Origin of the sequence: Pseudomonas capsici (assembly GCF_017165765.1) — a bacterium.
GTDB classification, from domain to species: Bacteria; Pseudomonadota; Gammaproteobacteria; order Pseudomonadales; family Pseudomonadaceae; genus Aquipseudomonas; species Aquipseudomonas capsici.
The window spans coordinates 1-114,285 of record NZ_JAFGZD010000016.1 but is presented as its reverse complement, the minus strand read 5'-3'; the positions used below and the strand labels follow the sequence as shown (position 1 = coordinate 114,285).

Here is a 114,285-nt window from a genome sequence, read left to right as displayed (position 1 = left end):
TGGAAGAAGCCGACGTTGCGCTGGATTTCCTTCCAGGAACACAGTACGGACAACACGCCGAGCAGACCGGTCAGCAGGATCATCAGCAACGACAGGCCGTCCAGCGCCAGGTGCAGACTGATGCCGAAGCGCGAAATCCACTGTTGGTGGAATTCCAGGGTCCAGGTCGGGTCAGCGCCAGGGGCCGGAGACAGGGTGTAGTCACCGACGCCCCACAGCCACAGGCCGATACCGAGCAACAGAGACATGGTCAGCAGCGCGATCCAGCGTGGCAGTGTGGCGCTGACGCGCTCACACAACCAGCACAGCAGGCCGCCGATAAAGGGGATCAGGATTAGCCAAGGCAGAATCATGACGGGCTCAATTCCTTTCGCAAATTCGCAAGGTTCATGTCAGACCGCAACCAGAACGACGGCACCAAGTACCAGAACGGCACCCACGGCTATCGAGGCAGCATACCAACGCAACTGGCCGGTCTCGGTACGGCTCATGGTCACATGGCCTCCCTTGACCAGACGCGGGATCAAACCGATGGTGCGGTCGAACGGATCGCTACGCAGCACATGGCTGATCGCCATATAAGGTTTGACGAACAGCTTGTCGTAGATCCAGTCGAAGCCCCATGCAGCGAACCACCAGGCTGACAGGAGACGGCCCGGGCCGCTGTTGGCGATAGCGGTTACCAGACGACGCTTGCCCAGGAACAGCAAGGCCGCCAGCAGGATACCGGCCAGGGCGATGGCGCCCGAGGCGATTTCCAGACTGTGCTTGGCTTCGCCGCCTGCATGACCGACGCTTTGTGGCAGGACACCGGCCAGTGGCGGGGTGATCATGGCGCCGATGAAGGTCGACAGCACGATCAGCACCGACAGTGGCAGCCAGTGAGCAATGCCATGACCGGCATGGGCTTCGGTCTTGGCTTCACCATGGAACGCGATGAAGATCAGGCGGAAGGTGTAGATCGAGGTCATGAATGCGCCGGCCAGACCTGCATACAGCAAACCGTTGTTACCGCTGGCGAAAGCTTCCCAGAGAATTTCGTCCTTGGAGTAGAAACCGGCTGTCAGCAGCGGCAGGGCAGCCAGGGCGGCACCACCGACGATGAAGCTGGCATAGGCCAGAGGCAGTTTCTTCCACAGGCCACCCATCTTGAAGATGTTCTGCTCGTGGTGGCAGGCAACGATCACCGCACCGGAAGCAAGGAACAGCAGCGCCTTGAAGAAGGCGTGGGTCATCAGGTGGAAGATCGCGCCTTCCCAGGCACCCACGCCCAGGGCCAGGAACATGTAGCCGATCTGGCTCATGGTCGAGTAGGCGAGGATACGTTTGATGTCGGTCTGTACCAGTGCTGCGAAACCTGCCAGAACCAGCGTCACGCCACCGACCACACCGACCAGATGCAGAATGTCCGGGGCCAGGGCGAACAGGCCGTGGGTACGGGCGATCAGATAAACGCCCGCGGTTACCATGGTTGCTGCGTGGATCAGTGCCGAAACCGGAGTAGGACCGGCCATCGCATCTGCCAGCCAGGTCTGCAGTGGCAGTTGTGCGGATTTACCGACAGCGCCGCCCAGCAGCATCAGGGTTGCCAGCACGATCCAGAAGTCACCGACCTTGAAGTGCTCGGGAGCACGAACCAGCAGTTCCTGGATGTTCAGCGTGCCCAGTTGCTGGAACAGAATGAACAGGCCGATGGCCATGAACACGTCGCCGATGCGGGTCACGATGAAGGCTTTCAGTGCAGCGTTACCGTTGTTGCGGTTGCTGTAGTAGAAACCGATCAACAGATAGCTGCACAGGCCCACGCCTTCCCAACCGAAGTAGATGAACAGCAGGTTGTCGCCCAGGATCAGGAACAGCATGCTGGCAATGAACAGGTTGGTGTAGGAGAAGAAGCGCGAGTAACCGGCTTCACCGCGCATGTACCAGGACGCGAACAGGTGGATCAGGAAGCCCACGCCAACCACCACGCCCAGCATGGTGACCGACAGGCCGTCCAGATACAGGGCGAAGTTAGGGCTGAAGCCATCCACGTTCATCCATTGCCACAGCACCTGGGTGTAATGACCACCCTCCGGCGGTGCAACGTTGAATTGCCAGATGACCCAGGCCGTGACCAGCGCTGAAAGGCCGATGGAGCCGACACCGATCAGGGCCGCAAGGTTTTCCGAGATGCGTCCACGGGAGAACGACAGCAGCAGGAAACCGATCAGGGGAAATACGAAAGTGAGAAAGAGTAGGTTCATCCGCGCATCTCGCTGGCAGCATCGATATCGAGAGTGTGGAAGCGGCGATACAGCTGCATCAGGATCGCCAGGCCAATACTGGCCTCGGCAGCGGCGAGGGTGATCACCAGGATGAACATGACCTGTCCATCCGGTTGTGCCCAGCGGCTACCGGCAACGACGAACGCCAGAGCAGATGCGTTCATCATGATTTCCAGGCTCATCAACACAAAAAGAATGTTGCGGCGCACTATCAGGCCGACCAGGCCAAGACAGAACAGGACCCCGGCGACAGCCAGGCCATGTTCCAGAGGGATAGCATTCATTGGCTTGGCTCCTTGGTGTCGGTGCGGCCCAGATGGAAGGCCGTCACGGCTGCGGCAAGCAGCAGCATCGAGGCCAGTTCCACCACCAGCAGATAAGGCCCGAACAGGCTGATACCGACTGCCTTGGCGTCGACTGTGGTGTGACCGACGCCAGCGCCGGTCGGGTTGGCGAACAATACGTACAGCAGTTCAGCCAGCAGCAGAGTGCCGAGAATCACCGGCCCCACCCAGATACCGGGCTTGAGCCACGCACGTTCCTGCTGAACCGAGGCCGGGCCCAGGTTCAGCATCATCACCACAAACACGAACAGGACCATGATTGCGCCCGCATAGGCGATGACTTCCAGAACGCCGGCGAACGGTGCGCCGAGACTGAAAAAGGTCATTGCCACCGCGATCAGCGAAATGATCAGGTAGAGCAGGGCGTGCACCGGGTTCGTGTTCGTGATCACCCGCAGGGTGGACACGACGGCGATGCCGGATGCGAAATAGAAAGCGAATTCCATCTTTACTTCCTTAAGGCAGCAAGCTCTTGACGTTGATCGGCTCGGCTTCGTTCTGTGCAGAGCCCTTGGGCTTGCCAGCGATGGCCATACCGGCGACGCGATAGAAGTTATAGTCGGGGTTCTTGCCGGGGCCGGAGATCAGCAGATCTTCTTTCTCGTAAACCAGATCCTGACGTTTGAACTCGGCCATCTCGAAATCCGGAGTCAGCTGGATTGCGGTGGTCGGGCAGGCTTCTTCGCACAGGCCGCAGAAAATGCAACGCGAGAAGTTGATGCGGAAAAAGTCCGGGTACCAGCGGCCGTCTTCGGTTTCGGCCTTCTGCAATGAAATGCAACCGACCGGGCAAGCCACGGCGCACAGGTTGCAGGCCACGCAGCGCTCTTCGCCGTCGGGGTCGCGGGTCAGAACGATACGGCCACGATAACGGGGTGGCAGATAAACCGGCTCTTCCGGATATTGCAGGGTGTCGCGTTTGCGGAAGCCATGACCGAAAACCATTATCAGGCTGCGCAACTGGGTACCGGTACCCTTAACGATGTCGCCAATATATTTGAACATGGGTCAAATCCTCACTGAACCGAGCCTGCCGGCGTGTTCAACAACACGATCGCGGCAGTCACCAGCAAATTGATCAGGGTCAGCGGCAGACAGAATTTCCAGCTGAAGTCCATTACCTGGTCATAGCGCGGACGCGGGATGGAAGCGCGCAGCAGGATGAACAGCATGATGAAGAACGCGGTCTTCAGAGCGAACCAGACGAAGGACAGTTGCGGCAGGATGCCGAAAGGACCGTGCCAGCCACCGAAGAACAGAGTCACCAGCAGCGCCGAGATCAGGATGATCCCGATGTACTCGCCCACGAAGAACATGCCCCACTTCATGCCGGCATATTCAATGTGGTAACCGTCGGCCAGTTCCTGTTCCGCTTCCGGCTGGTCGAAGGGATGACGGTGAGTCACGGCAACGCCTGCGATGAAGAACGTACAGAAGCCGAAGAACTGCGGAATGATGAACCACAGGTTCTGTGCCTGATATTCAACGATGTCGCGCATGTTGAACGAGCCGACCTGAACCACGATGCCCATCAGCGCCAGACCCATGAACACTTCATAGGATACGGTTTGCGCCGAAGCACGCAGGCTGCCGAGCAGGGCGTACTTGTTGTTACTCGACCAGCCGGCGAACAGCACGGCGTAGACCGAAAGACCGGCCATGGCAAAGAAGAACAGCAGGCCGATGTTCAGATCCGCCACGCCCCAGGTCGGGGTGATCGGGATGATTGCGAAGGCAATCAGCAAGGCGCTCATGGCCACGATCGGTGCCAGGGTGAAAATCACCTTGTCGGCAAACGGCGGTGTCCAGTCTTCCTTGAAGAACATTTTCAGCATGTCGGCAGCGATCTGGAACATGCCGAACGGGCCAACGCGGTTCGGACCGTAACGGTCCTGCCACCAGCCCAGCAGGCGACGCTCGACGAAGCTCAGCAGCGCGCCGCAGACCACGACCGCCAGCAGCACGACAATGGCTTTGAGGACCGCGAAGATGGTGTCGATCACATCGGGAGTGAACCAGCTCATTGTGCTGCCTCCTGAAGACCGTCAACCGTCTTGCCGAAGACCGCCGCAGGAATACCTGCCAGACCTACCGGCAATGCCACCAGACCTGCACCCAGCTCTTCATTGATGCGCAGCGGCAGACGCAGGGTCTTGCCGGCAACGTTCAAGGAGAGCAGGGCACCTTCGTTGACGCCTAGGCGGTCGGCTTCGGACTTGGCCAGTGCAACATAGGCGGCCGGGATGCGTTCCTGGACCGGAGCGGCTTTCGAAGAGTTCTCTTCGCTGCCGAACAGGTGATAGAACGGCACCACCTGCCATGTGCCCTGGGCAGGCGAGAAGGCGCGCGGAACGCTGGAGAACCAGTTCAGGTTGTCGCCCTGGCTTTCGATCAGACGAACACCCGGATCACCTGCGCGCAAGTGACCACCGACTTCGTCCTGGAACTTGTTCCAGGCCTGAGGCGAGTTCCAGCCCGGAGACCAGGCGAAAGGCACTTGCTGACGAGGTTCGGCGGAACCCGAGTACCCTTCCATGGAGAAGGCGAACGCGGTGTCCTGGTCTTGCGGAGTACGAGGCTCATGCACGCTGATATTGGCGCGCATGGCGGTACGGCCGCTGTAACGCAGCGGTTCGCGAGCCAGTTTCATGCCTTTGATACGGAACGCAGCAGAAGGCGCGGCATTGATGATGCCCGCCAGTTGCGTGCTGCTTTGTGCGCAGGCAGCGGTGACGTGGTCCAGCTGGGTCCAGTCCACCGGCTTGTTCAGCAGGGTAGCGCGCAGGGCATGCAGCCAGCGCCAGCCTTCGTGGACCAGAATGCTGGCGTCCAGATAAGTCGGGTCGAACACCTGGAAGAAGCGCTGGGCGCGGCCTTCCAGACTTACCAGAGTACCGTCGCCTTCGGCGAAGCTGGCTGCTGGCAGCACCAGATGTGCACGGTCGCCCGTTGCAGTCTTCTGATGGTCGGCCACGATCACCACTTTGGCGGCGCTCAGGGCAGCATCGACCTTGGCGGCATCGGTACGGGTGTACAGATCGTTTTCCAGCACGACGATGGCGTCAGCCTTGCCGTCGATCACGGCCTGCAGGGCGGCATCCACCGACTCGCCACCCAGCAGGGCCAGGCCCAGGCTGTTGGCTTCCGGCACGATCAGGCTGATGGAGCCTTCTTTCTCGCGCAGTTTCAGGGCCTTGGCGATGTTCGCTGCGGCTTCGATCAGGGCCTTGGAGCCCAGGGAAGTACCGGCAATGATCAGCGGGCGTTTGGCCGCCAGCAGAGAGTCGGCAATGCGCTTGGCCAGCTCCAGAGCTTCGGCTTCCAGGCCTTCGACGGCAGGTGCGCTGGCGTCCAGGGCGTGAGCCACGGCAAAACCGATGCGAGCCAGGTCGTCTGGAGCGGCGTGTACACACTCTTCGGCGACATCGTCGAGTTTTGTTTCAGCCAGGCTGGCGATAAACAGCGGGTTCAGCGCGTGCTGGCCGATGTTTTTCACAGCAGCATTGAGCCATGGCTGAACGCGCATGGCGTCGGCCATCTCTTCAGCCTTGCCCTTGACCGACTGACGCAGGGCCAGGGCCACACGTGCGGCGGTCTGGGTCAGGTCTTCACCGAGGACGAAAATTGCATCGTGGTCTTCGATGTCGCGCAGGGTAGGGATCGGCAGCGGGCTGTCTTTGAGCACCTGAGCCACCAGACGGATACGCTCCAGCTCGCTGGCTTCGATACCCGAGTAGAAGTGCTCGGCACCTACCAGTTCGCGCAGTGCGTAGTTGCTTTCCAGGCTGGCGCGTGGCGAGCCGATACCGACGATGTTACGGCCGCGCAGCAGGTCGGCTGCCGTATCCAGCGCTGCGTCCAGGCTCAGTTTGCTGCCATCTGCCAGCAGAGGCTGACGCGGACGGTCTTCGCGGTTGACGTAGCCATAGCCGAAGCGACCACGGTCACACAGGAAATACTGGTTCACCGAGCCGTTGAAACGGTTTTCGATACGACGCAGTTCGCCGTAACGCTCACCCGGGCTGATGTTGCAACCGCTGGAGCAGCCATGGCAGATGCTCGGCGAGAACTGCATGTCCCATTTACGGTTGTAGCGCTCGGAGTGAGTCTTGTCGGTGAACACACCGGTCGGGCAGACCTCGGTCAGGTTGCCGGAGAACTCGCTTTCCAGCACGCCATCTTCGACACGGCCGAAGTACACGTTGTCGTGAGCGCCGAAAACGCCCAGATCGGTGCCGCCGGCGTAGTCCTTGTAGAAACGCACGCAACGGTAGCAGGCGATGCAGCGGTTCATCTCGTGAGCGATGAACGGGCCGAGTTCCTGGTTCTGGTGGGTACGCTTGGTGAAGCGATAACGACGCTCGTTGTGACCGGTCATCACGGTCATGTCCTGCAGGTGGCAGTGACCGCCTTCCTCGCAGACCGGGCAGTCGTGCGGGTGGTTGGTCATCAGCCACTCGACGACGCTGGCCCGGAAGGCCTTGGATTCTTCATCGTCGATGGAGATCCAGGTGTTGTCGGTGGCCGGGGTCATGCAGGACATGACGATGCGACCACGGGTGTCGTTCTCGTCGTTGTACTGCTTGACCGCGCACTGGCGACAGGCGCCAACGCTGCCAAGGGCGGGATGCCAGCAGAAATAAGGAATGTCGAGGCCCAGCGACAGACATGCCTGTAACAGGTTGTCTGCCCCGTCGACTTCGAGCGCTTTGCCGTCTACGTGGATAGTGGCCATGGTTCAAAGTTCTTCGTTGGCCCGGTGTCAGCGGGCGTGGCTAATGGAATCTTGTTATTCGTGCGACTCGAAACAGCCTTTGGGGGCGCTGTCGCACGATGGATGAAGGGCAGGGCCCTTCACCTTGAAAGGGTCATGCGCCGACGATGATCGGTCGTGCCTGGGGCGGAACGGCGGCGCTGGTGGGCGCGATGCCGGCCTCGAACTCCGGGCGGAAATACTTGATTGCGCTGCCCAATGGCTCCACGGCTCCCGGTGCGTGAGCACAGAAGGTCTTGCCTGGGCCGAGGAAACCGACCAGACCGAGCAGCGTTTCGATATCGCCGGCTTGTCCCTGGCCTTTTTCCAGCGCACGCAGAAGCTTGACGCTCCATGGCAGGCCGTCGCGGCAAGGGGTGCAGAAACCACAGGATTCGCGGGCGAAGAACTCTTCCATGTTGCGCAGCAGGGACACCATGTTGATGCTGTCGTCTACCGCCATGGCCAGACCGGTGCCCATACGGGTTCCGACCTTGGCGATGCCGCCAGCGTACATTTGCGCATCCAGGTGTTCCGGCAACAGGAAACCGGTACCGGCACCGCCTGGCTGCCAGCACTTGAGCTTGTAGCCGTCGCGCATGCCACCGGCATAGTCCTCGAAGAGTTCGCGAGCGGTGACGCCGAACGGCAGTTCCCACAGGCCCGGGTTCTTCACTTTGCCGGAGAAGCCCATCAGCTTGGTGCCGTGGTCTTCACTGCCTTCGCGAGCGAGGGATTTGTACCAGTCGACGCCATTACCGATGATGGCCGGTACGTTGCACAGGGTTTCGACGTTGTTCACGCAGGTCGGCTTGCCCCATACGCCGACAGCGGCGGGGAAGGGCGGCTTGGAGCGCGGGTTGGCGCGACGGCCTTCCAGGGAGTTGATCAGTGCGGTTTCTTCACCACAGATGTAACGCCCGGCGCCGGTGTGGACGAACAGCTCGAAATCGAAGCCGCTGCCCAGAATGTTCTTGCCCAGCAGGCCCGCTGCCTTGGCTTCTTCCACGGCACGGTTCAGGTGTCTGGCGGCGGTGGTGTACTCGCCGCGCAGGAAGATGTAGCCACGGTAGGTTTTCAGTGCGCGGGCACTGATCAGCATGCCTTCGATCAGCAGATGGGGCAGTTGCTCCATCAGCATGCGGTCTTTCCAGGTGTTGGGCTCCATTTCATCCGCGTTGCACAGCAGGTAGCGGATGTTCATGGATTCGTCTTTGGGCATCAGGCCCCATTTCACACCCGTAGGGAAGCCGGCACCGCCGCGTCCCTTGAGGCCTGCATCCTTGACGGTCTGGACGATGTCGTCCTGAGACAGGTCGGCGAATGCCTTGCGGGCTGCCGCGTAACCGTTCTTGGCCTGGTACTCGTCGAGCCAGACCGGCTCGGCGTCGTCACGCAGACGCCAGGTCAGCGGATGGGTTTCTGCACTGCGCGCGATGCGGTTGGCAGGGCCGAAGGAAGTCAGGGTCATACGTAGCCCTCCAGCAGTTTGGCAACGCCAGCAGGCTGTACGTCACCGAAAGTGTCGTCGTCGATCATCAGTGCCGGAGCCTTGTCGCAGTTGCCCAGGCAGCAGACCGGCAGCAGCGTGAAACGGCCGTCTGGAGTGGTCTGGCCCAGGCCGATGCCCAGCTTGCTCTGGATTTCGCCAACGACCGACTCATGGCCGCCGATGTAGCAGACCATGCTGTCGCAGACGCGAATGATGTGACGGCCGACCGGCTGGCGGAAGATCTGGCTGTAGAACGTTGCCACACCTTCGACGTCGCTGGCTGGAATGCCGAGGATCTCGCCGATCGCGTAGATGGCGCCATCCGGCACCCAGCCACGTTCCTTCTGGACGATCTTGAGGGCTTCGATGGACGCCGCGCGCGGGTCTTCGTAGTGATGCAGCTCGTGCTCGATGGCCGAGCGCTCTGTTTCGCTCAGGGCGAAACGGTCTGTCTGGATAAGCGTGCTGTTCATGCTTAGCGGTCCACGTCGGCCATAACGAAATCGATGCTACCCAGGTACGCGATCAAGTCCGCGACCATGCTGCCTTTGATCACCGAAGGGATCTGTTGCAGGTGCGGGTAACTTGGAGTGCGGATCCGGGTACGGTAGCTCATGGTGCCGCCGTCGCTCGTCAGGTAATAACTGTTGATGCCCTTGGTCGCTTCGATCATCTGGAAGGATTCGTTGGCCGGCATGACCGGGCCCCACGAAACCTGCAGGAAGTGCGTGATCAGGGTTTCGATGTGCTGCAGGGTGCGTTCCTTGGGCGGCGGCGTGGTCAGCGGGTGATCCGCCTTGTACGGGCCTTCCGGCATGTTGCGCATGCACTGGTCGATGATCCTGATGCTCTGGCGCATCTCTTCGACGCGGACCATGCAGCGGTCATAGGCATCGCCATTGGACGCAAGCGGGACTTCGAATTCGAAGTTTTCGTAGCCGGAGTAAGGGCGCGCCTTGCGCAGGTCAAAATCACAGCCGGTGGAACGCAGGCCTGCACCGGTGACGCCCCATTCCAGGGCCTCTTTGGTGTTATAGGCAGCAACGCCGATGGTACGACCTTTGAGAATGCTGTTGTGCAGGGCTGCCTTGGTGTATTCGTCCAGGCGTTTTGGCAGCCAGTCGACGAATTCCTTGACCAGTTTTTCCCAGCCGCGTGGCAGGTCGTGTGCTACACCGCCGATGCGATACCAGGCCGGGTGCAGACGGAAGCCGGTGATGGCCTCGATGACCTTGTAGGCTCTCTGACGGTCGGTAAAGGTGAAGAATACCGGGGTCATAGCACCGACGTCCTGGATGTAGGTACCCAGGAACAGCAGGTGGCTGGTGATCCGGAAGAACTCGGCCATCATGATGCGGATGGTGTCGACCTTCTCGGGTACCTTGATGCCTGCCAGCTTCTCGACCGAAAGCACGTAGGGCAGGTTGTTCATCACCCCGCCCAGGTAGTCGATACGGTCGGTGTACGGAATGAAGCTGTGCCAGGACTGACGCTCGGCCATCTTCTCGGCACCACGGTGGTGGTAACCGATATCCGGAACGCAGTCGACGATCTCTTCGCCGTCCAGTTGCAGGATGATACGGAACGCACCGTGGGCCGAAGGGTGGTTCGGACCCAGGTTGAGGAACATGTAGTCCTCGTTCTCGCCGGAGCGCTTCATGCCCCAGTCTTCCGGACGGAAGCGTGCGGCTTCCTCTTCCAGTTGCTGTTTGGCCAGGCTCAGGCTGTACGGATCGAACTCTGTGGCGCGAGCCGGGAAGTCCTTGCGCAGCGGGTGACCTTCCCAGGTCGGAGGCATCATGATGCGGCTCAGGTGCGGGTGGCCCGGGAAATCGATCCCGAACATGTCCCACACTTCACGCTCGTACCAGTTGGCGTTGGGCCAGATGCCGGTGACGCTTGGCAGGCTCAGGTCGCTTTCGGACAGGGCCACCTTGATCATCACGTCACTGTTACGCTCTACCGAAAGCAGGTGGTAGAACACCGTGAAATCGGCATCGGGCAGGCCGCGACGATGGGTGCGCAGGCGCTCATCGACACCGTGCAGGTCGTAGAGCATGGAGTAGGGCTTGCTCACCTGGCGCAGGAACTTCAGCACCTCGACCAGATGGGCGCGTGCGACCCACAGCACCGGCATGCCGGTACGGGTCGGCTGTGCCGTGAAGGCTTCGGCGCCAAAGCGGTTGTTCAATTCTACGACGACGTCTTGGTCGTCAGCCTTGTAAGGCGGGATGTACAGAGCGGTGTCTGCAGTCATAGGTCTCAATCACTTCGGTCAACGTACAGAATCAACCCGTTCTTGTCTTTTTTATAAGAAGAACGGGCTGGATCAGACTTCGTCGGGGCTGCGCAGGTTGGTGACCTGGATGCGCTGTTCGCGGCGCTGTTCCTTTTGCGACGGCATTTCGGCGCGATACACGCCTTGATCGCCGACGACCCAGGAAAGAGGGCGACGCTCCTGGCCAATGGATTCCTGCAGCAGCATCAAGCCTTGCAGAAATGCCTCTGGGCGGGGCGGGCAGCCGGGCACGTACACATCGACAGGAAGGAACTTGTCCACGCCCTGCACCACAGAGTAGATGTCGTACATGCCACCGGAGTTGGCGCACGAACCCATGGAGATGACCCACTTGGGCTCAAGCATTTGCTCGTAGAGACGCTGGATGATCGGTGCCATCTTGATGAAGCAGGTCCCGGCAACAACCATGAAATCCGCCTGACGCGGCGATGCCCGGATGACTTCGGCGCCGAAGCGGGCGATGTCGTGGGGCGCCGTGAAGGCGGTAGTCATTTCCACATAGCAACACGACAGGCCGAAGTTGTACGGCCACAGGGAGTTTTTACGCCCCCAGTTGACCGCGCCGTTCAGCACGTCTTCAAGTTTGCCCATGTAGATGTTTTTGTGGACCTGATCTTCTAACGGATCGGAAACGGTCTCCCGTTTGCCGATTGGATACTGCTCATTAGGAGCATCCGGGTCGATCCTGGTGAGATTGTATTGCATCGCCAAAGCCTCATTGTTTTAGCTTCGCTTGCCGTTTACGGCGACCTTCAGGAGCCCAATCCAGCGCTCCAACCCGCCATAGGTAGACAAGACCTGCCAACAGAATTGCTATGAAAACGAGTGCTTCGACGAATCCGGTCCAGCCGCTTTCGCGGACGGACACAGACCAGGCAAAGAGAAAAAGGGCTTCAATGTCAAAGATCACGAAGAGCATCGCGACCAGATAGAATTTTGCGGAGAGTCGCAGGCGCGCACTGCCGGTAGGCAGCATGCCGGATTCGAAAGGTTCGTTCTTGCTGCGGCCCCAGGCCTTGCTTCCCAGCAGGCTTGAGAGACCGAGCATGAAGGCACAAAGACCGACAACACCGAGAAGGAAAATGGCGAAGCCCCAGTTGTGGGCAATCAAACCTGTCGTTTCGGTCATGCTGGCAGTCCTTGGAATAGAGAGCAAAGGTCTCTGTGCTTGATAAAGAGTGAGTCCGTGACGATATGTCGCAGAGGGAGCATCGGATTGATTTTATGTGCAAATACTTGGCAAGTAAATTTTCTACATCAAAATTATTTAATGAATTAATCGGAATCCGGGGGCGTGAATGGCTGCAGGGCTTGCAGGCTGGGCATTGCCAAGGTTTTAACCATTTATTTTTCTTAATAGGGAAAAGCAATAAAAGGAAATTTGAATGATAATTGATATCATTTGAATGAGCCTTTTTAGTTTGCCGGGGTGTTTGCTGCTCCTGTTCTGTTTTAGTTGGGGCATTACAGTTGTATCACCACCCACCGCATCAAAGCTTGTCCCGGATCAATGCAGGGTGCCCGGATAGAAAAACAGGCCGCCCCGAAGGGGCGACCTGTTGGTCTTTTCAGCAGCTTCGCAAATCAGTGGAACTGCTCTTCCTCGGTGGAGCCTTTCAATGCGGTAACCGATGAAGTGCCGCCCTGAATCACGGTGGTCATGTCGTCAAAATAGCCGGTGCCCACTTCCTGCTGGTGAGCCACGAAGGTGTAGCCCTTGGCGGCGTCGGCGAACTCCTGTTCCTGCAGCTTCACATAGGCGGTCATGTCGTTGCGGGCATAGTCGTGCGCCAGGTTGAACATGCTGTGCCACATGTTGTGAATGCCGGCCAGGGTGATGAACTGGTGCTTGTAGCCCATGGCCGAGAGCTCACGCTGGAATTTGGCGATGGTGGCATCGTCCAGATTCTTCTTCCAGTTGAAGGAAGGCGAGCAGTTGTAGGAGAGCAACTGATCCGGGTATTCCTTCTTGATGGCTTCGGCGAAGCGGCGTGCTTCGTCCAGATCCGGCTTGGCCGTTTCGCACCAGATCAGGTCCGCATAGGGCGCGTAAGCCAGGCCGCGGGAGATGGCCTGATCCAGTCCGGCGCGCACCTTGTAGAAGCCTTCCTGAGTGCGGGTGCCGGTGACGAAAGGTTTGTCGTAAGGATCGCAGTCGGAGGTCAGCAGGTCGGCGGCGTTGGCGTCGGTCCGGGCCAGAATGATGGTCGGTACGCCGGCGACGTCGGCGGCCAGGCGAGCGGCCACCAGTTTCTGCACGGCTTCCTGGGTGGGGACCAGCACTTTGCCGCCCATGTGGCCGCATTTCTTGACCGATGCCAGCTGGTCTTCGAAGTGCACGCCCGCTGCGCCGGCTTCGATCATGCTTTTCATCAGCTCATAAGCATTCAGCACGCCGCCAAAACCTGCCTCGGCATCGGCCACGATCGGAGCGAAATAGTCGATATAGCCTTCATCGCCCGGGTTCTTGCCGGCTTTCCACTGGATCTGGTCTGCGCGGCGGAACGAGTTGTTGATGCGCTTGACCACGGTCGGGACCGAGTCCACCGGGTACAGCGACTGGTCGGGGTACATGGATTCGGCAGAGTTGTTATCGGCGGCCACCTGCCAGCCCGAGAGGTAGATCGCCTGTATGCCTGCCTTGACCTGCTGTACCGCCTGGCCGCCGGTCAGGGCGCCCATGCAGTTGACGAAGTCCTTGTCCGGACGGAAAGACGGCCTGGCACCTTGCGTGACCAGATTCCAGAGCTTGTCTGCGCCCATTTTTGCGAAGGTGTGTTCAGGTTGAACCGAGCCACGCAGGCGGACGACATCAGCAGCAGAATAGGTACGGGTCACGTTTTTCCAGCGCGGATTTTCAGCCCAGTCTTTCTCGAGAGCCGCTATTTGTTGTTCGCGTGTCAGTGCCATGGAGATAAACCTCATTGTCAGGTTTTGGTTGGAAGATCCTGCTCCGCCAAAACGCCTCGTTTATCGAGGGCACGGTAGATGGCTGCTCGCTGCCCGGAGGTCTGCAATGGGCGCGGTGACGACGGGTGAGCGAAGGGTTCAAGAGGGGAGGGAGAAGGTCCGGATGGCCTGAGTGAGCACTCGGGCTCGTGGATGCCTTTGTGCTTCGCTCGCAAGAGCTGTCCGATCAACCGTCAACGTTTCCGTCCCTTGGGACAACTTCGTTCCAGTCGTAACCTTGTCAAACTGCCTTGTGGGCGGTATCGACAGGAATCGGCTCAGGCTTAGAGCGTCGATCCTGAGGCTTTTTGAAGGCCTCCGATTAGCGGGAGCGAGGCAATCATGCCTCGCTCTTTTTTACCCGTCAAACGTTTTGTAGTGCTTTTTTAGATTCACTACATTTCTCTCTGGATACGACCGTATGGTCACGAAAAGCCCCGCCGGTGCTGGGCTGCGTGCCATTGCCGGTTATTCGAGGCTTTCTACCTTGACCCGCAGAGTCATGTCGTCGCGACCTTGGGTGGAGTAGCGCTGGGCAATGCCGCGCTGATCGGCCACGGATTGATCGCTCGAGGCTGCAAGAGTGATCCATTCGCCGAGGCGACCGCTGACCTGACTGTCGGTGCTCTGGACCTTGATGGCGTCCGGGCGCTCCTGACTCAGGCGGTCACGATTGGTGCTGATGTTCAGATGGACGATGTCGCCGGTGACGCTGGCCGTGACATAGAAACCCTGGGTGACATTGCGATATTCGGTATTGCTCTGCGGATAGCCGTAACCGTCCGTACGGGTGGTGGTCAACGGGACGCTCTGGCCGGTCTGGATCAGGGCTGGCGTGCCTTCGGTGGCCTGTACCTGCTGGACACCGCCGTCGCGGCTGGAGGTGCCGTAGCTGATGATTCGTGAAGGATTGGCGCCGTTACTGGTGCGGGCCGCACTGTCGCTGGTGTCGACGCTGATGAGCAGGCGCTTGGGTGCAGTATCCAGTTGCGAGATCAGGGCGCGAAGTTCTTCGATCTTGCGCGATTCTGCATTGACGATCAGTTGATTGCCGTAGGCGCTGACCGAGCCGTCCGCTCCCAGGAAGGACTTGGCGACCGGCAGCAGATCTGCGCTGGTGCGGTAGTTGAGCGGGACGATTTCGGTGGCTGCCAGCGTGCAGGTACTGAATGCGACAAGCAATGAGGTGAGCAGGGTGCGTAACAACATGTCCAATCTCCGCGATGGGCGCGTAAAAACCGAGTGTGCCACTTTGTCGGCCAGGGGTGGGTACAAGTTGAACTGGCAGATGGCAAAACGCCCCGGCATTTCCTGTTTCAGCATAGTCATGCCGCAGGAAAATGACGGGGCGCAACCTCATGTAGTGCCTTGAAAAGCGCCTACAAAATGCTCTGGATCAGGCCTGACGCACCATGTCGACGTGAGGCAGGCCGGCTTCGAGAAACTCGTCGCTGACCACGGTGAAACCAAAGCGCTGGTAGAACGCAACGGCCTGGACCTGCGCACTGAGCTTCTGTTGCTTCAGGCCGCGTGTCTGTGCCTCCTCGAGGATGGCTGTCAGCAGCATTTCTCCGGCTTTCAGGCCGCGCCAGTCCTTGAGGACCGACAGACGACCGATCTCGCCGTCTGGCAGCAGGCGTGCCGTACCGACGGCATAATCGCCTTCGCGGGCCAGAAAATGTATGGCGTCGCTATCCTCCGAGTCCCATTCCAGTTCCGGTGGTACCGATTGCTCGGAAATGAACACGGCTTCACGAATACGCCGGATATCGGCGTTATTCTTCTGCCAGTCCGCGACGGATACAGTGATTTTATTCATCGGCAAATCCCAGGCTTCCTTGTTTTACGAGTTCGCAAATCAGATTGCGTCCCTCTTCATCGGCCAACCATTGGCCGAGGTTTTCGCTGTGCAGCGAATCGGCCGCACAAATCAGTTTAAGCAATTCGCGCAGGTTGCCTGGCAGAAGACGACTCTGGCCACTGGCGAACAGTAGCAGATCGTCATCAACTTCAGACCAGGCCAGACGTGCGCTCGGGTTACGAATGAGAACTGCGCCCTGTTCCAGGCTGTCGAGCAGGTCTTCTTCTTCCAGTTCGGGGCCAGTGACCAGTTCCGGGTAGCGAGGCTCGGTCATGAACTGGCCGAACCAGGTCAGCAGCAGGCGTTCGTCGCTCATGTGCTCGGCCAGCAGCGCCTTGAGGCGATCGAGGGCGTCGTGCTGGATCTGGTGCGGATCGCTGACAGGCTGTGCGTCGGCGTCGGTGTAGCGCTCTTCATCCGGGATGAACTGGCTGAGGAAGTCGGTGAAGTGGGTCAGGACTTCGGCGGCACTCGGGGCGCGGAAACCCACCGAGTAGGTCAGGCAGTCATCCACGGCAACGCCGCAGTGGGCGAGGCGCGGTGGCAGATAGAGCATGTCGCCGGGCTCCAGGGTCCACTCGTCGGTGGTCTGGAAGTCTGCGAGGATGCGCAGGTCGGCGTGCTGCAGCAGCGGGCTCTCGGCGTCGCACATCTGGCCGATCTGCCAGTGGCGCTTGCCATGGCCTTGCAGCAGGAAGACGTCGTAGTTGTCGAAGTGCGGACCGACGCTGCCGCCCGGCGCGGCGTAGCTGATCATGACATCGTCGATGCGCCAGCTTGGCAGGAAGCGGAAGTTTTCCAGCAATTCGCTGACTTCAGGTACGAATTGATCCACGGCCTGGACCAGAAGGGTCCATTCGCGTTCCGGCATCTTGCTGAAGTCGTCTTCGGAAAACGGACCGCGGCGCAGTTCCCATGGACGCTCGCCGTTTTCGATGATCAGTCGGGATTCGACTTCTTCTTCCAGGGCAAGGCCGGCCAGTTCGTCGGGATCGATCGGGCTTTGGAAATCCGGCATCGCCTGACGGATCAGGAGGGGCTTTTTCTGCCAGTAGTCACGCAGGAAAACACGCGCGCTCATGCCACCCAGAAGTTGAAGAGGAATATCAGGATTCATTTGTAAGCCCTTGAAATAAAAACGCCCGGCACAGCCGGGCGTGTGCAAAAGTTGCTGCAGGTCAGATGCGCTTGGCTTGTGCCACGGCATTGCCGATGTAATTGGCCGGGGTCAGCTTCTTCAGCTCGGCCTTGGCCTCGGCTGGCATGTCCAGGCCGTCGATGAAAGTTTGCAGTGCTTCAGGGCTGATGCCCTTGCCACGTGTCAGCTCTTTCAGTTTTTCGTACGGGTTTTCGATGTTGTAGCGGCGCATGACGGTCTGGATCGGCTCTGCCAGAACTTCCCAGCATGCGTCCAGATCGGCCGCGATACGCTGTTCGTTCAGTTCCAGCTTGCCGATGCCCTTGAGGCTGGCTTCGTAGGCAATGACGCTATGGGCAAAGCCCACGCCCAGGTTGCGCAGCACAGTGGAGTCGGTCAGGTCGCGCTGCCAGCGGGAGATCGGCAGTTTGCTCGCCAGATGCTGGAACAGTGCGTTGGCGATGCCCAGGTTGCCTTCGGAGTTTTCGAAGTCGATCGGGTTGACCTTGTGCGGCATGGTCGACGAGCCGATTTCACCGGCAATGGTGCGCTGCTTGAAGTAGCCCAGGGAAATGTAACCCCAGATATCGCGATCGAAGTCGATCAGGATGGTGTTGAAGCGTGCAATGGCGTCGAACAGCTCGGCGATGTAGTCGTGCGGTTCGATCTGGGTGGTATAGGGGTTGAAGCCCAGGCCCAGCTCGTCTTCGATGAAGGCGCGTGCGTTGGCTTCCCAGTCGATGTCTGCATAGGCCGACAGGTGCGCGTTGTAGTTGCCGACCGCACCGTTGATCTTGCCGAGCAGGGGGACTGCGGCGATCTGGGCGATCTGGCGCTCCAGGCGATAGACGACGTTGGCCAGTTCCTTGCCCAGGGTGGTCGGGGAAGCTGGCTGGCCGTGGGTGCGCGACAGCATCGGCACGTCGGCGAAGCGCTGGGCCAGTTCACGGATGGCATCGGCGATCTGGCGCATCAGCGGCAGCATCACGTTGTCGCGACCTTCGCGCAGCATCAGGGCGTGGGACAGGTTGTTGATGTCTTCGCTGGTGCAGGCGAAGTGGATGAACTCGCTGACCTTGTCCAGCTCGGGCAGCTTGGCAGCCTGTTCCTTGAGCAGGTATTCCACGGCCTTGACGTCGTGGTTGGTGGTGCGTTCGATTTCTTTCACGCGCTCGGCGTGTTCCACGGAGAAGTCTTCGGCCAGTGCATTGAGAATGGCGTTGGCTTCTGCGGAAAACGGCGGTACTTCGCTGATTTGCGGGTGAGCTGCCAGGCGCTGGAGCCAGCGAACTTCAACCATCACGCGAAAGCGGATCAGGCCGTATTCGCTGAAAATACGGCGCAGGGCCTGGGTTTTGCCGGCGTAGCGGCCATCAACAGGGGAAACCGCAGTGAGCGAAGAAAGCTGCATGGGGTGGTCTCGAACAGTCGGGCAACGAAAAGGGGCGCATATCATACATGAAATTTCAGTCCGACTGGGTCGGACTGACCAGCGTAGATAGCGTCGTGCAGGGTGGGTAAAGGTCGCTGGTGCGTGGCGGGTCAGCCGTGCATCAGCGGATAGAGTTCTTTCAACAACTTGCGTCGGCTGAAGACCAGTTGCCAGCGATGACCGCCAACTTGTCGCCACAGACGTGCCGAGCGAATCCCGGCCAGTAACAGGGCGCGGATCTTCGAGGCGTTGCTGGGTTGCTGCAGGTTGCGCATGTCGCCATGAACCTGGATGCGCTGGCGCAGGGTGCTCAGGGTGTCCTGATACAGCGCACCGGTGGCGGCGATCACGTTTTCATGGGCGATGCCGAAATGCTCGGCCTGGGACTGGATCTGCGGAAGACGCTTGCCGATCACTTCCAGCATGTCGTCGCGCTTGGCCAGTTGTCGTTCAAGACCCAGCATCGACAGTGCATAGCGCAGAGGTTCGCGCTGCAGGGTCGCGGGGTCGCGTTCCAGGGCGCTGACCATGGCGCGATAGCCTTCGCGCAGATTCAGGTCGTCGCCGCCATACACCTCCAGCGTGTCCTTGGGGTCCAGCACCAGCAGGCTGCCGATCATGCAGCTCAGTCCGGCCTCGCTGACCTGTCCGGTCTTGGCGATCCGGTCGACCAGTATGGCGGACTGGAATACGCCGCCCAGAGCGATCAGTTGCTCCTGAATAGGGGTCATCAACGCTTGTCCTTGCTCTTCCAGGGTTCGGCTATTTCGATCACGCCGCCCCCCAGGCAGATTTCACCGTCATAGAACACCACGGACTGACCGGGTGTCACGGCGCGCTGCGGTTCATCGAAAAGGGCGCGGTAGCCATCGGCGGTCTGTTCCAGCGTGCAATGCTGGTCGCCCTGACGATAGCGTACCTTGGCGGTCAGTTTCTTCGGGCTGCTCAGGTCGATGGGGTTGACCCAGTAGATCTGCGAGGTGACCAGCGCCTGGGAAAACAGCCAGGGATGATCGTTGCCCTGACCGACGATCAGCTCGTTGTGTTCCAGATCCTTGACCAGTACATACCAGGGATCGTCGCTCGCATCCTTCAGCCCGCCGATCCCCAGGCCCTGACGTTGGCCGATAGTGTGATACATCAGGCCATTGTGGCGGCCGATGACTTCGCCTTCGGTGGTCTTGATCTCGCCGGGTTGGGCGGGGAGGTACTGGCGCAGGAAGTCCGTGAAGCGGCGCTCGCCGATAAAGCAGATGCCGGTGGAGTCCTTCTTCTTGGCCGTCGCCAGACCGTGTTTCTCGGCAATGGCGCGTACTTCCGGCTTTTCCAGTTCGCCGACCGGGAACAGGGTGCGGGCGATCTGTTCGCCGCCGACGGCATGCAGGAAATAGCTCTGGTCCTTGTTCGGGTCCAGGCCCTTGAGCAGTTCGGTGCGACCGTCGATATCGCGGCGGCGTACGTAATGGCCGGTGGCAATCAGGTCGGCACCCAGCATCAGGGCGTAGTCGAGGAAGGCCTTGAACTTGATTTCCCGGTTGCACAGGATGTCCGGGTTGGGGGTGCGACCGGCCTTGTATTCTTCCAGGAAGTGCTCGAACACGTTGTCCCAGTACTCGGCGGCGAAATTGGCGGTGTGCAGCTTGATACCAATCTTGTCACACACGGCCTGGGCGTCTGCCAGGTCTTCGCGGGCAGTGCAGTATTCCGTTCCGTCGTCTTCTTCCCAGTTCTTCATGAACAAGCCTTCCACCTGATAACCCTGCTCCATGAGCAGGACAGCGGAAACGGATGAGTCCACGCCGCCGGACATGCCGACTATGACGCGCTTGTTTTCTGGGTTGCAGTGGGCTGGATCACGCATGGGAATTCAATGGGTGGCCTTGAAAAGGACGCGATTCTATCAGGCTGAGGGCGTCGAGTCTCACGCCTTGTCGCGTAGCAGGGCAAGACCGAAGTGTTCGGCATTCAGATAATCGTCGACACAACGCATCACCAGCTCGCTGCGCCAGCGGTGCTGCTGGGTCAGGAGTTCATCGCGGGTCAACCAGACCGGGCCGACGATGCCCTCGTCCAGAGTGTATTCGGGGTGATGGCGCAAGGGCTTGGCTGCAAAGCAGATACGCTGGTAGGTCACGCCGTTGCTGGGGGCCGTGTACAGATAAATGCCGATGACGCTGGTCAGTTCGACATCCCAGCCGGTTTCTTCCAGGGTTTCGCGCACGGCAGCGTGTTGCAGGCTTTCGTTCGGGTCCAGATGTCCGGCGGGCTGGTTGAGTACCTTTTGTCCGCCCTTGATTTCTTCGACGAACAGGAACCGGCCCTGATCTTCGACGATCGTGGCGACGGTAACGTGGGCTTGCCATTGCATAATATTGCTACTCGTATGTAGGGGGAGGAGGTCAGGAGCAGGTGGGATTCATCCGCGAGACTTCATTGATGGCGATACATCGTCGTTCCTGCGAAAACTCATGATTCCCGGCCCTGAAATGCAAAAGCCCCGGTGCGTGGCCGGGGCTTTTGCAGGTCATGCATCTGACCGCTTTGCCACTTACAACGCGGCGATGGCTGCGTTCAAGGTTGCGCTAGGGCGCATGGCTTTGCTGGTCAGTTCAGGGTTGGTGAAGTAGTAACCACCGATTTCCACTGGTTTGCCCTGGACAGCGTTGAGCTCGGCAACGATTTTCTCTTCGTTGTCGGTCAGGGTCTTGGCCAGCGGGCTGAACTGCGCCTTGAGGGCCGCGTCGTCGTTTTGAGCGGCCAGAGCCTGTGCCCAGAACAGGGTCAGGTAGAAGTGGCTGCCGCGGTTGTCGATGCTGCCGACCTTGCGCGAAGGCGACTTGTTGCGATCCAGGAACTCACCGGTAGCCTGATCCAGGGTCTTGGACAGAACCAGGGCCTTGGAGTTGCTGTAGGCATTGCCCAGGTGCTCGAGGGACGCGGCCAGAGCCAGGAACTCGCCCAGGGAGTCCCAGCGCAGGAAGTTCTCTTCGACGAACTGCTGAACGTGCTTCGGAGCCGAACCGCCGGCGCCGGTTTCGAACAGGCCACCGCCATTCATCAGCGGCACGATCGACAGCATCTTGGCGCTTGTGCCCAGTTCCATGATCGGGAACAGGTCGGTCAGGTAGTCGCGCAGTACGTTACCGGTCACCGAAATGGTGTCCTTGCCGGCACGGGTGCGCTCCAGAGTCAGCTTCATGGCTTCTACCGGCGACAGGATCTGGATGTCCAGGCCCGAAGTGTCGTGGTCGCCCAGGTACTTGCGGACTTTCTCGATCATCACGCTGTCATGGGCGCGAGCCGGGTCGAGCCAGAAAATGGCCGGAGTGTTGCTGGCACGGGAACGGTTGACGGCCAGTTTGACCCAGTCCTGGATCGGCGCGTCCTTGGCCTGGCACATGCGCCAGATATCGCCGGTTTCGACGTTCTGTTCCATCAGCAGGTTGCCCTGGCTGTCGGTCACGCGGACCACGCCATCGGTCTTGATGTGGAAAGTCTTGTCGTGAGAACCGTATTCTTCGGCTTTCTGCGCCATCAGGCCGACGTTCGGCACGCTGCCCATGGTGGTTGGGTCGAAAGCGCCGTTCTTCTTGCAGTCTTCGATGACCGCCTGATAGATGGTCGCGTAGCAGCGATCCGGGATGACCGCCTTGGCATCGTGCAGTTGGCCGTCGGCGCCCCACATCTTGCCGGAGTCGCGGATCATGGCAGGCATCGAGGCGTCGACGATGACATCGCTCGGAACGTGCAGGTTGGTGATGCCTTTGTCGGAGTTGACCATCGCCAGTTGTGGGCGAGTGGCGTAGACCGCCTGGATGTCAGCCTTGATTTCGGCCTGTTTGTCAGCAGGCAGGCTGCCGATGCGATCGTACAGGTCGCCGATACCGTTGTTCAGGCTGAAGCCGATTTCCTTCAGGATGTCTGCGTGCTTGGTCAGCGCATCCTTGTAGTACTCGTCGACGATCTGACCGAACATGATCGGGTCGGAGATTTTCATCATGGTGGCTTTCAAGTGCACCGAGAACAGCACGCCTTGCTTCTTGGCGTCTTCGATTTCGGCTGCAATGAAGCTGCGCAGGGCTTTCTTGCTCATGACCGAGCAATCGATCACTTCGCCAGCCTTGACGCTGGTTTTCTCTTTCAGAACGGTGGTTGTACCGTCCTTGGCGACCAGTTCGATCTTGACGCTGTTGTCGGCTTCGACCAGAGCGGCCTTTTCGCTGCCGTAGAAGTCGCCGCTGCTCATGTGCGCAACGTGAGCCTTGGAGTCGGTAGCCCATGCGCCCATCTTGTGCGGGTGCTTGCGAGCGTAGTTCTTGACCGAGAGCGGAGCGCGGCGGTCGGAGTTGCCTTCACGCAGAACCGGGTTCACGGCGCTGCCCTTGACCTTGTCGTAGCGGGCGCGGGTTTCTTTTTCCGCGTCGGTGGACGGCGCTTCCGGGTAGTCCGGGATCTTGAAGCCTTTTTCCTGCAGCTCTTTGATGGTTGCCTTCAATTGAGGAACCGAGGCGCTGATGTTGGGCAGCTTGATGATGTTGGCTTCTGGTGTGGTGGCCAGTTTGCCCAACTCGGCGAGATGATCCGGCACCTGCTGATCGGCGCCAAGCGATTCGGGGAAGCTGGAAAGAACACGGCCCGCCAGAGAGATATCACGTGTTTCGACGTCGATATCGGAAGAGGCTGTAAATGCTTCGATGATTGGCAGAAGCGAGTAGGTGGCGAGGGCCGGAGCTTCGTCAGTGAAGGTGTAGATGATCTTCGAGCGGTTGGACATTGGTATTAACTCTCTGTTTTGCTGAGCATGCACAAAATCTCGATATGCGCAGGGTATGCACTCTTGCCCAAAGTTCGGTCATGGGCCCAAGTCGAGGTTTATTCGCGGTGATGTTGGGTGCATCAGTCGAGCGTCAAGCTGCCGGGCATGGCAATGGTCACTGCCCGACGCATATATAAGGCTGAAAGTCCGGTTTCAGACACTTCGGCCTTTATGACTCTGCGGTCACGTCGCGAGTATATCAAACCCTTGGCGCCAAGCATTAATGCTATGCGTGCTATCGAATGGCGACTATTCGCCGTTGGTCGAACGAAGGCGCTCAAGATCAAGGCTTTCGGGCGTTTTCGAGGGTTGCCGGACTGGCGGGCTTTGCCTGTGTATCGGGGGCTGGACTAGGCTCAATGGCTGTCAGGATGTCCACTCAGCCCACACCGGAGTCCAGCATGACATATCAAAAAACAAGAATTCCCGTCGTCGGTGAGAAGATCACTGTCAACGCAGACCACTCCCTCAACGTTCCCGATAACCCCGTCATTCCCTTTATAGAAGGGGATGGCATTGGTATCGATATCACGCCGGTCATGATCAAGGTGGTCGATGCGGCAGTCAGCAAGGCTTATGGCGAGAAACGCAGGATTTCCTGGATGGAGGTCTATGCCGGAGAGAAGGCAACCCGGGTTTACGACCCCGACACCTGGCTGCCTCAGGAGACGCTGGATGCGGTGAGAGAGTACGTGGTTTCCATCAAGGGGCCTCTGACCACGCCGGTCGGAGGCGGGATTCGCTCGCTGAACGTCGCCTTGCGCCAGCAACTGGATCTGTATGTCTGCCTGAGGCCGGTTCGCTGGTTCGAGGGGGTGCCCAGCCCGGTCAGGAAGCCCGGCGATGTGAATATGACGATCTTTCGCGAAAACTCCGAAGACATTTATGCCGGGATCGAGTGGAAGGCCGGATCTCCCGAAGCGACTAAGGTCATCCGTTTTCTCAAGGAAGAGATGGGGGTCACAAAGATCCGCTTTGACGAGGACTGCGGTATCGGGGTCAAGCCGGTTTCCAGGGAGGGAACAAGGCGTCTGGCGCGCAAGGCATTGCAGTATGTCGTCGACAATGACCGTGACTCGCTGACCATCGTGCACAAAGGCAACATCATGAAATTCACCGAAGGGGCCTTCAAGGAATGGGCCTATGAAGTGGCTGCCGAGGAGTTTGGCGCGACTCTGCTCGACGGCGGGCCATGGATGCAGTTCACCAACCCTCGGACCGGCAAGGAGGTGATCGTCAAGGACGCCATTGCCGATGCAATGCTTCAGCAGATCCTGCTACGTCCCGCCGAATATGATGTCATCGCAACATTGAATCTCAATGGCGATTATCTTTCCGACGCGCTGGCGGCGGAGGTGGGGGGGATCGGTATTGCGCCCGGTGCCAATCTTTCGGATACCGTGGCGATGTTCGAGGCGACACACGGGACAGCACCCAAATATGCAGGCAAGGATCAGGTCAATCCGGGGTCTCTGATTCTGTCGGCGGAAATGATGTTGCGGCATATGGGATGGGTTGAAGCGGCCGACCTGATCATCAAGGGCACCAATGGAGCCATTGCAGCGAAAACTGTTACTTATGATTTCGAGCGGCTGATGGAGGGGGCGAAGCTGTTGTCATCGTCCGAGTTCGGCGATGCCCTGATTGCGCACATGTAACTCATCGGGCTTTACCAGCAGCCAGTTCAGTCGTCCTGAACTGGCTGCTTGTTACTCATGGCTGGCGTTTGTGGTGGTCTGTATCAGGCCGACACATTAGCTGGCTTTTGTGCTGTGCTTGAAGCATCTGCGGCCGTTGTAACAGTAGCTGTGGACGCAGGTGAGATATTCACGGCATGCAATCCCTTGGGCCCTTGAATAATCTCGAACTGGACCGGTTGGCCTGCCTTGAGCGTTTTGTAGCCATCCATTTGTATGGCCGAATAATGAGCAAACAGATCTTCATCTCTGCCATCGGCAAGAATAAATCCATAGCCTTTTGCATTATTGAACCACTTGACTTTACCGCTGAGCATAGCCATATCCCTCTGCAAAGGACTCCGTCTGGAGTATCATCCACCTCAATCCGCCTGGCCTAAAAAAATTTTGGTTGACTGCGCGGACCCTTTTTACCCAATGTGGGCTCTATTGTTTGTAACACCGATTAGCTGATAGTCAAGGTCATGCGGCGGTCTATGTGAAAACCGGTCAGGCTGCGACTAAATTTATTCAATCCGCTCTTTACACGAACCTTTCTTTACCATGCATGCAATCAGCAAGATTCGACTAACATTCAATCAGGACGGTCCGCAGTCACACGAGGACGACTCAGCTGGCATTGCGTTGCAGGACGCCAAGCCCACCCTGCAGGCGCCACCGATGTACAAGGTGGTTTTGTTTAACGATGATTACACCCCTATGGATTTCGTCGTCGAGGTTCTTGAGGTGTTTTTCAACCTGAATCGTGAGCTGGCTACCAAGGTCATGCTGGCCGTCCATACAGAGGGGCGGGCAGTATGCGGATTGTTTACCCGCGACATAGCCGAAACCAAGGCAATGCAGGTCAATCAATACGCCCGGGAAAGTCAGCATCCACTACTCTGTGAGATCGAGAAGGACGGTTAAACGCCGGCCACTTGGGTATGAGGTGAAGCTATGTTAAACCGTGAGCTCGAAGTCACCCTCAATCTTGCCTTCAAGGAAGCTCGTTCAAAACGTCATGAGTTCATGACGGTCGAGCATCTCCTGCTGGCTCTATTGGATAATGAGGCTGCAGCCACTGTCTTGCGTGCCTGCGGCGCAAACCTCGATAAGCTCAAGCATGATCTGCAGGAGTTCATCGACTCCACAACCCCACTGATCCCTGTCCATGACGAGGATCGTGAAACCCAGCCGACGCTCGGGTTCCAGCGCGTGTTGCAACGTGCAGTCTTCCATGTGCAGAGTTCCGGCAAACGTGAAGTGACCGGCGCCAACGTACTGGTAGCAATTTTCAGTGAGCAGGAAAGTCAGGCCGTCTTCCTGCTCAAGCAGCAGAGCGTGGCCCGGATTGATGTCGTCAATTACATCGCCCATGGCATCTCCAAGGTTCCAGGGCATGGCGAACACTCTTCTGAAGGTGAGCAGGATATGCAGGACGACGAGGGTGGTGAGGCTTCTTCCTCAGGCAATCCTCTGGATGCCTATGCAAGCAATCTGAACGAACTGGCGCGCCAGGGGCGCATCGATCCATTGGTCGGTCGCGAGAACGAAGTCGAGCGCGTTGCTCAGATTCTCGCCCGTCGTCGCAAGAACAACCCTCTGCTGGTCGGTGAAGCGGGTGTCGGCAAGACTGCCATCGCCGAAGGCCTGGCCAAGCGTATTGTCGACAACCAGGTGCCGGATCTGCTGGCCAGCAGCGTTGTCTACTCCCTTGACCTTGGCGCCTTGCTGGCCGGCACCAAGTATCGCGGCGACTTCGAGAAGCGCTTCAAGGCGCTGCTCAATGAACTTCGCAAACGGCCGCATGCGATCCTGTTCATCGATGAAATTCATACCATCATCGGTGCGGGTGCCGCTTCCGGCGGGGTGATGGATGCTTCCAACCTGCTCAAGCCGCTGCTGTCTTCCGGTGATATCCGTTGCATCGGTTCCACGACCTTTCAGGAATTTCGCGGGATCTTCGAGAAGGATCGTGCCTTGGCGCGTCGCTTCCAGAAGGTTGATGTCTCCGAGCCATCGGTCGAGGACACCATCGGTATTCTCAAGGGGCTCAAAGGCCGCTTCGAGCAGCACCACAGCATCGAGTACAGCGATGAAGCGTTGCGTGCGGCTGCAGAGCTTGCGTCGCGCTACATCAATGACCGGCATATGCCTGACAAGGCGATTGACGTCATCGACGAAGCCGGTGCCTTCCAGCGTCTGCAGCCGGCCGAGCGTCGGGTCAAGTGCATCGATGTGCCACAGGTCGAAGATATCGTCGCGAAAATCGCGCGTATTCCTCCAAAGCACGTCAACAGTTCCGACAAGGAGCTGCTGCGTAACCTGGAGCGCGATCTCAAGCTCACGGTCTTCGGTCAGGATGCAGCCATCGACTCGTTGTCCACGGCCATCAAGCTGTCCCGTGCCGGTCTGAAGTCGCCTGACAAGCCTGTAGGTTCCTTCCTGTTCGCAGGGCCTACCGGTGTCGGCAAGACGGAAGCGGCTCGTCAGCTGGCCAAGGCGCTTGGTGTCGAGCTGATTCGCTTCGACATGTCCGAGTACATGGAGCGTCATACCGTATCGCGTCTGATCGGTGCGCCTCCGGGCTATGTCGGTTTCGATCAGGGCGGTCTGCTGACTGAAGCCATTACCCGTCAGCCGCATTGTGTCTTGCTGCTCGATGAAATCGAGAAGGCGCATCCGGAAGTCTTCAACCTGCTTCTGCAGGTCATGGACCACGGTACGCTGACTGACAACAACGGTCGCAAGGCGGACTTCCGCAATGTGATCGTCATCATGACCACCAACGCCGGTGCCGAGTCGGCAGCGCGGGCTTCGATCGGTTTCACTCATCAGGATCACTCGTCCGATGCAATGGAAGTGATCAAGAAGAGCTTTACGCCGGAGTTCCGCAACCGTCTGGACACCATCATCCAGTTTGGCCGCCTCAGCCACGAAGTCATCAAGAGCGTGGTCGACAAGTTCCTTACCGAACTTCAGGCACAGCTGGAAGACAAGCGTGTACTGCTCGAAGTATCTGACGCGGCCAGAAGCTGGCTGGCGCAGGGTGGCTATGATGCGGCAATGGGTGCTCGCCCGATGGCTCGCCTTATCCAGGACAAGATCAAGCGTCCCCTTGCTGAGGAGATCCTGTTCGGTGAGTTGTCCGAGCATGGTGGCGTTGTGCATATCGATATCAAGGATGGCGAGATCACCTTTGATTTCGAGACAACGGCAGAAATGGCTTGATGGCAGCCCTGCCTGGCACTCGGTAATGAGTGCCAGGCAAGCGAGCAAACAAAAACGCCCGGCATGTGCCGGGCGTTTTCGTCAGTACTAGCTTAACGGGCGCGGTAGGTGATACGCCCTTTGCTCAGGTCATAAGGCGTCAGTTCGACGCGGACCTTGTCACCGGTAAGAATACGGATGTAGTTCTTGCGCATCTTGCCGGAGATATGCGCGGTTACGACGTGCCCGTTTTCCAACTCCACACGAAACATGGTGTTGGGCAGGGTGTCGACGACAGTGCCTTCCATTTCGAAGCTGTCTTCTTTCGACATGCAGTAAAGCCCTCGGTATACAAATGAGTGGCCCGGTGCAAGTGGCGCCAGGCAAAAGCGGCGTGCATTGTGCCCGAAAAAACCTCTTTAAGCCAAGGGCTTCAATACAGAGTGACCCATCTTTGATTGGTCAACAGCTCGATGGGGCGATATTGGGTCTTGTAATTCATCTTTTTACAGTTCTTGATCCAGTATCCCAGGTACACGGCATGCAACTGAAGCCGGGCTGCTTCGGCGATCTGCCACAAGATGGCATAACGCCCAAGGCTGCGCCGTTCTTCATCGGGTTCATAAAAGGTATAGACCGCAGAAAGGCCGTTGGGCAACAGATCGGTCACCGCGACTGCCAGCAGGCGCTGGTCCAGCCGGAACTCGTAAAAGCGCGAGAAGGGCAGGTCACGCACCAGAAAAGTGGAGAACTGGTCGCGACTGGGTGGAAACATGTCGCCATCGGCGTGTCGTTGCTCGATATAGCGCTGATAGAGATCGAAGTGCTCTTCGGTGAAGACTGGCTTGGTGCTGCGTACCTGAAGATCGGTGTTGCGCTTGAGGATGCGTTTTTGCTGCCGGTCGGGTACGAACAGGTTTACCGGGATGCGGGCCGGTACGCAGGCACTGCAATTCTGGCAGTGGGGGCGATAAAGATGGTCGCCACTGCGGCGAAAGCCCATGTCCGACAGGTCGGCATAGACTTGCACGTCCATTGGCTGACTGGGGTCCAGAAACAGCGTGGTCGCCTGCTCTTCGGGCAGGTAACTGCAGGTGTGGGGTTGAGTGGCATAAAACTTAAGCCGCGCCAGCTCTGTCATGATCGCCCCCGTTATCAGAATCCATGGGTAAGAGTGTATGCCAGCCTTTCAAACTCGCCTAGGCAACCAGTCGGCGTTATTCGGCTGATCCAGATGCCGGTGCAGGTAGTCGGCGAATGTCTGGCGCGGGATCGAGCGGGCACCGAAGCTGTGCAGGTGCTGGGTGGGCATCTGGCAATCGATCAATACGAAGCCCCAGGCATCCAGGCGTTCCACCAGTGTGGCGAAGCCGACTTTCGAAGCGTTGTCGGCGCGGCTGAACATGGATTCACCGAAAAACAGCTGCCCCATGGCCAATCCGTACAGGCCGCCCACCAGTCTGTCCTGCTCCCAGACCTCGACGCTGTGTGCATGTCCGCGCCGATGCAGTTCCATATAGGCCTCCTGCATCGAGCGGGTGATCCAGGTTTCGTTGGCGTAGCTGCGAGGTTCGGCGCAGGCCTGTATGACCGCGGCGAAATCCTGATCGAAGGTTACCCGATAACGCTCCTGGCGCATGAGCTTGCCCAGGCTGCGTGACACATGTATCTCGGCGGGCGGCAGAACGGTGCGTGGGTCGGGTGACCACCAGAGAATGGGCTGCCCGTCCTGAAACCATGGAAAGCAGCCATGCCGGTAAGCCTGTACGAGCCGATCGGCGGAGAGGTCGCCGCCCGCGGCCAGCAGGCCGTTGGGTTCGCGCAGGGCTTTTTCCAGTGGAGGGAAAACAAGGCTGTTGCGTTGCAACCAGGTCAGCATGGCATCGGAACTTCGCGGTAGGGGAGGGCGCACCAGTGGTGATTTGCAACTCTGTACGATAAACGCGGTCACAACCGGTCGCCATTATGGTGTGTGTCGCAAGGTTTCGGTAGTACAGGCAAGGATGATAGCCCGATAGTCTGCGTTCTTGTGTCTCGCTGATAGAATCATGTCATAAGCCTTTGTCACAAAAGAGAATGCATGCTCAAATTGAATGTCATGAGAAAGGCTATGGCACGTTGCGGTCAGTCTCTGTATGAAAACGGTGAACATTGGGCGTTAAAAGCCGTTGTGAAGAGCTTTCCTACAGACCTTGGGCCCTACAAAGCCGTACAATGCCGACTTTGCGCGTTATCATTCAGGTCATCTGTTCTGCGGGTGTTTCAGAGGTTCGCGATCCCGTTTTCGGCTGGAAGCGGTCGATACCGTTCAGCAGCCGTTCATAGTCAATCAACGAGATGTTCGCGCTTGAGCGCAGGAAATAAAGCGTTTTGAAAAAATCCACCACAGCACCCAGCTCTGTTCCGCTCTGGCGGCAGCAACTGCATTATCGGCTCAAGGAAGGTGCACTGATTGCCTTCGGTGCCTTGTGCCTGTACCTGATGATGGCCCTGTTGACCTACGATCAGAGCGATCCGGGCTGGAGCCATACCAGCAGCTCCGCGCAAGTCCAGAACGCCGCGGGCCGTGCGGGTGCCTTCTGTGCCGACATCCTGTTCATGGTCGTGGGCTATTTCGCCTACATTTTCCCGTTATTGCTGGCCATCAAGGCCTGGCAGGTCTTCAGTCAGCGTCACGAGCCGTGGCAGTGGAGCGGCTGGCTGTTCTCCTGGCGCCTGATCGGCCTGGTATTCCTGATTCTGGCGGGTGCCGCGCTGGCGCACATCCACTTCCATTTCGCGGCGGGCTTTCCGGGCTCGGCGGGCGGTGTGCTGGGTGAAGTGCTTGGCGATCTGGCCAAGAAAGCCCTCAACATCCAGGGCAGCACATTGCTGTTCATTGCCTTGTTCCTGTTCGGCCTGACGGTATTCACCGATCTGTCCTGGTTCAAGGTCATGGATGTGACCGGCAAGATCACCCTCGACCTGTTCGAGCTCATCCAGGGTGCCGCCAACCGCTGGTGGGTCGCTCGTACCGAGCGTAAGCAGATGGTCGCGCAGTTGCGCGAGGTCGACATGCGTGTCGACGAAGTGGTGGCCCCGGTCGTTCCCGATCGCCGTGAGCAGGTCAAGGCCCGTGAGCGTCTGATCGAGCGCGAGGAGTCCCTGAGCAAGCACATGACCGAGCGCGAGAAACACGTGCCGGCGGTCATCGCTCCGGCACCTGCCAAGGCGCCCGAGCCGAGCAAGCGTGTCCAGAAAGAGAAGCAGGTGCCGTTGTTCGTCGACAGCGCCATCGAAGGCACCTTGCCGCCTATCTCGATTCTCGACCCTGCCGAAAAGAAAAAGCTCAACTATTCGCCCGAGTCACTGGCGGCCGTGGGGCATCTGCTGGAAATCAAGCTCAAGGAGTTCGGCGTCGAGGTATCGGTGGACTCCATCCATCCGGGGCCGGTGATTACCCGCTACGAAATCCAGCCTGCCGCAGGGGTCAAGGTCAGCCGTATTGCCAACCTTGCCAAGGACCTTGCCCGCTCCCTGGCCGTGACCAGCGTCCGGGTGGTCGAGGTGATCCCCGGCAAGACCACCGTCGGTATCGAGATCCCCAACGAAGACCGGCAGATCGTGCGGTTTTCCGAGGTCCTGTCCTCGCCCGAATACGACAATGCCAAGTCGCCGGTCACCCTGGCGCTGGGGCATGACATCGGTGGCCGTCCGGTCATTACCGATCTGGCCAAGATGCCTCACCTGCTGGTGGCCGGTACGACCGGTTCCGGTAAGTCCGTGGGCGTCAACGCCATGATCCTGTCGATCCTGTTCAAGTCTGGCCCGGAAGACGCCAAGCTGATCATGATCGACCCTAAAATGCTTGAATTGTCGATCTACGAAGGCATTCCGCACCTGCTGTGTCCGGTGGTGACCGACATGAAGGACGCCGCCAACGCCCTGCGCTGGAGCGTTGCCGAAATGGAGCGCCGCTACAAGCTGATGGCGGCCATGGGCGTGCGTAACCTTGCCGGTTTCAACCGCAAGATCAAGGACGCCGAGGAGGAGGGCAACCCGATCTCCGACCCGATGTATCGTCGTGAAAGCATCCATGACGAAGCACCGTTGCTCACGACCTTGCCGACCATCGTGGTGGTGGTCGACGAGTTCGCCGACATGATGATGATTGTCGGCAAGAAGGTTGAAGAACTCATCGCCCGTATCGCACAAAAAGCCCGGGCAGCCGGTATTCACCTGATCCTGGCAACCCAGCGTCCGTCGGTGGACGTCATCACCGGTCTGATCAAGGCCAACATCCCGACGCGCATGGCATTCCAGGTATCGAGCAAGATCGACTCGCGGACCATCATCGACCAGGGTGGTGCCGAGCAACTGCTGGGCCATGGTGACATGCTGTACATGCCGCCGGGTACCAGCCTGCCGATTCGTGTGCATGGCGCATTCGTATCCGACGATGAAGTCCACCGCGTGGTGGAAGCCTGGAAAATGCGTGGTACGCCAAACTACAACGACGATATTCTTGCAGGCGTCGAAGAGGCTGGCAGCGGTTTCGATGGTGGCAGTGGCGAAGGCGGTGAAGACAGCGAGAGCGATGCCTTGTATGACGAGGCGGTGAAGTTCGTTCTTGAAAGCCGTCGTGCATCGATTTCAGCTGTGCAGCGCAAACTCAAGATCGGCTACAACCGTGCTGCGCGTATGATCGAGGCGATGGAAATGGCAGGTGTCGTGACGGCCATGAATACCAATGGCTCGCGTGAAGTCATTGCCCCCGGCCCGATGCGCGACTGATTTAATCCCATAGCGCAGATAGCGTGCCAGACACGCTGTCTGCGCTTCATGAATCCAATGAGGAATCCCATGCGTCTTATCCGCATGTTATTGGCAACTGCACTGACTTTCTCCGCGATCCCGGCCCATGCCGACAGCAAGGACGTGGCGCGCCTGACCCAGTTGCTGGAAAAGTCCCAGACCCTGACTGCCCGCTTTTCCCAGCTGACGCTCGATGGCAGCGGTACGCAACTGCAGGAAACCTCGGGTGAAATGGCCCTGCAGCGTCCAGGCCTGTTCAACTGGCACACCGATGCGCCTCAGGAGCAGTTGATGGTCTCCGACGGCAAGAAGGTTTCCCTCTGGGACCCGGATCTGCAACAGGTCACCATCAAGACCCTGGATCAGCGCCTGACCCAGACGCCGGCCCTGCTGCTGTCCGGTGACGTGTCGAAGATCAGCGAGAGCTTTGATATCACTGCCAAGGAAGCGGGTGGCGTGATCGACTTCGTGCTCAAGCCCAAGACCAAGGACACACTGTTCGATAACCTGCGTCTGTCCTTTCGCAATGGCATCATCAACGACATGCAGTTGATCGACAGCGTCGGCCAGCGCACCAATATCCTGTTCACTGGCGTCAAGGCGAACGAGCCGATCGCGGCCAGCAAGTTCAAGTTCGACATTCCCAAAGGTGCCGATGTCATCCAGGAATAAAGGGGCTTAACCTCAGATCATGGACCTGTTTCGTAGCGAACCGATAGCTCAGCCACTGGCTGCACGTCTGCGTGCGACCAATCTGGACGAATATGTCGGTCAGGAGCACCTGCTCGCTCACGGCAAGCCTCTGCGTGAGGCGCTGGAGCAGGGCGCTCTGCACTCCATGATCTTCTGGGGGCCGCCGGGTGTCGGTAAAACCACCCTGGCGCAACTGCTGGCCAAGGTGTCCGACGCGCATTTTGAAACCGTCTCTGCAGTGCTGGCCGGGGTCAAGGAGATTCGTCAGGCCGTCGAAGTGGCCAAGCAGCAGGCCGGGCAATACGGCCGTCGCACCATCCTGTTTGTCGATGAGGTTCACCGTTTCAACAAGTCGCAGCAGGATGCCTTTCTGCCCTATGTTGAAGATGGCACCCTGATCTTTATCGGCGCGACCACTGAAAACCCTTCATTCGAACTGAACAACGCCTTGCTCTCCCGGGCGCGGGTCTATGTGCTCAAGAGCCTCGACGAAGCCGCCTTGCGCAAGCTGGTGCATCGGGCCTTGAACGAAGAGCGTGGCCTGGGCAAGCATCGGTTGAGCCTGAGCAATGAAGGCTTCGAGCTGTTGATGGCCGCGGCTGACGGTGACGGTCGGCGCATGCTCAACTTGCTGGAAAACGCCTCCGATCTGGCCGAAGACGGCTCGCAGATCAGTGTCGATCTGCTGCAAAGCCTGCTCGGCGACAGCCGTCGTCGTTTCGACAAGGGCGGTGAAGCGTTTTACGACCAGATATCTGCGCTGCACAAATCCATTCGTGGCTCCAACCCCGATGCAGCCTTGTACTGGTTTGCACGGATGATCGATGGTGGCTGCGATCCGCTGTATCTGGCGCGTCGCGTGGTACGCATGGCCAGCGAGGATATCGGCAACGCCGACCCTCGCGCCTTGCCACTGTGCATGTCCGCCTGGGATGTGCAGGAGCGGCTTGGCAGCCCCGAAGGCGAGCTGGCAGTGGCGCAGGCCATCGTCTATCTGGCCTGCGCGCCCAAGAGCAATGCGGTTTACATGGGGTTCAAGGCAGCGATGCGCGAAGCTACCGAGCATGGTTCGCTGGAAGTCCCGCTGCATTTGCGCAACGCGCCGACCAAACTCATGAAACAACTGGGTTATGGCGAAGAATACCGCTATGCCCACGACGAACCCGATGCCTACGCGGCCGGTGAAGACTACTTCCCTGAAGAGCTGGAACCACGCGAGTATTACAAACCGGTACCCCGTGGCCTGGAGCTTAAAATCGGCGAAAAGCTCAAACATCTGGCTTCGTTGGACGCCGCCAGCCCTCGTCAGCGGAGAAAGTAGTGATTCAGACGATTCTTGCGGTGTCCGTAGCCGGTATCGCTGGTACATTATTGCGCTTTGCTGCCGGAACCTGGGTAAGTGCCAACTGGCCGCGGCATTTCTATACGGCCACTCTGGCGGTGAATATCGTCGGGTGTCTGATAATCGGTGTGCTGTACGGCCTGTTTCTGATTCGCCCGGAAGTGCCCATCGAGGTTCGTGCCGGCTTGATTGTCGGCTTTGTAGGCGGTCTGACGACCTTTTCATCCTTTTCACTGGATACGCTGCGCCTGCTGGAAAGCGGGCAAGTACCGATGGCCCTGGGCTATGCGGGTATCAGCGTGTTCGGCGGGCTGCTCGCAACCTGGGTTGGCCTGTCCCTGACCAGACTTTGATAGACGAGAGAACGATATGCTCGATTCCAAACTGTTACGTACCCAACTTCAGGACGTAGCGGATCGCCTGGCTTCCCGTGGCTTCACACTGGACGTAGCGCGCATCGAATCGCTGGAAAACCAGCGCAAGACGGTACAGACCCGCACCGAGCAGTTGCAGGCCGAGCGTAATGCCCGTTCCAAATCCATTGGTCAGGCCAAGCAGCGCGGCGAAGACATCGCGCCCTTGATGGCGGATATCGACCGCATGGCCGAAGAGCTCAACAGCGGCAAGAAAGAGCTGGACGGCATTCAGTCCGAACTGGACGCCATGCTGCTGAGCATGCCGAACCTGCCTCACGAGTCCGTGCCGGTGGGCGCTGACGAAGACGAGAACGTCGAAGTGCGTACCTGGGGCACGCCTGCTTCGTTCGATTTCACCGTTCAGGACCACGTTGCCCTGGGCGAGAAGTACGGCTGGCTGGACTTCGAAACCGCCGCCAAGCTGTCCGGCGCACGCTTTGCCCTGCTGCGCGGGCCAATCGCCCGTCTGCATCGCGCTCTGGCGCAGTTCATGATCAACCTGCACATCAACGAGCACGGCTACGAAGAGGCCTATACGCCTTATCTGGTCCAGGCACCTGCCTTGCAGGGCACCGGTCAGTTGCCGAAGTTCGAGGAAGACCTGTTCAAGATCTCCCGCGACGGTGAAGCGGATCTGTACCTGATCCCGACGGCAGAAGTGTCGCTGACCAACATCGTTTCCGGCGAAATCCTCGACCCGAAACAACTGCCTCTGAAATTCGTTGCCCACACGCCATGCTTCCGCAGTGAAGCCGGTGCTTCGGGTCGCGATACCCGCGGCATGATCCGTCAGCACCAGTTCGACAAGGTCGAGATGGTTCAGATCGTGGCTCCCGACCAGTCCATGGAAGCCCTGGAAGGTCTGACCGCCAATGCCGAGCGCGTTCTGCAACTGCTGGAACTGCCTTATCGCGTACTGGCTCTGTGCACGGGCGACATGGGCTTCAGCGCCGTCAAGACCTACGACCTTGAAGTCTGGATTCCGAGCCAGGCCAAGTATCGCGAGATTTCGTCGTGCTCCAACTGTGGCGACTTCCAGGCGCGTCGCATGCAGGCCCGCTGGCGCAACCCGGAAACCGGCAAGCCGGAACTGGTCCATACCCTGAACGGCTCGGGTCTGGCTGTAGGTCGCACTCTGGTCGCGGTGCTGGAAAACTACCAGCAGGCTGACGGTTCGATCCGTGTGCCTGAAGTGCTCAAGCCTTACATGGGCGGCCTCGAGGTCATCGGTTAAATGGAATTCCTGCCGCTGTTCCACAATCTGCGTGGCAGTTGGGTGCTGGTCGTCGGTGGTGGCGAGATTGCCTTGCGCAAGTCTCGCCTGCTGGCTGAGGCCGGTGCGTTGCTGCGGGTGGTCGCGCCCGACATCGAAGAACAACTGCGCGAGCTGGTCGAGCGCAGCGGTGGCGAATTGATCCTTCGCGGTTACAGCGAAAGCGATCTGGACGGCTGCGTATTGGTCATTGCCGCCACCGACGATGAACCGCTCAATGCCCAGGTGTCCCAGGATGCCAGACAGCGTTGTGTTCCCGTCAATGTGGTGGATGCGCCAGCCCTGTGTACGGTCATCTTCCCGGCCATTGTCGACCGTTCACCGCTGGTGATTGCGGTTTCCAGTGGCGGTGATGCACCGGTGCTGGCGCGTCTGATCCGCGCCAAGCTGGAAACCTGGATACCTTCTACCTATGGCCAGTTGGCCGGGCTTGCGGCGCGCTTTCGCCATCAGGTCAAAGGACTGTTTCCCGATGTGCAACGGCGTCGGGCTTTCTGGGAAGACGTTTTTCAGGGGCCTATCGCCGACAGGCAACTGGCCGGGCAGGGTAGCGAAGCCGAGCGGCTGCTGATTGCCAAGATCGCAGGCGATGCGCCCAAGGCGCAGGGTGAGGTCTATCTGGTGGGTGCCGGGCCCGGTGATCCGGACCTGCTGACCTTCCGTGCCTTGCGTCTGATGCAACAGGCCGATGTCGTGCTGTATGACCGTCTGGTGGCTCCTGCGATTCTTGACCTCTGCCGACGTGACGCCGAGCGTGTCTATGTGGGCAAGCGTCGCGCCGAGCACGCACTGCCTCAGGATCAGATCAACCAGCAACTGGTTGCCCTGGCCAAAGAGGGCAAACGCGTTGTACGTCTGAAGGGCGGTGATCCGTTCATCTTCGGTCGGGGTGGCGAAGAGATCGAAGAGCTGGCCTCCCATGGCATTCCGTTTCAGGTCGTACCGGGCATTACAGCGGCCAGTGGTTGTGCGGCGTATGCCGGGATTCCACTGACCCATCGCGATTATGCCCAGTCGGTGCGATTCATTACCGGGCATCTGAAGGATGGCACCAGCAATCTGCCTTGGGACGATCTGGTTTCGCCTGCGCAAACTCTGGTGTTCTACATGGGCCTGATCGGCTTGCCGATCATCTGTGAACAGTTGATCAAGCATGGTCGGTCGGCGGACACACCGGCTGCATTGATCCAGCAGGGCACGACTTCCAGCCAGCGTGTCTTCACGGGCACCCTGGCCAACCTGCCTCAGTTGGTGGCCGAGCATGAAGTTCATGCTCCGACACTGGTGATCGTTGGCGAAGTGGTCGTGTTGCGCGAAAAGCTGGCCTGGTTCGAAGGCGCACAAGCCAGCGTCTGATACCTCGGATAGTCCATGTGGGAGGCAGTTTTAAGCTGCCTCCTGCAGGTTTCTGTGCCTTAACTGATAGGCATTGCCTCGTAGATTCCCTTGCCCGGCAAACGCTCGCGGTCATGGCCGGCTTCCAGATTCAATGCCGGACCTTTCGGGACGATGCCTGTCGGATTGATGGTGCGATGGCTGGCGTAGTAATGGCCTTTGATGTGCTTCAGGTCGACGGTTTCGGCAATCCCGGGCCATTGATACAGCTCGCGTAGCCAGTTGCTCAGGTTGGGGTAGTCGGCAATACGCCGCAGGTTGCACTTGAAGTGGCTGTAATAAACCGCATCGAAACGCACGATGGTGGTGAAGAGCCGAATATCGGCTTCGGTCAGGTATTCACCCGTCAGATAGCGATTTTCTCCCAGCAGTTTCTCCAGCACATCCAGTTCGGTGAACAAGGCATCGAAGGCTTCTTCGTAGGCACCTTGAGAGGTGGCAAAGCCTGCCCGGTACACACCGTTATTGACGGTGGGGTAAATCTGCTCGTTAAGCGTATCGATTCTGGCTTGCAGGGCGCTCGGGTATAGATCCAGTCGGTTGCCGGTCAGCCCGTCGAATGCCGAGTTGAACATGCGGATGATTTCCGCCGACTCGTTGCTGACGATACGCTGCTGCTGTTTGTCCCATAGCACGGGCACCGTAACGCGTCCGGTGTAATTGGCATCGTCTGCGGTGTAGCGCTGATGGAGAAACTGCAGATTGTCGAGTGAATCGCCTGTCGAGCCGGTTTTGGGGTCGAAGGTCCAGCCGTTTTCCAGCATCAGCCAACTGACTACCGAGACATCGATCAGATTTTCCAGACCCTTGAGCTTGCGCAGGATCAGCGTCCGGTGAGCCCAGGGGCAGGCCAGGGATACATATAAATGGTAACGACCCGCCTGGGCTGCAAAGCCGCCTTCACCGCTCGGGCCGGCTTTGCCACTGGCCGTGACCCAGTTGCGACGCTGGGCATTCTCTCGCTGGAATGCCCCGTCCTTGCTGCTTTCGTACCACTGGTCATGCCAGCGTCCTTCGATGAGAAGGCCCATGTCTGACTCCAATCTGTAAATGAATATAGGTTGTGAGTCAGTCTAATCGGGTTGGTTCGACAGAAAAGCGCAAACAATGGCCTTTCATGATCGAGTAAATCGATAGATTACAAAGCCTTGTCTCTCCGATCCCAGAAGTCCCGGGCTTGCTCAAAGGCTTGTTCGCGCGGGACACCGAGCCCGCGCAATGCCAGAGCAATGGTGGAAATCAGAGCGAGTTGCGGATAGCTGTCCTCTGTTTCGCCGCGCCACAATGCCACCAGTTGCTGCGGGTCCAGGGTTGCGGGTTTGACGTGACGTCTTGGTGAGAGTGCAGGCCATTCCTCGTCCCAGGCCTGCCCGTTGCGGGTGCCATACAAGTGGCTGATGGTGTCGGGATTGATCTCGATTTCGCCGCCATCGCCCTTGATGACAATGGCATTGTCGCCCAGCAGCGTGCTGGCTTCGCGATGCACGCTCTGATAGCCGGGATGAAAGATGCTTTGCAGGCCGCAACGGGCATTCAGCGGGTTGAGCACTCTGGCCAGCGAGTGAATCGGCGAACGCAGGCCCAGGGTGTTGCGCAGGTCGATCATGCGCTGCAACTGTGGCGCCCAGTCACCCAGCGGAATGAATGCCAGGTTGTGTTGCTGCAGAGCACCTTCCACCGCCTGCCAGTTGCGGCAGAGCGGGATATCCAGCAGACCGAGTAATTGCTCCGTATACAGCCGCCCGGCGGTATGTGCGCCACCGCCGTGCAACAGTACCTTGATGCCGTTCTGCGCCAGGCACTTGGCGGCCAGCAGATACCAGGGCAGATGGCGCTTCTTACCGGCGTAAGTCGGCCAGTCGATATCCACTTGCATGGGCGGTGCTGTCAGGCGTTCGCGGACCGCTTCGGTGAAGCCCGCCAGTTCTTCCGGGCTTTCTTCCTTGTGGCGCAATAGCATCAGAAAGGCACCGAGTTGCGTGTCCTCGACCTTTTCATCGAGCAGCATGCCCATGGCTTCGCGGGCTTCTTCGCGAGTCAGGTTGCGGGCACCGCGCTTGCCCTTGCCCAGAATGCGGACGAACTGGGCAAAAGGATGCTCGGCAGGTGTTTCGGTGACAAGGGGAGCGTAATCGTTCATATGCAATTGGTCGGCTTCGGCAGGCCCGCCAGCTTGGCGGCCAGTTTGGCGGGAGTGCCATTGAACAGGCGGTTTAGATGCATGCTGTTGCCTTTTTCCGGCCCCAGCTTGAGCGCCGTGTATTTGATCAGGGGGCGCGTGGCGGGCGAGAGCTGAAACTCCCCGTAGAAATTACGCAGCAGCTCCAGGATTTCCACATGCTCGGGACTCAGGGCAATACCTTCCTCGCCAGCCAGTGCATGGGCAACTTCCAAGGACCAGTCGTTCAGGTCCTGTAGAAAACCATCCTTATCCAGGGCAATGCTGCGCTCGGCCACGATCAACTGTTTCATAGCCACGTATTGACCTTGTCGAAGCGGATCGAGAGTTCGACGAAGCCGGGATAATCCACACCCGTCGCCCCTTCGGGCAACTGCAGATTGCGGGCTTTCATATCTTCGTCGAGTGCGAACAGCTTGAGGGCAGGCAACTGTTTTTCCAGCACCAGTCGCGGGGCGCTGGAGGGCATCAGTGCGTAAGTCGCATCGCCGCAGAGCAGAAGGCCGTCATCCGGCCCGAGCAGGCTCAGGCAGCTTTCCAGACGCGTATCGGCAAAGGGCGAGTGAGAAAGAACGTGCAAGGTAGCCATCAGATCGTTATCACTTGGTCGTAGCGGTCAATAAGGGCCGATAGCTCGGCTCTTGCCGACAGATGATGGATGTCGGCATCCAGTGCGTCATGGGCAATGCCGCGTGCTGCCAGGCTCTGGCCGCAGGCATAGACTTCTTCCACGCCAAACATCGACAGCGCTTTGAGGTTGGCGGTCAGGTCTTTCTGCTGCAGGGCCGAGGCGTTCTGCTCTGGCAGTAACTGAAATACGCCGTCGTCCATGAACAACAGACCAACCGGCAAATCATAGGCGCCGCCCGCCAGCACGATATCCAGCGCTTCGCGGGCGCTTGGGCCTGCCCAGGGCGCCTGGCGGCTGATGATCAACAGTGACTTGGTCATTTCAAGGCCCTCCGAAACAGATCAGTCGATCCGCCGATTGCACGGCATCGTGCAACTGGCCCAGCCCGGACAATTCCCAAGGCTCAAGGAGGTTGGCGGACGGGCGCTGATAACGTTCGGCTTCCTCTGCATTCAGCACGCCGCGACGCAGAGCTGCAGCGATGCAGACCACGCCATCCAGCTGATGCGCGGTGATGAAGTCTCGCCATTGTTTGGGCAGATCCTGCTCATCCTGTGGCGACACGACATTGGCCGAAGCACTGTGGACGCCATCCTGATAAAAGAACAGACGCACAATCTCATGGCCGCCTGCCAACACCGCTTCTGCAAATTGCAGGGCGCGTCGGGAAGAGGGCGCATGGGCCGCGGAAAAAAGGGATATGGCGAATTTCATTGTCGGCTCTGTCGGCGGAACATGCGCAATGATAAAGAATTCACGGGCGCTGGACAGCAAAAAGCCCGCAAAGGCGGGCTTTTTGTTGACGCCGTATGGCTATCAGTCGTCGCGGCTCATGATGCCGAAGATCTGCAACAGGCTGACGAACAGGTTGTAGATCGATACATACAGGCTGACAGTCGCCATGATGTAGTTGCGCTCGCCGCCATGGATGATGGCGCTGGTCTGGAACAGAATGCAGACCGAGGAGAACAGCACGAAACCTGCGCTGATCGCCAGTTGCAGGCCGCTGATCTCGAAGAACAGGCTGGCCAGTACGGCACCCATCAGAACGAAGAAGCCGGCAGTGATGAAGCCACCCAGAAAGCTCATGTCCTTGCGGGTCATCAATACGTAGGCCGACAGACCACCGAACACCAGAGCGGTCATCGCGAACGCCGAGCTGACAACTTCAGCGCCGCCCGACATGCCCAGGTAGCGGTTGAGGATCGGGCCCAGCAGGAAACCCATGAAGCCGGTCAGGGCGAACGTCGAAACCAGACCCCACACCGAGTCACGCAGCTTGTTGGTGAGGAAGAACAGGCCATAGAAGCCGATCAGCACCACGAAAATGTTCGGGTAGCCGACGCGCATCTGCTGGGCTACGAATGCCATGACGCCGCTGAAAGCCAGGGTCAGAGCGAGAAGGCCGTAAGTGTTGCGCAGGACACGACTAACCTCTAGCTGGTCGGCCTGCATGCCGGTTTTAAGGGCGTAATCCTGTTCGCGCATTGCGAAACTCCTTGCTGTTGAAATGTTGAGTTGCAAAGATCATAACAGAGGCGCTGCAAGTGGCCACCCAGAGAGTTTGACAGCTTGTTTCATTCCGGTATTATGGCGCCCGCAACGCAAGTGGAAGTATGGCCGAGTGGTTTAAGGCAGCAGTCTTGAAAACTGCCGACTGTAACAGGTCCTAGAGTTCGAATCTCTATGCTTCCGCCATATTCGAGACGTAAAAGCCCTGATTATTCAGGGCTTTTACGTTTCTGGCGTTCGCGAAAAAGCCCCTGACGCACCTCCACCCAAGCCAGCGACCTTTCCAGCTCAACCTCGGCCATGCCAATCAAATGCACCACCGAAAACGCCAGGTCGCGTTTCGGGCCGTTGAGGCTGTCTTTGGTTTCGTAAGCGGTGGCTGCACGCTCAACCTTTGTCCGATGAGATGGAGTTCCAGATGGCTGACACCTACAGTGCCCACGATCATGCCAATAATAATCAGGCAGAAATTCTGGTCAGTAGCGAGTGCGCATGCTTTGGCTGTTATGCGGTTTTACCTGCGTCAGACGTCACACGATGGACGGACTTAACGGCATGGTGCCCTAAATGTGAGCTGGGTCTGGTCTTTGGAGAGAGAAATGGGCTTGACGAGGGCACGGTTTTTTTTCAATATATTTGCTCGCCATTGACGGTGGCCTTCAGCCCTAGCTCGGAAAAGCCTCTGCACCGTCGTTACACCCTTTCTTAATTTGCCACCTTGAATGGTCAACCGATACTAGGGCTTAGCGTTGATCGTGAGAGGCTAGGCTATGAAATTTCCTCAAACCCCTTCGCTTTCTGCATTCAAGTCAGATGCTACGGTTCTGCTCCGGGATCTCCGTGATGGTTGCCCTTCGGCATTTGATAGGGCTATCCGGGCTCAGCTAATTAGCCCAGGGCCGGCCAGCCGTGCGATTTGTTTGCGTATTCTCGCCAAAGAATATGGTATGCAATACCGAGAAATAACTGCCTATGATCAGATGATTTCTCGATATGCCGATCACTGCTACTCGCAAGGTTTTTGGCGCAAGCCCTATGTGGGAGAGTTTCGGCGGGCGCGATTCTTGTTGCAGTTTGATGCGCTCGTTGAATGTTTGCGTGACCAAGTGCCTCTTGCTGTCGCTGCAGACAAGCGAGGGGTGGACTTTGCAGGTTTTCATTTCAGCTCGTTGTTGTTCGCTAGGATCAATCGGGTTCTGAAACGTAAAAACGTCCCCGATTACAGCTATCTTCAGGCCCCGGATAGTTTGGTGCACTACGACTGGTTCCATGATGTTAAGAAGGCAAGTCATGCAAACTTCAGTAATGCCAAGTTTTATACGATCACTGCAGATCCTGTAGTTCAGCCTGGTGCCTACGGTTGGCGGACTGACTTCAGTTATACCGATTTGAGAGGTGTTGATCTTCGCGGAGCTTATCTTCGAGGTGCTTGCTTCTTGGGGGCCAAAGTTGACGGAGCTGATCTACGCAACGCGAATATCAACGATTGCATTTTCACTGGCGCAATCGGTGCTTTTGTGAGCGGAGATATTCTTTATCACAACTGGGACGTAGGCCCAAAAGGTGTTGTCCCGTGGCTGCCAGATGACGAAAATTACTTAGACATCTAGTTCTTGAACGCGCCCGGAGTCAGATTCGGGCGTATCCATGAGAGGGCTAGTAGTACGGCATAGAAGTCGCGTATCAGTTGTCTAGGCCCAAGGCTAATGTGGTGTTTCAGAAATACCCCTGAAAATCTGGGCTAGGCTCTGTAGAAACTCACTCACCAGGGATATCGACATAGGCCGACCAGCAACTGTCATTACTCTTTCCGAAACTGAAAAGTCGTAGCTGCTACGTCAGATCAAACTCTGCAACGGCGCTCAAGACGCTCGCCTACGCGCGAATATAATCCTCGCCTGTGCGGCACGGCAACGCTTGGATTCGTCACGTTGGTGCCAGCGTTTCTCTAAATTGGGGCTGCTAGGCCTGAACGATGAACCGCGCTCTGGTCGGCCACGCACGATTTCGGACGAGCAAGTTCAGCAAGTGGTAAACCAGGTTCTGAAAGGTGAGCCTGACGAATCCAGTCACTGGAATGCGCGGCGGATGAGTCATGCGACGGGACTATACCCTGCGAGCGTGATGCGTATTTGGCACGCGTTCGGGATCAAGCCGCACTTGGAAAAGATCTTCAAGCTTTACACTGATTCGTTGCAATATCTGAGTCACGCGATCAAGACACTGACATCGACTCGATCTTTGGGTAATTCTTTAGAAGCTTGCTCTGCAAGGAGAGTAGCCACATTGAGCCGTATGGACGCAGTACTGTCATTTTGATAGCTTGTGTGAGCAGCTTTTGATATCGATAAAACACTTCCTGCGAGTCACTGGTGACGGTAGGCATTGTTAGGTATCCCCCAAACCCATGCAGGACGGAAGAAATCCAAGGATAGTGATGACAAAAGTACAAAAAACACTGTGGGTTACTGGTGTCCAACCAATTGAAGTCAATGGTAGCCGGTACATACCTACTACGCTCAGATATGGTAAGGATGGTGAGATATCGTTCGGATTGCCTGCTTCCAAGGTAACCTCCGGAATACTAAATAATAACTTCAAGATAGACCTAGGTGATATTTCACCAGGGTCACCTAGTCGAAAGCTGTTCCCGACAGAGTCTGGTGTAGAGAAAAGCGCCTATGAGTTAAGCAAGGACTTCATCGAAGGCTCACTAACAGCCATTGAGCGAGAGTTAAACCCAAACAACAGCCCAAAAATCTCCGCAAAGATAATCGTCGCAGAGCCTTTGAACTTTCAGTTGCAAGAAAACTATAAGGCATGGGTTCAGAATTATAGAGGCAACATACGAAGAATTTTGAGTAGGTATGAAGAAGTAGAATTTCTCCCCGAGCCTTTTGCCGTTTACCAATATTACCGATATGGGCAACGGATTCCACACCTCCAAGAAAACGCTAAACATATTGCCTTGGTTTTAGACTTTGGAGGAGGCACCTTCGATGGATGCATCATTGAGTCGACAAACAAAGGTGATATAAGCTTATCGGGCAAGCACTCGAAACCTCTCGGAGCTGATTCAGTTCCAAAGGGTGGGTTTTATATAAATCAATGCCTCGCCGAGTACCTGATAAAAAGAAATATTGACCCTCGCACCAAAGCCGACGCCGAAAGCTGTATAAAAAATCATCAGCGAATCAGGTCCGGCGAACTTCAAATCGAAAGTTTAAGTCCAAAAAAACAGACATTCATAAAAAATTTCAGGCGACTCATTCAAGAGTGCGAGCAGTATAAAATAGACCTTGTTTTTTCGATTAAAAACTGGAGTCTGAATAGCGAGGCCTATGAAAGAATAAGTATAAGTCTACCAAAAGATCCTTTTGCTGAAGATCCATGGATTCAAGATGAGTTGTTCGGGCACCAGTTGCGGAATATCTTTGTTGAAAAGATATGGAATCAACATCTACACAAAGTAATAAGAAAAGTTTTCAAAGCCGCAGAGCCAGAGTTGGTTGGCAAAGAGATTACAACCACGCTGATTTCGGGCGGTTCCTCGAATATCAGATGGTTGCTCGAACTCCTCATCCGTGATTTTGAAAGCGAGCTCTCAGGAGCGGAGCCTATTCCAATCAGCCAATCATTTCAAGAAGTAGTCGCAACCGGCTTGGCTATCGAGTGCGCCCGGCGTTATTACGAAGATGAATCCGAGTTTGTTGGCGTAACGTATAATCCGATTCGACTAAAACTTAATCCAGATGGCAAAGGGTTCGAAGATAAAAAAATTTTTCAGTCTGTGGGTGATAAAGTAGATATGAAAGGTGCTAAGCCGATGGATCTAATGCCCTCTGCGCTAGCACTTAACAATTTCATAAATCAGCCTCTACAGTGGAAAATCAGATTAAACAGCCCTCCCAAGAATCATCTGAGTTATATTTTTTCAAAACCATCCGAATCTGGAGAGGACGATGTATACAATGTGGAATCTCAGATTATTCACACAAGAGACAATAAACATTTTGATTCATCACTGACGGTTCAGCTTACCGTGAGTGAGGATGGGACAGCAAAGCCAACATTTATTTACAAGCAACCTAATCCCGATTATGGGGTGGAGGGGAATATTGTTGAGGGCAAGGCTTTTGCTATTGATATGACAGCACCCACCAATAGATCTGGTTCCAGTTCAAACTATATAGGGTACGACTTTGGAACTAGCTGCTCTGCCATATGCATGATCACGGAAGATCAAGTAAAAGTCACAAAATTTAGAGCTGCAAGATCAAGCTGGCTTGGACTTAGCGACTCCCTTTCTCTGCTTCCATATCCGATCGCCTACCCTCTTAGAAAGTATCTAGATGTGAAAAATTCTAATCAGTCCACATCGGTAGCTCGAGAAGCATTTGAAGCTGGATTAGCATTTCTAGCATACTGTACCGCAGCAGAATCATTGGCAGCGGCACCATCAGAGAAATTCTTAAAAAGCTTTCAGCATCGTTCAATGGGACCGTTGAAAGATCTTCTTGAAAGGTCCCTAGAACATGGAGGTAGCAGCCTATCGTTTTGCGCGGAATTGCTAAAAAATTTCCCGAAGCACCTTGAGCATTTTAACAAAGCGATATTGGACTTCACCCAACACAAGCACGAAAAATTAGCTGACGATGCTTTTGATAGTCATAGTCATTTAGTATTAATGGTTAACCTATGCCTAGATGTGGTTAGAGGCAAAAAGTTTGGCTATGTATCCGAGACTAGACCCACACCATTTAAAATGGGTACACACCAAGGGCTTTTCAAAGTTGCGAATGACATCCAACCCTTTATTGAAACAGTTGGATTCAGCTCAAAAACTCAACTGGCACGGGAGTTTCCAATTCTCTTAGATCCCGAGTCTGAAACTGGACTATCATTATTTCCATTCATTTTTTGGAGTGCAGACTCTGAAATTCCTTCAGGATTCGAATGCTTCTGGCTCGACAAACCTGCCGACAAACACAGTGAATGTGGGTTTGTAAAACCTTGCAGTAGAAAAAAAGAAATATTAGCATCCGCGATCAACCCTGATCTGGGCGACGCCATTGATGACATGATCAAAAATGGCCGTCTGCAGATAGGAAAATTTGACATAAAAATCGACCCACCCTTAAACGACGTTTGATATCCCAAGCACCGCGTGCTGGCAGTCCAACGTAGATTTGTGTTGGCCTGCCAAAACACGTTTATACTTCTTGCGTATGCGTATTCAACCTTTTCGACTATAAAGTCTCTGCCAACGCCGTGCGCACGAAGTTGCCTCTTGGCTGATGATAGAAAACTAATGTGCCCGAGCTATCACACTCGCACTCATGAGTAACTATTCATCAGCACAGCGGAATGTGTTCGTCGGAACAATGGCTAGCAAAAATGGCCATGGCCAAAGTAAGCAGAAGCATCGCCATGACCCATAGAAATCAACCCCCACCCCAATGATCTGATAGGTCTGTCGCCGATGTCCTCATCGTGGAATTATCGCTAGCGAACATAAAGCTGGCGGATAGCGCTCATCCAATAAAGGCTAGTATCAGGCTTTTATGTTTGTGCCTATATTTGCCTAGTGCCCAGAAATAGAACGGGTTGGTACCCAAGCTAACCACATTACTAGGCTCTGTCTGAAATTGTTGACCACTACAAAGAGATTTTTATGTTGTTGTTATTTTTGGTTGTTTTCGTAATAGTCTAAAAAGGCAATGCCAGCACGGACCAAGGCTGATATGTCTATGATTAGCCGCCAAGCTCTATTGAGAAGATTTTTCATGTAATATCCTTATTGATTTTTTCAGGTTGCTGATGTGAAGTGGAAAGAAGGAGTTGGGCAGTTCATGCCCCATAGGATTTCCGCTAGCTCATCTGTAATTTGCTCCAGCTCTAGAGTTGCTATAGAGTTGGGTGCCACATCGATAATTGTATCAAAATAGCTTAGGTTTTCTATTTTCAAATTGCTGTAATGTAAATCAAAGTAAAACTCATAATCACTTGTAAACCTAGAACGCAGAATAGGGATGGATAGCTTTCGTATCTTTCTATAGGTTTTTAGAGTTAGGTGTGAATCGAACATGCAGCTATTAAATATTTTATTTTTATGCGCGCTCCTCACGTCTATTTGGCCATTTATCCTAGGGAGCGAAGAGAAGTTAGTTAGCAGTATGTGTATTGACTCTAACTTCTCTTTGTTGAGGTGTGTGATTTGTTCGTAAAAATTCTTCGTGCTGTTTGGAGAGTAAGGGCATGTGGAGTCCACAAGGAGGACTATTTCATCTGACCTGAGCAAGGTTTGAGTAAGGTTTCTATTCATATCTAAGAAAATTAGATCATAGTTTTTTCTCAGTTTTTCAAATTCAAAAACTGCTGCTTTTTTTCTCGCTAAAGCTTCTAGCTCGTCAGAAAATATGTGTGCCTCTGGTAATTTTTTTCTATATTGCACTTCTTTCTCTAGCGTCACCACTTCTCCTGAGTAGAGGACGATATCAAGCTCATCATAAAAATCTATTTTCGCAGCTAGACGGCTTGAACTTTTTATAGTGGCTTTATCCTTTTTGGAGTGGGCTCGATAAACCTCGTCGTTGGTTACTATGGCAACTTTTAGTCCTGTCTGTGCGAAGGATGCAGCAAGGGCTATTGTAATTGGAGACTTTCCTATCCCTCCTTTGTATGCTGCGATACTCACAGTTTTGGCGTGTGGCCATATGATTTTAAACTTCCAGAGAAAAAGTTTAAAAATGTTATCTGGAATTTTTGGTTTGGCGGTTTCACTTTCATAATCCCGCCACGACTTGATAGATCTCTTTACTGCTCGCGCTGCTTGTTCTGTCGAAATCCCTCTGGATTTTCGTAATGCTTTTAACTCAGTGGGTCGGATTTTATGCATCATACTGTTTCCTCGTGGATACAAAAAAATATACGGCACGTTTGTGGTGTGTGATAGAGGAGATTCTCGCTACTTGAATATTTCTGGGGAATATGCTTTGGGGCATGGAAAGATAGATAGGTGACTTCTTAGGTTCTGATTGGTAAGAGCTTTTTTAGATATTTACTGAATACACTACCCAGCTCTTCGCGAAGATTTTTCTCCCACACAGCCTGCGTAAGCGAATTCATTGGCTCTATATTCATTAAGTGTTGTGGAAGCTCTGGCGCAGCGCTGGTAATACTGTGGGAGTCAGCTTGGGCTTACAACATTTAGCGTATACAGAGCCAATTCATTCGCGAAAAAAACTAACGCACCTCCACCCAAGCCAACGACCTTTCCAGCTCAGCCTTGGCCATGCTAATCAAATGCACCACCGCAAACGCCAGGTCGCGTTTCGGGCCGTTGAGGCTGTCTCCGGTTTCGTAGGCGGTGGCTGCTGCGCAACGCAGCAGGGCGCTGACGTGTAGAAGGGATTCTTCGAGGTTTTTGTTCGGTGGGTCGGGTATTACGTTGATCATGAAGGCTGCCTATTACGGTAAGGCCACTTGCCATTCGCTGCTAAACGGATAATGGGGTGGCGACTTTGACGCGGGTTAGCAGACCGGGGCAACCTACAAATCCGGCGCACTCGAAAGTGCCCCACGCAAAGCCGCCATAAGCGGTACTTGCGCGTTGTATGTTACCCACAGGCTGCTAAACCCGATCACTGATATTCAGCGACGAGCGCAGCCTAGAGCCCGAAATCACCCCGCGCAAGGCTTCGGGATTCTCTCGGAAACTTCATGCAGAGGAAAGGGAAAAGGGCGTCGGACTGGGCTGTGGAAAACGGGTTTTTCGTTAGCGGGCGTAAAAAATCGCGCATGGTTTTTCGCCCATTCACGCGATGTTTCAGGCGACCCTCAATCCAGTCCGCCACCCTCCACCAGCCCTCGAAAAATATTTTCAAAAAGAAGGTGAGGTAATCACGTCTGCCAACCGTGTAGGTAAATGGGAATTATTCCTTTTACTATGTCGGAGTCAGTTACGTGGCCAATCTGCTTTTTCGTCTGAACGCTTCTGTTCTTCTCTGTTCCGCTCTGCCTTGTCTTGCGCTGGCTGCCGAGCCTGCCACTGAGCTGCCTGCCAGTGTCATCCAGTCTACCGCCGACTCTGACAGTTACACCCGCACGGAAGCGTCCACGGCGAGCAAGGGAACCACGCAGATACGGGATGAGGCGCAGACCGTCAACACGGTTGCCACCCAGACTCTCGATGACTATCAGGTCAAGGATCTGAACGATGCCATGCGTTTTGTCAGTGGTGTCACTCAGACCAATACCCTGGGGGGCACCAAGGATGCCTTGATCAAGCGCGGGTTTGGCAGCAACGACGACAACTCGATCATGCGCGACGGGATTCGCTCGGCCATTGGCCGTAACCTGGGTGCAACCACCGATCATGTAGAGGTGCTCAAAGGCCCGGCTTCGTTGATGTACGGCGCACTGGAGCCTGGCGGGCTTATCAACGTCATCAGCAAGCAGCCGCAGTTCAGTCAAAGCACGACGCTGACCGGCTCTGCCTTCAGCGAGGGCGGTGGTTCGTTCGGTCTGGACACCACGGGCCCGCTGGGCGACACCGGTCTGGCTTATCGTTTGATCGCCGAGCGCGGCCATGAAGATTACTGGCGTAACTATGGCGTTGACGAGCACACGCTCATCGCGCCGTCGATTGCCTGGGTGGGCGAGCGTGCCAGTGTTTCCCTGGCCTATACCTACAACGATTATTCCAGCCCGTTCGATCGCGGCACGGTGTTCGTCAATGGTCATCCCGCAGACATCAGTTATCGCGATCGTCTGGATGAGCGCTGGGCCAAAACGGTGGGCATCAGCCAGAGCACGACCGCGAAATTCGAGTATCAACTCAATGACGCATGGCGCAGTCGGCTGACCTATGGCTGGACTCAGGATCGCTACAGCCTGGCCATAGCCCAGCCGAACGCGCTGACCGGCAATAACCTGCGCCGGATCGCCAATGGCGGCCACTATGATTACGAGAGCCGTTACAGCGCTCTGGATCTGATGGGTGACCAGCAGTTGTTCGGCCAGCGACACGAGATCACGGTCGGCGTCGATAACGAGTCGCTGGATAAATACCGTGGCAAAACCTACCGCAATGCCAACACCGCTGCGGGCAACCTCAATATCCAGAACCCGGTATATGGCAACCTGGCTGAGCCTGCGACCATCAGCCAGACGCAGAGCAACGCAGAAAACAACCTCGTCACCACTTCGGTGTATTTCAAGGACAACTGGCACCTCAATGACCGCTGGATTCTGGTCTTCGGTGGTCGTCAGGAGCACTGGGATCAATACAGCGATCAGGGGCTGGGCAGTTCCTATGCGCCTGGCGCCGATTCAAATGGCGATAAATTCATTCCCTTCGGCGGGATCGTCTATCAGCCCACTGAAACTGTCGCGCTCTATGCCAACTACAGTCGTTCGTTCGTGCCCAACGATGCCGACGATGCGGGCAACAGCTTCAAGCCCACCGAAGGCCGCAGTTACGAAGTGGGGATCAAATACACCCCTGTCCAGGCTCTCAGCGTGAATCTGGCGGTGTACGACATCGTCAAGAAAAACCTGGTCAACAGCGTCCTGCAGAGTAACGGCGACAGCATCGACGAAGCCGTGGGCAAGGCGGGTTCGCGCGGTGTCGAGCTGGATGTGACCGGTGAGTTGTCCGAGAACTGGAGCATGATCGGCACCTATGCCTACAACCATACCGAGGTGCTGAAGAATCAGGAGTCGCCGGAGCAGGAGGGCAATCGTCTGCCCAATGCGCCCATGCACACTGCCAGCCTGTACCTGACTCACCACCTCGCGCTGCCGGCCGAAACCGGCAAATGGCATGTGGGGGCCGGTGCCCGATACGTAGGAGAGCGTGCGGGGGATAATGCCAACAGTTTCTGGATGGACAGCTACACCGTGGCCGATGCCTTTGTGCGCTGGGATCTGCCGACCCATGACTACAAGACCAGCTTGCAACTGAACATCGACAACCTGTTCAACAAGGAATACTACCCGGCCACAACCGGCAGCAGCTCATTGCAGGTGGAAGAGGGCGCGCTACGTACCGCCCGGGTGACCGCCAGCGTTACGTTCTGATGGTATAAGTCGGCGCTTGCTGTTCATGAAGCGCCTTCACAGTTTTTTTACATTGGGGCAGGTAATGTCGTAACTGCTCCTGAGAGAACTTTAAGCCCGCTCCCCCCCATCGCGGGCTTTTCTTTGTCTGGAATTTGGCATGCGGCATCGCAGGTTATGTGGATCAGTGCCGATAGTCGGCGATCTGCAATCAAAATCATCCTGTGCAAGGTCTTCGCTCACAGCACCATACTCATCAGCCCTCCAGCCACACCGCTGGCGACTACCACCAGCCAGGGCGGCAATTTCCAGAACATCAAGGCAATCAGCGCTACGAGGGCCAGAGCAAAGTCCTGCGGTGTGAGAATTGCGCTGGTCCATACCGGCTGGTAGAGAGCGGCCAGCAACAGACCGACCACAGCGGCATTGATACCTGACAGAGCCGCTTGCGTTCTGGGGCTGCGGCGCAAGCGCTCCCAGAACGGCAAGGCTCCCATGACCAGCAGGAAGGAAGGGGCAAAGATGGCCAGCAGGCAGATAAGTCCGCCAGCCCAGCCGTTGGGTGCCTGATGCATCGAAGCTCCGAGAAATGCCGCAAAGGTGAACAGCGGCCCCGGGACTGCCTGCGCGGCCCCGTAGCCCGCCAGGAAAGTATCGTTGTCGACCTTGCCTGAAAGCACGACTTCGGCCTGCAGAAGTGGTAGCACCACATGTCCGCCTCCGAACACCAGTGAGCCGGCGCGGTAGAAGGCATCTGTCAATGACAGGAGCGGGTTCGGGAACAGGGCTGCCAGCAACGGCAGTCCCATAAGCAAGGCAATGAACAGCGTCAGCCAGCACAGGCCTGCGCGGGGGCGGATGGGCATCGGCAATGGATCATGCGCTTCTCCTTGCCCAGGCTTGAACAGCAGCAGGCCACTGAGCGCGGCAAGAACGATAACCCCGATCTGTCCCCAGATGGTTGGCACCAGAAGCATGAAGCAGGTGGCCGCGGCCATGAGGCTGATGCGTGCAACACCACTACAGAGGTTGCGCGCCATTCCCCATACGGCTTGCGCGACGACTGCCACAGCCACCACTTTCAAGCCATGCAGTACTCCTGCGGGCATCGTATTCCCGTAACTCGTGATGCCTGCTGCAAACAGGATCATGGCAATGGCCGAAGGCAAGGTGAATCCCAGCCAGGCAGCCAGTGCGCCGGGATATCCGCAACGCAACAGTCCCAGTGCCATTCCGGCCTGACTGCTTGCAGGGCCTGGCAGACACTGGCACAGAGCAACCTGATCGGCGTAGCTGCGCTCGCTCAACCAGTGTCGGCGCACCACAAACTCGTCCCGGAAATACCCCAGATGGGCGATCGGCCCCCCAAAAGAGGTCAGGCCCAGGCGCAGAAAAATCAGAAAAACAGCCCAGGCGCTACTGTCACTCTTGATGCTGTCGGTCATGGTTGCTTCCGGGTATATGGCAGCGCAGGGGGGCAGTCTGGGCGTCTTCCTGGCCTTCAGGCTGTGACGCTATGGTGCTGTCGCCAGTGGGACTGTTCAAGGTGGGAGTTTCAAAATGATGTTTTTAAGAGGTTTTATTTTTCTTTGCTGACTATGTGATTGCCGTCTACCGTTGATCCGACACCCTTCAAGGAAAAAAACGCTACGCCGATCAGTTAAAAACACCCCCGCTGTGGAGTAACCCGCAATGATGCGACGTCTTAACCTCGCCCCACGTTCTGCCCTGTGCTTTGGCTTCTTCTGCCTGATGTTGTTGATTCAGGGGGTATTGTTCATGCGACAGGCCGAGAAGCTCAATGAAGCAGAGAAACATGTAGAAACCAACGTGCTGCCCAGCGTCAAACTGCTCGGCTCGCTGGATCGGGAGTTCGTCAGTCTGCGCGGTAACAATGCCCGCTTGCGTAATCCTCTGGAGCCACAGGAGCGCAAGACCAAGGCTATCAGCGATATTCAGCAGTCCCGTCAGTTGATCAATGAGTACAGCGATTCCCTGGCCAAGTTGCTTGTCACGGCTGAAGGTCGGCAAGCCTTCGGTGAGCTCAAACAGGCTATTACCAGTTATAACGCTATCCAGGATCGTTACCTGTCGGAAACGGCAGCGGGCAATCTGGAGGCTGCGGTAAAGACTTCCAATACGGACATGAAGGCTGCTGCCGATCTGACCGAGGCAACGCTGCAGAAGCTGATCGGCGTGAACGATATGAAAGCCAAGCGTGCAGGCGACAAGGCTGAAGCGGCTTACCACGGGACTGTCGTGATGGTGATCCTGTTCGCTGTGCTGGGTGCAACTGGCACGGTACTGCTTGCCTGGCTGTACACCCGCAGTCTTACTGTTCCTATTGGCGATGCGCTGGCGATTGCCCAGCGTATTGCAGCCAATGACTTGACCCAGCCGATCAAGCAAGAGGGCACCGATGAAGCGGCCCGACTGGTCGGTTCGCTGGCCGCGATGCAGTCCAATCTGCGGGGTGCCCTGGCTACCATTCTGGATTCGGCCTCGCAGTTGGCTTCGACTTCCGAAGAAATGCATGTCGTGACCGAAGACGCATCGCGCACGACCCTGCGCCAGAGTAACGAAATCGAAATGGCTGCAACTGCGGTCACCGAAATGAGCGCTGCGGTCGATGAAGTAGCCAGTAACGCTGCGGCTGCCTCGACGTCGGCGGCGCAGTCCACCAAGGCGGCGCTGGATGGTCGCGCTCAGGTGGATGAAACGGTAGCCGCGATCAACCTGATGGTGGCCAAGGTGGGAGATACTTCTGCCGAGGTGCGTGAGCTGGCGACCATGGCCACGGATATCAGCAAGGTACTGGACGTCATTCGTGCCATCGCCGAGCAAACCAACCTTCTGGCACTCAATGCTGCCATCGAAGCGGCCCGGGCGGGCGAGGCCGGTCGTGGATTTGCCGTGGTGGCCGATGAGGTGAGGGCGCTGGCGCATCGCACCCAGCAATCGACCCGGGAAATCGAGCAGATGGTCAGTTCGATCCAGACCGGTACGCATCAGGCGGTGACGGCCATGGAGCAGACCAGTCATCAGGCCCACAACACGCTGCAACTGGCCAATGGTGCCGGGCAGGCATTGCTGGCCATTACCGACTCCATCGGCCAGATCAACGAGCGCAATCTGATGATCGCCACCGCAGCCGAAGAGCAGGCTCAGGTGGCGCGAGAGGTCGATAGAAGCCTGGTGAGCATTCGTGACCTGTCGGCTCAGACTTCCGAGGGCGCGAACCAGACGACCATCGCCACAGCAGAGTTGTCCAAGCTGGCGACAAACCTGAGTCATATCACCAAGCAATTCCAGGTTTAAGCTTGTAAAGCCGTCCGGTCATGGGGCCGGGCGGCATCAGGTCACTCAAGGCCTCAATATGCGGCGTTGCTCGACCAGACAAAGCCCATCGAGCAATGCCCACCTTCCCGGATATTCAGCAAACCGACAATCCATGTACCGGGGCCTTTTTGAGCCGGGTCCTGCCGGAGGCACTCTTATGCTGAAGTTTTCCGCTCATCAATATCCTTATGCATCCCAACGCCAGAGTGTATTTGCCCGGCGTGGCATGGTCGCCGCGTCGCAACCGCTGGCTGCCGAGGCGGGGATCGAAATCATGCGCAAGGGGGGCAACGCAATCGATGCCGCCATTGCCACGGCGGCGGCCTTGACGGTGGTCGAGCCGACCGGATGCGGTATCGGTGGCGATGCGTTTGCCCTGGTCTGGGTCAAAGGCCAGTTACATGGGCTCGATGCCAGTGGTCATGCACCTGCCGGTTTGAACATCGAGGCCGTCAAGGCTGCCGGCCACACGGAAATGCCTTTATACGGCTGGACGCCGGTAACCGTACCCGGTTGCCCGTCGGCCTGGGCCGAACTGTCGACCCGCTTTGGCCGTTTGCCCTTTGCCGATTTGCTGCAACCGGCGATCAGCCTTGCCGAGGGCGGTTTTCCGGTTTCTCCCGTAGTCGCCCATCAATGGCAGATCGCGTTCGAGCGGTTCAGCACCCTGCGTGAGCCAGCCATGCAGGCCTGGTTCGATACTTTCCTGATCGATGGCAGGGCGCCGAAGGCGGGCGAGATATTCAGTAACCCTGCCCAGGCGCGGACCTTGAGCGAGCTGGCAGCGACCCGTTGCGAAAGCTTTTATCGAGGTGACATCGCCCGCCGACTCGACGCCCGGTCACAGGCCGACGGTGGCTATCTTCGACTGACGGATCTGCAGAACTATCGTCCCCGTTGGGTCGAGCCCATCAGCGTCAATTATCGCGGCTATGACGTATGGGAGATTCCACCCAGCGGTCAGGGCCTGATCGCACTCATGACCCTGCAAATCCTTCAAGGGTTCGAGTTCGATCATCGTGACAGCCAGCAAACCTGGCACCGTCAGATCGAAGCCCTGAAACTCGCCTACAGTGACGGACTGCACTACATCACCGATCCGCAATACATGCGTGTGGCAGTTGCCGATCTGTTGAGCACAGGCTACGCACAAAAACGACGCGAGCTGATCGGCGAACAAGCCCTTGCGCCGACGCCGGGTGAACCGCATTCAAGCGGCACCGTCTACCTGGCAACGGCAGACGCCGAGGGCAATATGGTGTCGTATATCCAGAGCAACTATCACGGTTTCGGGTCAGGCATTGTGCTGCCCGACAGCGGTATCGCGCTGCAGAATCGTGGCCAGGAGTTCAGTCTGGACCCCGGGCACTCCAATGCTCTGGTGGCAGGTAAAAAGACGCTGCACACGATCATTCCGGGATTTCTGACTAAAGAAGGCCAGCCTGTCGGGCCATTCGGGGTCATGGGCGGTTACATGCAGCCCCAAGGGCATGTGCAGATGGTGATGAACCTGGTGGATTTTGGCCTCAACCCCCAATCGGCGCTCGATGCGCCACGCTGGCAATGGCTGGGAGGCATGAAAGTGGGCGTCGAACCTGCGGCTTCCCGGGATTTGGCCCTGTCGCTCGCCAGAAGAGGGCATAAGATCGAGATTGCGTGTGATCTGGTCGGTTATGGCCGTGGCCAGATCATCGTGCGCGATCCTGATACCGGTGTGTTGTGTGGCGGTACGGAACCACGCGCCGATTCGCATATTGCAGTCTGGTAAGGGCTGGCTTTCCGGATCTGGCAGGCACCGGGTTATCTTTGACCCGGTTGGCCAGAATAATCACGACTCAATAAATCGCTGTGGTCTCCCATGAGTAAGTCAGCTGTTTCTTGTTCTTGTGAATCGACCATCGAGAGGGAGATTACGTCTGTGTTTTTGCTGAAAACTTCCTTGTGCGTGCTGTCTGGAAATAGAGTGTTTATTCGAAAAAAACTTTGACAGGATAGGCGGTCATTCTGAACATTTTCGGGAAGTGGCTGTCAAAGGCGCGCTCGATTTTTCCTTTTTCCCGATATGTCGACCGCCATCCTTGATGCGCGGATGAAAAAAGCACGTGTGCGAAAAGCTGATCGAACTGTCCGTTTTTGGCGCGATTGTGTTGGCTTCGTGCATGTTTTTCGGTCTTGAAGGTTTTTACTTCAACAGGGAGTGACAACAGTAAAGTCAATGTCGTTGAATCATCAAGGCTCAAGTATTAACACTGTAAGTAGCACTGAATTTTTCTGTGTTATTTATTTGAGGCGTGCTGATTTTTAGTTAGGTTCCCTTGATATAAGCCTTGCCGAGTTTCGCTTTTTCAATATGCAAGGCTTTCAGGTTGTATGAACAGGCGCGGATGATGTTTTATAAAAGTCGCTTGTTGAGGTGGTGCAAGTTTTTCCGACTTTCACCACCGGTACAGGCTGCCTGTTATGCAACTAGTGCAACTTGAAGCGTTTCAGTGAAAACGCAGACAAGTCCACATCACTCTTTCCATGAATACAACGCTGGGCCAACGCTTGCCCAAGTCCGGCAGAGTGTTTGAAACCGTGTCCCGAGCAGGCGGATACAACGGTCACGTTTTTCAGCCGTGGGTGTTCATCGATGATGAAGTGGTAATCCGGTGTCACCGTGTAGGCGCACACGGAGGATCTGACGACTCTGGAGGTCAGTCCGGCTATCTTGCCGCTGACCTGGGTCTGGAACATTTCCTGCTCTTCTGCAGCCGTGATGCTTCGCTCCAGGGTTTCGGGTTGCGAGACGTCGACGTATTGCTCGGTAGCCATCTTCATGCTGCCTTCGCCGGGAAGCGGCGGGAAGCCGTAGTTGATATCCACCTCACCCGGTCCGTGGGTCAGGATAAAGCTGGGTGAGACAGGCGCGAAGACAGCCTGTTCTGCCAGTTCGAACCAGAACAGCTTTTGCCGACAGACCCTCAGTAATCGGTCGAAGGGCGCTCCGAGCAGGTCGGCAGACCACATGCCTGCACTGACGACCACCTTGTCGGCCAGGATAGAACCTTTATCGGTCGTGATGCGCACGCCTTCGCCATGCGTCTGCAAGTGAGTGACGGTTTCGTCCGTCAGGACCCTGGCACCCTGGGCTTTGGCCAGTTTGAGCTGCACGTCAATGCAGCGCTCTGGCCGGACATAACCGCCGCCCGGCTCGAAGTAGCCGATGGCGTTATCCAGTACCGGTGCGAACTGTGGAAATTGCTGACGAATGGATTGGGCCGACAGAACTTCGTGTTCCACGCCGTAGGCCCTTGCCAGTTCGATGGTCTTGTGGGTGAAGTCCTGCGGGTCTTGCGGGTCGTAAGCCGGGTGGGAGCTCATCACCAGAACGCCGCATTGCTCGAACAGAGCCTCGCCGGAAAGCGCCTCCAGATCACGCCATATGGCGTGAGAGTTGCGCACCAGCGGCAGATACTGCGGGCCTTCACCGACTGAAAGACGGGTAATGCGCGTATCGCCATGGCTGGAACCACAGGTATGTGGCGGGCTGTGGCGATCCACACCAATGGTACTGACCCCGGCCTTGGCCAGCTGATAAAGAGTTGCCGCGCCCATGGCACCCAGGCCGAGAACAGCCACTTCACAACGTTGTTCCATCTGCAGGCCGCCTCGAAAAAGCGCTTATTTCAGAGAACGGGTGCATCGCAGGCAACAGTCAAAAAGGCATAAGCATATGCCTGGATTGCATAGCCTTGCCCAATCGTCGGGTGAGGGAAGGGCGTGCAAAAAACTTCACACCGCCGATGAATTTTGACTTGCGCTCGCAGGTGTTTTTCAGGTCCGGAATTTTTGAAAAGTTGTCCACGGAAAACGTGGGTATGTCTGTGGGTAACTTTTTGTAAGCCACGTTCTACGTGGCCTGTGGCTGTGTGGTTATTTTATGAACAGCTCGTGAAATGTACCTGTCCGGTGACCTTTAAAGGGCTGAAAATGGATCCTGAATTCGCGAATAAGCGCACAGAATCCGATTATTTTTTCAGCTTTTTTTCGCGCTTCCGCTACCCGTGAGTCGATTGGCCACCAGATCCAGTGCCGAGCAGATAATGAAGTACACCAGAGCGATGAACAGGAAAATCTCGGTGGGGTACACCATGACCCGGTTGCTGACCTGAGTCGCCACGAACGACAGCTCCCCGACACCGATCACATAGGCCAGCGAGGTATCTTTTATAAGGGAGATCCATTGATTGAGGAACGAAGGCAGCATGATCGGCAGTGCCTGGGGCAGGATGATCAGACGCAGCACTTGCCATGGACTCATGCCCAGCGCCTTGGCTGCCGCCCACTGACCTGAAGACAGGCTGAGGATGCCCGAGTGGACGGAGTGCGCCAGATAGGCACCGCCAATCAGCGAGAGGGCGCAGACCACGGTGAACAAGGCCGGGACATCGACGTTGAACAGAATCGGCAGCAGGAAGTAAGTCCAGAAAATCAGCATCACCACCGGAATGGCGCGAAAGAAACCCAGCACGCCCAGCAATATCCAGCGTGTCCGGCCACGTACCAGCACCAGAGCCACGCCCAGTACCAGGCCCAATACTGCGGCCAGAACGCCTGACAGCAGACTGAGGATCAGCGTCAGTGCCGCACCGCCCAGTGGCCCGTCCGGATACGCGCCCACCATCAGGTAGGTGAAGTTGTCGCTTATGACTGAAAAGTCCATGGTCAGGCCGCTCCCTGGCGATAACGCTTGCTGTGCTGGATCATCTGGCCGATGGCTTCGATCAGCGCGATGCTCACGATGTACAGCAAGGTCGCGATACCGAAGGCCTGGAAAGCCTTGAAGGTTTCGGTTTCGACCTGACGCGAGGCATAGGACAGTTCGGCCAGGCCGATGGCCATGGTCAGCGACGAGTTTTTCAGCACATTCATGTATTGCCCCAGCAATGGCCCAAGCGCGGTGCGTACTGCCTGAGGCAGCACGACATAACGCCAGACCTGCGCGGGGCGCAGCCCCAGAGCTTGTCCGGCGGTACGCTGCTGGGGGCGCACCGAAGCGACACCGGCACGGAACTCTTCGGCGATGAATGCACTGCTATAGAGCGTCAGGCCCCAGAAACCGGCAATGAACTCGAATGACGGCCATTCGATCAGCAGTCCGGCGAGGTTTATTTCATGAGGCATGTTCAGCCAGCTGACCAGCTCTTCGGGCAACAGGGCGCTGACCCCGAAATACCAGAAGAACAGCTGCACCAGCAGGGGGGTATTGCGAAACAGCGACAGATAGCCCCGTGCAGGCCAGGACCACAGGCGCGAAGAGGAAATACGTGCCAGACAGACAAGAAAGCCAAGTGCTGTGGCGATCAGACAGACCAGGATCGACAGGCGCAGTGTGAGCAGAAATCCATCGAACAACAGATGCAGGTATTGCGGGCCCAGCAGTTCACCGAACATCAGATGCAACATCCATCCAGAATTGAAAGAGCCCGCCGGGTTGTCCGCAGCGGGCTGTTGAAAAGCGGGTCAGTGCGATCAGCTCTTGTCACCGATCTTGAACAGGCGAGCCAGAGGTGTCGGGGTGTTCGGGCCGAACCAGGTGTCATAGATTTTCTGCGCCTGGCCCTTGGACTCCAGTTCCACCAGCGTCTGGTTGACGAACTCGGTCAGTGCGGTTTCGCCTTTCGGAATTCCGACTCCGATCAGGTCATTGGAGATGGTGAAAGGCGGGACTTCGTATTTGTCCTTGTCCGGCACGTTGGCCAGCAGACCGATCAGTTTCGGACCGTCCTGAGTGATGGCCTGCACGTTACCGTTGCGCAATGCGGTGAAGGCAAAGGGCGTATCATCGTAGGCAATGACTTTGGCACCGGGGAATTTCTCGCGCAGCACGCCTTCGTTGACGGTGCCCTTGTCGACGCCTACGCGCCACTTGTTCAGGTCATCCTGATTCTTGAGCGTGCCTTTCTTGACGATGAACTGCTGGCCCGAGGAAAAGTAGGGGATGCTGAAGTTCACCTGCTCGGCCCGCTCCGGGGTGATGGTGAAGTTGGCCAGAACCAGATCGACCTTGTTGGCCACCAGCAGCGGTACCCGGTTTGCAGGGTTTGTAGGCTGCAATTGCAGCTTCACGCCCAGCTTGTCGGCGATGGCCTTGGCGTAATCCACATCCAGGCCCTCTATTTGCTTGCTTTTTGCATCTACAAAACCGAACGGCGGATTGCTGTCGAAAGCAGCGACCCTCAGCACACCGGACTTCTTGATGTCTTCCAGGCGATCGGCGTGGGCCAGACCGGAAAGCACGGCGAGGGACAGAGCAGTAATGGCAGTCAATTTTTTCATGAGTTCTCAACACTTTATGGATGATTCTGTGGTGAGTGTTGCAGCTCATGGGTGATGTTAAAAAGAATATAAAGGAATCTTGTAATTCTTTTTTGGAATATGTAGGGTCTTGTGCTCCTTTTGGTACACGGAGCGTCACAGGGCGCTTCTGCGTGCACTTGTTAAAGACTGCAGGACATGTATATGAATCAAGGTGGAACATGTGCCAGAAATATACGACGGTTTTATTACGCGTTCGGAAAACCGAATAAGAACGCACTTTGCCTGCCATAAAAATCCGGGCTCTTAAAAGACTTGCAAAGTTGAAGAACTGCTGCGTGGCAATGATGCTTTCGTCTTGCTTTTTTACATGTTGACTGTCATCCGGTGCCTTACCGAGAAATCAATGGTTTTAATAGAAAATCAAAACGAGATAATTGCTGGACGTTAATTTAAAGTACCCGTTTCGCGGTGTCGGTCGTCGGCAGAGTGTCGAGATCCGTCTGCGAGGGTATTCCTGACATTCAGCGGAAGTGTTTATCATCGCAAGGAGATGGATGGATGAGGGCTTTATGAATACTGACTCTTCGCAGATGGAGCATGAGGTCCTCGATATCTTTGGCACGCTGCAGTCGTTTATCCGCAAGGCGGCTCCGCTCAACGTCGACATGGTGCTGGAGGGGGAGACGGGCACCGGCAAGGACACCCTGGCACGCCGAATTCACCAGCTGTCGGGTCGCGAAGGTCCGCTGGTCGCACTCAACTGTGCCGCCGTGCCCGAGCAACTGGCCGAGAGTGAGCTTTTCGGGGTCATGGCAGGTGCATACACCGGCGCATCCAAGTCGCGGGCAGGCTATATAGAAGCGTCCCACAACGGGACGCTCTATCTGGATGAAATCGACAGCATGCCGCTGTTGCTCCAGGCCAAGCTGCTGCGCGTGCTGGAAATGCGCGGAATAGAGCGCCTGGGGTCGACGCGCTTCGTGCCGCTGAACCTGCGGGTGATCGTCGCGACACAGACGCCGCTGGAAAAACTGGTAGAGGAGGGCAAGTTTCGACGCGATCTGTTTTTTCGCCTGAACGTCATCAAGATCCAGTTGCCTACCCTGCGTTCACGTCTGGACCATCTTCCTTCGTTGTTCGAGCGTTTCGTCATGGAAACCGCTCACAAGCACCATCAACCGATTCCCCAGCGCGATCCGTCAGTGCTCAATCGTCTGCTCAGCCACCGCTGGCCCGGCAATATCCGTGAACTCAAATGCGCAGCAGAGCGGTTTGTATTGGGCATGTCACCGCTGGGCACCGACGAAGATCCGAACCTGGAAGGTAATATTCATCTGAAGGGGTATCTTCGCCAGTTCGAAAAAGCTCTCATTCAGGATTGTCTGTCGCGTCATCCCAAGTGTATCGAGTCCGTGATCAGTGAACTGGGCATCCCCCGACGCACCCTTTATCACCGCATGAAAAGTCTCAGCATCAACTCCCCGGAGCCGTAGTTTCTTATTTATTTCCTCATTCATGCGTTCGCATGGAACCGCTTCTGAAAATCGACCACTCAATGTTCGAACACCAATTCGGTGTCCAAACCATCTCGATGATCAGGAGTAATAACTATGGCTGGTACTGCTTCCCTCGGCGCTTCGATGTCCGCAATGACCCTGATGGACTCCACTGCTGCTGCAACCACAATGATGAACGCCGAAGCTCAATCGAACAAAATGCAAACAGATACCATCAACGGTATCGCCAGCGCCTACCAGGATTCTGCCACCAAGGCGCAGAACGCTGCTCAGCAAACCGGTAAGGCGATCAACTACTAAGTGGTTGCCGCGCCCTCTTGGTTCATGCCAGGAGGGCTTCAACCTGTTCGATTCCAGGGAGTAAACACATGATTCCTTCTTCTTCGATAGGCGCTGCACAAGGCACCACTTTCCAGAGTACTTTCGCGAGTACGCAAATGTCTGCCATGCAGTCCGACTCCAACGGCAGTGCTGGCAAGATCGCTTCATTGCTGGGCGATACGATGTTCGAAAAGTCCGGCAGCGGCGCCAACATTCGCGATACCGATAATCCATTGCTCGGTATGGTTGCCGACTACATGGATCGCAATCCCGACCAGTTCGGAAAACCGCACGACGCCAATGGCAAGGTCAATGGCTGGCGCGACGAGCTGTCGGAAGACAAGTACCTCAACAGCAGTGAGAAAGAGTCCTTCACCAAAGGACTGGAAGGCCTGATCAACGAATTCCTCAGCGGTGGCTCCAAAGGTCAGAACGTCTCGGGCGGTTCGGGTTTCGGCACTGGCAATTCGGGTTTCAATGCCGGCAACAACACTGCCCCCCGCTCATCGTCGGGCTGTGGCGGTTCGCCTGCAGCCAGTAACGGAGCTTCCGGTGGTGGTCTGCAGGAACTGCTGGCCGCATTGCTGGGCAGCCTGGGCGAGGAAAAACTCGACAACCTGCTGACCCCCAACACTGCCCCGAATGCCAAAAGCGGCCAGATGAGCTTCAACTTCGAGGACAAAGACGTTCTCAAGGAGATCTCGCGCTTCATGGACATGCATCCGGAAGAGTTCGGAAAACCGGACGGCAAGTCAAAGGACTGGATGGGTGAGCTCTCCGAGGGTGACAACGTCATGTCCAAGGCTGAAAGCGAGCAGTTCCAGAAAGCCATCAACATGATCAAGGGCGAAATCAAGGACAGCGCTCAAGGTAATTCGCTGGGCGGTCTGTTTCCCAATGCGGAGCAGAACTTCCAGAACGGTGGCGCCGGCAACACCCTGAAGACCGATGCGAGCATCGCGGCAGGCAACGTTCTGTCCGTTCTCGTTCAGCAAAGCGTCACCGACTATCGCGGTTGATCTGTAAAAACCTTCGTCTTGGCAGGAGAAAGCAAACATGGCAGTTACTCGCGTATCCACTCATCACTCTGGCCTCTTCGAGACAGAGGTGACATCGCCACCGTCTGGTCCCACTCCTGCCGAGGCGGACATTGCCTGGTTCAATGCCGCCATGCGCACAGCAGATCCCAGGCCCGCCAGCGATTCGCAAATGCTGGTATCGCCCATCTCCAAGGCATCGACCGCTTACCAGAAAGAGTCGGAAAAGGTTGACCGGGACCTGCAGCGAGCCGCTCGCTCAAGTGACCCGAAAATGGCGATGGATGCCAACCGTTCCCTGTCTTCCTTTTATCTGGAAAGCCTGCTCAGCGCCAAGCTGGTGAGCAAGGCAGCCCAGACTGTGGAAAAACTGACCAGTCTGCAATAAAAGGCCCGACTATGCACCCCAAAGCAATCAGGCTGGCCATCCTTATGCTTTTGGCGTTAATGATGGCTGGCTGCGGCGACCGTATGGAGCTGCATCGCGATCTGACCGAGCAGGATGCCAACGAAGTGTTGGCAGAGCTTGCGGGTAAAAACATTGACGCGCAAAAGCGCCTGGACAAGGGTGGCGTTGCAGTCCTGGTTTCCACGCAGGATATTTCCCGGGCCGTGCGGGTGCTGGAGGCCGTAGGCCTGCCTCGCCGGTCACGCTCGACGCTGGGGGAAGTATTCCGCAAGGAGGGGGTCATTTCCTCTCCCATGGAAGAGCGGGCGCGCTATATATATGCCCTGTCTCAGGAACTGGAGCAGACCCTGTCGCAGATCGATGGTGTCGTGGTTGCCAGGGTGCATGTCGTACTGCCTGAACGCATCGCGCCGGGGGAGCCGGTTCAGCCGGCCTCGGCCGCGGTGTTCATCAAATACCGCAATGATCTTGAACCCGACAGCATATTGCCGCGCATACGGCGCATGGTTGCCAGCAGTATTCCGGGCATGGCCAATGCGGACGAGAAAAAGCTGGCTGTGGTGTTCGTTCCTTCTCAGGGCTATCAGGAGTCGGTGCCGATGGTCAGTTTCGGGCCGTTCACCATGACGCGCGAGCGCATGGAGTTCTGGCAGTGGATGGCGGTGCTCTGTACGTTCGGAATCGCTCTGATGCTGGCTGGCCTGTGGGCACTCAATCCACAATGGCGACAGCGCTTCATGCCGCGACCAGGTCCTGCTGTAGCGACGGAACCGCCGAAATGAACGTGAGCGAGCCGCAGGCGCTGGCCTGGGTATGCTGGTGGACCCAGGGCTGGCGTCAGGCCCATGACAGTTGGCAACTGCACGATTCGGCTGGCATGAACGCTTCAACCCTGAAGCTGTTGGGGCAGGTCGACGACACATTGGTCGACCGCTATCTGGGCATGACGTCGACCCTTCCGCCTGCACCCGATGCCCTGTTGTTGCCCTTGCTGGATCTGAACGATGAGCAATGGGCGCTGGCGCTCGAACTGTGTGCAGGCATTTGTGCCGGCAGTCGCATGCCGCGCCCCGACAGCCTGGACGAACCGGCCTGGCTCTGGTGTCGGCGGCTGGGCAGGGCCTTGCAACCCGGGCGCTGGCTGCCCGAACACTGGGATGCCCGGCAGTCTCGAGTTGCGGGCCTTGGCCTTTTGAAAGCGTGGGTCGGTGACCGGCTCTGGCAGCGACTGCGGGTCAGGTTCGCTCGCGATGCGGTGGGTCAGGCCGAATGCCTGTCACTGGATGACATCCCCAAAGCCAGATTGTGTGCCTTGTGGCAGGCCGTGGGTGGGTACGTTTTGAGCAACAGCATTGAGGGAAGTCCGCATGTTGACCAGTCGCAGTCTGACGCTTACCAGTAACCGTTCCACGGTTAACGAGCCGCTTCTGCGCCGGGAAGTGCTTGAGCAGAGTCTGCTGGCAGAAGAATTGCTGGAAGATGCTCGTGCCCGGGCCCGGGAAATTCTCGACACTGCCGAAGCTGAGGCCGAGGCGCTGCGCCAGCGCTGTGAAGAGCAAACCCGTGCCGAGGTCTGGCAGCAGGCTCAGTCATTGCTCGATGATCTGCGCGAGCAACGGGAGCGGACACTGGCAACGGTCGTCGAGGCGGCAGAAGATCTGGTGCAGCAGGCGCTGCAGCTTGTGCTGGGCGAATTGTCGGACGGCCAGAAAGTCAGCTCAGTCCTGCGGCAACTGACCTCGGCCAGCCCCAACGAAGAATCGGCCCTGATCTATTGCCATCCCGACCGGATAACACTGCTGGCCCAGAGTCTGGAAGAGCAGGGGCAACTGGGCTGGACATTGCGCGGTGATCCGAATCTTGAACCCGACGCCATCAGCCTGCGCACCGAGCATGGAGATTTCAGTCTGAGCTGGAACGCCCTGCAGCGCCATGTCTGGCCTTGATCGGAATCTTCTGGAACCAAACTCCTGCGCTTTCCACTCAGTCATGAGTCCCCGAACCAGGAGTATCACCATGCTTTCTTCCGATGCACTCAGACGCCGTCTCGACAACAACTTCGAAAACACCCAAAAGGACCTGGACTCGGCTGCACTGAGTCTGGACGCCTTCTCTCCGGATGATTGGCACGCCTTCAACTCGGCTATCCGGCAGTCTTCGACTGCCAGCTGGGCTGTGAACCAGGAAATTGTGGTCAAGCACAACCTGGCCAAGGCCATCATCAATGAAATCCGCTGATCTGATCGTTGCTGTCGAGCGTTGGCTCGACAGCAACGAGCCTGTGTTGCTGTTGCAAATCGATCAGCAGCCGTTAAGCGTTAAACGCAGCAATGCAGGGCTGATTTATCTCGCGCCGTTGAGCGCGGCATGGCGCGGTGGCGATGCGGGGCTAGAAGCCGCATTGCGCCTTTCCGGACCCAGCATCAGGCGCTTTCGCGGGGCGCTGGCACTGGATCCCGAGACCAGCCACCTGTGCCTTGTGCAATACCAGCAGTTTCAGAGTACGGCATTGGTCATCCATGACATCGAAGACCTGGTCAACCAGCGCGATGTCTGGGAATCGATGCTTGAACCCAGGAAGGTGACCCCGCCAAGGCAATTCATGCGGCCTATGGCACTGAGAGGCTCTTATGTTTAAGCAATGCTTGAAACGACTGTGCTGTCTTGCACTGCTGTGCATGCAGGCAGAGGTGGCCATGGCTGCGGTACCTGAAGAGTGGCGCCAGTCCGCTTATGCCTACGAGGCATCCCAGACGCCCTTGAGCACCGTGCTGAAGGATTTTGCCAGCTCCTATGGCGTAGGCCTGGAGATGAATGGTGTCAGTGGTGTGGTGGATGCAAAGATTCGCGCCGGCAATGCCCAGGAATTCCTGGATCGCATGGCCCTGGAACATCAATTTCAATGGTTCCTGTACAACGGCAAGTTGTACGTGAGCCCACAGTCGGGGCAAGTCTCGCAACGGCTGGAAGTGTCTTCCGATGCCGCCCCCGACCTGAAGCAGGCGCTGACCGATATCGGCCTGCTGGACAAGCGTTTCGGCTGGGGTGAGCTGCCGGATGAAGGCGTGGTGCTGGTCAGTGGTCCGGTTCGCTATGTCGAACTGATTCGCGGTTTCAGCAAGGAAAAGGTCAAGCCTGAAGAAAAGCAGCAGGTCATGATGTTCTCCCTGCGTTACGCCGCCGTGGCCGATCGCGATATCCACTATCGTGAGCAGAGCATCACCATTCCCGGTGTCGCGACGCTGCTCGACGGCCTGCTTGAAAGCAAACAGGTTGTACCGCCTTCACCCCAGGACCCGATGGCCAATATCCAGGCCTTGCAAGGCATGGCCGATATCGGCCGCAACAAGATCATCAATCTGGCCACAGAGCGCACCGCTTCCCGTGACAAGCCAAAGCCTGGCAAGACCTCAAGCAATCGCAAGGTGGTCGCCGATGTGCGCAACAATGCGGTACTGATCTACGACACGCCGGAAAAGCGCGAGATGTATCAGCAACTGATCCAGCAACTGGACCAGCCGAGCAATCTGGTGGAAATCGATGCAATCATTCTGGACATCGATCGTACTCAACTGAGCGCCCTGGAATCCCGCTGGTCGGCACGTGCCGGCTCGGTAAACTTTGGCAGTTCCCTCCTGACCGGTGGTTCGGCCACGCTTTCCATCAATGACTTCGATCGCTTCTTTGCCGATATTCAGGCGCTGGAGGGGCAGGGTGTGGCATCGGTGATCGCCAGGCCTTCGGTATTGACCCTGGAAAACCAGCCGGCCGTGATCGATTTCAGCCGCACCGCCTATATCACTGCCACCGGTGAACGGGTCGCCAATGTGCAATCGGTTACCGCCGGGACCAGCCTGCAAGTCATCCCCCGTACCATTGCCGGTGCGCAGCCCAGTCGTTTCCAGTTGATCATCGATATCGAGGACGGCCAGCTCGATCGTTCTCGCGACGGTGAAACTCCGGATGTGAAGCGTGGTACGGTCAGCACCCAGGCGGTCATCAGTGAAAACCGCTCGCTGGTGATTGGCGGGTTTCATGTCGACGAAACCGGCCAGCATCACGACAAGGTTCCGCTGCTGGGAGATCTGCCTGTTCTGGGATCGCTGTTCACCTCCAAGCGCCAGGAAGTGTCGCGACGCGAACGTCTGTTCATTCTCACGCCAAGGCTGATTGGCGATCAGATAGATCCGGCGCGCTACATCGCTACAGAAAATCGCCCGCAACTCGACAAGGCGCTGGCCCTCAGTGGTTCGCCCAACAGTCGGGACCGCAAGAAAGCAGCCATTTCCAACGCTTTTGCCGATCTGGTCAAGGGACGTATCCCCAGTGATGTTAAAGAGGCACCGTCTGGTGTGCGTCTGGGGGATCTGTGTAGAGTGGGGAACGGGTTTTCGATTGATCCTGCGCGAGGCCAATGGTTTGGTGGTGATGGCTTCGATATTGCTGTCGGAGTCGTGCGTAACAACAGCAGCAAGGCTCAGGATTTCTCTCTGGCGTCCTGTTCGGGTGGACGGACACTTGCTGTAACAATGTTACCGGCCGGGCGTCTTCAGCCAGGTCAATCAACTGAAGTGTTTGTGGCAACACGACCAGTGGCGACCATTGCGACACCGAACAGCCCGGCCAGAGTATCAATACTGCCGCCTTGAAACAGATGTGACGGAGAAAGCTTTCTGGCACAGTGACATCTATTGTTTAAATAGCGACACAATCCATTAATACAGTACTTTTCAGGGCCGAATTCAGTACAGTCCGTTTGTAGGGAGATTCCGAAATGAAGTTGGTACATGCAGGTGCCTTATTTATTGTTACTCTATTGTTGAGTGCTTGTGCGACAATGCAATCATCTTGTTCTGCCAGTGAATGCCAGCAAGTTGACGCCAATAGTTCCGGCCTTAAAGTTTGGTGGGCTCCAGAACTGCGTAACGACGCAACTGAATACACTACGGTACATTTGAATGACTGAAACGATTCTGCGTAGTACCGACCAGCGAGATTTTCTTGTCAGCATCGGCGAGCAGCAGCCGAGCACCTGGCAATGGGCCCCGGGCATCGATTTCGTGTATCGCAGAGACAGCGTGGGCTGGGGCCTGGCACTCATGATAGAGCGTCAGGCACAGCGGCCCAACCTGTTTTCCGACACGCTCAAGCGGCGCTTCGAGAACGTCGAATCCTATGACGGTTACTATCTCTGTCTGGACAACCAGCAGCGGTTCGTCGTCTGGCATGAACTGGGCCGTGATTATCGACGTGAAGAAAGCTTGCATGGCCTGCTCAGTGAGTTCCTCACATTGACGGGTTTTAAACACTAGATTCAGAATATTTATTCCAGCAGGAACCTCTCGCCATTAATTTTCCACTCAGTTGTCGCTATGGATCCATTTTGAGCAACGACAAACTTGAGGAAAATTCAATGGCGAACTCCCAACGCGATGCGCAACGTTTTATTGCTCGTCTTAGTGAAACACTTGGTACATCTTTAACCCTCCAAAACGGTGTCTGTGCGTTGTATGACAACCAGAACCGTCAAGCCGCCGTTATCGAAGTGCCCAGACTCAGTGACAACGTGGTTATTCATTGCAGTCTGGGCCAAGTGCGCAAGAGCCAGGAAAACATGCAGCGCCTGCTCAACATCAACTTTGATGTTGCAAGTCTGCGTGGCTGCTGGCTGGCCCTCGATCAGCAGGAACTGCGTCTGTGCACCCAGCGTGAACTGTCTCGTCTCGACGAAGGCCAGTTCTGCGATCTGGTCAACGGTTTCATCGCGCAGGTCCAGCACACCCGCACCACCGTCCAGCCATTACTGAATTGAGTTGTTTTGGGAACCGTCTGTCGGCTGTTGCCACACAACGGTGAGTGCCACTACGAGGTCGACCCTCTTGATGGCACCACCCCCGGCCAGAACGGCATCGATTGCCGTACTCCGGACACTCTCAATGAAGGAACGAGGTAGAAAATGGCTGATATCGCGGGTATTTCGGGTTTTTCCCAAAGTGGTCTTTCCGGTCTTTCGGGACTATCCGGTGGTCTGGGTGGGGCTACGGCAGGTGCTGCCACGGGGCAGGGCGGACAATCCGCTCTGGAACAACTGGCCGGCATGCTGGCTGAAATGTTGCTCGGTTCCGGCTCTGGCTCCGGTGGTGCCGGCGCAGGTTCGGGTTCTGGTGCGGGCCAGGCTGGCAAGTCGGGCCAGAGCGACATCGATTCCCTGCTGCAGTCCCTGCAAGGCGGCGACCAGAAAGGGGACAGCTCCAAGGGTGCGAACGGCACCGGTGACGAATCCTCCAAAGAGCTTCTGACTCAGGTTTTGATGGCTCTGTTTGAAAAAATTCTCGGCGGCTCCGACTCTTCGTCGGGCACTGGCGAAGGCGGTGGTGGTACAGGTTCCGGTTCGGGCTCGCCAGTCAGCGGTGCAGGCGGTGGTGGCGGCGGTACCAAGGGCCTTGAAGGTCTGGGTTCAGGCCAGGGCCTGGGCGGTACTCAGGGCGCGGGCGGTGGCTCGGGCAGCGTCGAAGATCTGGTCAACACGCTGATGAAAAGTCTGGGTGGCGGTTCTCTGGATAACGCGATCCAGCCGTCTTCCGATGGCGGTGGCCAAGTATCCCAGGACGGTAAGCTCAAAGAGCTGCTGGAAATGATCGCCCAGTTCATGGACAGCCATCCGGAAACCTTCAACCAGCCGTCTGACACCTCAAGCAAGGGCGGCGGTGGTGGCGGCGGTGGTGCTCCGTCCATAGGTGGCGGCGGTGGTGGCGGTGCTCCGTCTGTAGGTGGCGGCGGTGGCGGTGGTGCTCCGTCTGTAGGTGGCGGCGGTGGCGGTGGTGCTCCGTCTGTAGGTGGCGGTGGTGGCGGCGGTGCTCCGTCTGTAGGTGGCGGCGGTGGCGGTGGTAGCACTCCATCCATCGGTGGCACAGCTCCGACCACGACTCCTGGCACTGGCGGTACTGCAGGCACTGGTTCTGCCGGCTCATCCACTCCAGTGTCTTTCCCGACTGCTTCGGGTAGCCCGACCGTAGTCAACGAAACGATCAAGGTAGGCCCGGGCGAAGTGTTCGATGGCCAGGGCAAGACCTTCACTGCCGGCCCTAGCCTGGGTGATGGCGGACAGGGTGAAGGACAGAAGCCACTCTTCGAACTGGCTGAAGGTGCCACCCTGAAAAACGTGACCTTCGGTGAAAACGCCGCTGACGGTGTGCATGTCCGCGCTGCCAGCGAGAAGGCTGTAAACGTCGATAACGTTCACTGGACCAACGTCGGTGAAGACGCGCTGACCGTGAAGGGCGAGGGCGGTGCCAAAGTCACCAACCTGAACATCACCAACAGCAGTGCCCAGGGCGCCAATGACAAGATCTTCCAGCTCAATGCCGACGCCAACGTGAGCGTTGACAACTTCAAGGCCAAGGATTTCGGAACCTTCATGCGCACCAACGGTGGGCAGCAGGGCAACTGGAACCTGGACCTGAAGAACGTCGACGCTGAAAACGGCAAGTTCTCCTTCGTGAAGAGCGACAGTGAAGGCCTGAACCTGACCACCAGCGGCATCAACCTGAAGAACGTAGAGCATCCTTACGACAAGCTGCCGGGTTCTACCAACCACAAGGAGGTCTGATATGACAGCCGTGCAACAAAAGCCTGAAGAGGTCTCTTGGTCGTCTCTGGTACGCAACGGCGGCTACCTGACTCCGGCCCAGCGTCAGGCGTTTGAAAGTGCAATCGCTCTGGTCAACGAGCGTCTGCAGAGCACCCTCGACAAGCCGGGTAACCGGGTCAATGGCCAGTTCAGTCTGAACAATTACATTGACAGCCTGGAGTCGGAGTTCAAACGCGATGCCGGTACCGATGAGCTGCGTGGCGATGCTTCGCTGACAGCCTTCTGGATCGTGCGATTGCTGGCTGATCGTCTGCTGGAAGCAGCAGGTGCCAGGCCGGTCGTGCACTGACCGTGCATCAGGCGGGAAACAAAACGGGCTCCTGAAGAGCCCGTTTTTTTATCAGCGACAGTAGCCGATTCAGCAGGGTGTCCTGGCAAAGCGCTGCCGCATGGTCAATGCAGTATTGGCAAGCCTGAGACCTGCAATCCCGGACTGAAAATCACTCGGCCAACTGACACAGAAGACAATTTTTCTTAAGTTCACCACTTCCAAAAAAAGCGTCCATGAAACCACAGTTTTCCACCTCGTAATCCACTACGATGTCTTGAGGGTCAGCGATGACCTTGACGTAGCAATATTCCGTCCACGTATTCTGTTGGTATTGATCTGTAATCTGAAGATACCCTGCGCTCCGGTCATGAGTAGACCCCATGTATTTATTTTCCGAAAACGTACCCTTATACCGACTCCATAGATAGGAGGTGTTCTTCGGATTTTTACGATCAGGCTCTACAGATTCAGGCTTGCCCATCAGAGGTGCAAGTTTTGCGATGGCCTCATTGACATCTTTACCCTTGGCATCTTTTACACTACTAAGCTCCTGACTCGGAATCGAAGTACACCCCACCAATGAAGACAGCAGAACGGCGACAAGCGCATGTTTTATGGCTGCCTTTTTTAAAGATTTGCCATCAGTTGGCTGAACGGAAAGCTCTACCGGCGGCTCAGACCGTTCATTCATCATGCTTGCCATACACCGTCTCGTTCAAAGTTACTGAAATGGGTCGAATCGTGAAAAAATCGTATTCGACGCTTCGAAGCTTTTCGATAGTACAGGTGTACTACCGGCCCCCGATGTCACGATCCTCAGTGTGTAATCAGTGCCTGTAAGCCCTATGGCAATCACCAAAGGATGAGTATCCGTTCAGATCAAAACCTGTTGAAAAACGGCTTGGTGCATTCAGTGAATGTCACCTTGGAGGCTGCGCCCTGACGGCGCTCACAACTTTTCAGTGCGCGATTGAAATCCGTCATATCAACCTTACAGTCCGTAGCTCCCGACACATTGCATTTGCCCAAGGCCACACGGCATACGGCAAACTGACGGTCGCCAGCAAGCTGCCTCCTACAAAGTGAAACAACAGGCACAAAAAATCCCACAGGCGTATGCACGCGCTGTGGGAGGGGTACAGCGTTTACTTCGATCAATGCTTCATGAACTTCTCTTTCTCGAACTCCATGTAGATGATGGTCCGTTGAACCGGCGTGGCGTTGACAGCGAAGTGGTCCAGGGAACCATCGAAAATCGCGCCTGTGCCGGGTTTCTGGTGATAGAACTCGCCTGCCACGTTCAGGTAGGAGTAGTTGGCTTCGTTGGCGGCGCTGAGGGTGATGTGCATCTGCAGCAGCCCTTCATTTGTCAGTTCCGGATGGCGATGCAGGCTCAAGAAGCTGTGAGGTGCCATACGGGCCAGGGCCACGACTTTTATGCCCTTGAGCGGTTTGAACAACTCCAGAGTGCGGGGCATTGTTGCCTGGGCAGGGCCGATAGGCGTGTCCCTGAACAGCAGCGCATATTGTGTCCAGTCACGATTGCCACCTTCGGCACCCCAGCCCTTGAGCCAGCCGTAATCGCCGCCCTGTTGCAGGTGTTCGGTCAGTTCGGCGTGGACCTGTTGATGCTGCTTGTTGGTTCGGTCGATTTCGAGCAGAGGTGCATCCAGAGTTGCGAGTTCTTCCTGGATCACCGAGCAATGGGCGACCAGATTTGCCAGTTGCGGAAAATCTTCGAGAGCATAAAAGGCGGTAGTCATTTTCAAGGTTCCCTTGAGCAGGTAAGGCACAGAACGGGTGAAGGCTGGCGGCGCAATTCTGCTTGCGCCGCCAGCCTGTTTTTACGTCAGTGAGCAAAGAACGGGAGCCGGCTCAGCTCTTGAGTTCCAGCCCGCTTTTCTTCAGGTCTTGCGCTACGGTTTTCTGTGTGTCCGATGCTCTGGAAATCTCACCGTTCACGAAATACGCCTTGGGTTTGTCCTGATCCTCGCCATAGGTGAAGTTCACCTTGGCCAGGGTCTTGTTCACAGCCATTGAGGCTGAGTTATTGGCACTGACCAATGGCGTGGGGGTGGTGAAACCTTCGGTCTGCGCTGCGCTCTTGAAGATCGAGATAGCCAGGATCCGCATGTTGTCGCGGTTGCTGAGCAGTTCGAACATTTCCTTTTGCGTGAGAGTGCCATCCCGGCTGCCGGCATCGACCCTGTCGAAGACGTGGTCCTTGGGCTCCAGACGAACCCGTGCCAGGGTGCCTGGCTGGCTTTGAAACTCTTTGAGTAGCGATTTGAGTGCCGGGTCCTGATCGATCAGCTTGGCGATGTTTTCCGCGTTGCTGGTCTGATGATCGCCGTAGATCACGCTCATGATCTTGGACGTGAGGTTCTGCGAGTCCAGGCGTGCCAGGTTGGTGTAGTTACTTTCAAAGCGACCATTGTCCAGCACGCTGTGCTTGTTGACCGAGGCTTCCTGTTGGGCTGTGGAGCGCTTCAGAGAACGCAGTGCTGCGTATTGCTCATCGTTCTCCGGTGTCTTGCTGGCAAAGAAGTCATTGAGCCCCTTCAGATGAATCTGGATCTTTTCCTTGGCGCTTGCGTCCTTGTATTCCGGTTGTGTGTGGTCGGCCAGTCGAGTCAGCTCGGCCTTCGAAGCCTTGTCCTTGAACGCATCGCCCAACGAGGTGGCGAGTTTGGTCACGTTGGCCGTGGTCAGCGGTGCCGCTTCCTTGAACTGGAACTTGATCCGCTTGGTTGTCTTGTCATCAATGGAGGCGGTTACCGTGATGCCGTTGGTGCTGGTGATTGCCTGGGAGCCGGGGGCCGAGCTCGGGGTCGGGTTTGTATGGCCGCCGACAAGCTGGGCGCGGCCAAAAGCGCCTACGTTGAAGTTATTGAGCAGACGAACCCTGTTCTGGGACTTTTCATCCATGCGACTGGTATCGTTTTCCTGACTGAGTTTCTGCCAGGTGAAGTTGGCAAGATTGACGTTGGCGGTGAAGCCGACACCGAAGCGCGCAGAAGCTGTCAATGGTTTGCTGTCATGATCCGAAATGCCCAGTTGCACGCGGAACTCGGTGTTGGCCCCGGCAGTCAGGTCGACATTGACCCGCTTCATTTCGTGAGCCTTGTGGTTTGCGCCTTCCTTGAGAACGTCCAGTGCTGTCAGCTTGCCTGTGAACAGGTTGTCGACGAACTGATCGATCTTTTCATCCGGCACTGTAAATGCCACACCGGTACGTTGGGTGTGGGTACCAGCAAGCGTAATATCGCCTCCTACGCGAAAGGCCAGCGCGCCACGTTTTTCATTGCCCAGATCCAGGGTGGTGAGTTTTGCGTATTCCCCGGCGCTCGTTATATCCGGCAGGACATCCTTGCCGGCTCCCACGGTCCCGCTGAGCAGGTTGGCACGTTCACGTAACAGATAGACTTCCACCCCCTTATCACCGCGCTCGGCCGCGAAGGCGTAATTGCGGGTGTTGCTGTATTGCCCGCTGGGGAAGGGGCCTGTCACGTGTTTGGCAATGCCGATGAAGGGCGTGCTCAAAGTCATGCCGTAGCTGCGTGAAAGACTGATCTCGTCGTCCGGAAATTCCAGCTGTTTAAGTGAGTTCTTGAATTTTTCAGCCAGCTCGGCCTGATCCTTGCTGCCGGTGGCGACACGCATGTTGACGCTGGTGGCGTGATCCGGCTTGTGGAAACCGTTCAGGAAAGCCTTGATTCCGTCGTAAGACTTTTCCAACTGATAGTGCTCGGTAAAACCCATGTCCGAAACGTGCTTGATCGGATTGTCGCCATAGGTCTTGTCGCGCAAATGGATCAACTCGTTTTTGATTGCCTTTATCTGGTTATTTTTATCGGGACCATCGGGGAGTTTTTCGGCTTTATCCAGCAGCTTTCCGACATCATCGAGGGTCTTGATATCCAGAGCCAGGCGGGCTTTGGTCAGGGCATGGTCATCGTGGCCATGGCGACGCTTGCCCGCTGGGGTATCGGCATCCAGATGTCTCATTTTCAGGTCCATGCCCTGCAGGGACTTGAGCAATGCACCGGTCGGGTTATCCGAGGACGGGGAGACCTTGTCCAGAGCACCCTGAGCCAGTGCCAGCAGGTCGTTCTTGGGTTCATTGCGTTTTGGCGGCGCGGACTCCATTTTACTGGCTGCTTTCTTGCCTTTCTCCGTAGGTTCTCCATGAAGATTGAGCAAACCGGCTTTCTCGCCCAGCGTCATGACCGCCTTGCGGCTATGGTTTTCCAGCTCTTCACGGAAGGACTCCAGGCTTTCGCTCAGCGCCTTTCCTTCCTCTCCGAGGTCCAGTTTGGCGATGCGGGTCTTCAGGTCGTGGCCGGCTTCCGGGGCCTTGCCCGGTGCCTGGCGGATTTCCTTCAAGTCATGGAACAAGGGGGCCTGGGCATTGTAGACATTTGCCAGACCGTCCCGACCATTGATCTTGTGGTCGATATAGTTCACTACGTTCTTGGCCGGTCGCAATTCCAGATCGGGTTTGAAAACGTAAGCCTTGGTGAACTCTGCCGTGCTGGATTTATTGCTTTGTTCTATACCGCTGCGGCCCAGCATGTTGGAGGTAAAGTTTAATGTGCCGACTCCGGGAATGCTCACCCTTGCCATGCTCTTGTCGAGTCTTGCGAATATATTGTTCAACTCGTTCTGATCGGCAGGGCGACTTTCAACGTTTTGCCATTCTTTGTTCTTGTACTGCTGGGTAGCCGGTTTTTCACCGGGTGGATCCTTGAAGGTGACGCTGACGGTATTGTTCGTTTCCGTGCGAAGACCGGAAATCTCGCCTTTGTAGGGCAGTTCTATCTTCTGCCATTTCGAAGCGCTCTCGGATGTGGTTTCCGAGTTGCCAGCCGCTGATGTCCCGGCCGCTGATGTTCCAGCCTCGGCAGGCTGTATTTCCGATGCGGTGGAGGTAGATGGTCTGGACTCGGCAGCCGCGGATGTCGACGGTCTGGATGGCGTAGGGCCGGCTTCTGCGGCAGTCGATGTGCTGGCCTGCTCGGGTTTTGAGTCGGTCGGCTTGCTCTGCCAGTCTTCCTTGAGCATGAAGAACAGTTCGCCGTTACTGGTTCCCGCATGTACACCATTGGCATCCAGGGTCAGGTAGGCAACTGTCCCTTCCAGGCCATGACGGGTCATTTCAGTCGGATCGCCTTCCTTGTGATGGGCGGTCATGCGACCTTTGTCATCAAGGGCCACGAACTGTTTGTCGTTGTACATGGCGAAATCTTTGATCACGCGACCTTCCAGGCCCGCGATGGCATCGCCCAGTTCGACTTTGGTGGAGCGTGGCGTGTCTTTCAGATTGTGGGTGTCGTTGAAGGTGCTCTTGCCGTAATCGGGCGTTACTTTCAGCTCGTGAACCTTGCCGTCCTTGAGTACATAGGCATTGCCGTCGATGCCGCGCTTGAGCGCGTCGATGTCCTTGACGCCACTGTCTTTCCAGCCTTGAGTAGTTGAATCCCAGGTCTGGATACTGCCATCCACTATCCCGATACGACCGTTGCGGTGCAGGTCGAGGGTGTTTTCGTGTGTCGGCTCTTTCTTGACCGGCAAGCCCTGGGTGTTTTCCAGGACCTTTACATCCGAGAGGTTCCAGCCGCTCTGCAGGCTGGAGGTCTTTTCATCCAGGGTATGGGAGTGGATCTGGCCAGCACCGTCCTTGATCAAGGCATGCATTTGCCCGTCATCGCCACTCATGAAACCGGTGACCTGCTGGCGCGCCCCCAGCTTGCCATCTTCGGGTTGGTAGTTTTTCTCCGGCATGAGCTTCAGGACACCATCATCGCTCTTGAGCTCGTTACGCGAGGCGCTGTACAGCTTGCCTTCGGTATCGGCGACGAACAGGCGATCCTTGGTCAGGCCGATGCTGCTGGCTTCGGATTTGCCATCGTTGAGGTTGAGGGTGATATGCAGCTCGGGGACTTCCCCCATCTTGCCCAACTGGAGGGTCTGGGTGTCCTTGCCCGCAAGCATGGCCACGGTCCCGTCGGAGGCGACCGAATGGGCCTGCAGATCCTTGAGTTTGATTTCGGGTCTTGTCTCGCTGGAGAGGTTGACCAGCGAGTCGCCGCTACGTGCATAGAGCTTGCCGTCACCTTCCGTCGAAAGGCTGCTGAATTTCTTGTCGCCCGTATCGGGAAGAGGGGACCACTTGAGCATGTCCGAGTTGAACTTATAAGGCTTTTCGTCATGCAGGCGCAGTGTCTGGCCGCTGCTGTCCTGATGGGCTCCGCTCAAGTGGGCGATATGTGCCTTGTCCGGCAGTGCTTGGGTGACCGTCGATGTCAGGCCTTCGAGGTTCATCGAGTTGCCCTGGCGTTGCAGGGCGACGCTGCCAGGTTTGCTGCCCGATGGTACATCCAGCGATTTACTGCTGCGCAACAGGGTGAAGCCTGTGTCGCTCTGCTGCATCTTGAGCAGGTGACCCTTTGGCTCCAGCAGCACCTGACCGTTGCCTTGCCCTGTGCTTTGATGGGCCAGGTAGGTTTTATCCTTTTTGCCGACGGTATCCTGAAGCATGGTGTTCAAGGCCGGTGGGCTGAAGCCCTCGAAACTGGCCTTGCCCTTTTTGTCCAGGCTGATCGTGTTGGGGGGCGTGGTTGGTTTTGCGATGCGTTCAATGTTGCCGTCCAGGCCGACAAAGCGCCCACCCGGCAGGTTTTTGGCCTCGCCTAACATCGGTGTTTCAGGCTTGGCCTGCTCCTTGATCGAAGGGCCTTTGCCATCGCTGCCACTGAGTCTGGAATTCGATTTGCGACTGTTCTGGGCGGCGCTCTGCACCGCCAGATCATCACGGAAAGACCTGGATGATTCGGCCTTGGTGATTTCCTGTTTCGATGACGTGCCGGCTTCTTTCTGGACGGGCGTTTCTTTGGTCGACTCGCCCGCGATGCGCTTGCCTTCGGCTTTCTTCGACTTCGAGGATTCGGGCTGAGAATCCCCCATCAAGGCGCGTTCCATTTTATTGGCGCGCAATGGCCAACCCATGCCATCTGCTTTTGGAACCACCGGGTCATTCTGCGCCAGCGGCATGGCTTCGGACTTGGCGCTGCTTTCTGCGCTGCCTTCGGATTTCTTCGATTTCGAGGACTCTGCCCGGGATTCGCCCATCAGAGAACGACCCAGCTTATCGCCACCGCGCATGCGCGAGCCCGCGCCGCGGATTTGTTGGGCGGCTGCTTTGGCCGCCAGATCATCAGGGTCCTGAGCCTGGATCTCGGACTGCACGCTGCTCTGCACGCCGATCTTTGGTGTGGCTTGCAGATCCTGAGTCACCGGACCTGCTTTTGCGGTTGACTGCTGACCCAGTTTGTCCAGTGAGGTGGTTGTACGCTGCGTCGGGGGCTGGTTTTGCTGGTTGAGGCCTTGCGGGTTATGGCCTGAGGACGTCGCGCCATGTATCTGGCTTGCGCCGGGTGCGTTGTTAAGCGGAATCATGAGCATTCTCCGTGTCATGGACTGCCCGGAACAACCTCATGATGGCTGTCCGGCCTTAAAGGAAGGTTTCCTTTGCCCTGTGTGGAAATGCCCTGTGACTTGGTTCCAGAGGTCGACGCTGTTTGCGCCAGCGTCTGACTGATGGAGTGTGAGCGCCTTTCCTTGAAATACCTCGCTACAACTGTGTCGGTATTGATACGTTCGGAAACTGTTATTTTTTCGCCACGACTGCACCAGTGCCATTTTGCTCAATGCGGCTCGCGGTTTCACAGCACAGTCTCAGGCTGATGCTCGTGTATCGGAACACACTACATTTATTTGCCCGTCACCCCGGCTGATCCGCAGCAGGTGATCCCCAGGCCCCGGTTTTCAATCATTCGTCCGAATTATGGGCACCGGACACGTTCGCCCTTGAAAAGACCTGTAACTCCAGGATGGAACATGCAAAACACCGTGATTCGTTATAACTGCGTGGGCTGCGGAGTCTGCTGCAAAGGCCGTCTCATACCTCTGACGTTGAACGAGGCCGAACAATGGCTGGCCCGCGGACATGATGTTGCAGTCGTGCTGGAGGCCTTCAATGAACTGACCTGGCCCGCCGACTCGGGACAATATGCTCACAGTGCAGGCAGGTCGGTCGCGGTCAACCGTGACGACAGCAGCATTCGCGTCATTGCGGTGTTCGTTGCCAATGCTCTGGACCAGTGTCCGAACCTGCGTGCGGATAACCTGTGTGGCATCTATGAAGAGCGCCCGCTGGTCTGCCGGATCTATCCGATGGAAATCAATCCGTTCATTGAAATGAGCAGTGACAACAAGGTCTGCCCGCCCGAGTCATGGGGCAGTGGTGACATTCTCTGTACCGACGGTGTGGCCAACCCCGAGCTTAAGGAATTGGTCAACCGCTCCAGACAAGCCGATGTGGCGGACGCTGCAACCAAGATCGCCATCTGCGCACAGTTGGGTATCAAGGTCGCGAGCTGGAAGGAAAATGCATTTGCGGTCTATTTCCCGGAACGCCTGAAACTGATCGAGGCAATCCGTCAGAGCAAGGAGGCCGCAGTGGATGACTGGGCCGAAGACTGGAAAGTACGGGCCGACGATCCGCAACTGCGTGAGCGCCTGATTGCCAACCGTGTCCCGCTGGCCAGCAGTGAGACGAGCGATTACATCTTTCACAGGCTTTGAGTAGAGGTGGACAGGACTGTCCACCTCACGTGCATCACGAAGACGATTTCAGCAGATCCCACAAAACCTCGTCATTGAAGTCGCGGATAACGCTTTTGGCACCGGCGGCTCGCAACTGCTTTTCATCAAGCCCCGACAGGACGCCGAAGGTATGAATGCCGGCAGCGTTCGCCGATTGCACACCCGCCAGCGAGTCCTCGAAGGCAAGTGCGTTGTCGGCGCTTGCGCCCAACAGTTCCAGAGCCGTCAGGTAAGGCATGGGATGAGGCTTGCCGCGCTCCAGTTCACCGCCGATGACGATGGTCTCGAAACGATCGATGATACCCAGGCCGGTCAGCATGGCCATGGCGTTTTCTCGCGGTGCGTTGGTCACCACGGCCGTGCGCAGGCCAGTGCTGCGGGCATGATCGAGAATGCGTAGCACGCCCGGCACGGGAATGGTTTCCTTGAGTTGAGCGCGGAACATGGCTTCTTTCTGGGCCGCCATATCCGCGTATTGCGAGGCGGGTATATCTGGAAACAGGCCGCCGAAAATCATGTCGTCCGGGAAGCCCATGACATGGGCCTTGTAGTAGCTGAGGTCCATCGAGCGTTCCCAGCGTGCCAGTAACTGGTTGTAGGCGTTCAGGTGCAATTCATCGGTATCGATGAGGGTTCCGTCCAGATCGAACAACAGCGCAGAAAGGGCCATTGACTCTTACTCCTTTAAATGTGCAGTAGTGTTGCCCAGGGACCAGACACCTCGCAGGGCCGGTACCAGCGGCAACATGAGAAGGGGGTAGATGATCAGCAGGCTGAAGGCGGCTTCGACCCCTATGCGTTCGGACAGCACTCCCAGCAGAAACGGTGCCAGCAACAACGCGACGCCCACGGCTTGTGAGGCCTGGCTACTGAGTGCCGAGCTTGCCTGGGGCGCGACACGCATGGCAGAGCCCAGAATCAGCGGGAAGAAATTGCCCAGGCAGGCACCGAGTACAAAGATGAATATTGCTGTACCGACCAGCCCTTCGATAAACGACAGCACCAGCAGTGTAGCAATAGCGCTCAGAATCACCGAACTCAGTAATGTCAGCGGTGATATGCGACGCAGAGCATAGCTGCTGGCCAGGCGTCCGCAGACGGTGCCGGCAAAGTAAAGGCTCATCAGCGTTGCGGCCACCGATGCGCTGGTCTGCACATGGGTCTTGATGTATTCCGCGCCCCAGAAGCCCACCCCCCATTCCGCCGAGATCCCGAGAATCACCAGCGCCCACAGGCTGAGCCGGGTCAGGCGCTGCGCACCCTGAGTGTCCTGGACCGTTTCCGCTGAAACGCTCTGGTCAGACTCCGGTCGATGGATCGCCAACGGTGCACAGAACATCATCAAGGCCCACGCGCTGACGATCAGCGGAGCCGTGCGCCAGGACAGTCCCATGGCCGTCGCGGCCCCGACCAGCAGCGCACCGCCCAGCACACAGAGTCCGGCCACAATATGCGCTTCCACCAGTTTGGCGGCAGCCTGCTGACGATAGCGTTTGCCGAGCATGGCCTGGCCGACGGCCATGACCAGACCGCCGGACAAGCCCATGAGCACGCTGCCCGGCAGGGTCATCGGCAAGCCGCCCGCGATGGCCAACAGTCCGCTCGCCAGCACGATCGAGCCTATTGCGATACGCCCGGTGCCGATTGGCAAGGTCCTTCGTTCCAGCCAGCGATACGGGATACCGATCAGCACCAGCCCCAATGCATAGGCGGCGAAATGCAGGCCGGTCCAGCGCAGGTCCAGAGCGAATTCGGCACGCAGAAACGGCATCAAAGGGCCGAGCATGCCCTGCTGGGCGCCGAACAGCCCGAACATCAGGTAAATCGACCAGGGGCGTCGCTCTGTGTGAGCCGTGTCTGTCATAGGCCTGCCTTTGTGTCGAACAGTGAATGCCAGCGTGCGCAACGAGCAACCTTGGCATGGCTGGCCTCGATGGCATCCAGCGCTTTCAGATCGACCGCTGCCAGCGTTTCGCTGGACACGCCGCCGACCACGACCTTGCCGTAGCTTCTGCTGATTGCTGCAGCGTGCGGCGAGAGCATCCAGTTGAGCGCCTTTATCGCTTCGGGTGCCCGTGGCGAACCGGCGCGGCAGCCGAATACTTCAAACTCATAGCGCCGGGCATCGGCGGGTACGCACCAGCGCAATGCAGGATGCTGCGCCGCTGCGCGAGTGGCCGCCGTGGACACCGTCACCCCGACGAGTGCGCGGCCTTCAAGCACGTCCTCTATCGGTGCCGTCGAAGATCCGCTGATCGAGGGGTGTAGCCGAGCAATGTTGCCCAGCATGTCCCAGGCCCCATCGCCGTAATGCTCCAGCAGTGCGCTCAGATGCAGATAGCCGGCCCCCGAACGACCCGGATCCGGCAGGGCAATGCGTTGTGACCATGCCGGTGCGCAGAGCGCCTCCCAGGAGAGCGGCGGTGTCAGGCCGTTTGCGGCCAGCACTTGCGGGGCGTAGCAAAAGGCAGGCACGAAGCCTGACGGGCTGAACCAGCGCCTGTCGGCTGCAATCGCCTCGGGAGGCAATGTCGAGCCATCCAGTCCGTCAAGAACCCGCAACTGTGAAGCCAGTGCGGGATCGAGGAGGGCGGTGGCAGCGGTCCCCAGCAGCAGGTCCCAGTCGCCTGCCGTGCCGTTGATCACGCGTTCGATCAACTCCGAGGTGGACCAGCGTGAAAGGCGCACAGGCACGCCGGTATGCTCGCGGATACCCGCCATGAACTCGGCAAGCTCGGCGTGTTCCATCGAACTGATCGCGATAAGTTCATCCATGCCTGGCCTCAATCCAGCAGTCGATGCAGTTTGGCGTACTGCAGGAGCATGATGGTCTTGCCGTCGCAGATCGCGCCGGTCTCGATCATCGACAGCGCTTCGTCCAGAGGCACTTCGAGGACTTCGATGTCTTCGCCTTCGTCCTCCAGGCCGCCCCCGGCGCTCAGCTTGTCTTCGTCGAAATACTCCCCGACAAAGAAGTACAAGCGCTCGGTCACCGATCCCGGACTCATGAAGGCTTCAAATACCTTGCGCACTTCCTGGATGCGATAACCGGTTTCTTCCTCGGTTTCCTTGCGGATGCAGGTCTGTGGATCGTCGCGGTCCAGCAGCCCGGCACAGGTCTCGATGAGCATGCCGTCGTGTTCGTTGACGAAGGCGGGAAAGCGGAACTGCCGGGTCAGGACGACCGTCTGTTTCAGCTTGCTGTAGAGCAGGATGGTCGCGCCGTTGCCCCGGTCATAGGTTTCGCGGGTCAGGGTGCTCCAGGTGCCGTTGTTGCTCTGAAAGTCGTAGGTGGTCTTGCGCAGGACGTACCAGTTGTCCGACAGCACTTCGACATTCTTGATGCGCACCCGGTCCTTGGTGGGAATAGCCTTGCTCATGGCTTGGCTCCCAGATGAGTGGCGTTGGGCGCAACGGTCAGCAGGCGTGCAACCATTTCCGGATCGCGATGCTCAGGGGCCGTCATGACCGCCGTGTCCAGCGCGTGGTCGCAGCCGGCCGAGCAGGCACCCCGGTGCTCGCCCAGCCGGGTGACGGCTTCGGTGACCAGACGGCGGGTCAGGGTGAAGGTGTCGGCCATGCGCTCGGCAACCAGAGTAGCGTTCACGTCTTCGTGGGATTCGTGCCAGCAATCGAAGTCGGTGGGGATCGCAATCATCGCGTAGCAAAGCTCTGCTTCGCGGGCCAGTTTGGCTTCGGGCATCGCGGTCATGCCGATCACGGTGCCACCCCATTGACGATAGAGGTGGGATTCGGCGCGGGTCGAGAACTGTGGCCCTTCCATGACCACGTAAGTGCCGCCATTGAGGGCCTGCACGTCAGCGGTCTGTGCAGCGGTTGCCAAGACCGAACGCATGCGTCCGCATACCGGGTCGCCAAACGGCACATGGCCGACCAGACCCGGTCCGAAGAAAGTCTTGTCACGCTTGATCGTGCGGTCAATGTATTGATCGATCAGCACGAAGCTGCCCGGTGGCGCATCGTGGGTCAGGCTGCCCACGGCACTCACCGATAACACCTGGGTACAGCCGACACTGCGCAACGCGGCGATATTGGCCCGCACATTGATGAACGCTGGCGGGATGGTGTGTCCGACGCCATGGCGCTGCACGAAGGCCACCGGCACATTGTTGAGCGTGCCCAGGGTTATGGCCGACGAAGGTTTGCCGAACGCCGTCTCGCATTCGACCAGCTCGATATCTTTCAGGCCGGGCAGTTGCTGAAGGCCACTGCCGCCAATGATGCCGATGCGTTGAACCTGCTGGTTTGTCGATGAGTTGTTCACACGCTGCCTCTCGTCTTCAGGGTGTTTTCTGGATGTCCGGTGGTCACCAGACGTTCATACAGTTCGGAAAGCGCAGTGGGGGCGCTGCCACGCTTGAGCAGCAGGCCTTCACTGGCGTTGTTGCTGTAGCGGGGCTCATGAATCTTCAGGTGCCGGTCGATGGCTGGCAGGTAGTTCCAGCGAACGCCGGGGTACAGTGAGTGCGCTAGATGGTAGGCGTCGGATGTCGGGGCAATGAACACGCGAATCAGCCATCCGCTGATGCCGAAATAATCGGTGGGGCGGCCTGCCAGGTATTCGAGGTCGCGTCGATCTTTTGATGTTCCTTCGACAAACCAGCGATGTTCGGTGAGCAGCGATACCCAGGCAAAGACCGGATATGAGGTCATCAGCGGGACCAGCCAGCCAAACAGCACGCCTTTCCAGCCACCGGCCCAGTAGAGCAGGGCGGCGACCGCTATCAGACACAGCACCCGCAGCACCGTGGTCAGCCGCGAATGGTTCAACAGGCTGTTGCGTGCCATGGTCGTCAGGTTGACCCAGGCGCCACCGGGCGTCAGCGGGTAGAGCAGCAGTGCATGGAAACTGCCGGATGAAATGCCTGCCACATAGCCACCGGCCTGGACCCTGGCCCGGTTCGGGTCACGGTCGGGGTGATTGGGATTGCGATGGTGTTCCATCGTATGGGTCTGATGGCGACTGCGCATGTCGCGTTTGAACGCCGGAAACTGATAGAAAACGTTACTCAGCCACCACTGCCATTCATGGTTGGGGCATAGCGCGAAATGCACGGCGTTGTGTCCGAACTCCTGCAGGGCACGCAGGCGTCCGCCACTCCAGAGCACCACCAGCAGCCACATCAGCGGTGTCGAGTAGATCGATGCCAGCACCACGGCGGCCACGATATCCAGCCAGGTCCAGATGAAGGGCAGGGGCGCGAACCACTCATCCAGTGGCCGGTAGTAGTGTTCCTTGCGGCCGGCAATCCGAGGTTCCAGCTTCAGCAGCCGCAGAATGCGCTGATGATCGCGGTAATAAAAGGTGACCAGCGCGCGCAATGCCAATGCAGTGCTGATCAGGCCGAGCAGAACCATATGCGAGGTGGTCATGGTCAGGCCTCCCCGGTTTCGGCGCAGAGTGCCTGAGCAGGCACAAAGCGTTGCAGCAGTTCATCCAGACTGCCGAACAGCGGCGCACCGCTGACGCGCAGGCGCTCGCTGTTCTGATGGCCTGTCGAGACCAGTACCGGCGACCAACCTACCGCATTCGCCACTTCGAAATCGTGTAGCGTATCGCCGACGAACAGGGTGCGTGAGGCGGGAGTACCCAGTGTCTCTTGCAGGATCACGGCCTCGGCCGTCTTGCTGGTCGCCTGGTTGTGGCTCAGCCCCACGACATGTTCGAAATAGTCATACAGGCCTTTGGCTCTAAGGGTCTGAACCAGCACATCGCAATGCGACGCCGAGAGTATCGAGACGCCGATACCGGCACGTTTTGCGGCCTCGAGGAACTCGATCACACCCGGATGCAGCGGACAGTGGGCGACATTCGCGTCGAAGTGCTCCAGATAGTGCTGGACGATGGTGGAGAAGGGCACGCGGTCCAGATCGAAGCCGAGTGAGGCGTAGAAACCGGCAATCGGAAAGTCGAACCTGGCCCGGTATTGATCAGCGGTAATGGGCGGGACGTCGAAATGTTCGCCGCAACGATTCACGGCGAAGACAGCAAGATCGATATCGTCGATCAAGGTACCGTTCCAGTCGAACACTACATGTTCGATACCGGAAAAATGCAGGGGGTCGTCGATCATTGTCGGGTGATCCTGGGAAATAGGGCATTGAGTGCGATGCGCGACGCGATCGCCGGCGAGTAGAGCCGGCCGGGGTCCATCACCAGATTGGTCACACCGATCTGGGTTTCCAGCGCCCGGCGATTGTCTGCCGAAAGCTTGCCAAGCCCGGCGCCGTACCAATGGTCGAAGCGGGTGCGCCAGGTGCGTTCGCCGGAGGTTTCCGGGAAGCGGAAATCTTCGGTCGTGGCCATGTTCCATGCGCCGTCGACCACGCCGCACAGCAAGCCTTGCAACTGATGACAACTGAGCGAGCGGGTCAGCAGCGCGTCCAGATGGTTTTCGATGCAATCGGCTTCGAGTGCGCCGATGGTCATGCCCTGGCTGTACAGCGGGTTCATGCTGCTCAAGGCATCACCCACCACCAGCAAACCTTGCGGCCAGTGTTCGAGGCGGTCGTAATGGGTGCGGCGGCTGCCGGGCATCTTGAAGGTGAAAACTTCCGACAGCGGTTCGGCTTCGCGGATGACTTCGTGGATATCGGGCACCGGCAGGTTGGCCAGTGCCTGCAGAAAGTCGTCCGGGTCCTTGCCGGGAAAGTGGCCGAACCAGCCACCGGTAGTCACCATCCAGCGGTCACCCTCGATGGGGCTGATGACCCCCATGGAGCGTTGTTCCGGAGCCGTTGGCAGCACCAGCAGCACTTGCCATTGCTCGGCAAAAGCGGGGAGCCGCTTGTAGATACGCGATGCATAACCCAGCTCGGTCTTGACCACGCTGTTCTGCACCGTGCCGAAGCCGGCCTCTTTAAGCCAGGAGGGCATGTGCGTGCCCCGGCCGCTGGCGTCCACCAGCAGATCGCAGGGCAGGTGTTGCGCACCCGAGCCGTTGTCGATGGTTACGCCGTTGACATGGCGCTGTCCTTCGGCACCGGCAAACTCGATCCCTGTCACTCGCGTGCCGGACAGAATCTCGACCTGAGGCACTGTTGTCAGGCAGCGGCGCAATTGGTTGTCGATGAGTCTGCGGCTGCAATAGTGGGCGTGGATGCCGCTGCGGTAACGGTTTTTCCAGCGCCCGCGCTGATACCACTTCACATCGTGTCCCAGGTCCGCTACCTGAGCACCTTCCTTTTCCAGCGCACTCAGCAGGCCCGGATAAATGCCCTCCATGATCTGTTTGCCGCGCAACAGCAACAGATGCACGTGATGTTCCTGTGGAAGGCTCTGGCGCGGACCGGTTTCGTCGTAGAAATCGCTTTTCTCGATCACGGTGACACGCTCGAAGCGCTTCGCCAGCACGGCAGCGGTCAGGCAGCCGGTCACGCTGCCGCCGATCACTACCGCATGGCCCGAGCGTGTGCCCGATTCAGTTGGGAGAGTAGTCATTGAGCACCTTGGCGATGTAATGCAGGTCGTCGTCCTGCAGATCCGGGTGCAATGGCACCGTCGTCAATGAACGCAGCAACCTGGCAGCATTGGGGCAATCACGGTGATAGCGGGTCAGTAACGGCAGTTGATACAACGGCTGGTTGTCGTACTTGCCGATATCGGACTCGATACCGTGCCGCTGCTGGTAATGCACCAGTTGGCGACCGTCATGTCCCACCGATTGCAGCAACAGCGAATAACCGTTCACCACACCACCGGGGACCACCGGCATCTCGCGAAACGCCGGGTTGTCCAGCAGACCCAGCAGCCGCTCGCGGTTGCTCAGGCGTTGCTCCAGATGAGCACCGAGCTGACGTGACCGGGCCAGGCCCAGAGCCGCCTGCAGACCGCCCAGTTTCAGGTTGATGCCCAGGGACTCGCCGGTCAGATTGCCGAAGCGGGTATAGGCGCGAATGCGCCGTGCCCGCTCATCGTCATCGGTCATCACGAAGCCGCCTTCGCCGGTGGAGATGAACTTGCAGTCATGGGTGCTGAAGCAACTGATATCGCCATGACGTGCCAGCCATGTTCCGTCCAGACGGGTCATGTGGGCGTGAGCCAGATCCTGGATCAGCGGGATTCCGGTTTCCTTCACCAATGCCCAGGTCGCGTTCGAATTGATCGGGTAACCCCACATCGGTACTTCGATGACTGCGCAGGTGCGCGGCCTGATACAGCGCCGCAGATCCAGCGGATCAAGACCGAAACTGTCCGGCGCGACATCGCAGAACACCGGAACAAGTCCCAGTGCGAGAATGGGCAGTACCGTACAGATCGGTCCGGTCGGGGCGACGATGACTTCATCCCCAGGTCGGAAATCGACACCAGCCAGAGCCGCCGTCACAGAAGCCGCACCTGAAGAAACGCTGATCACATGCTTGATGCCGTACAGCGCAGAAATCGCGGCTTCGTACTCTTCGACAATCGGCGAGGTGCCGGTCAGGCCCGAGTGCAGGGCCCGTTCCAGCTCGTGCAGGTCGTCAGCCGAGTGCAGGGTGCCTTTCTGGGTAATGGTTCTCGGGTTCATGACGACACCTTTTTCCCCACCAGATCCCACAGCGCTTCGTCTGCGAAGATTCGGTCGACCATTCGCCGGAAGTTGGGAAACATCTGCAGCGCTGCCGTTTCCTGATGGCTGAAGAAACGCGCATTTTCCACCTCTCTGTCGTCCGGGCAGGCGAGCAGAGGAGTGGCCGTGACATAGATCAGGTCAAGGTGATAGTGCGGTCCGCGCTTGTCATCGATGTATTCGCACAGCACCCGATAGGGTTGGTGCAAGACGGTGACATCGGTTTCGACATCGGCGAGTTCTTCGTCGCGCTCGCCGAGCAGTTCGGCCTGGATGCCCGTTTCCTCGAAAATCTCTCTGAGCACGGCGGCGTCCGGCGTTTCCCCTTGTTCGATATGGCCGCCCGGATACAGCCAGACACCGAGCTTGCGGTGATGCAACAGCAGCATCTTCCGGTCCGGGTTCAAGACGAACCCGGACGCGGTGAAATGCCGATCCAGTTGTGAGCGATCGAGAGGCGCCGTCATTCAGGCGGCACCGTACTGATTGATGCGTTCGGCCATGTAGTCCAGTTCCGTCTGGGTAATGTCCGGATGAACCGGAATGGTCGTCATGCCTGCCAGCAGGGCTTCGGCATTCGGACACTCGTTGCGGTATTGGGCAAGTGCCGGGAATTCATAGAGCGCCTTGCAGCCATAGCGCTTGATGTCGGAAGGGATGCCCGCATCATCGAGGTAGTCGATGAAAGCACGGTTGTCGGCAAAATGTAGCTCAAGGTTGAGAAAGTAATAGTTCGGCTGGCCGCCATCGATGATTTTTTTCTCCCGGACCTTGCTGTGATCCAGCTTGCTGAGGAAGTAGGCCGCGTTTGCCCGGCGCTTCTCGATCTGGCCGGCCAGAGACGCCAGACGGCTGCCGCCCAGGGCTGCCGGCAGTGCCGCAAGCTTGTAGTTGAGGCCGAAATCCTTGCCATTGAGGTTGCCGAAGCGGCTGTAGTCGCGGCAGCGCTGCGCCAGTGCATCGTCATCGGTGAGGATGAAACCGCCTTCGCCGGTGGCCAGTGGCTTGCGCTCATGGGTGCTGAAACAGGACAGGTCACCGAACTGCGACAGCGGACGGCCCTGAAGGGTCGTGCCATGGGAGTGAGCCAGGTCCAGAATCAGCTTGATGCCCAGCTCATGGGTCAGCAGGCGCAACTCGTCGACTTCGGTCGGGTAGCCCCACATCGGGATGTCGATGATGGCCTTGGTGTTTGGTGTAATGCGCGCCTTGATCGAGGCTGGGTCTGCGCCGAAGCCATGGGCACGGGTATCGACGAAGATCGGGTTGGCACCAGCCGCAATGATCGGGTAGATGGTGCACAGCGGGCAGCTCGGAGTCAGCAGCACGTCATCGCCCGGACCTACGCCCGAGGCGTAAATGGCCACGCTGAGGGCTGCGCCGCCTGACGATACGGCAATGGCGTGCTGTGCCTCGAACCATTCGGCGAGTTTGCCTTCGTATTCGCCCACCACGTCGCTGGTGCCCGACAGCGGGCGTTCCAGGGTCAGTTTCATGGTGAGCAGATCGTCCGCATAAACGGGGCGATATTTATCTGAAACGGGTGCATTTACGGTATTTGAAAGATTGGCTGACATGTCATGTATTCCATTACAGGCTTTGGGTGGAAGAAGGCTCAGGCGCTGAGGGGCAGATTCTGTTCGGCTGCGCCGCAGATGCTTTCGATTACCTTGTAGGTCGGACGCAGGCTTTCGAAGCTCGCTTCAAAGGCTGTGTTGGTACGCACGGCATGGAAGAACTTTTCCAGCTCGCCGAAATAACCGCTGCGCTCATAGCCCGAATCCAGTGGTCCTGGCTGCCACGCCCCACGCCAGCGTTTGGCCGTACCGGTAGCACTGGTGCCGTGTTCCGGTTCGTGCATAGTGATGTTCCACAGGTTGTTGAGCTCCACCATCATCGAGTTCGAGCTGACAATCTTCATGTCGAATTCAAAGTAGGGGAACAGGGTGCCGCTGAGCAGGCTGACGCTGGCACCTGTGGTGAATTGCAGCTCAAGGCTGACCAGCAGCGAGTCGCCATGGCGCTGAACCCGGGACTCGATATCACGCAGCTCGCCACCCCCGAAGGTCACGCCCAGGTCGATGGTGTGGATGGCCTGGGCCAGCAGGAAGGAGCGCAGCGTCGAATCCAGTCCCCAGAGCGGCGACGTGGGTTTGCTTGCATAGTGATTGAGCTGAACATGCACGGTCTGGCCGAACTGTTCGGTGCTGGTCATCTTGCGCAGCTGCTGCATGGGCTTGGCGAACTTGAAGTTCATGCCGACGCCGGTGATGACTTTGGCATCCTTGCTGGCAGCGATCAGTTCTTCCAGTTCGTCGAGGGTGAAGCAAGGCGGCTTTTCGACAAATACGTGTACACCCTTGGCCATGGCCTTGAACGAAAGATCGCGGTGCGCCTGGGGTGGGCAGGCCATGACCACCGCATCGAGTCTGGCCGATGCCAGCATCTCGTCGAAGTTGTCGGTGATCATCACGTTGGATACGAAACGATTGATTTGTTCGGCACGGGTACGGTCACTGTCGCAGACCGCCACGATACGAATATCCGGCATTTGCAGAAGTGTGGGTAACAGGTTTTCCTGCATTTGTGCGCCGAGACCAACAATACCAACTCTGAGTCCAGTCATCATTATCTCCGTCTTGGAAAATCAATATTCAATTGGAAGTACGGACGAGCGCATGCACAAATTCCGTAACGGATTGTCTTGATAGCAAACCGAATGAATTCAGCACTCGTTTCAAACGTTTAAAGCAAGGCAGATGTCTTTGAACCGGCTAATGAAAGCGATCATTGCGGCTTGCAGCCGGTCTTGTGACAGGGGGGATAAAGTCAGGCGTATTATGGGGCTGCCGTTGCGCGCACTCGCCGCGGGTATCGGGTTTCAGGTCGTTGGAGTGGGCTTTGAGGATGTTCCGGAACCGGGCACGCAACGAAGTTGCATTGTCCTGGCTGATATCCGGAAGTTCGAACATTCTTGCGAACTGTTCATGTGTTTTCTTGAACGGGGAACGGCAGTTGTTTTTCTGATAAGTATTCATGATACGAATCTTCCGTGAATGCCTGACTCAAACTTCAACATCATGTTGAAGCAACTGCGTCACTATGTCCTGTTGACGAAGTACGGGGCAAAATCTATATCGGTGTTTTAGGCATGGCAATACGGGGTATAGAACGAAAGAATATAAAAAACAGAGCGGGCATTATGGCTTTGATATTAAGTCTTTTTGATGAGCTGGTAAGTGTCTTGATTTTCAAAGAGATTTTTCGGCGCACTTCAGCTTCATTAAAAAACATTAATAGTGCGGCATCTCGATCACGTCCCCTTTTTCCCGTTCATCGATTTCACGCAGCAGACGATAAACCTGCGCCACTGCCTGCAAAGTGGCCCGGGGAATGAACTGGCCCACGTTTTCGCGATACAGCGTTCGTGCCAGCCAGACGAAGCGCACCACCGGCACGCCTGCCTTGCGGGCGCGCTCGATGAGTTCCCGGGCATCGGCATCGCGCCCCTTGCAAATGATGCGCGGCAGCGGCGTCTGTTCGGGACGATAGAAAAGGGCCACGGCAAAGTGGGTCGGGTTGACCAGCAGCATATCGGCGTCTTCCACCGGCGCTTTGGCCGGGGCGGCAGAGCCGGGTTGCTGGGAGATTTCCCGGGCCAGGGACTTGCGGTGGGACTTCATGTGCGGGTCGCCTTCGGACTCTTTGTATTCCTTGCGGATATCTTCATGGCTCATGCGCTGACCCTTGATGAAGAAGTATTTCTGCAGGGCAAAGTCGACGATGGCCAGCACCAGCAGCAAGCCCAGACAGATGCGTGACAGGCGTCTGAACAGGTCGACCAGTGCTTTCCAGTAGCTGTCCAGATCCGTCTGGGCAAGGCCGATCAGGTCGCCCAGTGACGGTGGCAGGAGCCAATACAGCACGAGGGTGATCATCACCGCCTTGCACAGGCTGTTGAACAGGTTGAACAACTGGCGCGAAGAGAACATCTGCTGGAACTGGTTGATGGGGTTCAGGCGCTCGAAGTCCAGCTTCAGGGCTTCGGTGGCGAACAGCGGCCCGAACTGGACCCAGCCGCCGGCCAGCCGCATGATTGCGGCAACACCCAGTACCGGGAGCATGAACAGCAGCAACTCCAGGCCTGCCTTGGTCATCACCTCGCCAAGGGCTGCGCCGAAGGGCCGATCCAGCTCCATGATGGGCAGTACCATCAGTTCCTTGAGACGCTCCATGCCGGAGTCCACCATGGCCAGGATCATTTCGATCAGGGCCGCGAAAATGAACAGCTTGGGAATATCCTGGCTTTGCCCGACCTGACCTTTCTTGCGTGCGTCATCGAGCTTTTTCTGCGTGGGTTCTTCGGTTTTTTCGCTCATGGTCCGGCTTCCGGCAGAGGGTGGTCAGGGGATCTGCAACATCAGCGGCAGCAGGTGCGTCAAATCTTTCAGTTCCTCCAGGCGACCTTCGCCCAGCCAGGTGAGCATGGGCATGTACAGCACCAGGAAGCCCAGGCCCACCAGACTCTTGGCCGGCATCGCCAGGGTCGAGACCTGCAGTTGCGGGCTGTACAGACTGAGGATCGCCATGCCGAACTCGATCAGCAGCAACAGGCCTACCAGCGGCGCGGCGTACAGCACCATGAAGCGGAACGTGCTGGCGACCAGCTTGAGATAGACCTCGAACCCCTCGGGGCCGGTGACAGGCACCCATTGGGTGGCGGGCCAGACCAGATAACTGTCCCACATGATCTGGGTCAGGCTGGCGTAACCGCCGCCCAGGATCATCAGCAGAATCATGACCTGCTTGAGCATGTGGCCCAGTTCCGAAGTGTTGTCGCCCAGTGCCGGGTTGATCTGGCCACCCACCAGCGCGCCACGCTGGTTGTCGAACAGGCAGCCGATGGATTCGAACAGCCAGAAGGGCATGGCCAGCAACAGACCCAGCAGCAGACCGATGATGCTTTCCTTGAGCAGGAGCGCCGTGAGGTCCAGCCAGTCGAGGGTCTGACCGGCGAGGGAGGCACGAATACTGGGCATCGGGAACAGGGCCAGGGCCAGGACGATGGTGTGCCGCAGCATGCCCTTGAGTTCGGTGAACGCGAACGCGGGAATCAGGAACAGGCACGGGTACAGCCGCGCCATGCCTACGGTCAGGGCAATGATCGATTCGCTGACTTCCTTGAACGGGAGCTCGAACATCTCAAGGCCTCGTCTGACCGATCATGTTGAAAGACAGGTAGGCCAGTTGCATGAGTTCGATACCTATCCAGCGTCCGGTCAGCGCCAGTGCCACGCCTACGGCAACCAGCTTGATGGCGAACGGCAGAGTCTGATCCTGCAACTGCATCACCGCCTGCAGCAGCGAGGTGATGACACCGACAATCACCGCCACGATCAGCGCCGGAGCGGACAGCACCACCACCAGCAACATGGCCTGCTTGAAAAGCGTCAGGGTTTCCATAAAGCCTCGGCAGATCACATGTAGCTGTAGAAGAGCCCATCGAGCAGGCGGGTCCAGCCATCGACCAGCACGAACAGGAGAATTTTCAGCGGCAGCGAAATGGTCATCGGCGCAACCATCTGCATGCCCAGGGCCAGCAGAATGTTCGAGACAATCAGGTCGATGACGATGAACGGGATATAGATCAGGAAGCCGATCTGAAAACCGGCCTGCAACTCGGACAGCACGAAGGCCGGCACGACCAGCAGCAGGTCATCGCGGCTGGCCTGGGACGACATTTCCTTGGGCCACATGCGCTGGGTGTTTTCCAGCAGGTGGGTCTGGATGTCCGGGTCGATATTGCGGGTCATGAACAGGCGCAACGGTTCGATCACATGCTTGCCGGCGCTTTCCATGGCAGCAAAGTTATCCAGCCGCTCGGGAAGCTTCTTGACCCGTTGCCCCATTTCGTTGAACACCGGCGCCATGATGAACAGGGTGGCTGCCAGGGCAATGCCATACAGCGCCATGTTCGGTGGAGCCTGCTGGACACCGATGGCGTTGCGGGTGATCAACAGCACCATGGCGATCTTCAGGAAGGCCGTGCAGATGATCATCAGCAATGGCACCAGTGACAGAGCCCCCAGAAACAGGGCCAGCGTCAGTGGGTTGGCATCCTGCAGGTTCACCGCAAGGCTTCCATGCGGGTGATCTGCAGACCCAGACGTCCTTCGACATCCACCAGTTCGCCATGTGCCAGCGCCCGTTCGCCATGAAACAGCATGGCATTGCCCGGCGCGCAGCCGTTGAAGGTCAGTACGGAGCCGACGGACAGCGAACGCAGCTGACCCAGACTCAGAGAGAGATTGCCCGCCCGCAGCGTCAGGGCCAGGGCCAGATCGTTGAAGCGCTCCAGGTCGTCGTTGCCGTCAGCCGTGTTTTCAGCGAACTCTTCATGTTCCTGCAGATGGATATCGTCGAGCAGGATCGGGTTATCGCTGTCGGACGCCGCAAAGTGGTCGATAGTGGCATTCATGGTGTCTTGCTCCAGTTCGGTAAGGGTGAAGCACAATGCGTTGGCGGATTCCTGGACCAGGTTCAGTCGGCAGGAGCCCAGTTGCAGTATTCCGTGGCCATCGGGGGTAAACAGGGGGTGATCGGGCAGCAGCACATCGCCCGGGCGCAGGCCCTTCAACTGCTTGTAAGTCAGTGCCAGATGGCCCAGCAGCAGCGGGATGTTGACGGGCCACGGCCAGGTCTTGCCGACGGGTTTCTGCTGCCACTGGCCACGATCCAGCAGATCGAGCAGGGTGGCGGGCGGCGCAGAGAGCCGCGAGCAGACCCGCAAACCGTTGATGCGTGCTTCCAGCAGGCAGTCCAGCCCTTGTTCATTGGTCTGGTCCAGCGGTTGCAGGGTGCCGAACAGATGCTGCAGTTCCGGGCTCAGGTAATGGTTGTAAAGCTGCCAGTACCATTGATGGTCTTCGCTGCTGTCCGACGGCTGCAACAAGGCCGGGCAACTGGACAACAGACCCAGCAGGGCTTCGGTATTGGTCAGTCGCAAAGGACCGGACGCACATTCCAGATGACCTTCGTCGACGCTCTGGCCGGGCATGGGGGCCAGGCGCAGGGCCAGTTGACCTTTTTGCCGATTGAGCTGGAAAGGCAGGCTCAGACCGGTGCCTATCCGTTGCCGGATCGAAGCCTCGGTGGTGCTGACGGGTCTGAGGGCTAGTGCCTGTGCATTCATTTCAATGACCTGCCTGATCGAGTGTGAGCCTGACGCGACGTCCAAGCCGCTGGCTGAGCCATTCACGGCTGGTTTCACGGATTTCCTGACAGCGCTGCAAGGCGGCGTCACGGGCAAAGCGCAGGGCAATGTCCAGACCGTCGCTGCGCGGAATGACCTGCACGGTCACCTTGCCCAGATTCGGCAGCTCGAAGATGGCTTCCATGGGCTCCATTTCGTTGCTGGCCAGGTGTTCTTCGATCGGGTTGAGCAGGGAGTCCCACAAGTCCTCGACCGGTGTGGCTGGCAACGAGGCATTACCGCCATGCTTTTCGCCGTCGCGCCAGCCATCGTTCAGCCCTTGTGGCTGCTCGTTGCCCAGCCAGAAGACGTTGTCGCTGGATGCAGTCATCATCTGCTCGAAGAGTTCGCCTTCTTCCAGGGTTTCGTGAGGCACATGCTCGCCGCGTTCGTGCCTGATCGGCGTAACCGTGCTCTCGCTGCTGTTGTTGGTGCTGCTGCGGGGCTTGGGAGGTTCCGGCTGTCGAACAGGCGCGGGTTTGTGCTGCGCGGGCCTGGTGTTCATGAGGCCTCCCGGGCGAGATCCATCAGGTAATCGAGTTTTTCAACATCACGCTGGCGTTTGCGCAGTTCCGTGTGGCTGTCTTCAGTCCACATTTGCTGCTGGCGATGTTCATGCTGCAGATTGCTCAGGTGCTTTTCGTTGCGCTCGATATGCCGGATGGCCTGGCGTTCCTGGGCCAGCCAGTCGTTCATTTCGCTCAGGGGCAACGGACGGTTCGCGTGCCGCTCGCGCTGCTCGATGCGTGACTGCCGATAGGCCTGGTGCAATGACTCAAGGTCCTGGGTCATCTGATGCAGACGGGTCTGCAGCTCGTTGAGCACCTGGTTCTGGCGACGCCAGGCCTGTTCGGCCAGGGTCAGGCGATGGCGACGGATCGGCGCCAGGATATCCAGGGTCTGGCCAAGGGTATTCATTTGCGGATCATTGGCCGAATCCGACAGGTCAAGGTCATCGTGGGACATCAGCAGTTACCTGTATGAGGTGGTCCAGGGTGTCTTCCAGCGACACCGGGTCTCGTAGCGATTGCTGCAGAAAATCCATGATCTGATCGCGCGATTGCACAGCGAAATCGGTCAATGGATCGTTCCCCTGTTGGTACTCACCCAGCTTGATCAACATTTCCACTTGCTGGTAAGCAGCCAACAGTCTGCGTATCTGTGTGGCACCCTTGACCTGTTCGGTTCCCACCACATTGCTCATCGTTCGACTCAGGCTGGTCAGAATGTCCACAGCCGGGTAATGGCCGCGCTCTGCCAGGCGTCGCGAGAGCACGATATGGCCGTCCAGCAGGGAGCGAACCTCGTCGGCCACCGGGTCGTTCATCGAGTCCTGCTCGATCAGGACCGAATACAGGGCGGTGATGGCACCGGTACGGGTTCGTCCGGCGCGCTCCACCAGACGCGGCAGCAGGCTGTAGACCGATGGGGGAAGCCCGCCGCGACCTGCCGGCTCGCCACTGGCAAGGCCGATTTCCCGCTGGGCCCGTGCGAAACGGGTGAGGGAGTCGATGATCAGCAGGGTCGATTTGCCTTGCTGTCGGAAACCTTCGGCGATGGTGGTGGCGGTGAAGGCCGCGCGGGCACGCTCCATGCTGCTGCGGTCCGACGTGGAGCAGACCAGCACGGTTCGCGAGCGCAGTTCCTCGTCCAGTTCGTGGTCGAGAAACTCGCGCAATTCGCGTCCGCGTTCACCGATCAGGCCGAACACAATCGCTTCGCAGGGCGTATTGCGTGCCATCTCTGCCAGCAGCGTGGTCTTGCCGCAGCCCGCACCGGCGAACAGCCCGACCCGCTGGCCTTCGCCCAGGGTCAGCAGCCCGTCGATGGCGCGCAGGCCGGTGGACAGCGGCGCTTCGATCCTGGGGCGCTCGGTGGCGGGCGGCGCATCGCGGATCACCGGCTGGGCACCCGCTGCGCCGGACAGCGCAAAGGCCGAAGGTCCGTCGCCGCTCAGCGAGCGGCCGAAACCATCCAGCACCGAGCCCAGCAGGTATTCACCCACCACCAGACTATGGGGCTGGAACAGCGGCCTGACCGGTGCGCCGATGGCGATGCCGTCCAGTGCCCCGAGGGCTGCGAGCAAGGTGTGCTTGCGATCGAAACCCACGATTTCGGCCATGACTTCAGTGCCATCGGCCCGACGGATTTCGCACAGGTCCCCGATCCGTGCCTGGGGCATATGGCTGTGCAAGAGGATGCCGCTGACACCGGCGATACGGCCCATGACCTCGACCGGTGCGCAGCGTTGCAGCCGCTCGCTGTGTTCCTGACGCCAGGTGTCCAGAGGTGTCATGGTCGAATTCATCACCAGCTCACCTCCACGCGCCGCTCACCTTCGAACACCACTTTGTGTTCGTTGATGTCCACGAAGCGCACACCATCGACTTCATCGCCCAGGAACAGGCGTCGTCCATCGCTGGTCAGGACACTGGCCAGGCGGGTATTGCTGATCTGAATGATGGTGAAAGGCAGTTGTGCCGTGGCAGCGGGCAGGGCATTGAGCACTTGCAACGGGCTTTTGTACTGGCGATCGAAGTGCAACAGCATTCGCGAGGTGGATTGCAGCAGGTCGTCTTCGTCGAAAGGACCGTGCAGGAAAATCTTTCCTTCTTCTTCGGCCAGGGTGATGCGCTTTTGCAGCTCGCGTTCTTCAAGCATCTTGGTGAGGACTTTCTTGACCTCGGTCGCATCCTTGAGCTCGATTTTCGAGGGTTTCAGCGGCGCGGGCGGTGCAGGCTGCTGCTGATTGAACAGCCAGAGCAGCGCACCGAGAAACACCAGCAGTGAGCCGGCCAGCAGTAAGGGCCCGAGCAGTGAGCGCGGTGCCGGCTTGCTCGCCGGTGCTTCACGTTCGGCGACAAGCTCCTCGGGTTGCGGTTCGGGTTCTTGTATCTGTTCCAGTTCCGGGTCGTTGATGGCCTGTGCAAAGTCCCGGGCAGAAGCCTGAGGCTGCTCTTCTTCCTCTTCGGGCGGCCATTCGGTGTTGGCGCTGAGTACCGACAACCACACGCCATTGAGGGCAAAAGGCGTACCCGGTTCAAGCTGGGTAATGCCCTCGATCTTGTGGCCTTCGCTGTCGGTGACGGCACCTTCGCTGCTGGCCAGCGACCAGGTGCTGTCCACCAGTCGCAGCATGCAATGGCTGTCCTTGATGCCGGGATCGTACAGCGCAAGGTCTGCGCCGCTGGATGAGCCGATGCTCCATTGATCGCCGTTCAAGGGCAGTGCCGCGCCCCGGTGCAGGCCGGTCAGTACCCGTAATTCATAGTGTTTCTTGGTTTCCATAGGGACTCCATCAGGCCATCAGGGCTTGTGCTTCATCCAGGTCGATGCGACCCAGAACCTTGACTTGCACCGTGGATAACAACTCGGCGAAAGACAGCACGGGTACGTGGTTGAACTCATCTGCCAGCAGGCTGTGCAAGGGGCTGCGCAGGTCCTGGGCAACCAGCAGTACCGCCTTGGGGCTGGACGGCGGGTTCGATTGCAGGGCAAAGGCTTCGCGCAACTGTTCCAGCAGCGCACTGCCCAGCTCGGGTTCAAGGGCAAAGTAGGATTCGTTCTGGGTCTGGCGCAGGGCATCGCGCAGCAACACTTCCGTTTCCGGCGTCACCAGCCAGGTATTGAGGGTGTTTTCTTCACTGTGTTGATGGCAGATCTGCGCCTTGAGGGCGATGCGTACATAGTCGGTCAGGGCGTTGAGGTCGCGCTCATGCTGGCCTTGTTCGATCAGGGTTTCGGCAATCGGCCTGACCGAGCGCAGCGAAACCAGTTCGGCAGAAAGACGTTGCAGCACGGCGGCAAAGCGCGCCAGAGGCAAGGTGCGTTGCAGCTCCTGGGCCAGCTCCGGCTGTTCGGATTCCAGCCAGCTGAGGATCGCCTTGCTTTCCTGAAGGCCGATGAATTGCGGGCCGGTGGCCTGGAAGGCGCGGCTCATGCGTTCAAGGATCAGCTCATGAGGCCGTATGCCGACGATATCCTCGTCCTGGAACAGCGGATCGTTCGCATCGACCCACATCCACTGGGCTTCATCGCGGTCGATCCGGCCGGGGTAGCCGGGCTGGCCTTCCTCGACATCACGAATATCGACGGCCACGTGGGTCAGGGAAATGGTGGCGCGCACAAACGGCACTTCATAGACGCAGAAGCGGAATTCGTCGATTTCACAACTTTCCACGAACTCTATATCGAAGGAAGGCAGCGTCAGGCCGAAGTTGTGAACCAGTGTGTTGCGGCGCTGACGAATGCCTTGAATTAGCATGTCGAGTTCCATCACCCCCTGGTGGCTGGGGTGAAACTGCAGCAGATAGGCCCGCGACGGGTTGAAGCGGCGGATATCCTCGCGACCGTTGAGTTCAGGCGAGGCATTGCCGGCGGCACCGATCTGATTCTGGTAGAGCTCCTTCTGGCGAATCCGCCACAACTGGATCAGACCGCTGAACAGGCACAACAGGCTGATGCACGCAAAAACAATGGTCGGCATCCCGGGAATCAGGCCGAACCCCATCATCCCGAGAGAGGCGAACACCCAGGCCTTTGGCTGGCTGGTGAGCTGTTCGGCGATTTCATGACCGATGTTGGCGTCGGCGGTCTGGCTGTCCGGAGCCACGCGGGTGATGATCATGCCCGCGGTCAGGGAGATCAGCAGCGCAGGGATCTGGGCGATCAGGCCGTCACCGATGGTCAGCACCGAGTACAGGTGCATGGCGTCACCGGCTTCCATGCCGTGCTGCATCACGCCGATGGAAAAACCACCGATGAGGTTGATGAACACGATCACCAGACCGGCGATGGCATCACCCTTCACAAACTTCATCGCGCCGTCCATCGCACCGAACAGCTGGCTTTCCTTGGACAACTGCTCGCGACGATGCCGGGCTTCGCGAACGTTGATCAGGTTGGCGCGCAGGTCGCTGTCGATGGACATCTGCTTGCCGGGCATCGCGTCGAGGGTGAAGCGCGCGGCCACTTCCGCAACCCGTTCCGAACCCTTGGTGATCACCAGAAAGTTGACGATGGTCAGGATCAGGAAGATCACCAGACCCACCGCCAGGTTGCCGCCAACCACGAAGCTGCCGAATGCTTCGACGATATGACCGGCATCCTGTTGCAGCAGAATCAGACGGGTAGTGGCAATCGACAGGGCCAGGCGAAACATGGTGGTCAGCAGCAGTACCGCCGGAAAGGTCGAGAATGCCAGCGGGCGCGGCAGATACATCGCCAGCACGATAAGCAGTGAAGAAATACAGATGTTTAGCGCGATCAGCACGTCCACCAGTGCGGTGGGCAAGGGCAGGATCATCATGAACACGATGGCCATGACCATGATCGCGCCGACGATTTCCGTGCGCCTCATCACCGCCAGCGCGAGGTTGTTGAGTGCATGGATGATGCGGATCATTGGAGGGTTCTCCCGGCATCTTCAATGCCCATGGCCTTGCGTTCCTGGCGAGACAGTTCATCCATCAGGCCCTGCAACAGGCGCAGGCCGTTCTGGCGGGTCTTCAGGTCTTTCCATAACGGCAGAGGCAGGTTTTGCAGCAACGGGTACAGGCCGTTGAAGAACAGCGGTTGCAGGTTCGGCGTGCGGCCAATGGTTTCCTCGGCCAGCAGTGTCAGGTCGCGGGCGAAGAAACCGTTGCCGCAGAAGCGCAGTACCCGTTTGCTCATGCCCAGTGCCGTCATGCTGCTGTCGGGGGATTTCTTTGCCAGGCGTTCAAGCAATGCCAGGCAGGTTTTCAGCAGGTTGTTCAACTGGCCGCTGGCACCCAGGCCACGCAGCATCGAGCGCAGCACGCCGCCGGGCAGTGAGGGGGCAAGGGCGGCAATGTCATCGGCCAGTGCCCGTTGCAGGGTACGCAGGCCACGGGCGAACTGATCTTCGTTGAAGCGTTCGAGCAAGGCTTCCAGCAGAGTGGCCAGAGGCTGCTGGCCGACGATTGCCTTGTAATAGAGCTGACGCATCAGGCTGCGTTGCTGTGGGTCGCTGCTGAACAGGGCGATGGCGCTGGCGGTATTCAAACCGGCGCGAATCTTGTCGCCGTGGGTCAGACGCAGCTCTTCAAGCATGGTCTGCGCCTGGTCGTGACTGGCTTCGCTGCCCTCGGCAACGGACAGGCGCACCACCTGCTGCAACAGAATGTCGGCCCGCGCCGGGTCGTTGTCCGCCATCTTCAGCAGGTCAGGCATCGAGCTGCCTTGCTGCATCATCTGGATCTGCATGCGCCTGGCCTGTTGTTCCAGGCTTGGCTGCTCGCTGTTATCGAGCAGGCGGTACATCTCGGCCAGTTTCTCGATGCGTTCGATACGTTGCGAACTGCCGGACTCACGGACATGTCGCTCGTCCAGTCCCTTGCTGTGGCGCTCCACGCTTTCGCTGAACTTCATCGCCACTTCTTCCATGGAGTCGAGCAATGGGTTCTTGGGCGCGAACGATCTGGTTTCCGCCAGAGGAGGACGAGGAAGCGGCTCCAGGTCAGCAGGCCGCATATCTGGGAAGGAGTTGATTTTCATGGGCTGCGCTATCGCCTCGGAACATGTGTTTCCTGAGTGGCGTTTAAGCGCAACCGGTTCCTGCAATCGGGTGCTTTGAATGCTGTGCCAGTTCTTGCACAGCCTTTATATCGAGAATGCAACAAATGGCACAAAACCTCCTTTTTACCGACTATAAATACTTATAAATCAATGACTTGAAATTATTAAATAGTTGGTACGTTCGCTGCTCTCCCTATCTGGCCACTACCGGCAAAAGTTACTTATGGATATGGAGATACAACCGTGGAAGTCAAAGGCATGCAGCGCGAAGGGAAAGTCATTGGTGTTATCGCACTGGACTTGGGTGGCCTTGCTAAAAGCAGCGAGAAAAAGCTGCGAGGTTTCATCGCTAAACGCGTATTCAATCAGGCGGATGTAGATGACCTGATGCAGATGACCTATCTGGAGGCCTGGCGCAACCAGCACAAATATCTGGGCACCTCCCGGCCTGAGACCTGGCTGTTCGGGATTGCAGCCAATCTGGTGAGGAACCATTTCAAGACCTTCTATAACCAGCCTCAGTGCATGGAGCTGACCGACTCCGAGCTGGAAAACCTGGAGCAGGGCCATGACCCGAGCCTGGTCAGCGATTACCAGCGCACCCTGGGCCGGACCCTGGAAGCCATCGAAGAACTCTCGGTGGACATGCGTACCGTCATTCAACTGGTGGTCGATTCGGACATCAGCTACCAGGATGCCGCGCGTCATCTGGACATCCCGATCGGCACCATCCGCTCACGACTGGCCCGTGCTCGTGGACAGCTCAAATCCAGCGTTTATTCCAAGGAGATTCACTGATGAACAGTTTTGTCCCTAACCCTGAGCTGCCACGTCTGCCCCGCGGTATTCGCGAGTTCACTGAAGACGACCTCGAAGCCATGATGAACATCTTCAACGAAACGGCCGGCAGTGGGGCCAACTCGCCGGTTACCCGGCCAATGACCTACGAAGAAGTGAAGTTCTACGTCAACCTTTACAAGCGCGATGGCTTGCCCGTCTACGTTTACGAGCGGCGTGGCGAAATCCTGGGCTGGTTGTCGATCAACCGCTTCAGTTGGGGAACGCAGGCCTGTTACAGAACCGGAGAAACGGCCATTTATGTGCGCGCTGACCATTTCGGCAGCGGGATTGGCGTCCTGCTCTGCAAGGCGACGGTTATCCTGGGTCGACAGGCCGGCCTCGAGAATCTGGTGGCCTGGATCATGGCGGCCAATACGCCGAGCCAGAAGATCGTCACGGCAGTGGGTGCCCACCTGTGGGCTCGCTTGCCCAATATCGCCCGCTTCGGTGAGCAACGTTCCGACGTTCTGCTGTTTGGCCTGCCATTGGGGCAGTCGCTGAACGTGCCGGTGCGGATCAATGTCTCGGAGGCGGTCTGATTCGCCAGCGCTGAAAAAAGGGTATGCACTGATTGCAGGTGCATACCGTGTTATCTACCGCACGGCCGTGCTGACGGTCGATGCGGTGCTGATTCCGGTCAGGACCGGCATAAGGTCCTGGCCATTCTGTACAAGGTCACTGTTGTGAAGGCAAAAAAAACGGCGCAGCCTTTTCAGGCCGCGCCGCTGTTTTTTGTGGCAGCCGATCAGACGATAGGCTGGTCGCTCCACTCGCCATTGACCAGACGTCTCAGGCCCAGCGGGTTGGCGTTCTGCAGGGCAGGTGGCAACAGGCTGTCAGCCTGGTTCTGATAGCAGATCGGACGCAGGAAGCGATCGATGGCCAGGCTGCCTACCGAAGTACCGCGGGCATCGGAAGTCGCCGGGTACGGACCACCGTGAACCATGGCATCGCAGACTTCGACGCCGGTCGGGTAGCCGTTGACCAGGATACGACCGACTTTTTCTTCCAGCAGCGGCAGCAGCCAGTTGTATTTGGCCAGGTCTGCCTGCTCGCCGATCAGGGTCGCGGTGAGCTGACCACGCAAGGCCAGCAGCGCTTTCTTCAGTTCGGCATCGTCAGCGACTTCGATGACCAGCGTGGTCGGGCCGAAGACTTCTTCCTGCAACAGTTCGTCGCCGTTGAGCAGCAGGCTGACATCAGCCTTGAACAGTTGTGCCTGAGCCTGCTTGCCTTCCTGCGGCTTGCCTGCCAGGTGAGTCACCCCCGGATGCGCCAGCAGGTGCTCGACACCCTTGCTGTAGCTGCGCAGGCCACCGGCGTTGAGCATGGTTTGTGGAGCCTGGCCGCCCATGTGCTCGGTCAGTTGCTCAAGGAAGGCCGAGAAGGTTGCAGAGCGCAGACCGATCACCACGCCAGGGTTGGTGCAGAACTGGCCGGCACCCATGACAACCGAAGCTGCCAGGTCCTTGGCCACGGTTTCGCCGCGTGCTGCCAGCGCTTCGGGCAGCAGCACCACCGGGTTGATGCTCGACATTTCCGCGAAGACCGGAATCGGTTGCGGACGCTCGGCGGCCATCTTGCTCAGCGCGTTACCGCCGCCCAGAGAGCCGGTGAAGCCGACAGCCTGAATGGCCGGGTGCTTGACCAGACCTTCACCGACGCCATTGCCGAAGATCATGTTGAACACGCCTTTTGGCATCTGGGTGCGTTCGGCTGCGCGAATAATTGCACTGCCCACCAGATCGGCAGTGGCCATGTGACCACTGTGGGCCTTGAAGACGACCGGGCAGCCAGCGGCCAGCGCAGCGGCGGTATCACCACCGGCGGTAGAGAAGGCCAGCGGGAAGTTGCTGGCACCGAAGACGGCAACCGGGCCGACACCGATGCGGTATTGGCGCAGGTCGACGCGTGGCAGCGGCTTGCGATCCGGCAGCGGCAGGTCGATACGGGCACCCAGGTAATCGCCACGGCGCAGGACCTTGGCGAACAGACGCATCTGACCGCTGGTACGACCGCGTTCACCCTGGATACGCGCTTGAGGCAGAGCGGTTTCCTGGCAGACGATGGCGACGAAGTCATCGCCCAACTGGTCGATCTCGTCAGCGATGGCTTCAAGGAACTCGGCGCGACGGGCCGGGCTCAGTTGACGGAATTCAGGGAAGGCTTCCTTGGCAGCCAGGGCAGCGGCATCGATTTCGCCATCGGTGGCCTGGGAGAAGCTGTACGGCAGTTCTTCACCGGTCGTGGCGTCGAGGCTTTTCTGCTGGATCTGACCAAGGGCGCTGCGGCCGCCAGCGATGAAGTTGTGGCCGAGAATGTTAGGCATCGGTATCTCCTGTTGTTTTGACGTGGGAGGCAGGGTCCGGGTAAACGCCGGGGGCCTGCGCTCCTTTATGGGTTGCCGAATCTGTGAGGTCAGCAGTCATCGTACAACTTGGTCGGCAGCATATGCAACTGCCAAAGCAGGATAGCGGCAGGAGTGAATCGCTCAGCCGCGAAGCGCATCCAGCACCTTGCGCAATGCCTTGCTCACCGGTTTGTCCTGACGCAACACGATGCCCAGTGTACGGCTCAGCCCCGGTGTCAGGGAATGAACCTGCAACCCGCGCCGATGATGGGTAGCGGCCACCGACATACGGGGCACGATGCTGTAGCCCAGTCCCGCAGCGACCATTTCCTTGATGGCTTCGATGCTGCCCAGTTCCATCACCGGTTTGATGCGGATGCCCGCCTGCAAGTACCACTCGTTGATGAGCAGGCGGGTACTGCTGCCGGCTTCGAACACCACCAGCGGGTAATCGCTCAGTGTCTGAGGGGTAAAGGTCTCGGGCAGCGGGTCCTGACGGCTGGCAAAAATCGCCACGAATTCATCTTCCAGCAGCGGTGTGACTTCCAGGCTGCGCCCTGAAGCGGGCAGGGTGACCAGGGCCAGGTCCAGACGGTTTTCTTCCACGGCCTTGAGAATACCGTCGGTATTGCCGGTACTGACCCGCACGTCCAGATCGGGGAAGCGTCGTCTCAGGTCTTGCAGCATGGGCGGCAGCAGATGAATGCAGGCAGTGGCTCCGGTGCCGATGGCGATCTGTCCGGCTATGCCGTGGGCATGACTGGAAAGCTCCAGCATGGCGTCTTCGACAACCGCATCGATTCGCGAAGCATGCTCCAGCAAGGTGCTGCCTGCCGAGGTGGGCTTGATGCGCTTGCCCACTCGCTCGATCAGGCGCAGGTTCAGATGCTCTTCCAGTTGCCGAACTTGCAGGCTTACCGCCGGTTGGGTGAGGTTCAGGCGTTCGGCTGCTGCCGAGAAGCTGCCATGGGCGATGACCAGCGAGAAGGTGTGCAGATGATTGAGGTTCAGTCGGCGCATGGCAAAGTTTTACTTATGCTGAGGATGAATAATCATAGCTTTGTTTATGGTTTGCCGCGCTGCATCATGGCTCTCATTCAATAGCACCCGCCAAAGAGTTTTAAAGATGAACGATGCCCTGATTCTGCGTGACGCCCGCGACGACGATATGCCTGCGGTCCAGGCGATCTATGCCGAGCATGTCCTGGAGGGGATTTCCAGCTTTGAACTGGAGCCGCCGAGCCTGGCGGAAATGCTGCGCCGACGTGCCGAAGTGATGGCCAAGGGGTTGCCTTATCGGGTCGCGGAACATCAGGGTGAAGTGGTGGGGTATGGCTATGTCACGCCTTATCGGCCGCGTCCGGGCTACCGTTTTACCGTGGAAGACTCGGTTTATGTGCGCAGTGGCATGGGAGGGCTGGGTATCGGCCAGGCGCTGCTGGCCGGGCTGGTGGAGCACTGTGTCGAAGGCGGCTGGCGGCAGATGATCGCCATTATCGGTAACAGTGAGAACGTCGCGTCGATCCGTCTGCACGAGCGCCTGGGGTTTCATCGGGTAGGCGTCTTCGAGTCGGTAGGCTTCAAGCATGGGCGCTGGGTCGATACCGTGCTGATGCAGCGGGCCTTGGGCGACGGTTCGCTCGGCACGCCTGAACCTGTTGTGTGAAACCGGGTGAACAGCACGGCGTTGCCCCGGCATGCGGTGTCAAGACTGGGCGTTGCGCAGTTGATCAATTGGGGCGTGACGTTTTACCTGCCAGGGGCTTTTGGCAACGCCATTGCCCACGATCTGGGCTGGAGCGGGCAGCGGGTCTTTGCCGGATTATCGGTGGCGATGCTGGTCATGGGGCTGGTTTCTCCACTGGTTGCCCGCCTGATCCAGTGTCTGGGCGCGCGGCAGGTGATGCAGTCGGGAGCGGTGCTCAACGCGGTCGGTTGCTGTGCTCTGTCGCTGTGTCATGGTCCGACGCTGTACTTCATGGCCTGGTGCATCCTCGGCATCGGAATGCGTTTGTCCCTTTACGATGCGCTGTTTGCAGTTCTGGCCGGATGGCTGGCTGCCAGGGCTCGTCCGCTGATGATGCAGATCACCTTGCTGGGTGGCCTGGCATCTGCGGTGTTCTGGCCGTTGGGCCATCACTTGCAGGATATGTTCGGCTGGCGCAACGCACTCGGGGTGTATGCCGTCCTAGCCCTGTTCAGTGGTCTGTTGGCGAGTCGGCTGCCGGATCTGCGTACAGGTTCCGTACAAGAGCCTGTCGTCACCCATGAGCCGCCGATGGCTACGCCCTGGCTGCCGCAGATCGGTTATGCCCTGAGCATGATGCTGATCGGCTTCATGTCCGCCGGTCTGTCGGCGCACTTGCCAGCCATGCTGACAGGGTTCGGTGTACCGCTGGGGCTGGTGGCCTTGTGGGGTATCGGACAGACCTGCGCCCGTCTGTTGCAGGTCATGCTTGGGCAGTCGATATCGGCGCTGCGTCTGAATGTCTGGGTGGGTGCCGGTCTGACCCTGTGCTTTACCGTGGCGCTCATGAGTCAGGGAAGAAGCTGGCTGGCCTGTCTGTTCCTCTTCGGTTACGGCGCCATGAACGGCCTGGGCACTTTGCTGCGTGCCAGCCTGCCGTTCGAGCTTTTTGCCCATGACCGTTACACCCGGCTGCAGGGCAGGCTGCTGGCACCGGGTTTTCTGTGTGCGGCAGGTGCGCCCTGGTTCTACGCTCTGGTGCATGAGGCTTCAGGAGATCGCGGGCTGATAGGGCTCTCGCTGGGCCTCAGTATGCTGGTGTGGGGCCTGGCGATCGTTCTGCGGCGCTGGGGTCAGGCTTCTATTGGTTGATAGACTATTTGCATATTTATATAGAATTTAAATGAATTTATAGAATGTTTTATCCGGTGATATGGTTTTAAGCAATTGCCGGATCCTTGAGAAAGGTTATTAAAACCTTTCGGTGAAGGCCGTCACCGTTTTCATTCTCAAGGAAGGACCTGCATGGCCGCTTTTGATTCGTTAACCCGTCGCCGCTTGCTGGGATGGGCCAGTGCCGTCCTTGCCAGCCCTTTGTTGCTGTCGTTGCCGCGTTCCGGTTGGGCAGTGGACGAGCATGCCGGGCATCTGAGTCATCCGGATATCGAGCCTGACGGCACTGGCGATTTCATTCGCCTGGACGAGCCCAGGGCCCTCAAACTGGCGGTCAACCTCAATGCAGTCTGCCTGGCACCGGTGGTCATCGCCCATGGCCAGGGTTTCTTCAAGAAGCACAATCTGGACGTGGAACTGGTCAACTTCGGCAACTCCACCGAAGTGCTGCTGGAGGCCATTGCCACCGGCAAGGCCGATGCCGGTGTCGGCATGGCGCTGCGATGGCTCAAGGCTTTGGAGCAGGGCTTCGACGTCAAGCTGACGGCAGGCACTCATGGCGGTTGCCTGCGTCTGCTCAGCGCCGCCAACAGCCCGGTCAACAAGCTGGAAGACCTCAAGGGCAAGGCCATCGGCGTCACCGACATGGCCAGCCCCGACCGCAATTTCTTCTCGGTGCTGCTCAAGAAACATGGCGTCGATCCGGTGCGGGATGTGGACTGGCGACTTTATCCGGCAGACCTGCTGGGCACGGCGCTGGAGCGGGGCGAGGTTCAGGCGGTCAGCGGCAGCGATCCGTTCATGTATCGCCTGATCAACGCCGGCAAGGCGCGTGAACTGTCCACCAATCTGGTGGAGGAGTATGCCAATCTGAGCTGCTGCGTGGTGGGCGTCACCGGCAAGCTGGTGCGTGAAGAAAAGCGTGTGGTGGCAGCCCTGACTCAGGCGATTCTCGAGGCTCACGCTTACGCCGTGAAACATCCCGAAGTGGTCGCCAAGGGCTTCCAGGCTCATGCCTTGAACACTTCGGTGGAAGAGGTTCAGGCGATCCTTCACGACCATACTCACGGCCATCATGCCGTCGGCGCGGCCTTGACCAGGGAAATCCAGACCTACGTCACTGACCTGAAAACCGTCGAAGTCATTCGACAGAGCACCGATGCCGTCGAGTTCTCCAGGGAGATTACCGCCGATGTCTTCAGCTGAGGCTTCTACTCTGGCGAGCGAAGAACCCCGTGACTCTTTCAACTTCTGGAAGCAGGGCGCAGTGGCTGTCTTTGCCTGGATTCTGGTTGCGGCATTGACCCTGTACCTTCCCAATGCCACACGCAAGTGGCCGATGACCGAAGGCCTGGCCAATCTGTGCCTGGCGATTGCCCTGTTGATTTTGCTGGCCGGTATTGCCGGGCGCTGGTCCGCCGGGCTGGGGCGGCGAGTTCAAGCGGCCGGGCCGTGGCTGATTGCATTGCCGGTCCTGCTGGGCATCTGGGAAGTGCTCACCGCCAAGCTGGGTTTGCTGCCTGTGCCATTTTTTGCACCGCCACAAGCCTTGCTGGATGTCTACGTCGAAGACTGGCCGCGTCTGCTGGAAAGCCTGTTGCATTCCGCCCTGTTGCTGGGCACTGGCGTGGCGCTGGGAGCCGTGACCGGTTTTATCGCCGGGGTCGCCATCGGCTGGTCGAGCAGTATTGGTTACTGGTTGCATCCGGTCCTGCGCATTCTCGGTCCGGTGCCTTCCACAGCCCTGTTGCCGTTGTGCTTCTTTCTATTTCCCACGAGCTGGAGCGCCAGTGTATTCCTGATTGCGCTGGCCACCTGGTTTCCGGTGACGGTGCTGACCTGGTCGGGCGTTGCCAGTGTCGACAAGGCCTATTACGACGTGGCGCGTACGTTGGGAGCCAGGCCCGGTTTCCTGATTTTCAACGTGGCGATTCCTGCTGCCTTGCCCCATGTGTTCGTCGGACTGTTCATGGGCCTTGGGGCATCGTTCTCGACCCTGGTGGTCGCCGAGATGATGGGCGTCAAAGCCGGAATCGGCTGGTATCTGCAATGGGCGCAAGGCTGGGCGGCCTACGCCAATATGTATGCAGCACTGTTGATCATGGCGCTGGCGTGTTCCGGCCTGATCACGGCGCTGTTCCTGATTCGCGACCGCCTGCTGGCCTGGCAACAAGGAACCATGAAATGGTAGCCACCGCTCATGCTGAAAATCCCTCGTCCGGGCTTGCGTTGCGCATCGACAATCTCAGCCATGGCTTCGCTCTGGATGGCCAGCGCCTGCCGGTGCTGGACAAGGTTTCACTGGATGTTGCGCCCGGCGAGTTTGTCGCGCTGCTCGGGCCTTCCGGGTGCGGCAAGTCCACCCTGTTGCGACTGGTGGCCGGGCTTGAACCCGCCGACTCGGGTGCCTTGCTGGCCGATGGCGTACCCATTGGCGGCCCGGATCCTTCTCGGGTCGTGGTCTTTCAGGACCCGACTCTCTATCCCTGGCGTCGGGTGTGGGACAACGTGGCGCTGGGGCTGCAAGCCCAGGGCTTGCTGAAAACCCATTCAACCAGGGTCGATGCCGCCTTGGCCACGGTCGGGCTCAGTCAGTTTGCTCGTGCTTATCCCCGGCAGTTGTCCGGCGGCATGGCGCAGCGGGTGGCGCTGGCGCGAGCACTGGTCAACGAACCGCGACTGCTGATTCTCGACGAGCCATTGGGCAAGCTGGATTCCCTGACCCGGATTGCCATGCAGCAGGAACTGATCGACCTGTGGCAACGCCAGGGCTATACCGCGCTGCTGGTGACCCATGATGTCGAAGAGGCGTTGCTGCTGGCCAATCGCGTGATCGTTTTTAGTGACCGGCCTGCCAGCATCAAGGCGCAATTGACCATCGAGCGGCCTTATCCGCGTCACCGTGACGATCCTTATCTGGTGGACCTGCGCCGCCAGATCCTCGGCCTGCTCGGGCTGGGTGAGCGGTGGTAGGCGATGGTCGGTCGCGACACGGGATTGCGACCTGTGGCCTGAGTGAGTAGGGTACGCGCCTGAACAAGAAGGAGCCTGCCATGACCCGGCACAACCCACAGGACACGGGGTCGCCAGCTGTCCGGCAACGACGTGCGCCCAAAGGCGAAAAGCGCCGCGAAGAACTGCTCGATGCGGCCTTGCAGGTGTTTTCCCTGGAAGGCTATACCGGAGCGTCCATGGCTCAGGTGGCGGGGATCGTCGGTATATCCGTCGCTGGCCTGCTGCACCACTTCCCCAACAAGGTTTCCTTGCTGATGGGCGTTCTGGACCGGCGCGATGAAGTCAGCCGCAGGATTGCCGACGAAGTTCGTGCAGAAAACAACCTCTCCAGCCTGTTGGGCAGCCTGCGGGCCATCAACCGTTCCAATGCAACGGCGCCGGGTGTGATCCGGGCGTTCTCTATTCTCAACTCGGAAAGCCTGCTGGAAACCCATCCTGCCTGGGAATGGTTCCAGACCCGTTATCAACGGATTTACCAGCGACTGCTGGGGCAGTTCACGGCGTTGGTGGAAAGCGGGGAAGTGCGGGCCGATGTGGATTTGCCAGTGCTGATCCAGCAGATCCTGGCGATGATGGACGGGCTGCAGATTCAATGGCTGCGTTTCCCGGATCAGGTTGATCTGGTGGAAAGTTTCGATGCCTACATTGCGCAGGTCGATCAGGCGATAAGGGCTCGTCCCTGAGCCGTAGAAAAAGCCTCGTCCTCAATGCTGTCTTCGCGGGCAAGGGTGTACATATCCATTATCGGTATGTGCTGGTTCTACCGGTTCCGCCTTTACGGCGGCCCCCTTTGTTTCGGCAAAGGGGGG

The 114,285-nt window shown here is 57.8% G+C and carries 106 protein-coding genes, 1 tRNA gene and 1 pseudogene (1 of these 108 only partly in view); 39 read left to right on the top strand and 69 right to left on the bottom strand.

Going from position 1 to position 114,285, the window contains the following annotated elements:
* From nuoM to JSY17_RS19250, 21 genes are all read right to left on the bottom strand, one after another.
* Positions 1–353, bottom strand: partial view of an NADH-quinone oxidoreductase subunit M gene (nuoM, locus tag JSY17_RS19350; protein ID WP_117167048.1) — the 5' end (the start) only. Its footprint begins 1,180 nt before the window's first position; only the first 353 of its 1,533 coding nucleotides appear in the window; its start codon is at positions 351–353; its stop codon lies beyond the left edge, outside the window.
* A gap of 39 nt (positions 354–392) precedes the next feature.
* Positions 393–2,246, bottom strand: coding sequence for an NADH-quinone oxidoreductase subunit L (nuoL, locus tag JSY17_RS19345; protein ID WP_206402737.1), 1,854 nt, complete (start codon positions 2,244–2,246; stop codon positions 393–395).
* Positions 2,243–2,551, bottom strand: a complete 309-nt coding sequence (gene nuoK / locus JSY17_RS19340) for an NADH-quinone oxidoreductase subunit NuoK (protein WP_025259471.1) — start codon at positions 2,549–2,551, stop codon at positions 2,243–2,245. The genes nuoL and nuoK overlap by 4 nt, the downstream gene beginning before the upstream one ends.
* Positions 2,548–3,057, bottom strand: a complete 510-nt coding sequence (nuoJ, locus tag JSY17_RS19335; RefSeq protein WP_025259472.1) for an NADH-quinone oxidoreductase subunit J — start codon at positions 3,055–3,057, stop codon at positions 2,548–2,550. The genes nuoK and nuoJ overlap by 4 nt, the downstream gene beginning before the upstream one ends.
* A 10-nt stretch (positions 3,058–3,067) precedes the next feature.
* A complete protein-coding gene (gene nuoI, locus JSY17_RS19330) occupies positions 3,068–3,616 on the bottom strand; it encodes an NADH-quinone oxidoreductase subunit NuoI (RefSeq protein ID WP_025259473.1) in 549 nt (182 codons plus the stop codon).
* 11 nt (positions 3,617–3,627) lie between these two features.
* Positions 3,628–4,635, bottom strand: a complete 1,008-nt coding sequence (nuoH, locus tag JSY17_RS19325; protein ID WP_117167051.1) for an NADH-quinone oxidoreductase subunit NuoH — start codon at positions 4,633–4,635, stop codon at positions 3,628–3,630.
* Complete coding sequence (gene nuoG / locus JSY17_RS19320) at positions 4,632–7,346, bottom strand: NADH-quinone oxidoreductase subunit NuoG (protein ID WP_200980286.1); 2,715 nt, start codon at positions 7,344–7,346, stop codon at positions 4,632–4,634. Before nuoG ends, nuoH begins: the two co-directional genes overlap by 4 nt.
* A gap of 133 nt (positions 7,347–7,479) precedes the next feature.
* Positions 7,480–8,835 (bottom strand): NADH-quinone oxidoreductase subunit NuoF, encoded by a 1,356-nt coding sequence (gene nuoF, locus JSY17_RS19315; protein ID WP_117167053.1) that lies wholly within the window; start codon positions 8,833–8,835, stop codon positions 7,480–7,482.
* The gene (nuoE, locus tag JSY17_RS19310; RefSeq protein WP_117167054.1) at positions 8,832–9,329 is read right to left on the bottom strand and encodes an NADH-quinone oxidoreductase subunit NuoE; all 498 of its coding nucleotides are present in this window, start codon (positions 9,327–9,329) and stop codon (positions 8,832–8,834) included. The genes nuoF and nuoE overlap by 4 nt, the downstream gene beginning before the upstream one ends.
* A gap of 2 nt (positions 9,330–9,331) precedes the next feature.
* Positions 9,332–11,113, bottom strand: coding sequence for an NADH-quinone oxidoreductase subunit C/D (gene nuoC / locus JSY17_RS19305; protein ID WP_117184530.1), 1,782 nt, complete (start codon positions 11,111–11,113; stop codon positions 9,332–9,334).
* Between the two features lie 72 nt (positions 11,114–11,185).
* Entirely contained in the window at positions 11,186–11,860 is a 675-nt protein-coding gene (locus JSY17_RS19300; protein ID WP_117167056.1) for a NuoB/complex I 20 kDa subunit family protein, read from the bottom strand.
* A gap of 10 nt (positions 11,861–11,870) precedes the next feature.
* Complete coding sequence (locus JSY17_RS19295; protein ID WP_117167057.1) at positions 11,871–12,284, bottom strand: NADH-quinone oxidoreductase subunit A; 414 nt, start codon at positions 12,282–12,284, stop codon at positions 11,871–11,873.
* A gap of 455 nt (positions 12,285–12,739) precedes the next feature.
* The gene (gene aceA, locus JSY17_RS19290) at positions 12,740–14,065 is read right to left on the bottom strand and encodes an isocitrate lyase (protein WP_117167058.1); all 1,326 of its coding nucleotides are present in this window, start codon (positions 14,063–14,065) and stop codon (positions 12,740–12,742) included.
* A gap of 507 nt (positions 14,066–14,572) precedes the next feature.
* The gene (locus JSY17_RS19285; RefSeq protein ID WP_117167100.1) at positions 14,573–15,313 is read right to left on the bottom strand and encodes a secretin N-terminal domain-containing protein; all 741 of its coding nucleotides are present in this window, start codon (positions 15,311–15,313) and stop codon (positions 14,573–14,575) included.
* Between the two features lie 187 nt (positions 15,314–15,500).
* The gene (locus JSY17_RS19280; RefSeq protein ID WP_117167059.1) at positions 15,501–15,923 is read right to left on the bottom strand and encodes a GNAT family N-acetyltransferase; all 423 of its coding nucleotides are present in this window, start codon (positions 15,921–15,923) and stop codon (positions 15,501–15,503) included.
* Complete coding sequence (locus JSY17_RS19275; protein ID WP_117182852.1) at positions 15,916–17,082, bottom strand: ribosomal protein uL16 3-hydroxylase; 1,167 nt, start codon at positions 17,080–17,082, stop codon at positions 15,916–15,918. Before JSY17_RS19275 ends, JSY17_RS19280 begins: the two co-directional genes overlap by 8 nt.
* Positions 17,083–17,143: 61 nt before the next feature.
* A complete protein-coding gene (gene purB / locus JSY17_RS19270) occupies positions 17,144–18,514 on the bottom strand; it encodes an adenylosuccinate lyase (protein WP_206402738.1) in 1,371 nt (456 codons plus the stop codon).
* A 131-nt stretch (positions 18,515–18,645) separates the two neighbouring features.
* Positions 18,646–19,266, bottom strand: a complete 621-nt coding sequence (hflD, locus tag JSY17_RS19265; protein WP_117167062.1) for a high frequency lysogenization protein HflD — start codon at positions 19,264–19,266, stop codon at positions 18,646–18,648.
* Positions 19,266–20,396 (bottom strand): tRNA 2-thiouridine(34) synthase MnmA, encoded by a 1,131-nt coding sequence (gene mnmA / locus JSY17_RS19260; RefSeq protein ID WP_117182850.1) that lies wholly within the window; start codon positions 20,394–20,396, stop codon positions 19,266–19,268. The genes hflD and mnmA overlap by 1 nt, the downstream gene beginning before the upstream one ends.
* Before the next feature lie 60 nt (positions 20,397–20,456).
* Positions 20,457–20,903 (bottom strand): NUDIX hydrolase, encoded by a 447-nt coding sequence (locus tag JSY17_RS19255; RefSeq protein ID WP_206402739.1) that lies wholly within the window; start codon positions 20,901–20,903, stop codon positions 20,457–20,459.
* Between the two features lie 180 nt (positions 20,904–21,083).
* Positions 21,084–23,309: an NADP-dependent isocitrate dehydrogenase gene (locus JSY17_RS19250; protein ID WP_206402740.1), complete on the bottom strand. Its 2,226-nt coding sequence runs from the start codon at positions 23,307–23,309 to the stop codon at positions 21,084–21,086.
* Positions 23,310–23,752: 443 nt separating this feature from the next.
* Between JSY17_RS19250 and icd the strand changes: the two genes are divergently transcribed.
* Positions 23,753–25,009 carry an NADP-dependent isocitrate dehydrogenase gene (gene icd / locus JSY17_RS19245; protein ID WP_206402741.1) on the top strand — a complete coding sequence of 419 codons (1,257 nt, stop codon included), beginning with the start codon at positions 23,753–23,755 and terminating at the stop codon, positions 25,007–25,009.
* Between the two features lie 83 nt (positions 25,010–25,092).
* Here the strand turns inward: icd and cspD are convergent, their stop codons facing one another.
* Positions 25,093–25,365 (bottom strand): cold shock domain-containing protein CspD, encoded by a 273-nt coding sequence (gene cspD / locus JSY17_RS19240; RefSeq protein WP_117167101.1) that lies wholly within the window; start codon positions 25,363–25,365, stop codon positions 25,093–25,095.
* A gap of 226 nt (positions 25,366–25,591) precedes the next feature.
* On the opposite strand from cspD, the gene clpS reads away from it, so the two are divergent.
* Together clpS and clpA are read left to right on the top strand one after the other, a co-directional pair.
* A complete protein-coding gene (gene clpS, locus JSY17_RS19235) occupies positions 25,592–25,954 on the top strand; it encodes an ATP-dependent Clp protease adapter ClpS (RefSeq protein ID WP_025259492.1) in 363 nt (120 codons plus the stop codon).
* 30 nt (positions 25,955–25,984) lie between these two features.
* Positions 25,985–28,258: an ATP-dependent Clp protease ATP-binding subunit ClpA gene (clpA, locus tag JSY17_RS19230; protein ID WP_117167067.1), complete on the top strand. Its 2,274-nt coding sequence runs from the start codon at positions 25,985–25,987 to the stop codon at positions 28,256–28,258.
* Positions 28,259–28,350: 92 nt separating this feature from the next.
* On the opposite strand, the gene infA is transcribed toward clpA, so the two are convergent.
* From infA to aat, 3 genes are all read right to left on the bottom strand, one after another.
* On the bottom strand, positions 28,351–28,569 hold the full coding sequence (gene infA, locus JSY17_RS19225; protein ID WP_002553999.1) for a translation initiation factor IF-1: 219 nt from the start codon (positions 28,567–28,569) through the stop codon (positions 28,351–28,353).
* Between the two features lie 101 nt (positions 28,570–28,670).
* Entirely contained in the window at positions 28,671–29,378 is a 708-nt protein-coding gene (locus JSY17_RS19220) for an arginyltransferase (protein ID WP_206402742.1), read from the bottom strand.
* 48 nt (positions 29,379–29,426) lie between these two features.
* On the bottom strand, positions 29,427–30,116 hold the full coding sequence (gene aat / locus JSY17_RS19215) for a leucyl/phenylalanyl-tRNA--protein transferase (protein ID WP_117167069.1): 690 nt from the start codon (positions 30,114–30,116) through the stop codon (positions 29,427–29,429).
* A 491-nt stretch (positions 30,117–30,607) separates the two neighbouring features.
* On the opposite strand from aat, the gene ftsK reads away from it, so the two are divergent.
* The 6 genes from ftsK to cysG all read left to right on the top strand — a co-directional run bounded on the left by ftsK (position 30,608) and on the right by cysG (position 38,111).
* Entirely contained in the window at positions 30,608–33,010 is a 2,403-nt protein-coding gene (ftsK, locus tag JSY17_RS19210; RefSeq protein WP_117182844.1) for a DNA translocase FtsK, read from the top strand.
* A 69-nt stretch (positions 33,011–33,079) separates the two neighbouring features.
* Complete coding sequence (gene lolA, locus JSY17_RS19205) at positions 33,080–33,703, top strand: outer membrane lipoprotein chaperone LolA (RefSeq protein WP_025259498.1); 624 nt, start codon at positions 33,080–33,082, stop codon at positions 33,701–33,703.
* Positions 33,704–33,722: 19 nt separating this feature from the next.
* Positions 33,723–35,045, top strand: a complete 1,323-nt coding sequence (locus tag JSY17_RS19200) for a replication-associated recombination protein A (protein ID WP_206402743.1) — start codon at positions 33,723–33,725, stop codon at positions 35,043–35,045.
* Entirely contained in the window at positions 35,045–35,419 is a 375-nt protein-coding gene (gene crcB, locus JSY17_RS19195) for a fluoride efflux transporter CrcB (RefSeq protein ID WP_025259500.1), read from the top strand. Before JSY17_RS19200 ends, crcB begins: the two co-directional genes overlap by 1 nt.
* Before the next feature lie 16 nt (positions 35,420–35,435).
* The gene (serS, locus tag JSY17_RS19190; RefSeq protein WP_117182843.1) at positions 35,436–36,716 is read left to right on the top strand and encodes a serine--tRNA ligase; all 1,281 of its coding nucleotides are present in this window, start codon (positions 35,436–35,438) and stop codon (positions 36,714–36,716) included.
* Positions 36,717–38,111 (top strand): siroheme synthase CysG, encoded by a 1,395-nt coding sequence (gene cysG / locus JSY17_RS19185; protein WP_117182842.1) that lies wholly within the window; start codon positions 36,717–36,719, stop codon positions 38,109–38,111.
* A 59-nt stretch (positions 38,112–38,170) separates the two neighbouring features.
* On the opposite strand, the gene JSY17_RS19180 is transcribed toward cysG, so the two are convergent.
* From JSY17_RS19180 to JSY17_RS19150, 7 genes are all read right to left on the bottom strand, one after another.
* Positions 38,171–39,181 carry a glutathione S-transferase family protein gene (locus JSY17_RS19180; protein WP_206402744.1) on the bottom strand — a complete coding sequence of 337 codons (1,011 nt, stop codon included), beginning with the start codon at positions 39,179–39,181 and terminating at the stop codon, positions 38,171–38,173.
* 107 nt (positions 39,182–39,288) lie between these two features.
* Positions 39,289–40,290: a glycosyl transferase family protein gene (locus tag JSY17_RS19175; RefSeq protein WP_117182840.1), complete on the bottom strand. Its 1,002-nt coding sequence runs from the start codon at positions 40,288–40,290 to the stop codon at positions 39,289–39,291.
* Positions 40,287–40,622 carry a TusE/DsrC/DsvC family sulfur relay protein gene (locus JSY17_RS19170; RefSeq protein WP_117182839.1) on the bottom strand — a complete coding sequence of 112 codons (336 nt, stop codon included), beginning with the start codon at positions 40,620–40,622 and terminating at the stop codon, positions 40,287–40,289. The genes JSY17_RS19175 and JSY17_RS19170 overlap by 4 nt, the downstream gene beginning before the upstream one ends.
* Positions 40,619–40,918 carry a sulfurtransferase complex subunit TusB gene (gene tusB / locus JSY17_RS19165; protein WP_206402746.1) on the bottom strand — a complete coding sequence of 100 codons (300 nt, stop codon included), beginning with the start codon at positions 40,916–40,918 and terminating at the stop codon, positions 40,619–40,621. Before tusB ends, JSY17_RS19170 begins: the two co-directional genes overlap by 4 nt.
* Entirely contained in the window at positions 40,918–41,280 is a 363-nt protein-coding gene (tusC, locus tag JSY17_RS19160) for a sulfurtransferase complex subunit TusC (protein ID WP_117182837.1), read from the bottom strand. The genes tusB and tusC overlap by 1 nt, the downstream gene beginning before the upstream one ends.
* Position 41,281: 1 nt before the next feature.
* Entirely contained in the window at positions 41,282–41,674 is a 393-nt protein-coding gene (gene tusD, locus JSY17_RS19155; RefSeq protein ID WP_117167080.1) for a sulfurtransferase complex subunit TusD, read from the bottom strand.
* A gap of 102 nt (positions 41,675–41,776) precedes the next feature.
* On the bottom strand, positions 41,777–42,448 hold the full coding sequence (locus JSY17_RS19150; RefSeq protein ID WP_117167081.1) for a Bax inhibitor-1/YccA family protein: 672 nt from the start codon (positions 42,446–42,448) through the stop codon (positions 41,777–41,779).
* Positions 42,449–42,570: 122 nt separating this feature from the next.
* Between JSY17_RS19150 and JSY17_RS19145 the strand changes: the two genes are divergently transcribed.
* From JSY17_RS19145 to JSY17_RS19130, 4 genes and pseudogenes are all read left to right on the top strand, one after another.
* Positions 42,571–42,658: transfer RNA gene (locus JSY17_RS19145), tRNA-Ser, on the top strand.
* Between the two features lie 584 nt (positions 42,659–43,242).
* Positions 43,243–44,082, top strand: coding sequence for a pentapeptide repeat-containing protein (locus tag JSY17_RS19140; RefSeq protein ID WP_232849548.1), 840 nt, complete (start codon positions 43,243–43,245; stop codon positions 44,080–44,082).
* A 220-nt stretch (positions 44,083–44,302) separates the two neighbouring features.
* A pseudogene (locus JSY17_RS19135) lies at positions 44,303–44,668 on the top strand (helix-turn-helix domain-containing protein); the annotation flags it as partial.
* 241 nt (positions 44,669–44,909) lie between these two features.
* A complete protein-coding gene (locus tag JSY17_RS19130) occupies positions 44,910–47,624 on the top strand; it encodes an acetate and sugar kinases/Hsc70/actin family protein (protein ID WP_206402748.1) in 2,715 nt (904 codons plus the stop codon).
* A 657-nt stretch (positions 47,625–48,281) separates the two neighbouring features.
* Here JSY17_RS19130 and JSY17_RS19125 read toward each other — a convergent pair.
* Complete coding sequence (locus tag JSY17_RS19125; protein WP_206402750.1) at positions 48,282–49,373, bottom strand: AAA family ATPase; 1,092 nt, start codon at positions 49,371–49,373, stop codon at positions 48,282–48,284.
* Between the two features lie 344 nt (positions 49,374–49,717).
* Positions 49,718–49,930, bottom strand: coding sequence for a DUF6124 family protein (locus tag JSY17_RS19120; protein WP_206402752.1), 213 nt, complete (start codon positions 49,928–49,930; stop codon positions 49,718–49,720).
* A 507-nt stretch (positions 49,931–50,437) separates the two neighbouring features.
* Between JSY17_RS19120 and JSY17_RS19115 the strand changes: the two genes are divergently transcribed.
* The gene (locus JSY17_RS19115; protein WP_206402753.1) at positions 50,438–52,555 is read left to right on the top strand and encodes a TonB-dependent siderophore receptor; all 2,118 of its coding nucleotides are present in this window, start codon (positions 50,438–50,440) and stop codon (positions 52,553–52,555) included.
* Between the two features lie 218 nt (positions 52,556–52,773).
* Here the strand turns inward: JSY17_RS19115 and chrA are convergent, their stop codons facing one another.
* Complete coding sequence (gene chrA / locus JSY17_RS19110) at positions 52,774–53,979, bottom strand: chromate efflux transporter (protein WP_206402754.1); 1,206 nt, start codon at positions 53,977–53,979, stop codon at positions 52,774–52,776.
* Positions 53,980–54,226: 247 nt separating this feature from the next.
* On the opposite strand from chrA, the gene JSY17_RS19105 reads away from it, so the two are divergent.
* Both JSY17_RS19105 and JSY17_RS19100 read left to right on the top strand, forming a co-directional pair.
* Complete coding sequence (locus tag JSY17_RS19105) at positions 54,227–55,852, top strand: methyl-accepting chemotaxis protein (protein WP_117186794.1); 1,626 nt, start codon at positions 54,227–54,229, stop codon at positions 55,850–55,852.
* Between the two features lie 178 nt (positions 55,853–56,030).
* On the top strand, positions 56,031–57,641 hold the full coding sequence (locus tag JSY17_RS19100) for a gamma-glutamyltransferase family protein (protein WP_206402755.1): 1,611 nt from the start codon (positions 56,031–56,033) through the stop codon (positions 57,639–57,641).
* A 199-nt stretch (positions 57,642–57,840) separates the two neighbouring features.
* On the opposite strand, the gene JSY17_RS19095 is transcribed toward JSY17_RS19100, so the two are convergent.
* From JSY17_RS19095 to JSY17_RS19075, 5 genes are all read right to left on the bottom strand, one after another.
* On the bottom strand, positions 57,841–58,113 hold the full coding sequence (locus JSY17_RS19095; protein WP_206402756.1) for a hypothetical protein: 273 nt from the start codon (positions 58,111–58,113) through the stop codon (positions 57,841–57,843).
* Positions 58,114–58,339: 226 nt separating this feature from the next.
* A complete protein-coding gene (gene solA, locus JSY17_RS19090) occupies positions 58,340–59,512 on the bottom strand; it encodes an N-methyl-L-tryptophan oxidase (RefSeq protein ID WP_206402757.1) in 1,173 nt (390 codons plus the stop codon).
* A 379-nt stretch (positions 59,513–59,891) separates the two neighbouring features.
* Positions 59,892–60,578, bottom strand: a complete 687-nt coding sequence (locus tag JSY17_RS19085) for an amino acid ABC transporter permease (protein WP_206402758.1) — start codon at positions 60,576–60,578, stop codon at positions 59,892–59,894.
* Between the two features lie 2 nt (positions 60,579–60,580).
* Positions 60,581–61,309, bottom strand: a complete 729-nt coding sequence (locus JSY17_RS19080) for an amino acid ABC transporter permease (RefSeq protein ID WP_117182853.1) — start codon at positions 61,307–61,309, stop codon at positions 60,581–60,583.
* A gap of 78 nt (positions 61,310–61,387) precedes the next feature.
* Complete coding sequence (locus tag JSY17_RS19075) at positions 61,388–62,194, bottom strand: ABC transporter substrate-binding protein (protein WP_025259524.1); 807 nt, start codon at positions 62,192–62,194, stop codon at positions 61,388–61,390.
* Positions 62,195–62,745: 551 nt separating this feature from the next.
* On the opposite strand from JSY17_RS19075, the gene JSY17_RS19070 reads away from it, so the two are divergent.
* The 14 genes from JSY17_RS19070 (at position 62,746) to JSY17_RS19005 (ending at position 73,400) form a co-directional block, all read left to right on the top strand.
* Positions 62,746–63,669 (top strand): sigma 54-interacting transcriptional regulator, encoded by a 924-nt coding sequence (locus JSY17_RS19070; protein ID WP_117167103.1) that lies wholly within the window; start codon positions 62,746–62,748, stop codon positions 63,667–63,669.
* Positions 63,670–63,786: 117 nt separating this feature from the next.
* Entirely contained in the window at positions 63,787–63,993 is a 207-nt protein-coding gene (locus JSY17_RS19065; RefSeq protein ID WP_025259526.1) for a hypothetical protein, read from the top strand.
* A gap of 68 nt (positions 63,994–64,061) precedes the next feature.
* Entirely contained in the window at positions 64,062–65,033 is a 972-nt protein-coding gene (locus JSY17_RS19060) for a DNA-binding protein (RefSeq protein WP_117182822.1), read from the top strand.
* Positions 65,034–65,070: 37 nt separating this feature from the next.
* Positions 65,071–65,439 (top strand): EscI/YscI/HrpB family type III secretion system inner rod protein, encoded by a 369-nt coding sequence (locus JSY17_RS19055; protein WP_117182821.1) that lies wholly within the window; start codon positions 65,071–65,073, stop codon positions 65,437–65,439.
* 11 nt (positions 65,440–65,450) lie between these two features.
* A complete protein-coding gene (gene sctJ / locus JSY17_RS19050; RefSeq protein ID WP_117182820.1) occupies positions 65,451–66,242 on the top strand; it encodes a type III secretion system inner membrane ring lipoprotein SctJ in 792 nt (263 codons plus the stop codon).
* Positions 66,239–66,862 (top strand): hypothetical protein, encoded by a 624-nt coding sequence (locus JSY17_RS19045; protein WP_122371639.1) that lies wholly within the window; start codon positions 66,239–66,241, stop codon positions 66,860–66,862. Before sctJ ends, JSY17_RS19045 begins: the two co-directional genes overlap by 4 nt.
* A complete protein-coding gene (sctL, locus tag JSY17_RS19040; RefSeq protein ID WP_117182818.1) occupies positions 66,828–67,406 on the top strand; it encodes a type III secretion system stator protein SctL in 579 nt (192 codons plus the stop codon). Before JSY17_RS19045 ends, sctL begins: the two co-directional genes overlap by 35 nt.
* A gap of 70 nt (positions 67,407–67,476) precedes the next feature.
* Positions 67,477–67,698: a serine kinase gene (locus JSY17_RS19035; RefSeq protein ID WP_025259532.1), complete on the top strand. Its 222-nt coding sequence runs from the start codon at positions 67,477–67,479 to the stop codon at positions 67,696–67,698.
* Positions 67,685–68,098 (top strand): type III secretion system chaperone, encoded by a 414-nt coding sequence (locus JSY17_RS19030; RefSeq protein ID WP_117182817.1) that lies wholly within the window; start codon positions 67,685–67,687, stop codon positions 68,096–68,098. The genes JSY17_RS19035 and JSY17_RS19030 overlap by 14 nt, the downstream gene beginning before the upstream one ends.
* A gap of 58 nt (positions 68,099–68,156) precedes the next feature.
* A complete protein-coding gene (gene sctC / locus JSY17_RS19025; protein WP_232849547.1) occupies positions 68,157–70,109 on the top strand; it encodes a type III secretion system outer membrane ring subunit SctC in 1,953 nt (650 codons plus the stop codon).
* A 309-nt stretch (positions 70,110–70,418) separates the two neighbouring features.
* Entirely contained in the window at positions 70,419–70,772 is a 354-nt protein-coding gene (locus tag JSY17_RS19020; protein ID WP_117167098.1) for a negative regulator of hrp expression HrpV, read from the top strand.
* A gap of 101 nt (positions 70,773–70,873) precedes the next feature.
* On the top strand, positions 70,874–71,272 hold the full coding sequence (locus JSY17_RS19015) for a type III secretion system chaperone (RefSeq protein ID WP_117167099.1): 399 nt from the start codon (positions 70,874–70,876) through the stop codon (positions 71,270–71,272).
* A gap of 144 nt (positions 71,273–71,416) precedes the next feature.
* Complete coding sequence (locus tag JSY17_RS25870; RefSeq protein WP_206402759.1) at positions 71,417–73,069, top strand: pectate lyase; 1,653 nt, start codon at positions 71,417–71,419, stop codon at positions 73,067–73,069.
* 1 nt (position 73,070) lies between these two features.
* Positions 73,071–73,400 (top strand): HrpW-specific chaperone, encoded by a 330-nt coding sequence (locus JSY17_RS19005; protein ID WP_117184439.1) that lies wholly within the window; start codon positions 73,071–73,073, stop codon positions 73,398–73,400.
* A gap of 151 nt (positions 73,401–73,551) precedes the next feature.
* Here the strand turns inward: JSY17_RS19005 and JSY17_RS19000 are convergent, their stop codons facing one another.
* From JSY17_RS19000 to JSY17_RS18990, 3 genes are all read right to left on the bottom strand, one after another.
* Entirely contained in the window at positions 73,552–74,085 is a 534-nt protein-coding gene (locus tag JSY17_RS19000) for a hypothetical protein (RefSeq protein ID WP_206402760.1), read from the bottom strand.
* Positions 74,086–74,536: 451 nt separating this feature from the next.
* On the bottom strand, positions 74,537–75,145 hold the full coding sequence (locus JSY17_RS18995) for an aspartyl/asparaginyl beta-hydroxylase domain-containing protein (RefSeq protein ID WP_206402761.1): 609 nt from the start codon (positions 75,143–75,145) through the stop codon (positions 74,537–74,539).
* Between the two features lie 112 nt (positions 75,146–75,257).
* A complete protein-coding gene (locus JSY17_RS18990) occupies positions 75,258–80,840 on the bottom strand; it encodes an AvrE-family type 3 secretion system effector (protein ID WP_206402766.1) in 5,583 nt (1,860 codons plus the stop codon).
* Between the two features lie 441 nt (positions 80,841–81,281).
* On the opposite strand from JSY17_RS18990, the gene JSY17_RS18985 reads away from it, so the two are divergent.
* Entirely contained in the window at positions 81,282–82,028 is a 747-nt protein-coding gene (locus JSY17_RS18985) for a YkgJ family cysteine cluster protein (protein ID WP_206402767.1), read from the top strand.
* Between the two features lie 34 nt (positions 82,029–82,062).
* Here the strand turns inward: JSY17_RS18985 and JSY17_RS18980 are convergent, their stop codons facing one another.
* From JSY17_RS18980 to sctW, 24 genes are all read right to left on the bottom strand, one after another.
* Positions 82,063–82,719 carry an HAD family hydrolase gene (locus JSY17_RS18980; protein ID WP_122371160.1) on the bottom strand — a complete coding sequence of 219 codons (657 nt, stop codon included), beginning with the start codon at positions 82,717–82,719 and terminating at the stop codon, positions 82,063–82,065.
* A 6-nt stretch (positions 82,720–82,725) separates the two neighbouring features.
* Positions 82,726–83,913: an MFS transporter gene (locus JSY17_RS18975; protein WP_206402768.1), complete on the bottom strand. Its 1,188-nt coding sequence runs from the start codon at positions 83,911–83,913 to the stop codon at positions 82,726–82,728.
* Positions 83,910–84,824: an ABC transporter substrate-binding protein gene (locus JSY17_RS18970; protein WP_206402769.1), complete on the bottom strand. Its 915-nt coding sequence runs from the start codon at positions 84,822–84,824 to the stop codon at positions 83,910–83,912. Before JSY17_RS18970 ends, JSY17_RS18975 begins: the two co-directional genes overlap by 4 nt.
* A gap of 8 nt (positions 84,825–84,832) precedes the next feature.
* Positions 84,833–85,429 (bottom strand): GDP-mannose pyrophosphatase NudK, encoded by a 597-nt coding sequence (gene nudK / locus JSY17_RS18965; RefSeq protein ID WP_117165067.1) that lies wholly within the window; start codon positions 85,427–85,429, stop codon positions 84,833–84,835.
* Entirely contained in the window at positions 85,426–86,334 is a 909-nt protein-coding gene (gene mtnP / locus JSY17_RS18960) for an S-methyl-5'-thioadenosine phosphorylase (protein WP_117185801.1), read from the bottom strand. The genes nudK and mtnP overlap by 4 nt, the downstream gene beginning before the upstream one ends.
* Positions 86,331–87,443: a fatty acid desaturase family protein gene (locus tag JSY17_RS18955; RefSeq protein ID WP_200999438.1), complete on the bottom strand. Its 1,113-nt coding sequence runs from the start codon at positions 87,441–87,443 to the stop codon at positions 86,331–86,333. The genes mtnP and JSY17_RS18955 overlap by 4 nt, the downstream gene beginning before the upstream one ends.
* Positions 87,444–87,445: 2 nt before the next feature.
* Positions 87,446–88,144: an HAD family hydrolase gene (locus JSY17_RS18950; protein WP_206402770.1), complete on the bottom strand. Its 699-nt coding sequence runs from the start codon at positions 88,142–88,144 to the stop codon at positions 87,446–87,448.
* Entirely contained in the window at positions 88,141–89,511 is a 1,371-nt protein-coding gene (locus JSY17_RS18945) for an FAD-dependent oxidoreductase (protein WP_206402771.1), read from the bottom strand. Before JSY17_RS18945 ends, JSY17_RS18950 begins: the two co-directional genes overlap by 4 nt.
* Positions 89,492–90,580: a DegT/DnrJ/EryC1/StrS family aminotransferase gene (locus tag JSY17_RS18940; RefSeq protein WP_206402772.1), complete on the bottom strand. Its 1,089-nt coding sequence runs from the start codon at positions 90,578–90,580 to the stop codon at positions 89,492–89,494. The genes JSY17_RS18945 and JSY17_RS18940 overlap by 20 nt, the downstream gene beginning before the upstream one ends.
* A complete protein-coding gene (locus JSY17_RS18935; RefSeq protein ID WP_117165061.1) occupies positions 90,577–91,089 on the bottom strand; it encodes an NUDIX hydrolase in 513 nt (170 codons plus the stop codon). The genes JSY17_RS18940 and JSY17_RS18935 overlap by 4 nt, the downstream gene beginning before the upstream one ends.
* Positions 91,090–92,199, bottom strand: a complete 1,110-nt coding sequence (locus JSY17_RS18930) for a DegT/DnrJ/EryC1/StrS family aminotransferase (RefSeq protein ID WP_117184452.1) — start codon at positions 92,197–92,199, stop codon at positions 91,090–91,092. It lies immediately after the preceding gene.
* 38 nt (positions 92,200–92,237) lie between these two features.
* Positions 92,238–93,248, bottom strand: coding sequence for a Gfo/Idh/MocA family protein (locus JSY17_RS18925; RefSeq protein WP_117184453.1), 1,011 nt, complete (start codon positions 93,246–93,248; stop codon positions 92,238–92,240).
* Between the two features lie 148 nt (positions 93,249–93,396).
* Positions 93,397–93,660, bottom strand: coding sequence for a hypothetical protein (locus JSY17_RS18920; protein ID WP_200980394.1), 264 nt, complete (start codon positions 93,658–93,660; stop codon positions 93,397–93,399).
* Between the two features lie 255 nt (positions 93,661–93,915).
* Positions 93,916–95,001 carry a type III secretion system export apparatus subunit SctU gene (gene sctU, locus JSY17_RS18915; RefSeq protein WP_117185792.1) on the bottom strand — a complete coding sequence of 362 codons (1,086 nt, stop codon included), beginning with the start codon at positions 94,999–95,001 and terminating at the stop codon, positions 93,916–93,918.
* 24 nt (positions 95,002–95,025) lie between these two features.
* Positions 95,026–95,823 carry a type III secretion system export apparatus subunit SctT gene (gene sctT / locus JSY17_RS18910; protein ID WP_117184456.1) on the bottom strand — a complete coding sequence of 266 codons (798 nt, stop codon included), beginning with the start codon at positions 95,821–95,823 and terminating at the stop codon, positions 95,026–95,028.
* Between the two features lies 1 nt (position 95,824).
* Positions 95,825–96,085 (bottom strand): type III secretion system export apparatus subunit SctS, encoded by a 261-nt coding sequence (sctS, locus tag JSY17_RS18905; RefSeq protein ID WP_025259563.1) that lies wholly within the window; start codon positions 96,083–96,085, stop codon positions 95,825–95,827.
* A 14-nt stretch (positions 96,086–96,099) separates the two neighbouring features.
* Positions 96,100–96,753: a type III secretion system export apparatus subunit SctR gene (gene sctR / locus JSY17_RS18900; protein ID WP_117165055.1), complete on the bottom strand. Its 654-nt coding sequence runs from the start codon at positions 96,751–96,753 to the stop codon at positions 96,100–96,102.
* On the bottom strand, positions 96,750–97,814 hold the full coding sequence (gene sctQ / locus JSY17_RS18895) for a type III secretion system cytoplasmic ring protein SctQ (RefSeq protein ID WP_117185790.1): 1,065 nt from the start codon (positions 97,812–97,814) through the stop codon (positions 96,750–96,752). Before sctQ ends, sctR begins: the two co-directional genes overlap by 4 nt.
* A 1-nt stretch (position 97,815) precedes the next feature.
* Positions 97,816–98,379, bottom strand: a complete 564-nt coding sequence (locus tag JSY17_RS18890) for a type III secretion system HrpP C-terminal domain-containing protein (RefSeq protein WP_206402773.1) — start codon at positions 98,377–98,379, stop codon at positions 97,816–97,818.
* Positions 98,376–98,840 carry a type III secretion protein gene (locus JSY17_RS18885; protein ID WP_117165052.1) on the bottom strand — a complete coding sequence of 155 codons (465 nt, stop codon included), beginning with the start codon at positions 98,838–98,840 and terminating at the stop codon, positions 98,376–98,378. Before JSY17_RS18885 ends, JSY17_RS18890 begins: the two co-directional genes overlap by 4 nt.
* Positions 98,827–100,182 (bottom strand): FliI/YscN family ATPase, encoded by a 1,356-nt coding sequence (locus JSY17_RS18880; protein WP_117184459.1) that lies wholly within the window; start codon positions 100,180–100,182, stop codon positions 98,827–98,829. The genes JSY17_RS18885 and JSY17_RS18880 overlap by 14 nt, the downstream gene beginning before the upstream one ends.
* Positions 100,182–101,162 (bottom strand): FHA domain-containing protein, encoded by a 981-nt coding sequence (locus tag JSY17_RS18875; protein ID WP_122371172.1) that lies wholly within the window; start codon positions 101,160–101,162, stop codon positions 100,182–100,184. The genes JSY17_RS18880 and JSY17_RS18875 overlap by 1 nt, the downstream gene beginning before the upstream one ends.
* 10 nt (positions 101,163–101,172) lie before the next feature.
* The gene (gene sctV / locus JSY17_RS18870; protein WP_117184461.1) at positions 101,173–103,278 is read right to left on the bottom strand and encodes a type III secretion system export apparatus subunit SctV; all 2,106 of its coding nucleotides are present in this window, start codon (positions 103,276–103,278) and stop codon (positions 101,173–101,175) included.
* Complete coding sequence (gene sctW / locus JSY17_RS18865; RefSeq protein ID WP_117184462.1) at positions 103,275–104,390, bottom strand: type III secretion system gatekeeper subunit SctW; 1,116 nt, start codon at positions 104,388–104,390, stop codon at positions 103,275–103,277. The genes sctV and sctW overlap by 4 nt, the downstream gene beginning before the upstream one ends.
* 264 nt (positions 104,391–104,654) lie before the next feature.
* Between sctW and JSY17_RS18860 the strand changes: the two genes are divergently transcribed.
* Entirely contained in the window at positions 104,655–105,209 is a 555-nt protein-coding gene (locus JSY17_RS18860; protein ID WP_117165047.1) for an RNA polymerase sigma factor, read from the top strand.
* Positions 105,209–105,790, top strand: coding sequence for a GNAT family N-acetyltransferase (locus JSY17_RS18855; RefSeq protein ID WP_117165046.1), 582 nt, complete (start codon positions 105,209–105,211; stop codon positions 105,788–105,790). The genes JSY17_RS18860 and JSY17_RS18855 overlap by 1 nt, the downstream gene beginning before the upstream one ends.
* Before the next feature lie 206 nt (positions 105,791–105,996).
* Here the strand turns inward: JSY17_RS18855 and JSY17_RS18850 are convergent, their stop codons facing one another.
* Entirely contained in the window at positions 105,997–107,580 is a 1,584-nt protein-coding gene (locus JSY17_RS18850) for an aldehyde dehydrogenase (NADP(+)) (protein WP_122371878.1), read from the bottom strand.
* Positions 107,581–107,742: 162 nt separating this feature from the next.
* Positions 107,743–108,621 (bottom strand): LysR family transcriptional regulator, encoded by an 879-nt coding sequence (locus JSY17_RS18845; protein WP_117165044.1) that lies wholly within the window; start codon positions 108,619–108,621, stop codon positions 107,743–107,745.
* Between the two features lie 106 nt (positions 108,622–108,727).
* Here JSY17_RS18845 and JSY17_RS18840 point away from each other — a divergent pair, with 106 nt between their 5' ends.
* The 6 genes from JSY17_RS18840 (at position 108,728) to JSY17_RS18815 (ending at position 114,159) form a co-directional block, all read left to right on the top strand.
* Positions 108,728–109,267, top strand: a complete 540-nt coding sequence (locus JSY17_RS18840) for a GNAT family N-acetyltransferase (protein WP_206402775.1) — start codon at positions 108,728–108,730, stop codon at positions 109,265–109,267.
* Between the two features lie 6 nt (positions 109,268–109,273).
* Positions 109,274–110,440: an MFS transporter gene (locus JSY17_RS18835; RefSeq protein ID WP_206402776.1), complete on the top strand. Its 1,167-nt coding sequence runs from the start codon at positions 109,274–109,276 to the stop codon at positions 110,438–110,440.
* Positions 110,441–110,593: 153 nt separating this feature from the next.
* On the top strand, positions 110,594–111,667 hold the full coding sequence (locus JSY17_RS18830; RefSeq protein WP_117165042.1) for an ABC transporter substrate-binding protein: 1,074 nt from the start codon (positions 110,594–110,596) through the stop codon (positions 111,665–111,667).
* A complete protein-coding gene (locus JSY17_RS18825) occupies positions 111,654–112,652 on the top strand; it encodes an ABC transporter permease (RefSeq protein WP_122371875.1) in 999 nt (332 codons plus the stop codon). Before JSY17_RS18830 ends, JSY17_RS18825 begins: the two co-directional genes overlap by 14 nt.
* Complete coding sequence (locus JSY17_RS18820) at positions 112,646–113,434, top strand: ABC transporter ATP-binding protein (RefSeq protein WP_117185784.1); 789 nt, start codon at positions 112,646–112,648, stop codon at positions 113,432–113,434. Before JSY17_RS18825 ends, JSY17_RS18820 begins: the two co-directional genes overlap by 7 nt.
* A gap of 80 nt (positions 113,435–113,514) precedes the next feature.
* Positions 113,515–114,159, top strand: a complete 645-nt coding sequence (locus JSY17_RS18815; protein WP_117185783.1) for a TetR/AcrR family transcriptional regulator — start codon at positions 113,515–113,517, stop codon at positions 114,157–114,159.
* Positions 114,160–114,285: the final 126 nt, after the last annotated feature.

Excerpts from the sequence above, each read along its gene's own strand:
- sctW (WP_117184462.1), bottom strand. The coding sequence starts at position 104,390 with ATGAAAATCAACTCCTTCCCAGATATGCGGCCTGCTGACCTGGAGCCG.
- solA (WP_206402757.1), bottom strand. The coding sequence starts at position 59,512 with ATGGAACAACGTTGTGAAGTGGCTGTTCTCGGCCTGGGTGCCATGGGC.
- JSY17_RS18830 (WP_117165042.1), top strand. The coding sequence starts at position 110,594 with ATGGCCGCTTTTGATTCGTTAACCCGTCGCCGCTTGCTGGGATGGGCC.
- JSY17_RS18890 (WP_206402773.1), bottom strand. The coding sequence starts at position 98,379 with ATGAACACCAGGCCCGCGCAGCACAAACCCGCGCCTGTTCGACAGCCG.
- aat (WP_117167069.1), bottom strand. The coding sequence starts at position 30,116 with ATGCTGACCTGGTTGCAACGCAACAGCCTTGTTTTCCCTCCACTGGAA.
- nuoH (WP_117167051.1), bottom strand. The coding sequence starts at position 4,635 with ATGAGCTGGTTCACTCCCGATGTGATCGACACCATCTTCGCGGTCCTC.
- JSY17_RS18950 (WP_206402770.1), bottom strand. The coding sequence starts at position 88,144 with ATGATCGACGACCCCCTGCATTTTTCCGGTATCGAACATGTAGTGTTC.
- JSY17_RS18990 (WP_206402766.1), bottom strand. The coding sequence starts at position 80,840 with ATGATTCCGCTTAACAACGCACCCGGCGCAAGCCAGATACATGGCGCG.
- JSY17_RS19295 (WP_117167057.1), bottom strand. The coding sequence starts at position 12,284 with ATGACCGAAACGACAGGTTTGATTGCCCACAACTGGGGCTTCGCCATT.
- JSY17_RS18880 (WP_117184459.1), bottom strand. The coding sequence starts at position 100,182 with ATGAATTCGACCATGACACCTCTGGACACCTGGCGTCAGGAACACAGC.
- JSY17_RS19070 (WP_117167103.1), top strand. The coding sequence starts at position 62,746 with ATGAATACTGACTCTTCGCAGATGGAGCATGAGGTCCTCGATATCTTT.
- nuoJ (WP_025259472.1), bottom strand. The coding sequence starts at position 3,057 with ATGGAATTCGCTTTCTATTTCGCATCCGGCATCGCCGTCGTGTCCACC.
- JSY17_RS18815 (WP_117185783.1), top strand. The coding sequence starts at position 113,515 with ATGACCCGGCACAACCCACAGGACACGGGGTCGCCAGCTGTCCGGCAA.
- tusC (WP_117182837.1), bottom strand. The coding sequence starts at position 41,280 with ATGACCAAGTCACTGTTGATCATCAGCCGCCAGGCGCCCTGGGCAGGC.
- JSY17_RS19060 (WP_117182822.1), top strand. The coding sequence starts at position 64,062 with ATGATTCCTTCTTCTTCGATAGGCGCTGCACAAGGCACCACTTTCCAG.
- cysG (WP_117182842.1), top strand. The coding sequence starts at position 36,717 with ATGGAATTCCTGCCGCTGTTCCACAATCTGCGTGGCAGTTGGGTGCTG.
- JSY17_RS18970 (WP_206402769.1), bottom strand. The coding sequence starts at position 84,824 with ATGGATGAACTTATCGCGATCAGTTCGATGGAACACGCCGAGCTTGCC.
- sctJ (WP_117182820.1), top strand. The coding sequence starts at position 65,451 with ATGCACCCCAAAGCAATCAGGCTGGCCATCCTTATGCTTTTGGCGTTA.
- nuoI (WP_025259473.1), bottom strand. The coding sequence starts at position 3,616 with ATGTTCAAATATATTGGCGACATCGTTAAGGGTACCGGTACCCAGTTG.
- JSY17_RS19030 (WP_117182817.1), top strand. The coding sequence starts at position 67,685 with ATGAAATCCGCTGATCTGATCGTTGCTGTCGAGCGTTGGCTCGACAGC.
- JSY17_RS19015 (WP_117167099.1), top strand. The coding sequence starts at position 70,874 with ATGGCGAACTCCCAACGCGATGCGCAACGTTTTATTGCTCGTCTTAGT.
- JSY17_RS18985 (WP_206402767.1), top strand. The coding sequence starts at position 81,282 with ATGCAAAACACCGTGATTCGTTATAACTGCGTGGGCTGCGGAGTCTGC.
- nuoL (WP_206402737.1), bottom strand. The coding sequence starts at position 2,246 with ATGAACCTACTCTTTCTCACTTTCGTATTTCCCCTGATCGGTTTCCTG.
- JSY17_RS18995 (WP_206402761.1), bottom strand. The coding sequence starts at position 75,145 with ATGACTACCGCCTTTTATGCTCTCGAAGATTTTCCGCAACTGGCAAAT.
- aceA (WP_117167058.1), bottom strand. The coding sequence starts at position 14,065 with ATGGCACTGACACGCGAACAACAAATAGCGGCTCTCGAGAAAGACTGG.
- JSY17_RS18925 (WP_117184453.1), bottom strand. The coding sequence starts at position 93,248 with ATGACTGGACTCAGAGTTGGTATTGTTGGTCTCGGCGCACAAATGCAG.
- JSY17_RS19280 (WP_117167059.1), bottom strand. The coding sequence starts at position 15,923 with ATGAATAAAATCACTGTATCCGTCGCGGACTGGCAGAAGAATAACGCC.
- JSY17_RS19140 (WP_232849548.1), top strand. The coding sequence starts at position 43,243 with ATGAAATTTCCTCAAACCCCTTCGCTTTCTGCATTCAAGTCAGATGCT.
- clpA (WP_117167067.1), top strand. The coding sequence starts at position 25,985 with ATGTTAAACCGTGAGCTCGAAGTCACCCTCAATCTTGCCTTCAAGGAA.
- JSY17_RS18885 (WP_117165052.1), bottom strand. The coding sequence starts at position 98,840 with ATGTCCCACGATGACCTTGACCTGTCGGATTCGGCCAATGATCCGCAA.
- JSY17_RS19075 (WP_025259524.1), bottom strand. The coding sequence starts at position 62,194 with ATGAAAAAATTGACTGCCATTACTGCTCTGTCCCTCGCCGTGCTTTCC.
- JSY17_RS19300 (WP_117167056.1), bottom strand. The coding sequence starts at position 11,860 with ATGCAATACAATCTCACCAGGATCGACCCGGATGCTCCTAATGAGCAG.
- JSY17_RS18935 (WP_117165061.1), bottom strand. The coding sequence starts at position 91,089 with ATGACGGCGCCTCTCGATCGCTCACAACTGGATCGGCATTTCACCGCG.
- JSY17_RS19130 (WP_206402748.1), top strand. The coding sequence starts at position 44,910 with ATGACAAAAGTACAAAAAACACTGTGGGTTACTGGTGTCCAACCAATT.
- JSY17_RS19120 (WP_206402752.1), bottom strand. The coding sequence starts at position 49,930 with ATGATCAACGTAATACCCGACCCACCGAACAAAAACCTCGAAGAATCC.
- mnmA (WP_117182850.1), bottom strand. The coding sequence starts at position 20,396 with ATGCGTGATCCAGCCCACTGCAACCCAGAAAACAAGCGCGTCATAGTC.
- JSY17_RS19175 (WP_117182840.1), bottom strand. The coding sequence starts at position 40,290 with ATGAACGATTACGCTCCCCTTGTCACCGAAACACCTGCCGAGCATCCT.
- JSY17_RS18845 (WP_117165044.1), bottom strand. The coding sequence starts at position 108,621 with ATGCGCCGACTGAACCTCAATCATCTGCACACCTTCTCGCTGGTCATC.
- nudK (WP_117165067.1), bottom strand. The coding sequence starts at position 85,429 with ATGAGCAAGGCTATTCCCACCAAGGACCGGGTGCGCATCAAGAATGTC.
- clpS (WP_025259492.1), top strand. The coding sequence starts at position 25,592 with ATGCATGCAATCAGCAAGATTCGACTAACATTCAATCAGGACGGTCCG.
- sctQ (WP_117185790.1), bottom strand. The coding sequence starts at position 97,814 with ATGAATGCACAGGCACTAGCCCTCAGACCCGTCAGCACCACCGAGGCT.
- JSY17_RS18940 (WP_206402772.1), bottom strand. The coding sequence starts at position 90,580 with ATGAACCCGAGAACCATTACCCAGAAAGGCACCCTGCACTCGGCTGAC.
- JSY17_RS19085 (WP_206402758.1), bottom strand. The coding sequence starts at position 60,578 with ATGGACTTTTCAGTCATAAGCGACAACTTCACCTACCTGATGGTGGGC.
- JSY17_RS18875 (WP_122371172.1), bottom strand. The coding sequence starts at position 101,162 with ATGGAAACCAAGAAACACTATGAATTACGGGTACTGACCGGCCTGCAC.
- chrA (WP_206402754.1), bottom strand. The coding sequence starts at position 53,979 with ATGACCGACAGCATCAAGAGTGACAGTAGCGCCTGGGCTGTTTTTCTG.
- JSY17_RS19105 (WP_117186794.1), top strand. The coding sequence starts at position 54,227 with ATGATGCGACGTCTTAACCTCGCCCCACGTTCTGCCCTGTGCTTTGGC.
- JSY17_RS19020 (WP_117167098.1), top strand. The coding sequence starts at position 70,419 with ATGACTGAAACGATTCTGCGTAGTACCGACCAGCGAGATTTTCTTGTC.
- sctT (WP_117184456.1), bottom strand. The coding sequence starts at position 95,823 with ATGTTCGAGCTCCCGTTCAAGGAAGTCAGCGAATCGATCATTGCCCTG.
- icd (WP_206402741.1), top strand. The coding sequence starts at position 23,753 with ATGACATATCAAAAAACAAGAATTCCCGTCGTCGGTGAGAAGATCACT.
- JSY17_RS19065 (WP_025259526.1), top strand. The coding sequence starts at position 63,787 with ATGGCTGGTACTGCTTCCCTCGGCGCTTCGATGTCCGCAATGACCCTG.
- JSY17_RS18955 (WP_200999438.1), bottom strand. The coding sequence starts at position 87,443 with ATGACCACCTCGCATATGGTTCTGCTCGGCCTGATCAGCACTGCATTG.
- JSY17_RS19005 (WP_117184439.1), top strand. The coding sequence starts at position 73,071 with ATGACAGCCGTGCAACAAAAGCCTGAAGAGGTCTCTTGGTCGTCTCTG.
- sctL (WP_117182818.1), top strand. The coding sequence starts at position 66,828 with ATGTTGACCAGTCGCAGTCTGACGCTTACCAGTAACCGTTCCACGGTT.
- sctS (WP_025259563.1), bottom strand. The coding sequence starts at position 96,085 with ATGGAAACCCTGACGCTTTTCAAGCAGGCCATGTTGCTGGTGGTGGTG.
- nuoF (WP_117167053.1), bottom strand. The coding sequence starts at position 8,835 with ATGACCCTGACTTCCTTCGGCCCTGCCAACCGCATCGCGCGCAGTGCA.
- JSY17_RS19000 (WP_206402760.1), bottom strand. The coding sequence starts at position 74,085 with ATGGCAAGCATGATGAATGAACGGTCTGAGCCGCCGGTAGAGCTTTCC.
- JSY17_RS18945 (WP_206402771.1), bottom strand. The coding sequence starts at position 89,511 with ATGACTACTCTCCCAACTGAATCGGGCACACGCTCGGGCCATGCGGTA.
- JSY17_RS18855 (WP_117165046.1), top strand. The coding sequence starts at position 105,209 with ATGAACAGTTTTGTCCCTAACCCTGAGCTGCCACGTCTGCCCCGCGGT.
- JSY17_RS19285 (WP_117167100.1), bottom strand. The coding sequence starts at position 15,313 with ATGTTGTTACGCACCCTGCTCACCTCATTGCTTGTCGCATTCAGTACC.
- JSY17_RS19035 (WP_025259532.1), top strand. The coding sequence starts at position 67,477 with ATGCTTTCTTCCGATGCACTCAGACGCCGTCTCGACAACAACTTCGAA.
- nuoG (WP_200980286.1), bottom strand. The coding sequence starts at position 7,346 with ATGGCCACTATCCACGTAGACGGCAAAGCGCTCGAAGTCGACGGGGCA.
- tusD (WP_117167080.1), bottom strand. The coding sequence starts at position 41,674 with ATGAAATTCGCCATATCCCTTTTTTCCGCGGCCCATGCGCCCTCTTCC.
- JSY17_RS19170 (WP_117182839.1), bottom strand. The coding sequence starts at position 40,622 with ATGAAACAGTTGATCGTGGCCGAGCGCAGCATTGCCCTGGATAAGGAT.
- JSY17_RS19250 (WP_206402740.1), bottom strand. The coding sequence starts at position 23,309 with ATGTCCAACCGCTCGAAGATCATCTACACCTTCACTGACGAAGCTCCG.
- JSY17_RS19045 (WP_122371639.1), top strand. The coding sequence starts at position 66,239 with ATGAACGTGAGCGAGCCGCAGGCGCTGGCCTGGGTATGCTGGTGGACC.
- serS (WP_117182843.1), top strand. The coding sequence starts at position 35,436 with ATGCTCGATTCCAAACTGTTACGTACCCAACTTCAGGACGTAGCGGAT.
- JSY17_RS19125 (WP_206402750.1), bottom strand. The coding sequence starts at position 49,373 with ATGATGCATAAAATCCGACCCACTGAGTTAAAAGCATTACGAAAATCC.
- JSY17_RS19055 (WP_117182821.1), top strand. The coding sequence starts at position 65,071 with ATGGCAGTTACTCGCGTATCCACTCATCACTCTGGCCTCTTCGAGACA.
- JSY17_RS19220 (WP_206402742.1), bottom strand. The coding sequence starts at position 29,378 with ATGACAGAGCTGGCGCGGCTTAAGTTTTATGCCACTCAACCCCACACC.
- nuoK (WP_025259471.1), bottom strand. The coding sequence starts at position 2,551 with ATGAATGCTATCCCTCTGGAACATGGCCTGGCTGTCGCCGGGGTCCTG.
- nuoE (WP_117167054.1), bottom strand. The coding sequence starts at position 9,329 with ATGAACAGCACGCTTATCCAGACAGACCGTTTCGCCCTGAGCGAAACA.
- JSY17_RS18825 (WP_122371875.1), top strand. The coding sequence starts at position 111,654 with ATGTCTTCAGCTGAGGCTTCTACTCTGGCGAGCGAAGAACCCCGTGAC.
- sctV (WP_117184461.1), bottom strand. The coding sequence starts at position 103,278 with ATGATCCGCATCATCCATGCACTCAACAACCTCGCGCTGGCGGTGATG.
- cspD (WP_117167101.1), bottom strand. The coding sequence starts at position 25,365 with ATGCTCAGCGGTAAAGTCAAGTGGTTCAATAATGCAAAAGGCTATGGA.
- JSY17_RS18980 (WP_122371160.1), bottom strand. The coding sequence starts at position 82,719 with ATGGCCCTTTCTGCGCTGTTGTTCGATCTGGACGGAACCCTCATCGAT.
- infA (WP_002553999.1), bottom strand. The coding sequence starts at position 28,569 with ATGTCGAAAGAAGACAGCTTCGAAATGGAAGGCACTGTCGTCGACACC.
- JSY17_RS19180 (WP_206402744.1), bottom strand. The coding sequence starts at position 39,181 with ATGGGCCTTCTCATCGAAGGACGCTGGCATGACCAGTGGTACGAAAGC.
- JSY17_RS18850 (WP_122371878.1), bottom strand. The coding sequence starts at position 107,580 with ATGCCTAACATTCTCGGCCACAACTTCATCGCTGGCGGCCGCAGCGCC.
- sctU (WP_117185792.1), bottom strand. The coding sequence starts at position 95,001 with ATGAGCGAAAAAACCGAAGAACCCACGCAGAAAAAGCTCGATGACGCA.
- JSY17_RS19275 (WP_117182852.1), bottom strand. The coding sequence starts at position 17,082 with ATGAATCCTGATATTCCTCTTCAACTTCTGGGTGGCATGAGCGCGCGT.
- nuoC (WP_117184530.1), bottom strand. The coding sequence starts at position 11,113 with ATGACTGCAGACACCGCTCTGTACATCCCGCCTTACAAGGCTGACGAC.
- tusB (WP_206402746.1), bottom strand. The coding sequence starts at position 40,918 with ATGGCTACCTTGCACGTTCTTTCTCACTCGCCCTTTGCCGATACGCGT.
- JSY17_RS18820 (WP_117185784.1), top strand. The coding sequence starts at position 112,646 with ATGGTAGCCACCGCTCATGCTGAAAATCCCTCGTCCGGGCTTGCGTTG.
- JSY17_RS19150 (WP_117167081.1), bottom strand. The coding sequence starts at position 42,448 with ATGCGCGAACAGGATTACGCCCTTAAAACCGGCATGCAGGCCGACCAG.
- JSY17_RS18975 (WP_206402768.1), bottom strand. The coding sequence starts at position 83,913 with ATGACAGACACGGCTCACACAGAGCGACGCCCCTGGTCGATTTACCTG.
- lolA (WP_025259498.1), top strand. The coding sequence starts at position 33,080 with ATGCGTCTTATCCGCATGTTATTGGCAACTGCACTGACTTTCTCCGCG.
- hflD (WP_117167062.1), bottom strand. The coding sequence starts at position 19,266 with ATGACCCCTATTCAGGAGCAACTGATCGCTCTGGGCGGCGTATTCCAG.
- JSY17_RS19080 (WP_117182853.1), bottom strand. The coding sequence starts at position 61,309 with ATGTTCGGTGAACTGCTGGGCCCGCAATACCTGCATCTGTTGTTCGAT.
- JSY17_RS19100 (WP_206402755.1), top strand. The coding sequence starts at position 56,031 with ATGCTGAAGTTTTCCGCTCATCAATATCCTTATGCATCCCAACGCCAG.
- JSY17_RS19255 (WP_206402739.1), bottom strand. The coding sequence starts at position 20,903 with ATGCAATGGCAAGCCCACGTTACCGTCGCCACGATCGTCGAAGATCAG.
- JSY17_RS18840 (WP_206402775.1), top strand. The coding sequence starts at position 108,728 with ATGAACGATGCCCTGATTCTGCGTGACGCCCGCGACGACGATATGCCT.
- JSY17_RS18920 (WP_200980394.1), bottom strand. The coding sequence starts at position 93,660 with ATGAATACTTATCAGAAAAACAACTGCCGTTCCCCGTTCAAGAAAACA.
- purB (WP_206402738.1), bottom strand. The coding sequence starts at position 18,514 with ATGCAGCTTTCTTCGCTCACTGCGGTTTCCCCTGTTGATGGCCGCTAC.
- sctC (WP_232849547.1), top strand. The coding sequence starts at position 68,157 with ATGGCTGCGGTACCTGAAGAGTGGCGCCAGTCCGCTTATGCCTACGAG.
- JSY17_RS25870 (WP_206402759.1), top strand. The coding sequence starts at position 71,417 with ATGGCTGATATCGCGGGTATTTCGGGTTTTTCCCAAAGTGGTCTTTCC.
- JSY17_RS18930 (WP_117184452.1), bottom strand. The coding sequence starts at position 92,199 with ATGTCAGCCAATCTTTCAAATACCGTAAATGCACCCGTTTCAGATAAA.
- JSY17_RS19200 (WP_206402743.1), top strand. The coding sequence starts at position 33,723 with ATGGACCTGTTTCGTAGCGAACCGATAGCTCAGCCACTGGCTGCACGT.